Source organism: Achromobacter mucicolens, from assembly GCF_029866465.1.
Lineage (GTDB): Bacteria > Pseudomonadota > Gammaproteobacteria > Burkholderiales > Burkholderiaceae_B > Achromobacter > Achromobacter mucicolens.
The window spans coordinates 1931491-2042184 of the sequence record NZ_CP123364.1 but is presented as its reverse complement, the minus strand read 5'-3'; the positions used below and the strand labels follow the sequence as shown (position 1 = coordinate 2042184).

Here is a 110694-nt window from a genome sequence, read left to right as displayed (position 1 = left end):
CCCGGCGTCATCCACAATAGCGACCCGGTGACCGGGCGCGGCGCGGCCGATGGCGCCCAGGCAGGGGTCGAACAGCGACGAGCACGAGGACACGATCATGTTGCATTCGGTCTGGCCGTAGAACTCGTTGATGGTCACGCCCAGCACGCGGCGGCCCCAATCGATGAGTTCCGCGCCCAGCGACTCGCCGCCGCTGGCCACCGAGCGCAGCGCGCGCGGCCCGGCGTCCCCGGGCCATTCGCAGCCGCGCATCATCTTGAGCGCGGTGGGCGGCAGGAAAGTGTGCGTGACGCCGTGGCGCGCCATGAGCTCCAGCGCCGAGGCGCCGTCGAATTTCTCGAACCGACGCGCCAGCACGGGCACACCGTGGTGCCAGGACGGCAACAGCACGTCCAGCAGCCCGCCGATCCATGCCCAGTCGGCCGGCGTCCACATCAGGACGGCGTTTTCCGGAAAGAACTCGTGCGACATCTCGACGCCGGGCAGATGGCCCAGCAGCACACGGTGCGCATGCAGCGCGCCCTTGGGCTTGCCGGTGGTGCCCGAGGTGTAGATGATGACGGCCGGATCGTCGGCCGCCGTCGCCACGGGGTCGAACGCGTCAGCCTCCAGCGCCAGGCTTTGCTGAAACGGCAGCGCATTGACGGCGGCCGCCGGGTCTTCCATACCCCCGGCCTCGCCGTCGATGCAATAGATCACTCTCAGATCCGGCAGGCTGTCGCGGATCTCGAGCAGCTTGCGGCAGCCTTCGGCGTCCGTAATGAGCGCCGATGCCCCGCTGTTGGCCAGCCGGTACTGGATGGCGTCCACGCCAAACAGCGTGAAAAGCGGCACCGCCACCGCGCCCATCTTGTAGGCAGCGACATGGGCGATGGCGGTTTCTGGCGCCTGCGGCAGGTAGATGGCCACGCGGTCGCCACGGCGGATGCCGTAGCGCGCCAGGCTGTTGGCCAGCTGGTTCGACTGCGACTTGATCTGGTCGAACGTGTAGCGCGTCTGCGCCCCATCGCTCTTTTCATAGATCAGCGCCAGCCGGCCGCTGCCGTCCGCCCACTTGTCGCACACGTCGACGCCGATGTTGTAGGCCGCGGGCACCTGCCACTGGAACGTGGACAAGACTTGCGCGTAGGAATCTGCTCTATGCAGCATGGTTGTCTCTTGATGATTATGGTTGTTGCCATGAAGGGGCCGCGGCGGCGGGTTGCATCCCGCCTTGCCACGGCGTTGACCCTCGCTCAATAATAGGCGCTCGCGCGGACAGCCAGGCAGGCCGCCCGCCCCTTTTTCGCCATTTGCCTGCATGGAAAATAGCCCAGCCGTCCCGATGCGCCGCCCGCCGGCCAGCGCCAAGTCCGAGCAACGCATCCGCGACATCCTGCGGGTCGCGCGCCAGGTGTTCTCCGAAGCGGGCTTCCAGGCGGCCACCACCACCGAGATCGCGCAGCGCCTGGGGGTTTCGGAAGCCACCGTCTTTACCTACTTCGGCGGCAAGCGCGAACTCTGCGTACGGGTGATCAGCGACTGGTACGACGAAATCATCGCGCGGGTGGAAGACCACCTGCCCCATATCCACGGCACGCGGGCCCAACTGCATTACCTGGTCCATACGCACCTGCGCCATCTGCTGGCCGAGGGTCCCGGCCTGTGCGCGTTCATCCTGTCCGAAGGGCGCGCGCGCAACGACGACTTTGGCGAGATCTACGCCGGCCTGCAACGCCGCTACACCGCGCCCCTGATGCGCATCCTGGCCCAAGGCCAGGCCGATGGCGACATCCGCCAGGACATGCCGCTGCGGCTGCTGCGCTCGGCGGTCTACGGGCCGATGGAACACGTGCTGTGGGATGCGATGCTGCGCGGCACGGGCGTGGATGTGGCGGCCACCGCCGACCACCTGGTGGGCTTTTTGTGGCAGGCCTTGCAGCCGCCGCGCCAGGATGCGCTGGCGCTGGCACAGTTCCGGGGCGAAGTCCAGAATGCCCTGCATCGCCTTCAATCTTCCGAAAACAGCGACGGCGGCACGTACTGAGGAAAGCCGTTGTAGGCCTGGCCGCGCTCGGCGGGCTGCAGGTTCCAGGAATGACGCGCGTTGGGCACGCCGCCATCGACGCGGATGACGCTGCCATTGATGAACGCCGCCGCGGGCGACAGCAGGAAAACGACGGCCGCGGCCAGCTCGGCCTCGGTGCCGAAACGCTGCAGCGGGACCTTGGTCTTCAGTTCGCGCAGCACGCCGCGGTAATGTTCGTCATAGCTGTCCATGCCGCTGGAAGCGATCCAGCCCGGCGCCACCGCGTTCACGCGCACGCCGGCATGCGCCCACTCGCAGGCGGCGGTTTCAGTCAGGTTCCACACGCCCGCGCGCGCCGCGCCGGAATGGCCCATCCCCGGCATGCCGCCCCAGATGTCGGCCAGCATGTTGACGATGGCGCCGCCGTGCTGGCGCATGTGCTGGGTATAGACCTCGCGCGACACCAGAAACGTCCCGTGCAGGTTGTTCTGCACCACGGCATTCCAGCCGTTCAGGCTGATCCTGTCCAGCGGCGCGGGAAACTGCCCGCCCGCGCAATTGAATACGCCGTCCAGCCCGCCGTGCGCGGCCAGCGCATCGGCCACGGCGCCGCGAACGCCGGCCTCGTCGCGGATGTCGCACGCATGCTGGCTGATGCGGCCGGCGGCTTCGGGGTAGATGCCGGCGATTTCCTCGGCCACGGCGCGCAGCTTGTCGGGGTTGCGTCCCACCAGCGCCAGACCGGCCCCCAGCGCCGCCAGCTCATGCGCGGTGCATCGGCCCAGGCCGCTGCCGCCCCCGGTCACCATGACGGTCTTGCCGTCGAACAATCCCGGCCGGAATACCGATGCGTAACGCTGACCGGCGGACGCGCCGCCCTGATGCTGGCTCATGTCTATCTCCGAATTTTTTGTTGAGGATAACTCAATATATCCAAAAGAAGCATCGCGAAATCGCGCTTTTACCCATAGAATCAGCCAGGCAAATGACCACGCCGATTGAGCCATCATCAATAACACCGGAGACCGCGCATGACGCCGAACGCACCGCTGGACCTGGCCCTTGACGGCCCAATCGCCCGCCTGACGCTGAACCGCCCGGACATGCGCAACGCGTTCGACGAGACGCTGATCGCCGCGCTGACGGCAGCGGTCGAGACGGCCGTGGAAGACTCCCGGGTCCGGGTCCTGCTGCTGACGGGTGCGGGCAAGGCGTTCTGCGCCGGCGGCGACCTGAACTGGATGCGCAAAATGGGCACGCTGACCGACGCGGACAACCGCCAGGACGCCACGCGGCTGGCGGACATGCTGCACGCGGTCTGGACCTGCCCGAAACCCATCGTCGCCTGCGTCAATGGCGACGCCTACGCGGGCGGCATGGGGCTGGTAGCCGCCTGCGACATGGCGGTGGCGGCGGACAGCGCGCACTTCTGCCTGTCCGAAACCCGGCTGGGCCTGCTGCCCGCCACCATCAGCCCCTACGTGATCCGCGCCCTGGGCGAACGCGCGGCCAACCGGTACTTCCTGACCGCCGAACGTTTTGACGCCGCCACCGCGTTGCGGCTGGGGCTGGTGCACGAGGTGGTCCCCGCAGCGCTGGCGCTCGCGGCTGCCGAAACGCTGTGCCGTACCTTGTGCGCCAATGGCCCGGGCGCCGTGCAGGCCAGCAAGCGGCTGGTGCGGGACTTCGCGGGCCAGCCGCTGGATGGGGCCCTGATTGCCGACTCGGTCGAACGCATCGCGGCCATCCGCAGCACCGAGGAAGCGCGCGAAGGCGTGACCGCCTTCCTGGAAAAGCGCGAGCCAGCCTGGCGCAGAACGACGTAGGCGGCGGCCCGGCGCGCGGCGGCATGGAGGCCATGGCATTGATGCCATAATCCAGGGCGATCTTCTGGAAGTCTCATGCCGCAAGCCACACCGCCCGCCTTTCCTCCCCTGAACGCCGAACGCCTCTGGGCGCGCGTCGACACCCTGTCCAAATTCACCCTGCCCGACGTGCCCTGGACGCGCCGCGCCTTTTCGCCGCTGTTCGATGACGCGCGAGCCTGGCTGCGCAGCGAGTTCGAAGCCGCGGGGCTGGCCACGCGCCTGGACGCGGGCGGCAACCTGGTCGGCACGCGCGCCGGGCGCGACGCCGCGCGCAAGCCGATCGCCACCGGCTCGCACTGCGACACCGTCATGAGCGGCGGCCGCTTCGACGGCATCATCGGCGTGCTGGCAGGCATCGAGGTCGCGCACACGATGCAGGAACACGGCATCGCCCTCGACCATCCCTTCGAGGTCATCGACTTCCTGTCCGAGGAACCCAGCGACTACGGCATTTCCTGCGTGGGCAGCCGCGCGCTGTGCGGCCAGCTCAGCGCCGACATGCTGGACGCCCGCAATCCGCAGGGCGAGACGCTGGCGCAGGGCATCGCCCGCCTCGGCGGCGATCCGGCGGCGCTGAATGCGCCGCTGCGCCGCGCGGGCGAGACCGCCGCCTTCGTCGAACTGCACATCGAACAGGGCCCCGTGCTCGAGAGCCGCAACCTGCCGATCGGCGTGGTCACCAACATCGTCGGCATCCGCCGCGTGCAGATCGTGGTCGAGGGCCAACCCGATCACGCGGGCACCACGCCCATGGATATCCGGCGCGACGCGCTGGTGGGCGCGGCCCGCATCATCGACGCCGCCCACCGCCAGGCCAGCGCCGCCAGCGGCAATCCGCATTACGTCGTCGCCACGGTGGGCCGGCTGGCCATGACGCCCAATGCGGCCAATGCGGTGCCCGGCCGGGTCGAGATGACGCTGGAAATGCGCAGCGACAGCAACGCCGTGCTCGACGCCTTTCCGGAAGCCCTGATGGCCGGCGTGGCGGACGACCTGAAGGCGCTGCGCCTGACCGCCGGTTTCACGCAGCTCAGCCGCGCGCAGCCGACGGACTGTTCGCCCCTGGTGATGGACGCCGTCAAGGCTGCCGCCGACCAGTTGGGCTACGCGTCGATGCGTCTGCCCAGCGGCGCCGGCCACGACGCCGTCTACATGGCGCCCACCGGCCCCATCGGCATGATCTTCATCCCCTGCCTGAACGGCCGCAGCCACTGCCCCGAAGAATGGATCGAACCGGCGCAACTGCTGGACGGCACCCGCGTGCTGTATCAGTCGGTGCTGGAACTGGATCGCGTGCTGCGCGGCGCTTGAGAGTCCTCACACCATGGAACAGATAACCCTCAACGACAGCACCGCCGACCGCTATCTGCTGGACGCGCCCGGCCTGTCGCTCATCGTCTTTCACAGCCGCACCTGCGGCACCTGCCGCGTGGCGCGCGAGCAGCTTCCGGCCATTGAACTGCCGGTCGAGCGCATCTGCTGGATCGATGCCGGCGACAACCGCGGGCTGGTCGAGCGCTACGAGGTCTTCCATCTGCCGGCCATGTTCGTCGCCCGCGACGGCGCCTTCTACGGACCGGTGCAATCCACGCTGGCCGAATGGGACCTGCGCCAGCAGATCGGGCTGGCGCTGGACAGCTACCCCGCCGAACTGCCGTGAGCGTCGCCGCCGCAAGGCCGCAACGCCTTCCCCTGGACACGCTGGCCACCAGCGCCATGCTGGCGCTGTGCGTGTGCTGGGGCTTTCAGCAGATTGCCATCAAGCTGGTGGCCGATGACATCGCCCCCATCATGCAGATCGGGCTGCGCTCGACGTTCGCGGCATTGGTGCTGGCGGTGGTGGTGTGGCGTTCAGAGCGCGGGCGCGCGTTCACGGACGGCACCATCCTGCCCGGCCTGATCGTGGGGTTGCTGTTCGCGGGCGAATTCCTGTTCGTCGCGCAGGGTCTGGTCTACACCACGGCCTCGCACATGGCGGTGTTTCTATACACCGCGCCCATCTTCGCGGCGCTCGGCTTGCACTGGCTGCTGCCCGAAGAGCGCCTCAAACCGCTGCAATGGGCAGGCGTGGCGCTGGCCTTCTGCGGCATCGCGGTCGCGTTCCTGGTCAAGGGCGGCGAACCCGCCGTCCACGAGGGCGCCCGCAACATGCTGCTGGGCGACGCGATGGGGCTGGCGGCCGGGTTGCTGTGGGGCGCCACCACGGTCGCGATCCGCAAGACGGCGCTGTCCGAGGCCGCCCCCGCCAAGACGCTGTTCTATCAGATGGCCGTGGCCGCGGTGGGGCTGCTGGCCTTCGCCGTGGCCACCGGCCATCACGGCATCCGCTATACCCAGGCCGCCATGCTGAGCGTCGCCTTCCAGTCGGTGGTGGTGGCGCTGTCCAGCTACCTGGTCTGGTTCTGGCTGCTGCGCCGGTATCTCGCCTCGCGCCTGTCCATCCTGTCCTTCATGACACCCCTCTTTGGCGTGAGCTTTGGCGTGCTGATCCTGGATGAGCCGCTGGATGCGGGATTCGTGATCGGCGCGGTGATGGTGCTGGCCGGGATCACGCTGGTCAGCGGCGCGGAAATGGTGCGGGAACGGCTGCGCAGGCGGCGCGGCGGCGCGTCTCATGGTTGACTCAGGCCTCATGGTTGAACCGGCCATCATGGTTAACTCGGCTTTCACCCTGCGGTCCGGGCGGATATAACGGACGTTTGCCGCCCCGGACGCTTGCCGCCCCCCTCCCGGCGCGCGGCCACGGCCTGGAGTCCTCATGCAACCCTGGCACAGCGACAACCCCGCCCTGACCCGTGCGTTCGCGCCGGTCTTTGACGAACGCGACGACGCGAACCTGCCCATTGAAGGCGACCTGCCCGCCGGCCTGTCCGGCGTCTTCATGCGCAACGGCCCCAACCCGCAATTCGAACCGGGACCGGGCTACGCCTATCCCTACGACGGCACGGGCATGATCCACGCGCTCTACCTGGAAAGCGGCCGCGCGCGTTACCGCAACCGCTGGGTGCTGACCGCCGAACTTCAGGAAGAACGGGACGCGGGCCACCGCATTTACAACCCGACGTTCGGCCCGCCCCCGCAAGCCAACCTGGCCAACACCAACGTGCTGCGTCACGCCGGGCGGATCCACGCGCTCTACGAAGGCGGATGCCCCTACGAAGTGAACGACGCGCTGGGCACGCTGGGTCCCAATACGTTCCACGGCAAGCTCGCGGGCGCGTTCTCGGCGCATCCCAAGGTCGATCCGCTGACCGGGGAAATGCTGGCGATCAACTACGACCTCATGGCCGGCACGCTGCAATACATGCGGCTGGACGCCACCGGCCGGGTGGACCGCCAGGTGTCCTTCTCGTCCCCCTGGCCGGCGCTGGTCCACGACATCGGCCTGACCGCCACCCACGTGGTCGCATTCGTCTGCCCGCTGGTGTTCGACTTCAGCCGCGGACCCGCGGCGCCGGCCTGGGACCCGCAACGCGGCACGCACGTGCTGCTCGTGCCGCGGGACTGCAACGACGCGGCGCAGATCCGGTGGATCGAAGCGGATCCCTTCTTCAACTGGCACGTCGCCAATGCCTGCGTGGACGGCAACGTGATCGAGGCGGTGCTCCCCTGGCACGACGGCTACGGACCCAGCTCGCGCAAGCGGCTCGAAATGCACCGGCTGCGCATCGATCTGGACAGCGGACGCGTGGACGATCAGATGCTGGACGATCAGCCCTGCGAGTTCGGCCGGGTCAACGATGCGTGGCTCGGGCGGCGCGCCCGCTTCTGCTATGCCGGCCTGCGCGACCCGCGTCCGGGTGAAACGCCGCAGCCCGGCGCCTTCGAAGCCTTTGCCCGCTACGACCTGCAGACGGGTGAAAAGTCCGTGTTCCGGCTGCCCGCCGGGCAGACCGCGTGCGAACCGGTGTTTGCGGCCGACCCGGCCGGCGCGGGCGAAGCGGACGGCTACATCCTGAGCTTCGTGCATGCGGAAAACGACACCGGGGGCCGGTTCATCGTGCTGGACGCCCGCGACCTGGCCGCCGGTCCTGTCGCGCAGGTTCGACTGCCGCGCCGCGTGCCCGCTGGGCTGCACGGCACGTGGATGCCGTCGCCGCCCGAGGGTGCCGGTCAGGCGCGCCGCTGACCCAGGTTCAGGACGATCAGCCCCGCCCCGGCCATGACGAAGGCGAAGCCCCACCAGTCCGCCGGGGCCGGCCGGTCGCCCACCAGCGCCATCGCGCCCAGCACGCCCACGACCGGCACCATCAGCGTGGTCAGCGCGGCGACGGTGGCGCTGACGCGTTCGCTCAGCACGAACCACAGCCAGTACGCCACCGCGGTGCCCAGGATGATGTGAAACGAGAGCGCCCCCGCGACGCTGGCGGTCCAGCCGCGCGTGGGGAAGGACTCGCCGGCGATCAGCGCGCCGGCCAATGCGCAGCTGGCGCCGACGACGAGCTGCCACGCGGTGATGACGATGCGGTCACCCGCGACGGGCCAGCGCTTGAGATACACGGTGCCGGCCGCCCACCCGAACGCCGCCACCAGCGGAAACACCAGCCCCTTGGCGGCGGCTACATCGTTGCCAGCGAACACCGCCTGCAGCACCGGCCAGGCCAGCACCGCCACCCCGCAAGCGCCCAACAGCAGCGCCAGCCCCCGACGGCGATCCAGGCGTTCCCCCAGCACCAGCCACGCAAGCAGCGCCGACATCATCGGCATCGTGAAGGTCAGCACCGCCGCGCGCGACGTGCTGGTGCTGAGCTGCGCCCACGCCACGGCCAGGTTGAAGACGGCCACGGCCAGGACGCCGCCCACCACGATCCCGGGCCACGCGCTGCGCGGCGGCAACAGCGGCAAGCGTTTGGCGCCCGCCAGCAGCAATAGCAGCAACGCGCCGCTGCCCAGGCCGAGCACGCGCAAGGTGAACGGCGGGAAGATGGACAGAATGATCTTCACCGCCGGCCAGTTCAGCCCCCAGAAAAGGGCCAGTGCCACCGGAATCAGGCGCACGCAGCCGGGTCTCCTGCGCCGTTGCCCCGCCGATTGCTGGCCACATCGTTGCCCGCGCCGGCGGCCGCTTCGGCCGCGATCAACGCCGCCAGGCCCTGGCGTTGCTTGCCCTCGGCGTCGAAGTTGTCCGGGCTGAGCCAGCGCTCGTAGGCCGCGCGCCGCGCGGGCCATTCGCTGTCGATGATCGAGAACCACGCCGTGTCGCGGCTACGGCCCTTGTAGACGGTGGCCTGCCGGAAGATACCTTCAAAGGTGAAGCCCAGTCGCAGCGCGGCGGCGCGCGACGGCGCGTTCAGGCTGTCGCACTTCCATTCATAGCGGCGGTAGCCCAGCTCGTCGAAGGCGCGGCGCATCAGCAGGAACTGCGCTTCGGTGGCGATGCGGGTGCGCTTGAGCTGGCGCGAATAGGACACGAAGCCGACCTCGATGACGCCGTTGGGCGCGTCGATGCGCATCAGCGCCAGCGTGCCGACGGCGCGGCCCGTGGCCAGGTCGATGATGGCGTGATGCATGGGGTCCGGACTGGACTGCGCGGCGTCGGCGAACGTCCGGTAGGCGGCCTCGTCCGCGAAGGGGCCGGCGCCCATGTAGGTCCAGTCGCTGTCGTCGGGCGCCCGGCTGAAGGCCTGGTACAAGTCTGCCGCGTGGCGCTCGGCCGACAGCGGCTCCAGACGGCAATAGCGGCCGACGGCGGGCGCGAGCGGCGGACGCGGACGCGTCGTCCAGCCGGGCAGCGCCGGGCCGATGGGTTGCTGGAAATCGTTGGTGCGCGGTTGCATGCGGGCGGTGCCTCGGCGATCGGTTCAGGGCGCGCCGCCGACGGTGGCGGGCGCAACACCCAGGGCCTCACGATATCGGAACCGTGGCATCATAAAAAGCGCCACGAACCAGGAATTTAATAGGGCCATGACCGACTCTGCCTTGCGCGACGCCGCCAATGCTTCACTCCTGTCCAGTCCGCTTGCGCGCGGCCCGGGTTCGCTGCCGCGCCAGCGCCAGCTCATCCAGCGGCTCAAGCAGGCCATCCTGGCGGGCCAGCTTCCGGCAGGCGGCAAGCTGCCGTCGTCCCGCGCACTGTCCGAGGACCTGGCCATCTCGCGCAACACGGTGCTGATCGCCTACGAGCAACTGACGGCCGAGGGCTACGTGATCGCCGACCGCCAGGGCACGCGCGTGGCGCCGCTGTCGGCCGCGGCCCGCCACGCCGCCCGCCAGGCCGTGCCCAGCCCCACACAGGCCCCGGCGACCGCCCGCCGCCTGGCCCGCATCGTCTCCACACGCCATGCCGCGGACGCCACGCTGCCGATGACGCCCGGCACGCCCGCGCTGACCCAATTCCCGCTGAATGCCTGGCGCCGCGCGCAGGACCGCGCGCTGCAGGCCGCCCCGGCCGCCGCGCTGGGCTATGGCGATCCGGCCGGCGAGCCCGCGCTGCGCGAGGCCATCGCCCAATACCTGCGCGTATCGCGCGGCGTGCATTGCGACGCTTCGCGCATCGTCATCACGGAAGGCGCGCAGGGCGGGCTGGCGCTGTGCGTGCAACTGCTGACCAATCCCGGCGACACGGCCTGGCTGGAAGACCCGGGGTATCGCGGCGCCAAGGCCGCCTTTCATGCGGGCGACCTGAATGTCGTGGCCATGCGCGTGGATGCCGACGGCATCGTCATCCCCGAAAGCGCCTGGGCGCGCCAGCCGCCCCGCCTGATCCAGACGACCCCGTCGCATCAGTACCCCACCGGCGCGGTGCTGTCGCTGACGCGCCGGCTCGACCTGCTGGAACGCGCGCGGCGCGCGCACGCGTGGATCATCGAAGACGACTACGACAGCGAATTCCGCCATCAGGGCGAACCGATCGCCGCCATGCAGGGCCTGCTGCCGGACGCCCCGGTGCTGTACGTGGGCACATTCAGCAAGACCATGTTCCCCGCCCTGCGGCTGGGCTTTCTGGTGCTGCCCGAGGCCATCGCGCGCGAGGCCATGCCGTCCATCGTCGAAATGCAGCGCGGCGGCCACCGGCTGGAGCAGCTCACCATGGCGGCCTTCATCGAAAACGGCCAGTTCTCGCGCCACCTGGGCCGCATGCGGCGGCTGTACCGCGAACGCCAGTCGGCGCTGCGCGAAGCGCTGGCGCAGCATCTGGGGATCGAACACGAGGTGCTGGGCGGGCACTGCGGATTGCATCTGACCGTGCGGCTGCCGTCCGAATATGCGGATACGGCCATCGTGGCCGAAGCGCGCAAGCTGGGCATGAATCCCGGCGCGCTGTCTTCGTTCGCGCTCACGCCGCGCCCCGAGGACAATGGTCTGGTGATCGGCTATGGCAACACCGGCGCGGAACGCTTTCCAGCGATGGTGCGGCGGTTGCGAGAGGTTGCCCAAGCGGTGGCAAAGGCGGTGCCGCGGGCCCGCTAGTCCACCAGCCCACCGAGCACCAGCAGCGTCATGAACAGCCAGAAAAGGAACCCCAGAATCGAGCGCCGCAGCAGCGCCTTGACCGCGCCCCACAGGAACATGAGGCCCAGCGCCAGCAGCACCAGATTGAAGATCGACGGGCTCATGCCCATCGCGCCGGCCAGGCCGGCGTAGAAGTCCGCCAGCGCGCCGCCCAGGCCGCCCAAGAGCCATTTGATTCCTGCAACGATGGCGCGCAGGCCCTCGCCGAGCATGCCGCCCAGCGTTGCGAAAAATCCGTCCTGGGCCGGCATCAGCGTCGCGTATCCACAAGCATGCGCACCGCCAGGCCGGCCAGCACCGTACCCATCAGCCAGCGCTGCACCACCATCCACAGCGGACGGCCCGCCAGGAAACCGGCAATGGAACCCGCCATGATCGCGATCAGCGCGTTCACGGACAGGCTGATCACGACCTGCGTCATGCCCAGCGCCAGCGATTGGGTGAAGACGCTGCCGTGATCGGGCTGAATGAATTGCGGCAGCAGCGACACGTACATGACCGCGATCTTGGGATTGAGCAAATTGGTCAGGAGACCCATCGTGAACAATTGCCGCGGGCTGCTTTTGGGCAGGTCATGCACCTGAAACGGTGACCGGCCGCCCGGGCGGATCGCCTGCCACGCCATGTAGAGCAGGTAGAGCGCCCCGCCGATGCGCAGCGCGTCGTAGGCGTAGGGCACGGCCATCAGCAAGGCGGTGATGCCGAACGCCGCACAGGCGACGTAGAAGATGAACCCGACCGCCACGCCGCCCAGCGAAATCAGGCCAGCCTGCGGCCCTTGCGAGATGGAGCGGGACACCAGGTAGATCATGTTGGGGCCGGGTGTGAGCACCATGCCCAGCGCTACCAGGGCGAAAGTCAGCAGATGTGTCAGGTCGGGCATGGGAAGCCGGCGTGCGCCGGACAAAAGTCGGATCGTGAATGCACACCTTAGCCGAAAACTGTACCGGAACAGCGGAATTTTCCGATGGGGTTGGCGGCTAGTCGCGCCGGCGATACAGTGGACCGCTCGACCCCTTTCGTGGAGCGCAGTCCATGCCGAAACGTCATCCGTCCCCGGCGGGCCGGGCCGCCGCGATCCGCGTTGGCATCGGCGGCTGGACCTTCGAGCCGTGGCGCGGCGGCGTCTTCTATCCCGACGACCTGCCGCACGCGCGCGAACTGGAATACGCCAGCCGGCAGGTCACGGCCATCGAGATCAACGGCACCTACTACGGCACGCAAAAGCCTGCCACGTTTGCCAAGTGGCGCGACGAAACGCCCGAGGATTTTGTGTTCTCGCTCAAGGCGTCGCGCTATTGCACCAACCGGCGCGAGCTGGCGGGCGCGGGGGACTCGATCGATCGCTTCATTAAAAGCGGCATCGCCGAACTGGGCGCGAAGCTCGGCCCCATCGTGTGGCAGTTTGCCCCGACCAAGCAGTTCGATCCAAAGGACTTCGGGGCCTTCCTGGAATTGCTGCCGGACAAGGTGGACGGACTGCCCTTGCGGCATGCGCTGGACGTGCGTCATGCCAGCTTTGCCTGCGAGGAATATCTGGACCTGGCGCGCCGCCATCGCGCAGCGACCGTCTACACCGACAGCGACGAGTTTCCCGCCATTGCCGACCGGACGGGCGACTTTGTCTACGCGCGGCTGATGCGCGCCAGCCCCCGATACAAGGCCGGATATGCGCCCAAGGCGCTGGACGCCTGGGCAGAGCGCCTGCAGGCCTGGTCGCGCGGCGACCATCCGGACGACCTGCCGCACATCGGTGCGCCGGCCAAGCCTCCCAAGGCTGCCAAGGTTCAGGACGTCTTTGCGTACTTCATCAATGGGGCAAAAGAACGCGCGCCGGCGGCGGCGCGCGTCATGATCGAACGCCTGTAGCGTCAGGCGTTCGCGCGTCTTACTGCGCGACAGGCGTGCGCATCGTGACGAACTCTTCGGCCGCCGTGGGATGGATGCCGATGGTGTCGTCGAAGACGGCCTTGGTTGCGCCCGCCTTCAGCGCCACGGCAAGCCCCTGCACGATCTCGCCGGCCTCCGGGCCCACCATGTGCACGCCCAGCACGCGATCGGTCTGCGCGTCGACGATCACCTTCATCAGCGTGCGTTCCTGCGACTCGGTCAGCGTCAGCTTCATGGGCCGGAAGCGGCTTTCGAAAAGCCGCAGCTCGTACCCGGCGTCGCGCGCCTCTTCGGTGGTCAGGCCCACGGTGCCGATATTCGGCAGGCTGAACACGGCGGTGGGGATCAGCTTGTAGTCGACCTTGCGATACTCCTGCGGGCGGAACAGCCGGCGCGCAACGGCCATGCCTTCGGCCAGCGCCACCGGGGTAAGCGGCACGCGGCCGATCACGTCGCCGATGGCCAGGATGGAAGGTTCCGCGGTGCGATATTCGTCATCCACGTCAATGAAGCCGTCCTCGCGCAGCTTCACGCCGGTGTTCTCCAGCCCCAGGTTGTCCAGCATCGGACGGCGGCCCGTGGCGTAGAACACGCAATCGGTCTCGATGACGGCGCCGTCCTTGCAGGTGGCGGCCAGCGAGCCGTCCGCGCGCTTGTCGATGCGGGCGACCTCGGTGTTCATGCGCAGGTCGATGCCCTTCTTGACCAGTTCGTCGCGCAGGTGCTCGCGCACGCCCAGGTCAAAGCCGCGCAGGAACAGCGGACCGCGGTAGGACTGGATGGTCTGCGCGCCCATGCCATTGAAGATGGACGCGAATTCCACGGCGATGTAGCCGCCGCCCACGACCAGCACGCGGCGCGGCAGGTCTTTCAGGAAGAAGGCCTCGTTGGACGTGATGGCGTGTTCCTTGCCCGGAATGTCGGGCACCAGCGGCCAGCCGCCGGTCGCGACCAGGATGTGCGCGGCGCTGTAGGTCTTGCCGTTGATGTCGACCGTGTTCGGGTCGACGATGCGCGCGTGGCCTTCGAGCAGCGACACGCCGCTGTTGACCAGCAGATTGCGGTAGATGCCGTTCAGGCGTTCGATCTCGCGGTTCTTGTTGGCGATCAGCGTGGGCCAGTCGAACTTCGGCGCGTCCGCGGTCCAGCCAAAGCCATGCGCCTGTTCGAAGTCTTCGCTGTAGTGCGCGCCGTAGACCAGCAGCTTCTTGGGCACGCAGCCCACGTTCACACACGTGCCGCCCAGGTAGCGGCTTTCGGCCACGGCCACGCGCGCGCCGAAGCTGGCCGAAAAACGGGCTGCGCGCACGCCGCCCGAGCCCGCGCCGATCACAAACAGGTCAAAGTCAAATGCCATGGAGTTTCCTTCGCGCGGCCTGGCGGCCGGCGTTCACTGTCCGGGAAAGCTGTATTTAACACCACCGCGTCGCGGACTGCCGGGTCTTGGATGCCCGCCGCCCTGGTTCTCAGGCCGCCCGGTTGGGATACATTGGCCGCAGCCGGCCCCACGCGCCGGTCCCTCTTGCGGAGTTCCTTCCATGTCTCTCGAAACCTGGCTGGCCTTCCTGGGCGCCTCGGCCCTGCTTGTCATGCTGCCCGGCCCCACCATCCTGACCGTGATCAGCTATTCGCTTACCCACGGCAAGCGCGCCCGCCTGCCGCTGGTGCTGGCCGTGGCGCTGGGCGATTCGACCGCCCTGGTGCTGTCGCTGCTGGGCCTGGGCGCGCTGCTGGCCGCGTCCGCCTTCTGGTTCACGGTGGTCAAGACCGTCGGCGGCCTGTATCTGCTGTATCTGGGTTACCGGCTGCTGCGCGCCGGCGTGTCGCCGGCCACGCTGCCCGCCGCCAAGCCGGTGGGTTCGCGCTGGAAGCTCTTTGCCAACACGTATCTGGTGACCGCGCTGAACCCCAAGGGCATGATCTTCTTCGTGGCCTTCCTGCCGCAGTTCATCGATCCGGCGGGCGATGTGACGCGGCAGTTGTGGATGCTGTCGGCCACCTTTGTGGCCTGCGCGGGCATCAATGCCGCGGCCTACGCCATCTTTGCGGGCTCGGCCCGGCGGATGCTGGTGTCGCCGCGCGCGCAGCGCGGCTTCAACCTGGGCGGCGGCGCGCTGATGTCGGCCGCCGGCGTGTGGGCGTTGCTGGCCCGCCGCGTTTAGCAGGGCGGGCGGCCAGCCGCTTGTAGCGGCGCGCGCCGCCAGCCATTGAGCGCTACTTCGCTGCCGCCATCATGTATTCCACGGCGGCGCGCAGCGTGGCCTCGTCTGCCGCCGAGCCGCCGCGCGGCGGCATGGCGCCCTTGCCTTTCAGCACGGTGACCATCAGCGCATCGGTGCCTTGCGCCAGAAACGGCGTCCAGGCTTGTTTGTCGCCCAGCTTGGGGGCATTGGCCACGCCGCTGGCATGACACACCACACAGGCAGATTTATAGAGCTTTTCTCCGGCGGGATTGACGGCGGCAAGCGTGTCGGCCGCGGCATGCTGCACGGGCAGTCCCGTCAGCGCAAGGGCAAAGGCGATTCGAGCAATAAGAGGCATGGCAGCAATTCCAGGCGTGGGGTTGATAGCAAACCGGCAGGACGCGCGGCGCGCGCCCTGCCGTCTGGGCATTACTGCGGGATGGGGCCCGGCGCCTTGATCTGCTTCATCAGGTCGTCGTTCCACTTGCCCTCGACCTTGATGTGCCCGGCCGCGCCCAGTTCAAAGGCTTCGATCAGGTTGTGGTTCAGGTAGGCATACACGCCCGGCTGCTTGAACGTGTACAGCGCCGCGCCAGCCGAACCGCCGCGGATGAACCAGGTTTCCAGGTCCTTTTCGGGCGGATTGTTGAACTTGCCGGTTTCCCAGACCCAGTCGCCGTGGCCGCCGATCAGGTGGGGCCGCGTGTCGCGATTGGCTTGCGAATGGATCAGCAGCACGGTTTCGCCGACCTTGGCGGTAAGCGCGTTGTCGCCGGTCAGGGCGCCAACCTTGCCGTTGAAGACGATGTGCGACGGAGTCAGCTTGCGCATGACTTCCACGGTGTCGCCATAGCTTTCAGCGAGGGTCGCGTAGTCTTTGTACTTGCCGTTGGCGTCCTTGGGGATGTACAGGTCGAACTCGCCGATGGTGTAGACGCGGTCGTACTTGAGCGGCTTGCCTTGCGGGTCCTTCAGGCCTTCGCGCGGCAACACCATGATCGTGCCGCTCATGCCGGACACCACATGCCACGGCACCATGCCTTCCGGCGCGCAGTGATAGACGAAGGTGCCGGCGCGGTCGGCCTTGAAACGCATGGTGGCTTGTTCGCCGGGGTTCACGTTGGTCAGCTTGGCGCCGCCCAAGGCGCCCGTGGCGGCGTGGAAGTCGACGTTATGCGGCATCGCATTGGACTTGGGATTGACCAGGGTCAATTCCACGTAATCGCCCTCGTGCACGACCATCGTGGGGCCGGGCATGGATCCGTTGAATGTCATGGCCTGCAGCGTGGTGCCCTTGCTGTCGATGACCATCTTCTTTTCTTCGATGGTCATGGTGAATTCGACAACCTTGGGTCCCGACTTGGCCACCTGCTCATGCGGGTGAACCAACGGCGGGGCGACCAGCGTGACCTTGGCGCGCGGCAGCGTGTCTGCGTTCTGGGCGGAAGCCAGGCCACCCGCCATTGAGAACATCAGGGCGGCGGCAAGCAAGGTGGGGCGCAACGCGTTCATGTGCTACTCCTCTTTCGGTTTCTTCAAAGCCGAGTCTGTCGGCACCTCCATTGAAGAACCGCGAGCGATCGCGTTCTTTGCTGTAGCGCAAATTCGGGATAACCCTGCGGCCGCCCGCAAGTTGTCATGGTGCCCCTCAGGTGTCACCATCGATCCGTGGAAAATCCCTCCACGTCCACACGCGGACCGCCATGCCATCGCCTTTATGCCATGCCCTGCTGCGCAACCTGGATCTGTTCAGGCCCTTGTCCGACGCGCAGCTAGACACCGCGCTCAACGACGCCGTTCCCTGCCGCCTTGAAGCCGGCGAAGCCGCTTACCGGCAAGGCGCCGAAGGCGCCCATTTCTTCGTGTTGCTGCACGGCTGCCTCAAGGTCACCCAAATTACATCGGAAGGCGATCAAGTTGTCGTGAGATATGTCAATCCGGGCGATATGTTTGGCCTGGCTTGCGCGATGCGGCAGTCCTGTTACCCGGCCAGCGTATTGGCCGTGCAGGAAAGCGTGTGCCTGGCGTGGCCGGCGTCGGCCTGGGAAGGCTTCATGGGCAGCCATCCGCAATTGGGCGCGATTGCGCTGCAGACCATGGGACAGCGGCTGCAGGATGCTCACCTGCGCATCCAGGAACTGTCCACCGACGAAGTCGAACAGCGCGTGGCGCGCGCCATCCTGCGGCTGGTGCAGCAATCCGGGCAGCCCACGCACGACGGCATCGGCATCAGCTTTCCGATCACGCGGCAGGACGTCGCCGAGATGACCGGCACCACGCTGCACACCGTCAGCCGGCTGCTCAGCGACTGGAAGCAGCGCGGCATCGTCAGCAGCGGCCGCAAGCGCATCGTGCTTCGCTCGCCCGCCGCCCTGGCCAGCCTGTCGCAGAACGCGCAGCCGGCCATGGACTGCGCATCGTGCCTGTCTTGCCGCAACGGGTCACCGGCAACAGGCCACTAGCCCTCTTCCAATACCAGCCGCATTCCCAGGTTCGCGGGCGGCACGCCGACCGAACACGCGCCGTTCTTGGGATCGCGGATGAAATCAGGCAGGTACGCAATATGCCGTCCGGCCGCGACGCGTATGCCGCAATTGCGGCTCAGGTCCGCGTCTTCGGGAGCGTCCGGCGCCGCGTCCAGCACGCGGCGCGAGTGGCAATCGGACGTCCAGTCCCACACGCTGCCCGCCATGTCCTTCAGGCCGGCCGCGTTGGCGCCATACTGGCCAAACGGCCGCACGTCGATGTCGGCGCCCTGCTTGCCGCGGCGGATTTCCTGTTCGTATTCCGCCAGCCAGCGCTGCGCGGGGTCGTTGGGCGCCTGGCCGTTGTCTTGCAAGCCGGCAGGCGGCGCTTCTTCGCGATAGGCCTCGCCGGCGGCGTAGATCCATTCGGCATAGCGCGGCAAGCGATAGCGCTGGCCGGTCGAACCCGATAGCCACGCGGCGTAGGCCGTCGCGTCGGACCAGCTGATGCCCGTGGCGGGCAGATCGGCAGACGCGTCCTTGCGGTGCGCCGCGTCCAGCGGTTTGCAGGCGCCGGCGGCCACGCACGCCGCGTATTCGGCCTGGCTGACCTGCCGCGTCATGATGGCGACGCCGCGCGGGTGGCGGGTGGTGACCGGTGCGGGGGTGACGGGATAGCCATTGCGCAGCGCCTCGCCGGGGGGCTGATGCGTGACCTCTCCGGGCGGCAGCCGCGTAAGGTCAGGCAACGCAAAGCGGGCCCGGTCTGCGGGCCCGCAAGCGATCAACAACACTGTCATGGCGCCGGCAATGGTTGCGGCAATGGGCAGGAAGCGCATGCGGAGTTTCTCCGAAGCGCCTGCGCCAGGCCGGCGCAGGCTTTGCTTCCATTGGACCGGGAGGTCCCCTTCGCAACGTTGCGCTGGCGCAAAGTCGCGAAGGTACGCAGGTCAGCCGCGTGCCGCCTTGGGCGTCAGGCGCGGTTCGACCAGCGCGGGCTTGCTGCTGAGAAGGCCCAGGATCACTTGCATGACCATGGCCAGCGCGCCCAGCAGGAACACGACGTCGCCGAACGTGCGGCCCCAGCGCAGGGTCTTGAGCAGGTCCTGCTGCATGAAGGCTTCGCTGCGGGCGTACCACATGCCTTCGCTGACGCTGGCATGGAACTGGATCAGGCCCACGGGCAACAGGCTGGTGAAGATCATCAGGGCCAGACCGATGTTCATGCCCCAGAACGCCAGCTTCATCAGACCCGGGTTCAACGCGTACTGCGGGCGGATGTAGCGCAGGACCAGCAGCGTGAAGCCAAGCGCCAGGAAACCGTACACCCCGAACAGCGCGGCGTGCGCGTGCACCGGCGTGGTGTTCAGACCCTGGATGTAGTACAGCGAGATGGGCGGGTTGATCATGAAGCCGAAGACGCCGGCGCCCAGCATGTTCCAGAAGGCCACGGCCACGAAGCACATCAGCGGCCACTTCAGGTTGTCCATCCAGGCGGCGCGGGTCTTCAGGCGCCAGTTTTCCCAGGCTTCATAGCCCAGCACGATCAGCGGCACCACTTCCAGCGCCGAGAAGCTGGCGCCCACCGCCATCACAGGCGTGGTGGTGCCCGCGAAATACAGGTGGTGGAACGTGCCGGGAATGCCACCCAGCATGAACAGCGAGGCCGAAGCCAGGCTGGCCGTCGTCGCCATGCGGCGCGACACGAGACCCAGCGTGGAGAAGATGAACGCGAGCGCCGTGGTGGCGAACACTTCGAAGAAGCCTTCGACCCACAGGTGGACGATCCACCAGCGCCAGTACTCCATGACGGTCAGGTGCGTGCGTTCGCCGTAGAAAAAGCCCGCGCCGTAGAAGAGACCAATGGCGCCGACCGATGCCGTCAAGAGCGCCAGCAGGTTCTTGTCGCCGCCCGGCGTGCGCAGCGCGGGCACGATGCCGCGCAGCATCAGCACCAGCCAGAAGCAGATGCCCGCAAACTTGCCGATCTGCCACAGGCGGCCCAGGTCGACGTATTCATAGCCTTGATGGCCCAGCCAGAAGTTCAGCTCGGGCGGCATGATCTGTGCAATGGCCAGGTAGTTGCCGGTAAACGAGCCGACCACGACCAGCACCAGCGCCCAGAACAGGATGTCCACGCCCACCTTCTGGAACTTCGGATCGCGACCGCCGTTGATCAGCGGCGCCAGGAACAGGCCGGCGGCCAGGAACCCGGTTGCGATCCAGAACAGGGCGCTCTGGATGTGCCAGGTGCGCACCAGCGAATACGGGAACCACTGAGAGACGTCGATGCCATAGAACTTCTGTCCTTCAACGGTGTAGTGCGCGGTGAAACCGCCCAGCAGCACCTGAAAGCCGAACAGCGCCACGACCAGGAACAGGTACTTGCCCAGCGCGCGCTGCGAGGGCGTCAGGGCGAAGGTGGTCAGCGGATCGCGGGCGGGCGGTTGCGGTTCGTCTTCTTCCTGGCCGCGCAGGAACGCCCACGCCCAGACCAGGAAGCCGATGCCTGCCAGCAGCACGACGACGCTGATGATGGACCACATGACGTTTTCAGCGCTGGGCTGGTTGCCGATCAGCGGTTCATGCGGCCAGTTGTTGGTGTACGTGACCGGCTTGCCTTCGCGTTCGGTTGCCGCGGCCCAGGCCGTCCAGAAGAAAAAGTGCGTCAGCTGCTGGCGGCGCGTGGCGTCCGGCAGCGTGTTTTCCTTCATGGCGAAGCTCTCGCGGCTGCCTTGCAGGGCCGGTGCATCGGAAAACAACTGGTCGTAATAGGCCGCCGTCTGCTCGATGGCCTTGGCGCGGCGCGGCGTGATGGTCAGCGTGTCGGTCGCGGCGTCGCTGCGATTGGCGCGGTACTCGGCCTTGAGCGTTTCGCGCAGCGCGGCCTGCTGCGGTTTGGACAGGTCGGCGTAGGCCTGGCCGTGCTCGTCGCGCGCGGCCAGGTCCAGCCAGGCCATCAGCTCGCGGTGCAGCCAGTCGGCCGTCCAGTCGGGCGCCTGGTAGGCGCCGTGGCCCCAGATCGAACCGAGCTGCATGCCGCCCACGGACTGCCAGGCGGTCTGCCCATCCAGGATGTCTTCGCGCCCGAACAGCGCACGGCCGTCGGACGTCACCACATGACCGGGAATCGGCGGCGCCTGGCGGTAGACCTCGCCGCCGTAAAACCCGAGCAGTGCAAATGTGATCGCCACCACGGCGATCAACGTGAACCATAATTTCCGATACGGACCCATGATGGGAACGCCCTCCTGTGTTGCGGTTGGTTGGGTACGTGTCCTCATGCGAAATCCGTGCCAGAAAAAAACCACGAAGAATCAACAGGTTGAATTCTTTGTGGTGTTTTTCACTATCGCGATTTCGGGTATAAACAACCCCTGCATGGTGAATTTGACCCTGATTCGACCGTCATCTGGTCGATTGGACCGTTACAGAAGGAATCGCCTGGATGAACGCCACGCCGCTGCACATTGGCATCGTCGCCTGCTCCGCCGAAGGCGCCGCGCTTTGCTACCGCACCCTGTGCGCCGAAGGCGCGCGGCGCATGGGCCCGCATGCGCATCCCGAGATCTCGCTGCACACGCATTCGCTGGCAGACTACGTCGCCTGCCTGGATGCCCGCGACCTGGACGGCGTGGCCGCCCTGATGCTTTCGTCGGCCAGCAAGCTGGCCCGCGCCGCGCTGGACCATGCGCTGGGCGGCCTGGCCGCCTGACGGCGGTCAGATCTGATCCAGCCCGTACTGGCGCAAGCGCGACAGGTCCAGCACCTTGATCTGGTTGTAGGCGAGCGCCAGGATGCCCTGGTCGGCCAGCGTCTGCAGCGCCTGGTTGACCCGCTGGCGCGACAGCCCCGTCAGGTAACCCAGTTCTTCCTGCGAAATCGCCAGCGTCAGATCGGTGGACGGATACAGCTGCGGGTTGAACAGCTGCGCCAGCGATTGCGCCACGCGCGCGTCGGCATCCAGCAAACGGTGGTTCTGGATGGACGCGATGAACTCGCCCATGCGGTCATTCAACTGGCCGATGACAAAGTGCGAAAACGGCAGGCTGGCCGACAGCAGCGCGTGGAAGGTCGCGGTGGGCACCATCATCACCAGCGACGGCTGGATGGCCACGACATCGTATTTGCGCAGCTCGCGCTTGATGACGCTGCCCTCGCCGAACCAGCCGCCCGGCGGCACGCCCGAGAACGTGCAACTGCGGCCGGATTCGTTATAGATGGCCAGCTTGAGCAGCCCTTGGCTGACGCCCAGCCAGTAGTCCGACGGCGCGTTGCGCCGCGCAATCCACGCGCCGCTGGCCACGTGTTCCGCGCGCGAGGTCGCCAGCACCAGCGCCTGGTGCCGCGCATCCAGCGCCCCGAACCACGTACAGGCGCGAAACAGCGCAGGCAGTTCGTCGGCGGAAACTGTGTTTGAAACATCGGACATGGGAAGAACCGTGTAAAACTTGAGGAATGCGCAACCGGCCGGGGGTCTGTCATGCAGGCGACAGACGCCATTTTCCAGCCGGCCATAAGCTAGGGCAAGCGACGGGGATCAACACCCCGCGGACTTGATAAGGGGTCAACCCGCCCCATTGGAGACAAGCATGACCGGCATGTTCGATCACGGCCTTGAACGCCGCGAGGCCAACTACGAAGCCCTGACCCCCGTGGATTTCATTGCCCGGGCGGCGCAAGTCTATGGCCAGCGGCTGGCCATCGTTTACGGCAAGGTCCGCCGGACCTGGGCGCAAACCTACGCACGCGCCCAGCGCCTGGCCGGCGCTCTGGCCCAGGCCGGCATCCAGCGCGGCGAAACGGTCGCCGTCATGCTGCCCAACATTCCCGCCATGGTCGAGGCGCACTTCGGCGTGCCCATGCTGGGCGCCGTGCTGAACACGCTGAACACCCGCCTGGACGCGCCCAGCGTGCTGTTCATGCTGGGCCACGGCGAAGCCCGGGCGCTGATCGTCGACACCGAATACGCCGACGTCGCCCAGCGCGCCCGCGCCGAATTCCCGCACCTGAAGATCATTTCGGTGCACGACCTGGAAAGCGCTCCCGCCACGCTGCCGGGCGCCACCGACTACGAGGACTTCCTGGCGGCCGCGCCCGCCACCTACGACTGGAAACCGCCCGCCGACGAATGGGACGCCATCGCGCTGAACTACACGTCCGGCACCACGGGCGATCCGAAAGGCGTGGTCTACCACTACCGCGGCGCCTACCTGAACGCGGTCAGCAACATCCTCGAATGGGACATGCCCAAGCATCCCGTCTACCTGTGGACGCTGCCGCTCTTTCATTGCAATGGCTGGTGCTTCGCCTGGACCATCGCGGCGCGCGCGGGCGTGAACGTCTGCCTGCGCAAGTTCGACCCGAAGACGGTGTTCGACCTGATCCGCGACGAAGGCGTCACGCACTACTGCGGCGCGCCCATCGTGCAGAGCGCGCTGGCCAACGCCCCGGCCGAACTGCGCGCCGGCATCACCCACACCGTGCGCACCATGGTGGCGGGCGCCGCGCCCGCGCCGGCCGTGATCGACAAGATGCGCGAGATCGGCTTTGAGCTCACCCACGTGTACGGCCTGACCGAAGTCTATGGACCCGCCGCGGTCTGCGCCCACCAGGACGCGTGGGACGCGCTGGACCCCGAGCGCCGCGCGTTGCTGACCGCCCGCCAGGGCGTTCGCTATCACCTGCAGGCCGGCGTCTCGGTGCGCGACCCCGACACCATGCAGGAGGTGCCGGCCGACGAACAGACCATCGGCGAAGTCATGTTCCGCGGCAACATCTGCATGAAGGGCTACCTGAAGAACGCCCGCGCGACCGAGGATGCCTTTGCCGGCGGCTGGTTCCACACCGGCGACCTGGGCGTCATGACGGCCGACGGCTATGTCCGCATCAAGGACCGCAGCAAGGACATCATCATCTCGGGCGGCGAGAACATCTCCAGCATCGAGGTCGAGGACGCGCTCTACCGGCATCCCGCCGTGGCGGCCGTGGCCGTCGTGGCGATGCCGGATCCCAAATGGGGCGAGACGCCCTGCGCCTTCGTCGAGCTCAAGCCCGGCTGCACCGCCACCGCCGAGGAAATCATCGCGCACTGCAAGCTGCTGTTGTCGGGCTTCAAGGTGCCGCGCGCGGTGCGCTTCGGAGAACTGCCCAAGACCTCCACCGGCAAGATCCAGAAATTCGAGCTGCGCGCCGCCGTCGGCGCCACGTCCGCCATTGACGTGGCCGACCCCGGCAAGCCGGCCTGATCCGCTAATTCCATAAAACCAGGAGCGCCTACGCCATGACGTACCAAGCCCCCGTGAAAGACATGCTGTTCGTGTTGAACCATCTGGCCGGCCTGCCGCAGGTGGCAGCCCTGCCCGGTTTCGAGGAGGCCACGCCCGACACCGCCCAGGCCGTGCTGGAAGAATCCGCCCACTTCGCCGCAGAAGTGCTGGCGCCGCTGAACCATCCGGCCGACCGCGAACCCAGCGCCTGGCACGACGGCGCGGTGACCACCGCTCCGGGGTTCAAAGAGGCCTTTCGCCAATACGCCGACGCCGGCTGGCAAGGCCTGGCCCACCCCGCCGAATACGGCGGCCAGGGGCTGCCGGGCCTGATCGGCTCGCCGTGCTCTGAAATGCTGAACGCCGCCAACCTGTCGTTCGCGCTGTGCCCGCTCTTGACCAACGGCGCCATCGAGGCCCTGATGACAGCCGGCTCGCCCGAATTGCGCGAGCGCTTCATCGGCCCCATGATTTCCGGCCAATGGACCGGCACCATGAACCTGACCGAGCCCCAGGCCGGTTCGGACCTGGCCATGATCCGCGCGCGCGCCCAGCCGATGGGCGACGGCACGTACCGCCTGTCCGGCACCAAGATCTTCATCACCTACGGCGAGCACGACCTGGCCGAGAACATCCTGCATCTGGTCCTGGCCCGCCTGCCGGACGCACCCGACGGCGTCAAGGGCATTTCGCTCTTCCTGGTGCCCAAGTTCCTGGTCAACGAAGACGGCTCTTTGGGTGCGCGCAACGACGTGGCCTGCGTGTCCATCGAGCACAAGCTGGGCATCAAGGCCAGCCCCACCTGCACGCTTCAGTTCGGCGACGGCGGCGGCGCGCTGGGCTACCTGGTCGGCCAGGAGAACCGCGGCCTGGACGCGATGTTCATCATGATGAACGCCGCGCGGTATGCCGTCGGCGTGCAAGGCATCGCCATCGCCGACCGCGCCTACCAGCATGCGGTGGCGTACGCCGCCGACCGCGTGCAGAGCCGCCCCGTGGACGGCTCGTCGCGCGAGGCCGTGCCCATCATCCAGCATCCGGACGTGCGCCGCATGCTGGGCACCATGCGCGCCCTGACCGAAGCCGGGCGTGCGCTGGCCTACGTCACCGCGGGCCATGCGGACCTGGCGCATGCCAGCCCGGATGCGGACGAGCGCAAGCGCCACTTGGCGATCCAGGAATTCCTGGTGCCGATCGTCAAGGGCTGGTGCACCGAAATGTCGATCGACGTGGCCAGCCTGGGCGTGCAGGTGCACGGCGGCATGGGCTTCATCGAAGAGACCGGCGCGGCGCAGTACTACCGCGACGCGCGCATCCTGACCATCTATGAAGGCACGACCGCCATCCAGGCCAACGACCTGGTCGGCCGCAAGACGCTGCGCGACGGCGGCGCCGTGGCGCGCGCCCTGCTGGACGCGGTCCGCCAGACCGAGGCCGACCTGCAAGCCCGCAGCGAGCCCGCCGCCGCCCGCATGCTCAAGCCGCTGCGCGAGGCCCGCGAAGCGCTGGCCAGCGCGGTCGAGTTCATTCTTGCCAACGCGGCCGGCAATCCCAATGCGGTCTTTGGTGCGGCGGTGCCCTACCTGCTGCTGGCGGGCACGACCTTCGCCGGCTGGCAGATGGCCCGCGCGCTGCTGGCCAGCCTGGACCTGCAGGCCGAAGACCCGGACTTCCACAACGCCAAGATCGCCACCGCGCAATGCTTTGCGCTGCACAAGCTGACGCAGGCGCCGGGCCTGGCGGCGGTGGTGCTGGGCACGGCGGAGTACGAGGTTCAGCCGTAACCTGGCAAGCGGCGGGCGCGCACGTCTTCAGGCGCGCGCCCGACCCTGCCTTGCGCAGTTGGCGCGCGGCGCCGTTGCCGCCCAGAACACCAACGCCGCCACGCTGATGCCTGCGCCCAACGCGCAAACGCCCAGCCACCCGGCGCGCGCATACACGGCCGTCGCGGCAATCGAGCCCAGGCCGCTGCCCACGGCGTAGAACATCATGTAGCCCGCGACCAGGCGGCTGTGCGCCTGCGCACTGATGCTGAAGATCATGGCCTGGTTGGTCACGTGCAGCGCCTGCGCCGCCAGATCCAGCACCAGCACGCCCAGCGCAAGCAGCCACAGGCTGTGGTCCAGCAAGGCAATGGGGACCCAGGCCACGCACAGCAGGCCCAAGCCCAGCGCGGTGGTGCGCTGGCCGTGCCCGGCGTCGGCCAGACGGCCGGCGCGCGCCGCCATCAGCACGCCCGCGACGCCCACCAATCCGAATGCCCCCACCGCCGTGTGCGACAGCGAATGCGGCGGCGCGCTCAGCGGCAGCACCAGCGCCGTCCAGAATGCGCTGAACGCGGCGAACATCAAGAGCGCGATCGTGCCGCGCACTCGCAGCACGCGCTCGGTCGCGAGAAGCGTGAAGACCGAGCGCAGCAACGCGCCATAACCCAGCCCGGCCACGGGCAGGCGCCGCCGCGGCAGCCAGCGGGCCAGCACCAGCGCCAGCACCGCCGAAAGGCAGGCCGACACCACGTAGACCGCGCGCCAGCCCCACAGATCCGCCAGGGCGCCGGCCAGCGTGCGGGCCAGCAACAGGCCGATCACCACCCCGCCCTGCGCCGCGCCCACCACGCGCCCGCGCTCTGCCGGTGCGGCCAGGGCCGCGGACAGCGCAAGCAGGCCCTGCGTCATCGCCGTGCCCAGCAAGCCCAACGCCACCATGCCGGCCAGCAGCCAGGGCGAACTTGTCGACGCCGCCACCGCCGCTAGAGCCAGCACCAGCAGTGCCAGCTGCGCCAGCATCAGTCGCCGCCGGTCCAGCAGGTCGCCCAGCGGCACGACGAAGAACAGGGCGAGCGCGCAGCCCAGTTGCGTGGCGGTGACGACGATGCCCACCGCACCCTCATCCATGCGGAACTCGCGACCGATCGCATCGAGCAGCGGCTGTGCGTAATACACGTTGGCAACACTCAAGGCGCAGGCGGCGGTCAACAGCAGCACCAGCGCGGGCGGCATTGGGGGGTCTGGTCGCATCCTGGCGCGCGGGATCGCGGGGTTGGCGTCATGATTCATTTGGTTTTATAACGAAACCAGAATGCTAGTTCATGAGGTTTTATAATGCAACCAACTTCACCCTCAGCCAGCGCAAGGAGTCCGCATGGTCAAACGCACCAGCCTTGAAGGCGCCGCCTGTCCGGTTGCCCGCTCGCTCGACGCCATTGGCGACTGGTGGTCGCTGCTAATCGTGCGGGACGCCTTCGACGGGCTGCGCCGGTTTGGCGAATTCCAGAAGAATCTGGGCATGGCAAAGAACATCCTGAGCGACCGGCTGCGCACGCTGGTCGCGCACGGCATTCTTGCCGTCGCCCCGGCGTCCGACGGCAGCGCGTATCAGGAATACGTGCTGACGGAAAAAGGCGAGGCGCTGTTTCCGGTGATCGTCGGGTTGCGCCAATGGGGCGAGGACCACTATTTCGGACCGGACGAGCCGCACTCGACGTTGATCGATCGCCAGCGCGGCCAGCCGGTGCAACGCATGGAGATCCGCGCGCAGGACGGCCGCCCGCTGCGCCCCGGCGACACGGTCGTGCGCAAGGTGACGCAAGACAGCCGCTAGGCCGCGGCAGGCCAGCGCCCCGTCGCCAATACCGTGGGCGACCAGGCATCGAAGCGCCAGCGCAAGGCCAGCGCGCCAGGCCGCCTGACCACCCGGCGCACATGCACGCGCCACAGGCGTTCGGCGCCTTGGAAGGCCGAGATTTCCGGGCTGTCCAGAATCACCTCCGCCCTTCCCGTCAGTTGCAGCACGTCGCCGCGTTCGAAGTCGATGAACAGCAGCCCCGCGACGGGATTGGCGGCCAGATTGCCCAGCGTATTGAAGAACCGGTTGCCCGAGAAGTCCGGAATGGTCAGCACATCGCCATCCACCCGCACGAAGCCGGGCTTGCCGCCCCGGTGCGAGACATCGACGGCGCGTCCGTCCACGCTTTCATCGCGGTCCGCATAGCTGGCCACAAAGAAGGTGTCGGACACCGAGATCAGGGCGCGCGCCGCGTCGTCCAGCCCCGCGCGCTCCTCCCGCGCGGCGGCAAAGCGCAGCGACGGCGAACGCGCAAAGAAAAAATCGCGAGACTGGATGTACTGCGGACAGTTGCCAAACGACTGCGCCACCGCCACGTCAAAGCGCTTGCCGTCCCACGCCGCAATGCGGCCGTTCATGCGGTTGCGCCGGCGGGTGTGCAATTCGATACCCAGCAATCCCACCGGCTTGCCCAGTCCCATTCCTGCGCGCAACGGGTCGTCCGCGTCCGGCATGGCGGCGATGCGCAACGTGTGCGGGTCCGGCGACACGGCAAAGCCGGGCTGCCCTTCCAGGATGCCGGCCCACGGATCGCCTTGGTCGTCGACCGCGCCGGCCACCACGAACGGCAGCTGCGCGAAGAATTCGCGGTGCTGATCGGGCATGTAGTCGCGAATGACCTTGCGGCCGACCATGTCCATGCGCGCGGCAACGCCCGCGTGCGCTTGCAGTTGCAATTCACCCTCGTGCCAGGGCGACGGCATGGTGTTTTCGGGAAGGTTCATGGCAATGTCCTCGCGGTCGATTGGCGGGAATCAGGCGGCCAGCAGGCCCACTGGCGACGATTCCATGGGAACGAAGCGCGGCAGGTTCTCGATGCGGCTCAGCCACGCGCGGATCCGCGGATAGTCCGCCAGCGACACGTTGCCTTCAGGCGCATGCGCCACGTAGGCATAGCAGGCCACATCGGCGATGGTGGGCTCGCTGCCAGCCAGGAAGTCGCGCTGCGCAAGTTCGCTTTCCATCACGGCAAGCAGCGCATGCGCGCGCGCCAGCGTGGCGTCGACATCCAGCGGCGCACCAAACAGCGTCACCAGCCGCGCCGACGCCGGACCGCCCGCCAGCGGCCCGGACGCCACCGACAACCAGCGCTGCACGGCCGCGGCGCCCGCCGCATCCTCGGGCAGCCAGGCCCCGCCGCCGTAGCGCTTGGCCAGGTACACCAGGATGGCGGTCGAGTCGGCCACCACCACGCCGTTGTCGTCGATGACCGGCACCTGGCCGAAGGCGTTGAGCGCCAGGAATTCGGGACGCTTCTGCTCACGCTGACGCAGATCCACGTCGATGCGTTGGTGCGGCACGTCCAGCAGCGACAGCATCAGCGCGACACGATGCGCGTGGCCGGAAAGCGCGAAGCTGTAGAACTTGAGCGGAGCGGCGGCTTGCGCCGGGGCGGAGTGCGAGGAGGTGGATGGCATCGGAGGCTCTCAGGTGGATTCGAGCCACCATCTTGAGCCTGCCCGCGCCAATGGAGAACGGCCGGCGCCGGCAAGACACTCTTGCCGGAAATGAAATAAACGGGTCAGGCCGGCAGCGCCGCCAGGTCGCGGCGCAGCGCCTCGACACAGAAATCGACAAAGCTGCGCACCTTGGCCGAGCTTTTCCGCCCTTCCGGATACACCAGATGGACGGGCACGGGCGGCATCTCGAAGTCGCGCAGCACCACCTGCAAGGCGCCGCTGGCCAGGTGCGGGGCCACCTGATAGGACATCACCTGGGTCAGGCCCCAGCCTTCGCGGGCAGCCGCCACGGCCGCCTGGAACGAGGTGACGGTCAATTGCGACTGCATGTTCAAGCGAAGGCTCTGGCCGTCCTGCAGGAAGCGCCATTGCGGCCCGCGGCCTTCCATGGCCGCGGTGATGGTGCAGAAGCGATGCAGCGATTCGGGGTCGGCCGGCTCGCCATGGGCGCTCAGGAATCCCGGCGCGGCGCACACCACCCGGCGCACGTGGCCCACCGGCACCGCCGTCAGCGACGAGTCCGGCAGCGCGCCGATGCGCACGGCCACGTCGATGTCCTCGTCCACCAGGTTCACCACGCGGTCCACCAGCAGCGCGCGCAGCGACACCTGGCGATGCCCGCGCAGATAGCCCAGCACCGCCGGCATCACGTGCAGCTCGCCGAACAGCGCGGGCGCGGTGATGGACAGCGCACCGCGCGGCACCGCCATCGCGCCCGCCGCGGCGTCATCGGCCTGCTCGACCTCGTCGAGAATGCGGCGGCAATCGGCGGCGTAGCGCTGGCCGGCCTCGGTCAGGCGCAGGCTGCGCGTCGTGCGCACCAGCAGCAAGGCGCCCAGGCGGCGTTCGAGCGCGGCGACGCTGCGCGTGACGCTGGGCGCGGACATCTCCAGCCGGCGCGCTGCCGCGGCAAAGCCGCCCGCGTCGGCAACCGCAAGAAATACCGTCATTTCATGGAATCGGTTCACGGCGGGGCGCACTCCGTAGTCTGAAAACGCGAACGCCGCACACGGGCGGCGACGTCAATGTACCCGCTCGTGCGCATCCTGTCCCGCCGCGCGTGCGCTCACCACGGATGCCGCGCGCGGCCAGCCACTAGCCTTGGAAGGCCTTGCGCAACCATGTCAGGAATGCCTTGACGGGCGGATGACGCTCGCGCCCCGGCGCGCACAGCGCAGTGTAGGCCGCGCCCGGCACCCGGACCTCGGGCCGATAAGGCGCGAGCGTGCCCGCGGCCACGCTGTCGGACACCATCACCGAACTGGCCAGCACCAGGCCCTGCCCGGCAATGGCGGCCTGCAGCGCGTAGTGTTCCTCGGTGTAGGCGTGCTCCGCCACCGGCCGCTTCCATGCCGGCAGGCCGGCGGCTTCGCACCACGCCTGCCACCCCTGTTCGTATAAGGGCGAGTCGCGCCAGCGCACCGTCACCAGGGCCGGCGCCCGCCGGCCCGCACGGGCAACCTGCGCCGGCGCGCCGTATACCCCGAACCATTCGGGCAGCGCGCAGGCCGCGTGCAATGCGGGATAGCGCACCCGGCTGTAGCGGATGGCGACGTCCACGCTGGCGTCCTTAAGCAGGTCCACGGGATCAGGCGACGTATCCAGGCGCACTTGATACTGCGGGTAGGCCTCGTGAAAGCGCCCCAGCCGGGGCACGAGCCACAACGCCGCAAAGGAATGCGTCGTGGACACGGTGAGCGCGCCGGATTCCGGCGCGGGCCGCAAGGCGTCCAGCGTCTGCGCCACGTCCAGCAACGCGCCGTGCACGCCGGCAAAGAGGCGCGCCCCCTGGTCGGTCAGCCGCACGCCGCGCGGAACGCGATCGAACAGCGCGCACCCCACATGGCGTTCCAGTGCCTTGACCTGATGCGACACCGCCGTCGGGGTGACGGACAGTTCGGCTGCGGCCAGCTTGAAACTGCGCAGCCGCGCGGCGGCCTCGAACGTGCGCAGCGCAGTGACGGGAAGCGTGGCGAACATGGGCGATTCCTGAGATGAACAGGATTCATCTTAGTGAAGGAATTGTCAGTTGTCGCGGCCCTGCCTGGAGATCAGGATTACCTATCCGAACGTAGTCCCAGCATTTCACCAAGGAGCCAAGAATGAATTCAAATCACCCAAAACAACGATTGCTGATCCTGGTGGGCAGCCCGCGCCGCAATGGCAACAGCGCGGCGTTGGCCCACGCCGCGCGCCAGGGCGCGCAGGCGGCTGGCATTTCGGCCTCCCTCTTTTTCCTGGATGACTACATCCAGGGCCTGCTGCCCGATCTGCGCCATGCCAAACCGCCCGCCGACCGGTACGCCGAACTCTTCCTGGACCATTTCCTGCCGGCCGATGGCGTGCTGTTCTGCACGCCCATCTACTGGTATGGAATGTCGGCGCAGACCAAGGCGTTCTTTGACCGATCTTTCAGCCACTACGCGGGTTCCGGCCCCGAACCCGAACGCGTCAAGGCACGCATGGCCGGCAAGCGGCTCGGACTGACGGTGGCGTCCGAAGAGACCTATCCCGGCGCGGCGCTGGGCATCGTGCATCAGGTGCAGGAGTTTGCGCGCTACACGCATTCCGACTTCGTGGGATATGTGCACGGCGCGGGCAACCGGCGCGGCGAGGTGGCGCTGGATCCGCGGCGCCCGCTGGCCGCCGCGCAGGCGCTGGGCGCGGAATTCTTCACGCGCAAATATTCGGATTACCGGCTTGAAACGCCCCGCAGTCACAACGTGTGGGAGCCCACCGCGCCGGCTCTCACCAGCACGCCGGGCGGACTGCCGTAAACCTGCTTGAACACCCGCGTCAGGTGCGCCTGGTCGGCAAATCCCACCGCCTGCGCCGCGTCAGCCAGCGGCAAGCCGCCGCGCAGCAGCACCCGCGCGCGCGCCACGCGCCAGTTGCGCAGCCACGCCTGCGGCGGCAATCCGTAACGCCGCGCAAACTGCTTGACCAGTGTGGTCCGATGACGATCCTGCGCCTGCGCCAGCGCTTGCAGGTCGGGCGCGCAGGACGGATCCGCGGCCATGCGCGCGTGCAGCATGGCGCAGACGTCGGTGATGGCGGACAGGTCATCGGAGGGAGGTGCTGCGGGCATACCGGCGGCGGGCGTACCGGCATCGGGCATACCGGCTTCGGGCGTACCGGCAGCGGGCGTCCCGCTTTCCCCCAGCGCCTTTCCGTGCGCGGCCAGCGTGCCGAACAGGGCCGCGGACAGGCGTGCGCTGCGTTCGGCGGGCGCGATCTCGTCAGGCGTCAAAGCGTCCAGCCACTGCACGCACAGGGCGGCATCCGCGATCACCGGTCCCGCCAGCCGCGCGCCCTGCGCATGCAGCGCGCGAGCGTGGTCCTGGAACCAGGCCAGATCGATGTACGCCATGCGATACGCGAGCGGTCCGACGGCCGTGCCGCCCGTGTGTACCTGTCCCGGCGCGATCACCACCAGTTCGCCCGCGCAGGCGGCGTGGGCCTCGCCCTGCACGGTGAACTCGCACCGGCCATGCTCGATGGCGCCGATGGACCAGGCGTCGTGAAAATGCGGCGCGTACCGGTAGGCGCGCAGGTCCGCGATCAGCACGTCGCCGGGCAGTCCCGCGCCGCAATGCCAGATGTGTTGAGAAACCGCCATGTTGCGCCAGCCAGTCGCGGCTATCCGAAGTAATGCCCGTCCGAGGTCAGCGAACGGGCCAGGAGCCACGCATTGCGAGGATTTTCGCCGACGCGGCGGATGGCATACGGCCACCAGTCCGCGCCGAACGGAAGATAAACCCTGACGTTATAGCCCAATCCGCGCAGCGCAATCTGCCAGTCCGGACGCACGCCGTAGAGCATTTCGAATTCAAATCCCTCGGCGGGCCAGCCGCGCTCGCGCGCCAGATCGACGATGGCCCCGGCCAGCCGGTCGTCGTGCGTGCCGAACACCGGGTAAAAGCCCGATTCGCGGGCCTCGCGCGACAACATGATGGACGCCGCGTCCAGATAGGCCTGGTCGATGCGCGCGCGCCCGGCGTGGTCCAGCGCACGCTCGGGGAAGGCGCCTTTCACCAGCCGCAGCGATGTGCGCTGGCGGATCGCCCAGACCAGATCCTCGGGCGTGCGCCGGCGCCGCGCCTGCAGCGTAAGGCCCGCCGGCAGGCCCGCGGCCAGCAGCGTCCGGTGCAGCGCGCACGTGCGGTCGCGGATGCCGGAATCTTCCATGTCCAGCACCAGCCAGTCCCGCCCCGTGCCCGAGGCGGCCTGCACCGCCCTGCCGATACGGCGCGCGTTTTCCTCGCCCAGGGCGTCGGCGTGCATGTAGCCGATGGCCGTGGGGTCGACGGAGACATGCACGTCCAGGCCCGCGCCCGCCAACGCCCGGCAGGCGTCGATGGCTTGCCCGACGTTGTGGTCGATGGCGGCGCGATCCGCCACGTACTCGCCCAGATAGAAGAGCGACGCGCGGATGCCGTGCGCCTCGCGCAGTCTCACGGCGGTGCGCACGGCTTCGTCCACGCCGGCGCCGCCGACGAACCGGCGCGCCAGCGATGTCCGGGCGGCCATCGCCCGCATCGCCTGGCCGACCGCCGGGCTCCGGGCCAGCGCAATCGTGGTCTTTTGAAAAATGCTCATCGCCTCACCGCGCAAAGCGGCCACTATGCGTCGGTGGCGGGCGCCTGTCTTGAACGCCCGTGAACGGCGGGGCTACGCCTTGCCGGCCGCCAGCGCGCGCCCGGCGCCAAACAGCGGCCGCTGCACGGTCTGCGCCAGCAGCACGCCCGCCAGCGTGACCGCGCCGCCCAGGACGTGATAGCGCTGCAGGTGCTCGCGCAGCATCACGAAAGCGGCCAGCGCGGTAAAGAGCGGCAGCAGGTTGATGAAGATGCTGCAGCGGTTCGGGCCCAAGCGGTGCACGCCTTCGATCCACAGATACGACAGCAGCACCGACGAGAAAATGCCCGCGTACAGGATCAGCGGAATGGTATTGACGTCCAGCGCGGCCTGGGCGGCCGGCACCCGCAGGTACAGAGGAAGCATATAAATCAGCGCAAAAATCGACTGCACGAAGGTGGACTGCCAGGCGGGCACCGGCACCTTCCAGTGGCGCAGCAGCACGCCGTACAGCGCGTACGACAACGCGGCCAGCAGCATCAGGCCATCGCCCACATGCACGCCATGCTGGAACACGCTCAGCATGTCGCCCTGCCCCACCAGATACAACAGTCCCAGAAACGACAACGCCCCGCCCGCGGCCATGCCGACCGTCAGCGGATCGCGCAGGATCACGACGCTGCCCAGCATGCTGAGCAGCGGAATCAGCGCCGTCAGGATGGCCATGTTGGTGGCGGTGGTGGTTTCGGCCGCCCGGTACGACAGCGCCTGGAATACCGCCGACGACAGCGCGCCGTACAGCGCCAGCTTTGGCCAGTGGCGCAGGATGACCCTGCGATTGCGCCACGCGGGACGGGCCGTGAACAGCCCCATGAGGAACAGCGCCAGCAGCAGGCGGTAGAAGGTGATGGCGGTGGGAGAGATGGCGCTGGCGGCCATCTTGGAGACGATGACGTTGCCCGCCCAGAACAGGATGGCGAACAACGGAAACAGATAGGACATGATGGAAGGCTCGAAGGAGGGATCGGCTCCTTCGAGCCCGCAAGAATGCGGTCTGGCGAAGGAGTGATCGTCATCCTATTGAGCCCGCGTCAGCCCGTCTGCCGACGAAATGGCACGTGCTATCGCAAAATGGACATCGCCCTTGCCGGCGCCGCGTTCACGCTTCGAGGTTCAGGGCTTGAACGGCGCCGGATCCAGCGGCAGCTCCAGGCCGCCCATTTGCGCCGTCAGCAACGCCGCGCTGCCGCAGGCCAAGGTAAACCCCAGCGCGCCCTGCCCCACGTTCAGCCACAGATTGTCGGCTGCCGGGCTGCGGCCGATCAGCGGCTTTCCGGTGGGCGTGGCCGGGCGCAGGCCTGCCCACGGAATGGCCTGGCGCAGGTCCAGTTGCGGGAAGGCTTCGAGCACTTGTTTTTTCAGAAGACCGACGCGAGCGGGGTCGATGTCGGCGTTGTTGCTGCCGATGTCCACCATGGCCGCGATCCGCAGCACGCCGCCGACGCGGGCGTAGACGATGCGCCGTTCGTAGTCGGTCACGCTGATGCGCGGCGCCACGGTGTCGTCGTCTGCCAGCGGCACGGTCAGGCTGTAGCCCTTCAGGGGGTACAGCGGCACGTCGTGACCGAGGGGCCCAAGCAAGGCGCGGGTACCGATGCCCGTGGCCAGCACGACGGCGTCGGCGCCGATATCGCCGTCGCGCGTGTTGACCGCGACGATGCGGCGGCCTTCGCGCTGCAGGCCGGACACCGGGTTGGACATGGCGCACTGCACGTTGCCCAGGCCTTGCAGGCGGTCGAACAGCGCTTCGGTGAATTGCCGGCAGTCGCCGGCTTCTTCGCTGGGGGTATAGATGGCGCCCGCCAGGCTGGCGCCCATGCCGGCCAGCGCCGGTTCGCGCGCCACGGTCTGGGCGGCATCCAGCACCTGCTGGTCCGCGCCGTGCGCCGCCTGATACGCCACCAGCGCGCGCGCCTTTTCCAGCAGATCGGGGCTGCGGTAGGCGATGAGCTTGCCGTTCTTCAGGTGGCCGAAAGCCAGGTCTTCCTGTTCCAGCAGCGAGTGCATGACATCGCGGCTGAGGTAGGACAGGGTCAGCATCTGGGCGGTGGACGCCTTGGCGACCGACGCGCGGCAGGCCAGCGCAAATTGCAGGCACCAGCGCCACTGATGCGGGTCCAGGCGGGGCCGGAACCGCAGCGGCGAATCATGGCGCAGCAGCCAGCCCGGCACGCTGGGCAGCACGCCGGGCCCGGCCAGCGGCGCCACATAGCTGTAGCTGAGCTGACCGCCATTGGCATAGCTGGAGACTTCCGCCGGGCGGGGCTGGCTGTCGACCAGCACCACGTCATGACCCTGGCGCGCCAGGAAATAGGCCGACGTCACACCGACGACGCCGGCGCCAATTACGCAAACGCGCATACCGTTATCCAAGTAGACCGCGAACACGGCCATTCTGTAACGGCCGCCCCCGCGCCGGCAAATGCCAAACGCCGCAGGAGCCATAACCAAACATCATGTCCCCGATTCAGGCGACGCGGTGCAGCTTGATGATCGCGGCGGCGGTCGGTTCCCGAACCAGATCGGCCAGCGTGTAGCCATTGAGGGTGTCGTAGAAGGCCTGCAGCGTCTGCGCCAGCACGCCCGACAGCCGGCACACGCCGTCCAGCGCGCACGGGGGTTCGCGGCAATCGATGAGCGGACCCTGCTGCTCGAGCTCGCGTACCAGATCACCGACGCGGTATTCCGTGGCGGCGCGGGCAAGGCTCAGCCCGCCCCCCTTGCCGCGCGTGGTGCTGACCCAGCCGCGCTGCGACATGAAATGCACGACCTTGACCAGATGATTGCGCGACAGGCCAAAGCGGTCAGCGATCTCGGGGATCGTGACGGCTGCGGACCGGTCGCGGCATTGCGTCAGATACATCAGGACGCGCAGGCCGAAGTCGGTGAATCGGTTCAGTTGCATGGTGGTCAGGACATGTGGACCGGGCGGCCCGGAAACGTCGGGCCGCCAGGATACACCGGTCAGCCGGCGACGCCGCCGGTGCCGAAGGCTTCGGCGTGGATGCGGTCTTCGGTCACGCCCAGCACCAGCAACGCCTCGCGCTGCGCACGCATGAAGGCCGCCGGGCCACACAAGTAGTAGTCCGCGCCCGGCACGATGGCCTCGTCGCGAATGGCGTGCAGATCGACGCGCCCCTGGTGATCGTAGTCGCGGCCGGCCTGGTCGCCGTGGCCCACCTCTTCGTAGAACACCGCCTTGCGCACGTTGGCGCGCTTTGCCGCGATGTCGTTCACGTGGTCGCGCATGGCGTGCACCGAACGATTGCGGCAGCCGTGCACGAAGCGGATCTGGCGCGCGTCATTGGCATGCACCAGATGGTTCAGGATCGACACCATGGGCGTCAGACCCACGCCGCCGCTCAGCAGCACGACGGGCGCATCGCCGTCCTCGCGCAGGTGGAAATCGCCCTGCGGCGGCGCGACGTCCAGCACGCCGCCTTCTTCCAGGCGGTCATGCAGCGCGTTGGACACGCGGCCCGCCGGCGTCTGGTCGCCGGCCGGCTCGCGCTTGACGGAGATGCGCAGGCGATCCTGGCCGGGCGCGTCCGACAGGCTGTATTGGCGCGGCTGCATCAGGCCCAGTTCCGGCACGAACACGCGCACGGACACATACTGGCCGGGCCGGTAAGCCGGGACCGTGCCGCCGTCGGCCGGGGCGAGGTAGAACGAGGTGATTTCGGCGCTTTCGGGCTGCTTGCCCACGACGCGGAACGCGCGCCAGCCGGTCCAGCCGCCGGGCTTGTTGGCCGATTCCGCATACAGGCGGGCCTCTTCGGCGATCAGCAGGTCGGCCAGTTGGCCGTATGCCGCGGCCCACGCGTCCACCAGTTCGTCGGTGGCGGCTTCGCCCAGCACCTCACGAATGGAAGCCAGCAGATGCTTGCCCACGATGGCGTAGTGCTCGGGCCGGATGCCCAGGCTGACGTGCTTGTGCACGATCCGCGTCACCACCGGCATCAGCACCGAGGGATCGTCGATGTGCTCGGCATAGGCGGTGACCGCGCCGGCCAGCGCGTGCTGCTGCGCGCCGCCCGCCTGGTGGGCCTGGTTGAACACGTGCTTGAGTTCCGGGTTGTGCTGGAACATGCGCGCGTAAAAGTGCTTGGTCAAGGCGACGCCATGGACCTTCAGGACGGGGGCCGTGGCTTTGACCAGCTCGCGGATTTGGGGACTCAACATCAACTGCTCCTTGAATGGCGAACAGGATCGCCTTTAAACATATATTCATAATACATCTTTAAATGCGAGCGGCGAAACGTCAGGGCGGTTTCAAGTCGTATCGGGCAGCCAACAACCTTGTATCAGGACATGCGGCAGTTGACAGCCGGCCGCGCCGGTCCACACGGGTTGCGCGAACTCCCCCGCCGATCCTTGTGGGGCCTGCCAAACCACCGAGGCCATCCAGCCGGCGCCCACCCGATAGGAGCAGGCCCGCCAGCGTCCCGGCGGCGGGCGCAGCGCCAAACCGGACGGCGCCGGACACAAGCCCACCGATGCCATGTCAGCCGGAAAATCCAGGCCGGCGGCCTTGATGAAGGCCTCTTTCAATGTCCATAGCTGGTAGAAGCGGAGCAGGCGCGCCTCGTCGGGCAGTCCCGCCAACAGGTCGCGTTCGGCGGCCGAACACACCCACTGGGCCAGCCCCTGCACGTCGCGCGGGGAGATTGCCTCGAGGTCGGCGCCGATTTTCCAGCCGGCCGGGGCGGTGGCCACGATGGCGTGACCGTTGCTGTGGCTGAGCGAGGCCGGGCGGGAATGGGGCTGGCGGCTGCGCACGTCATGCAACAGCGCGCGGCTGGCCTTCCAGTCGCGCAGCGCCTTGCCGCTGCGGATCGCAGCCGCTCGGGCAGCGTCTTCGGCGGACAGCTGCTCGGGGCTATATATAGAGGCGGCGCTTTGATCCGCCCACCAGATTAAAAGTTCCTGAATATCCAACGGAGAACGTAACTATTTAGAAAATAATGCGAGAAATATAAGCCAATTTGTGTGATGTGTAACCATTCAAAACAGTTTGAGCCGAGTTTGCCATAGTAGAATCGCGCGCTATGTTGACGTTCTCCATCGCGCATTGGCAAGGTTGGACACCAGGATTTCAAGACCCGAGCAGTTGGCAGCACTGGGCGGAACACCCGTATTGCCCCCTCGGAGATCAGGCCGCCGCCCGCCTCGACTTCTTGCCCCCCATGCAGCGCCGCCGCCTCAGCCCTCTGGCTCGCGGGGTGTTTGCGTGCGCGTGGCCGCTTGCCGACGGATACCCGGACATGCCGTTCGTCTTCGCCTCGCGGCACGGAGAAACCACGCGCAACTTCGGACTGCTTGAGTCGCTGGCGGCGGACGAGCCGCTGTCGCCCACGGCATTTGGCCTGTCGGTGCACAACGCGATAGCCGCGCAATGGTCGATCATACGCCGCGAAACGGCCGAGTCCGTGGCGCTGTCCGTCGAGGACGACGGCCTGGAGCACGCCTTCCTCGAAGCCGCCCTGTTGTTCGGCCAGGGGCATGACAACGTGCTGGTGGTGCTGGCCGAGGAAGTGCCGCCGCGCCCGTACGCGCCCTGGGTGGCCGACGCGCCGTTTTCCTACGCCGCCGCGTTCCGCCTGTGCCCGGGCACGGACTGGGCGCTCTCGATGGATCCGGCTGGCAACAGTGGTGCGGCGCCGCAAGTGTGGCCCAATCCGCTGAATCTGGTCCGCCACCTGACGCTGCAGACCCCAAGCTGGCGGCACGCCAACCGCAGCCGCCAATGGACCTGGACACGTAACGCATGACCTCCCCGGCTCAAGTTCGTCAAGATTTCTGGCTTTGGCGGCTGGTCGCCACCGGCATGGCCTTCACCATGTTCGGGGTGGGCGGCGTGCTGCTGCGCCTGATGGTGTTTCCGCCCCAGCGCCTGCTGCCGGGCGACCGCCAGGACCGCCAACGCCGGGCCCGCTGGGCATTGAATGGCACCTTCAGGCTGTTCATCCGGTTCATGGTGCGCGTGGGCATCCTGACCGTGGAATTCAAGGGCGCCGACCGCCTGGGCCGCCCGGGCCAGATGATTCTTGCCAACCACCCGTCGCTGCTGGATGTGGTGTTCCTGGTCGGGCACGTCAAGAACGCCAACTGCATCGTCAAGCATGGCCTGGCCACGAATCCCTTCACCCGCGGCCCCGTGGCCAATGCCGGATACATCACCAATGACGAAAGCTTCGACATGTTCGACCGCGCGGCTGATGTGCTGCGCAATGGCGAAACGCTGATCGTCTTCCCGGAAGGCACGCGCACGCCGCCGGACGCCATGCCGCAGTTTCATCGCGGCGCATGCGCCATTGCGCTGCGCGGCGCGCAGGTCGTGACGCCGGTCGTGATCCGGATGAATCCGCGCAGCCTCACCAAGGGCGAGCCCTGGTACCGGATTCCGCCCTCGCGCATGCGCTACGTCATCGAGGTCGGTGAAGACATCGACCCGGCGACCTGGAGCCAGGCGCATCCGCTGCCGATCGCCGGCCGCAAGATGAATGCCTACCTGCACGCCTATTTCGAAGCCAAGCTGGCGCCGCAGGCGCCACAGGGCGCCCCAATGAACGCGCCGCCGCCCACGGCGGCGCAAGTGGAGTCAAAGCTGGATGAATCAACTGGAACTTGAGCTCAAGACGCTCGTCATCGAGTCCCTCGGGCTCGAAGACATCACGCCCGACGACATCGACCGCGAAGCCGCCCTGTTCGGAGACGGACTGGGCCTGGATTCGGTCGACGCGCTGGAGCTGGGCCTGGCGCTGCAAAAGCGCTACGCCATCACCATCGATCCCGAAACGCGCAACATGCGCGAGCATTTCGCCAGCATTGCCAGCCTGGCGGCATTTGTCACTGCGCAACGCCGCGACTGACGCATACGGAGTCACCATGCACACCCGCGACGAAATCTTCAACACGCTGCGCGGCGCCCTCGTCGAACTGTTCGAAATCGAACCGGAACGGATCACGCCCGACGCGCATTTGTACACCGATCTGGAAATCGACAGCATCGACGCGATCGACCTCATCGACCACGTGCGCCGCCAGACGGGCCGCAAGCTGGACGCCAACGACTTCCGCACGGTCCGCACCGTCGAAGACGTCGTGCAGGCCATGTGGCAAAAGCAGGACCCGGCCGCATGAACCGTGGCGTCGCGGCCGCCTTGGCCGCCGCCGCAGTGGCTTACCCCTTCGTCGTGTACGCGATGCTGGGACGCGTGAACGCCGCCTGGCTGGCCTTGCCGCTGGCCCTGTTGTGGCTGGCCCGCGGCCTGACCGCGCGCGCCGCGCAGCCCGGCGACAAGCTGCTGCCCGCCGCCGCACTGGTCTTCTGCCTGATCCTGGCGGTAACCAATTCCGAGAGCTGGCTGCGCTGGTATCCCGTGCTGGTCAACGCCATGATGCTGGCCATTTTCGGCATGAGCCTGCGCGCCGGACAGCCCGTGGTGGAACGCCTGGCGCGCCTGCGCCACCCCGATCTGCCGCCCGAGGGCGTGCGCTACACCCGCAACGTGACCCGCGCCTGGTGCGTGTTTTTCGCCTTGAACGGCGCGACCGCTGCCGCGCTGGCGGCCTGGGCGCCGTGGAGCTGGTGGGTGGCCTACAACGGCTGCGCCAGCTACGTGCTGATGGGCATGATGGCCGCCGGCGAATGGCTCGTGCGCCCCGCCGCCGCGAAGGCCGCCTGAAGCCATGGCCTGGACGCCCCTGCCCCGCCTGCTGATGCCCGCCCCTGGCGGCATGGACGCCGCCATCGCGGATGGCCCGGCGATCACCCGTGAGGTCTTTGCGCGGAACGCCCTGTCCGTGGCGGGCGCGTTGCGCGCGCGCCCGGTGCGCCGCGCCGCGCTGTGGTTCGACGACGCGGTGGAACTGGCCTGCGCGCTGTTCGCGTGCTGGCGCGCGGGCGTCGTGGCCGTCCTGCCCGGAGAAAACCAGGGCCAGACCTGCAACGGCCTGGACGGCACGGTCGATGCATGGCTGACCGACACGGATCTGCCCGTGCCTGCCGCGCGGCAATGGCGGCTGGCGGACCTCTTGGACCAGCCGCCGCTCGCGCCCGCCGAACTGGATGCATCGGTGACGCTGGTGCTGTGCACCTCGGGCTCCAGCGGCGCGCCCAAGCACATCGTCAAGCAATGGCGCCAGCTTGCGGCGGAGATCGACGCCTTGCAGCGGCAATGGCCCGACACGCAGACACCGGTGCTGGGCAGCGTGTCCGCCCAGCATATGTATGGCCTGCCCTTTCGCGTGCTGTGGCCGCTTTGCGCGGGCCGCCAGATCGACCGCCGCCAGCGGCTGTACCCCGAAGACCTGCAACAGGCCAGCCTGCGCTTTCCCACATTCGCCTGGATCGCCAGCCCCGCGCTGTTGCGCCGGCTGGGCCAGCGCCTGGACGCGGCGCAACTGCGCGGGCGGCTGACGCGCATCCATTCGTCGGGCGGCGCGCTGCCGCTTGACGTATCCGACGACATCGAACGTTCGCTCGGACTGCGCCCCACCGAGATCTACGGCAGTTCTGAAACGGGCGCGGTCGCCTGGCGCACCGGCGACACCGACTGGCAGCCGCTGCCGGGCGTCAGCGTCGACCTGAACGACGCAGGCGCGCTGCGCGTGTCGTCGCCCTGGGTGCAGTCCAGCGAGGCGCAGACCGCCGATGGCGCCGAGCTCACAGCGACGGGTTTCCGGCTGCTCGGCAGGCTGGACCGCATCATGAAGATCGAAGACAAGCGCGTGTCGCTGCCCATGATCGAACACGCGCTGATGGAACATGCCTTCGCGACCGACGTCCGGCTCGGCAAGGCCGCCGGCGCCACGCGCCTGACCGCGCTCGTTGCGCTGTCGGCCCACGGCCTGCATGCACTGCGCAACCAGGGCCGCAAAGCCGTGGTGGACGCGCTTCGCGGCCATCTGGCCGCGCGCTTCGAATCGCTGGCGATTCCGCGCACCTGGCGGCTGCTGCCCCACCTGCCCGCCAACGCCCAAGGCAAATTGCCGCAAGCCGACTTCGAGGCCGCGGCCGGCCCGCGCTCCGTGGCGCCCGCCGCCATCCCGGCTGGCCTGCCCGGCCAACCGGACAACGAACGCCGCTATACGCTGGACATTCCCTACGACCTGGCTTACTTCAGCGGACACTTTCCCGCGGCGCCGGTCGTGCCGGGCGTGGCGCAGATCAGCTGGGCCATGTCGCTTGCCCAGCGTGACCTGCACCCCGGCCTGAACTTCGCGGGCATGGAAGCGCTGAAGTTCCAGCGTCTGCTTCGTCCGGGCGACGCCGCCGTCCTGACGCTGAAATGGGATACCGCCAAACAGAAGCTCTACTTCACGTTCACGGTGAATGACGCCCCGTGCTCGTCCGGGCGCATTCTCCACGGAGCAAGCCATGACGCCGCATAAGCTGTGCGCGGTCGTGCCCGTGTACAACCACGGCGGCACCGTCGCCGCGGTCGTCGCGCAGCTTGCCGCGCAAGGCCTGCCTTGCGTCCTGGTGGACGACGGCTCGGCGCCCGCGTGCGCCGCCGTGCTGGACGCCTTGGCCGAACGGCGCGACACCCACCTGGTACGCCGCGCAGTCAACGGCGGCAAGGGCGCCGCAGTGCAGGATGGCTTGCGGGCCGCGCTGGCATTAGGATACACGCATGCCCTGCAGGTGGACGCCGACGGCCAGCATGCGCTGCAAGACATCCCGCTATTCGCGCAAGCCTCGCGCGAGCAGCCGGACGCCGTGATCTGCGGCGCGCCCGTGTACGGCGACGACGTGCCGCGCAGCCGTCTCTACGGCCGCTGGTTGACCCGCGTGTGGGTCTGGATCAACACCCTGTCGCTCGACATCCCCGACGCCATGTGCGGGTTTCGCGTCTACCCGCTGGCAGCCGTGCTGCCGGTGATCGACGGCGCCCACGTCGGCCAGCGCATGGACTTCGACATTGCCGTGCTGGTGCGGCTGCACTGGCGCGGCGTGCGCATGGCCTGGCTGCCGACGCGCGTGGTCTACCCCGAGGGCGGCATTTCGCATTTCAAGGGCCTGCAAGACAACGTGCTGATCAGCCGCATGCACGCGCGCCTGTTTTTCGGCATGCTGGCCCGGTCGCCGGCGCTGTTGTGGCGCCGCGTGTCCCGGAGCGCCCAGCCATGAGCGTGGCCGATCCGCATTGGGCCGGGCAGCGCGAACGCGGCAGCCCCGTGCTGATGCGCCTGACGGCCTGGGCCGCGCGCAGGCTGGGACGGCGCGCGGTCGCCCCCGTGGTCTGGGTGGTGGTGCTGTACTTCTACGCGTTTGGCGCCCGCGCGCGGCGCGCGATCGCGGTGTACCAGTCTCGCGTGGCGGCCTCCGGCGAACTGGCCGCGCCGCTGCCGCGCGCCCTGCCCGTGTACCGCCAGTACCTCGCCTTCGCCACCGCCATGCTGGACAAGCTGGACGTATGGCAGGGCAAGATCACGATGGCGCGTCTGGATATCGCGGACCCGGACGGCCTGCATGGCCAGATGGGCCACGGCCGCGGCCAGATCCTGGTGGGCTCGCACCTGGGCAACCTCGAAATCTGCCGCGCGCTTGCGGAGCAGACCGGCGCGCTGCGGCTCAATGTGCTGGTGCACAGCAAGCACGCCGTTCATTTCAACCGCCTGCTCGACGAGGCCGGAGGCGGGTTGCGCATGATCCAGGTCAGCGAGCTGGATGCCGCCGTCATGCTGGATCTGGCCAAGCGCCTGGACCGCGGTGAATGGCTTGCCATCGCCGGTGACCGCGTGCCGCTGCGCGGCGACCGCACGGTGCCCGTGCAATTCCTGGGCGCCACCGCCCTGTTCCCCCAGGGCCCATGGCTTCTGGCGGGCCTCTTGGGCTGCCCCGTGAACCTGCTGCGCTGCACCCGCCACGGCGGCCGCTATCGCGTCTCGATGGAGCGCCTGACCGAGCGCGTCGAATGGACGCGCGCGACCCGGCAGGCGCAGATCGCCGTCTGGACCCAGCGCTATGCCGACCGTCTGGCGGCGCATTGCCGCGACGCGCCGCTGCAGTGGTTCAACTTCTACCCCTTCTGGAAAGACGATGCGTAAACGTGGCGCGATCGGCGCGCAGGTCGAAATCCGTGTGCCCTTCTTCGATGTCGATTCGATCAACGTCGTGTGGCACGGCCATTACGTCAAATACCTGGAACAGGCGCGCTGCGAGCTTCTGGACCGGATCGGCCACAACTACGACGCGATGCGGGCAAGCGGCTACGCCTGGCCGGTGATCGACCTGCATCTGCGCTACGCCCAGCCCGCGCAGTTCGGCCAACGCCTGGTCGTGCGCGCCGAACTGGTCGAATGGGAGCACCGCCTCAAGATCAACTACCTGATCCAGGACGCAGCCACGGGCCAGCGGCTCACCCGGGCGACCTCCGAGCAGGTCGCCGTGTGCCTGGCCAGCCGCGAAATGCAGTTGACCTCGCCCAACGTCTTCGTTGATGCGGTCCAACGCGCCCTTCAATCCCAGGAGACCGCGACATGCGCCTGACCCGATTTCTCTTTCTGCTGGCGATGGCGCTGCTGCCCTTGAGCGCCCAGGCGTTCGACCTGAACGCCCTGCAACAGCAACTGCGCGCCACGCCGATCGTGCGCGGGCAGTTCGTCCAGCAGAAATTCCTGCGGTCGCTGCCCCAACCCCTGACCAGCCGGGGCGACTTCACGCTGGCGGCGGGCAAGGGCCTGCTGTGGCTCCTGCGTACGCCCATCGCCCAGGACCTGCGCATCAACGCCGACGGCATCGCGCGCCGCGACGAATCGGGCGCCTGGCAGGCGCTGCCCCAGCACACCGGCGCGGGACGCGAGAACCAGCTATTCCTGTCGGTCCTGGCCGGCGACACGCGCGGGCTCGAAGAGAACTTCGACCTGGCGCTGACGGGCGAGGCGACCGCCTGGAAACTGACGCTGACGCCGCGGTCGGCGCTGCTCAAGCAGATCTTCAGCACGATCCAGATCGACGGCGGCGCGCTGGTCGATCGCATCGAATTGCGCGAGACGCAAGGCGACCGCAGCGTCCTGCAGATGACGGGCGCGGTCGCGGCCGACGCGCTCACGCCCGAGGAACAGCGTGCATTCTCGGACTGAACGCTGGCTGCCCCGCCTCTTCAAGCTGGGGCTGCTGCTGGTGCTGCTTGCCGGCGCCTGGCAATGCCGCAATGGCTGGCCGGTGTCGGCCAACCTGATGGAGCTGGTGCCGCAAAGCGCCAGTGACGCCACGCGCCAGCTGGCCGAGGCCCGCATCCAGGAACCGCTGTCGCGCCAGCTCATCGCGCTGGTGTCTGCCCCGGATGGCGCCGACCCCGCGCAGCCGGCGCGCCTGCTTGCCAAACGCTGGTCGGACAGCGGCCTCTTTTCGGTCGTGCAGGTGGAAGTGAATGTGGACCTGGCCGCCCTGCGCGAACAACTGCTGGCCGGCCGCCTGGCGATGCTGCCGCTGTCGGACCGCCAACTGCTTGAGACGGATCCCGCCGCATTCGCACAGCGCCGCGCGCGCGAGCTGTCCGATCCGTTCTCCTCGTCGGGCCTCGTGCCGGCCGATCAAGACTGGCTGGGGCTCACGCGCCGCGCCGAGCAATCGCTCAGGCCCGGCGGACCCGTGCATTACGACATGGGCTCGGGCACGCTGCAGGCGCAGCAGAACGGCAAACGCTGGGTGCTCGTGCGCGCCGAGACGCGCGGCGACGCGTTCGACGCCGATGCGCCGCAACGCATCGCCACGCAGATCGCCAAGGACCGCGAGGCCCTGCAAGCCGGCGGCGCCCAGATGCTGGTGGCGGGCGGCGCGCTGTACGCGGCGGCCGGCAAAGCGCAGGCGGTCGCCGAAAGCAGCTGGATCGGGTCCGGCGCCACGATCGGCATCGTGCTCGTCCTGCTGCTGGCGCTGCGCCGCTGGCGGGTGCTGCTGGCCTTCGTGCCGGTGGCCGTGGGCCTCGTGACCGGCGCGGTCGCGTGCGTCGCGGTATTCGGCTCGATCCACGTCCTGACGCTGGTCATCGGCGCCAGCCTGATCGGGGTGGCGGTCGACTTTCCCATGCACTGGCTGGGCAAGCGCTTCGGGATGCCGGACTGGCAAGCGTGGCCCGCGCTGCGCCGCGTGCTGCCCGGTCTGACGATCAGCCTGGCCGCCAGTCTGGTGGGCTATGTCGCGCTGGCGTTCACGCCGTTTCCGGCGCTGACCCAGACCGCCGTGTTCTCGGCGGCCGGCCTGCTTGGCGCGTATGCCTGCACCGTGTGCCAGCTTCCGGCGTGGATGCGGGGCTGGCAGCCGCGCCCCTGGCTGCCGCTGCTTCACTTTGCCCAGGCCGCGCTCGCCACGCGCGAACGGCTGGGCGCCCGGCGCGGCGTCCTGTGGGCCGGGGCGGCCGTCCTGGTGGCGATGACGGCGGGCGGCATCGCGCGGTTGGGCATCCAGGACGATCTGCGTCAATGGCTGAGCCTGCCGGCGCCGCTGATGCAGCAGGCCCGGCAGATCGGCGAGATCACCGGTTTTGTGCCCACAAGCCAGTTCTTTCTGGTCCGCGCCCCCGATCCCGACGAACTGCTGCGCCGCCAGGCGCGGGTCGCGCAAGCGCTCGACACGCTGGTCCAGCGGGGCGGCCTGGCCACCTACAACGCGCTCAGCCAGCTTGTCTCGCCCGCCGCCGACCAGCAGGCCCTGGGCCGCCGCCTGGCCGAACTGGCCGGACAACCGCAAGTGTGGAAGCCCATGACGGACCTCGGCATTCCGCTCGAGGCCGTGACGCAGGAGCTGCAGTCGCTGGCGGCGCTGCCGGTCGTCACCATCGACGGCGCGCTGCAAGGCCCGCAGGCCGAACGCTGGCGCGCGCTGTGGCTAGGCCAGCACGACGGCGAATACGCCGGCATGATCTCGCTGCTGGGCCTGACCGATCCGGCCGCGCTGCCAGCCATCGCGCAGGCCGCGCCAGGCGTCACGCTGGTCGACCGCAGCGGCGAGTTGAACCGCATGTTCGCCGCCACGCGGGTCGAAGCCGCCGAACTCAAGCTGCTGTCCTACGTGGCCGCGGCCGTGCTGCTGCTTCTGACGCTGGGACGCGCCGCCACCTGGCGCATCCTTGCCGTGCCGCTGGCGGCCACCGCCTGCAGCCTGGCCGCGCTGGGTTACCTGGGCCAGCCCTTGACGCTCTTCAGCCTCTTCGGCCTGCTGCTGGTGTCGGCCATCGGCGTCGACTACGCCATCTTCATGTACGAGCGCGTCGCTGGCGCCGCCGCCAGCCTCGTCGGCATTCTGCTGGGCGCCGTCACGACGCTGCTGTCTTTCGGACTGCTTGCCCTCAGCCACACGCCCGCCATCGCCAACTTCGGGCTGGCGGTGGCACTGGGCGTCGCCTTTTCGCTCCTGTGGGCGCCCTGGGTCGGGCCGCCCCGGCGGGCCTGACATCTGCCTCTTTCACCAAGGAATCATGGAAACCTCCAGCATGGAACATCGGGAAGTTGTGGTTATCGGGGCGGGCCCCGCCGGCGCGGTTGCCGCGGCACTGCTCAAGCGGCAGGGCCATGACGTGCTCATGCTGGAGCGCCAGCAGTTCCCCCGGTTCTCCATCGGCGAAAGCCTGCTCGCGCATTGCCTGGAATTCGTGGAAGAGGCCGGCATGCTGCCCGCCGTCCAGGCCGCGGGCTTCCAGGTCAAGAACGGCGCCGCGTTCGCCTGCGGCGACGCCTACACGTACTTCGACTTCCGCGACAAGTTCACCGCCGGGCCGGGCACGACCTTCCAGGTACAGCGCGCGCATTTCGACAAGGTGCTGGCGGACGACGCCGCGCGCCAGGGCGTCGAGGTGCGCTATCAGCAGGAAGTCACCGCCGCGGACTTCGGCAGCGCCGGGCCCTTGCTGGACGTGCGCCGCACCGACGGCAGCGCCTACCAGGTCAAGAGCCAGTTCGTGCTGGACGCCAGCGGTTACGGCCGCGTGCTGGCCCGTCTGCTGGACCTGGAACGCCCGTCCGGCCTGCCGCCCCGCAAGGCCATCTTCACGCACATCGAAGACCGCATCGACGATCCCGGCTTTGACCGCGAGAAGATCCTGATCACGGTTCACCCCGAACAGCGCGGCATCTGGTATTGGCTGATTCCCTTCTCCAACGGCCGCTGCTCGTTCGGCGTGGTCGGCGGCGATGACCTTTTTGGCGGTCCCGCCGAGGACCTGATGACCACATTGCGCGCCATGGCCGATGCCGCGCCCAACCTGAAGCGCGTCTTGAAGAACGCCGTCTGGGACACGCCGGCCAACACCATCGGCGGATACTCCGCCAGCGTCACCCGCCTGCACGGCCCCGGCTACGCCCTCTTGGGCAACGCCGCGGAGTTCCTGGATCCGGTGTTCTCGTCCGGCGTCACCATCGCGCTGCGCTCGTCCAAGCTGGCCTCGGACGCCTTGCACCGGCAACTGGGCGGCGCGCAGGTGGACTGGCAAGCCGAGTTCGCCGACCCGTTGATGATCGGCGTGGAAACCTTCCGCGCGTATGTGCAGGGCTGGTACACCGGCGAATTCCAGGACGTCGTCTTCTACCAGCAGGCGCAACCGGAAATCCGCCGCATGATCAGCTCCATCCTGGCCGGCTACGCCTGGGACACGGCCAACCCCTTCGTCGCCAACCCGCATCGCCGCCTGCGCATGCTGAGCGAGCTGTGCCGCAGCGGCGACCGGCTCGCCCAGCCCGCCTGAACCCGCCATGACCGCCCATCCCGCCTCCTTCCTGTCCGCCTGCCGCGCCCTGGCGATGACGCTGGCCTTGCTGGCGCTGGCCGGCTGCGCGGGCGCGCCGCCCCTGCCCGCGCGCGACGCCGGCTTTTCGCTGCCGCGCCAGTTGCACGTGGTGCAGGCCGCGCCGGGCCAGCCCGCCCAGGACCTGCTGCTGGTGGTCCAGCGCGAAGACGCCGCCTTGCGGTGGTCGCTGTTCGACCCCATGGGCGTGCCGCAGGCGCGCCAGATGCTGGAGCGCGGGCAATGGCGCAACGATGGTTTCATGCGGCCCAACGCGCAGGCGCGCGATCTGTTCGCGGCGCTGATGTTTGCCTGGACCCCGCAGGCCGAACTTGACGCAGCCTACGGCCAGGCGTCGTGGCGCGCGGCCTCGCAAGGCGGCGCCACGCAACGTCTGCTGCTCGATGGCGGCAAGGTGCGCTGGACGGTCACCTATCCCGCGGACTCGCAGAGCCAGGCGTTGTCGATCGGCAGCGCCAGCGGCGTGACGTGGCGCATCACCCCCCTGAAGGAGCAGCCATGACGACCTGGCTTGGCACTCCCGGCATCGTCTGCGCGCTGGGTGCTGGCGTGGACGCCGTCGGCCGCGCCGCTTTCGCGGGCGACACCAGCGGCATGCGCGCCCAGGACGGCTGGGTGAACGGCCGCACACTGACGCTGGGCGCCGTCACCGCCGCGCTGCCGCCGGCGCCCCCGCACATGCCCGTGCATCACCACAGCCGCAATAACCAGTTGCTGCTTGCCGCAGCCCTCCAGATCGAGGACCGGCTGCGCGGCGCCATCGCCCGGTACGGCGCCGCGCGGGTCGCGGTGGTGCTGGGCACCAGCACGTCCGGCGTGAACGACAATGCGCCCGCGTTCCGCCATCTGCGCGCGCACGGCGCCTGGCCGGACGACTACGACTACCGCCGGCAGGCCCTGTCCTCGCCCGCCGCCTTCCTTGCGGACTGGCTGGGCGTGACGGGGCCGGCCTACACCCTGTCCACCGCGTGCACCTCCAGCGCCCGCGCCCTGCTGTCGGCGCGCAGGCTGCTGCAGCTGGGCCTGTGCGACGCAGTGATCTGCGGCGGCGCCGACACGCTCTGCCGCCTGACCATCAATGGCTTCGCGACGCTCGAAGCGGTGGACGAAGCGCTGTGCGCGCCCTTCTCGGCCCATCGCCGCGGCATCAACATCGGCGAAGCCGGCGTGCTGTTCCTGATGGAACCCGATCCGGCCGATGCCAACGCCGTGGCGCTCTTAGGCGGCGGCGCCAGCTCCGACGCCTGGCACATGTCCGCGCCCGACCCGACCGGCGAAGGCGCGCGCCGGGCCATGCAGGCCGCGCTGCAATCGGCCAACGTGGACGCCGCCAGCATCGGCTGGCTCAACCTGCACGGGACCGGCACGCCGCACAACGACGCCATGGAAAGCCACGCCACGCACGCGGTGTTTCCGAACGGCGTGCCCTGCGCGTCGACCAAGGCGCTGACCGGCCACACGCTGGGCGCGGCCGGCGCCCTGGAAGCCGCGCTGGCCTGGATCACGCTGTCCGCCGCCAACACGCAGGGCGCGCTGATGCCCCATGTGTGGGATGGCCAACCGGATCCGGCGCTGCCCGCGCTGGACTTCAGCACGTCAGCGCACCGCTACCCGGCGGGCCAGCGGCGGCTCGCCATGAGCAACTCGTTCGCCTTCGGCGGCAACAATGCCAGCCTGGTGCTGGGAGGCCAGCCATGACGACGTGGCCCATCGCCAGCCTGCTGCCGCACGCAGGCGACATGATCCTGCTCGACGCAGTCACCCACCATGACGCGGACAGCCTTACCGCTCAGGCCGTCGTGCGGCCCGGCCCCTACTCGCTGCCCGACGGCTCCCTGCCGCCCTGGCTTGGCATGGAACTGATGGCGCAGGCCGTCGGCGCCTGGGCAGGTTGCCAGGCCCGCCAGGCCAACGAAGCCGTCAAGCTCGGCTTCCTGCTTGGCACACGGCGCTACGAATGCCACGACGCATCGTTGCCCGCCGGCGCCGCCCTCACCATCCACGTCGAACGCGGCCTGATCGACGCCAGCGGCATGAGCGTCTTCGAATGCGAACTGCGCGAGGGCACGCGCGTGCTGGCCCAAGCCCGGCTCAACGTCTATCAGCCCAGCGACCCCAACACCCTTATGCAGGAACAAGCCCCCCAATGAGCGCCGACCCCATTCTCGTCACCGGCTCGAGCCGCGGCATCGGCCGCGCCATCGCGCTGGCTCTGGCCGACGCGGGCCACGATCTGGTGCTGCATTGCCGCCAACAGCGCGCGCAGGCCGAGGCCGTCCAGGCCGAGGTGCAGGCCCGTGGCCGCCAGGCCCGCATCCTTCAGTTCGACGTGGCCGACCGCGCGCAGTGCGCCGCGGTGCTGCAGGCAGACGTCGACGCGCACGGCGCGTATTACGGCGTGGTGCTCAATGCCGCCCTGACGCGCGATGGCGCGTTCCCCGCCCTGACGGGCGACGATTGGGACCAGGTGCTGCGGACCAACCTGGACGGTTTCTACAACGTGATGAGCCCGCTGGCGATGCCCATGATCCGCCGCCGCGCGGCGGGCCGCGTGGTATGCATGACCTCGGTCTCCGGATTGGTCGGCAACCGCGGACAGGTCAACTACAGCGCCTCGAAGGCCGGCCTCATCGGCGCCGCCAAGGCGCTGGCCGTGGAACTGGCCAAACGCCACATCACCGTCAACTGTGTGGCGCCCGGTCTGATCGATACGGACATGATCGACGAGCAGGTGCCCGTCGAAGAAATCCTGAAGGCCATCCCGGCGCAGCGCATGGGCCGGCCCGAAGAGGTGGCCGCGACCGTGGCATTCCTGATGTCCCCCGGCGCCGCGTACATCACGCGCCAGGTCATCGCTGTAAACGGAGGACTTTGCTGATGAAACGCGTCGTTGTCACCGGCATGGCCGGCATCAGCGCCCTGGGATCGGAATGGCAGGCTATCCAGCAGGCTTTCCAGGAGGGCCGCAGCGCCATTCGCGTCATGCCCGACTGGTCGCGCTACACGGAACTGAACACCCGTCTGGGCGGCCCGGTCGAAAACTTCCAGCCGCCCTCGCACTGGACGCGCAAGCAGCTGCGCAGCATGGGCCGGGTGTCGCAGCTGGCGGTGCGCGCCGCCGAAAACGCCCTGGCCGACGCCGGCCTGCTGGGCGAGCGCAGCATCACCGACGGGCGCATGGGCGTGGCCTGCGGATCGTCGGTCGGCAGCACCGCGGAAATCCGCGCCTTCGGCAACATGCTGCTGAACGGCGTGACGGATGACCTGAACGCCAATTCCTACGTGCGCATGATGCCGCACACCACCGCGGCCAACATCGGCATCTTCTTCGAACTGAAGGGCCGGATCATCCCGACCTCCAGCGCCTGCACGTCCGGCAGCCAGGGCATCGGCTACGCCTACGAGGCCATCCGCTACGGCCGTCAGGACCTGATGCTGGCGGGCGGCGCCGAAGAACTGTGCCCCAGCGAAGCGCTGGTGTTCGACGCGCTGTACGCAACCAGCCAGAAGAACGACACGCCGGAACTGACGCCCCGCCCCTACGACCGCGACCGCGACGGACTGGTCATCGGCGAAGGCAGCGGCATGCTGGTCCTCGAATCGCTGGAACACGCCCAGGCCCGCGGCGCGCGCATCCACGCGGAGATCGTGGGCTTTGGCAGCAATTCGGACGGCACGCACATCACCCGGCCCGAGGCGGCCACCATGCGCATCGCGATGGAGATGGCGCTGGCCGACGCCGGCCTGCCGCCCGAGGCAATCGGCTACGTGAACGGGCACGGCACCGCGACCGAACAGGGCGACGTGGCCGAAACGCAGGCGACTTCCGGCCTCTTTGGCAGCCGCATGCCGATCAGTTCGCAGAAAAGCTACCTGGGCCACACGCTGGGCGCCTGCGGCGCGCTGGAATCGTGGTTCAGCATCGAGATGCTCAGGAACGATTGGTACGCGCCCACGCTGAATCTGCAGAATGTCGATCCGCTATGCGGTGAGCTCGACTATCTGGACGGAGACGGCCGGCGCATGAGCAACGAATACGTGATGAACAACAACTTCGCGTTCGGCGGCATCAACACGTCCCTGATCTTCAAGCGCTGGCCCTGACGCGGGCCAGCGCCGCTTCCCCGCTTTCCCGCTTTTCCAACGTCTCATCAAGGAATGCAAGTCATGACCCTCCATTGCAAGCTCGCTGGCGCGCTGGCCGTGTCGTTTGCCCTGACCGCCCCGGTCCTGGCCGCGGATCGCACCGTCCACCTGCCCCTCGCGGCCGCCATCAAGGCCGCGCAGGACGCCGGCAAGATCGACGGCAGCGTCAAGTTCTACCTGGCGGGCACGGGGCCCAAGGGCAAGGTGCTGGAGGCCGGCGTGGTCACCAACCGCAAGACGAACGCCTTTGCCAAGAAGGACGAAGAGGCTTGCGTGTGGGTGGCCCAGTCCGCCGTGATCGCGCTGCATGAAGCCGCGAAGAAGGCCGGCGCCAATGCCGTCACCAATATCGTCAGCTACTACCGCAAGAACGAATACCGCAGCACCACCGATTACGAGTGCCACGCCGGCGCCATGGTGGCAGGCGTCGCGCTGCGCGGCGACCTCGCCACGGTGAAGTAAGCGCAACGGGCCGGGGCCGCCCGGTGCGCCCCGGCCCGGTTTACACTTCCCGATTACCGCAACACCACAAAGGTTTACCGATGAGCACTGCTACGCTCAAGACCCGCCTGTCCGACGCCGTCAAGGACGCGATGCGCGCCAAGGCCACCGAGCGCCTGACCACGCTGCGATTCCTGCTGGCTGCCGTCAAGCAGAAGGAAGTGGACGAACGCCGCGATCTGTCCGACGCCGAAATCACCGCCATCATCGAAAAGCAGGTCAAGCAGCGCCGCGAGTCCATCGCCGCGTTCGAGCAGGCTGGCCGCACTGAAACCGCCGAGCAGGAAAAGGGCGAACTCGCCGTGCTGCAGGAATTCCTGCCCCAGGCCGCGACGCCCGAGGAAGTGGCTGCCGCCATCGACGCCGCGCTGGCGGAAGTGGCCGCGCAAGGCGTGACCGGCGCGCCCGCGATGGGCAAGGTGATGGCGATCCTCAAGCAGAACCTGGCCGGCCGCGCCGACATGACCGCGCTGTCGCAGCAAGTGAAAGCCCGCCTCGCAAACTAAAACGCCCCCCCAAACAGATCCGGCTGGCGCGACTGCTCCGCCGGGTCTGCGAAGTTGCTCATGCCCACGCCCGCCAGCCGGTACAGCGTGTCCGGCGGCAGTTCGACCCGTTCGCATAGCAGCCGAGCCAGCGCGGCCAGTTCCAGGGCGGATGCTGGCGGCTGCGCGCAGGTCTGGCTGCGCGTCAGAATGCGGAAGCGGTCGGTCTTCAGCTTGAGCACCACCGTGCGTCCCAAGGCGCCCTTCTTCAGCGCCTGATCCCACACTTTTTCCGCCATGCGGTCCAGCGCGTCTCCCACGGCATCCAGCCGGACATCGTTGGAAAACGTGGTTTCCGCGGACACCTGTTGCAGCGGCTGGTCCGTCTGCACCTCGCGTTCGTCGATGCCGCGCGCCAGTTCATACAGGCGCCGGCCGTAGCGGCCGAAATAGTGCTCAAGTTCCTGCGCGCTGTGCGTCGCCAGGTCGCCCACCGTCTGGATTCCAAGCTGCTCCAGGCGCGCCTGCGTGACCTTGCCCACGCCCGGCACCTTGCGCACCGGCAAGGACTCCAGAAACGCCAGCACCTTGTTGGGCCGCACGACAAACAGCCCATCGGGCTTGTTCCAGTCAGACGCGATCTTGGCCAGGAACTTGTTTGGCGCCACGCCCGCCGACGCGGTCAGGCCGGTTTCCTCGCGGATCTGCTGGCGGATCACCTGCGCCACCTCGGTGGCCGACGGCAGCCCGCATTTGTTGACCGTGACGTCCAGGTAGGCCTCGTCCAGCGACAAGGGTTCGATCAGATCGGTATGGCGCGCGAAGATCTGCCGCACATGGCGCGAGACGTCGCGGTAGCGGTTGAAATCGGGCGGCACGTAGATCGCGTGCGGGCAAAGGCGTTCGGCCTTGATGGCCGACATCGCGGAATGGATGCCGTAGCGCCGGGCCTCGTACGAGGCCGCGCACACGACCGAGCGCGGGCCCGTCCAGGCCACGACCACGGGCTTGCCACGCAGGTCGGGGTTGTCGCGCTGCTCCACGGACGCATAGAAAGCATCCATGTCCACATGCACGATCTTGCGCGCGGACTGCGCGGGCGCCTGCCCCGTCATGGCCTCAATCCCGTGGCAAAAACATATATTATGACCGGCGACAATTCGCTATCCCTTCTTGCCCCCGACGGATCCATGACTGCACCCGCCCGCGCCAACACCGACTACTTCGGCCTGACCATTCCTTTCATGAGTTTCATCGGCCTGGTGCCGGAAAGCATCGCGCCCGCTTACGCCCGCACGACGCTGCCGTGGCGCGAAGACTTGACCAACAGCCGCGGCGATGTGCACGGCGGCACGCTGATGAGCGTGCTGGACTTTACCCTGAGCGCCGCCGCCCGCGGCTCGGCCGACGCCACCGAAGGCATGGCCACCATCGACATGAACACCACGTTCCTGTCGCCCGCCACCGGCGATCTGGTCATCGAGGCGCGGTGCCTGCGCCGCGGCGCTTCCATCGCCTTCTGCGAGGGCGACATCCGCCGCGCTGACGGCGAACTGGTGGCGCGCGCCACCGCCACCTTCAAGATCATCCGCCGCCGTCCGGGCGGCGACTGACCTTACCAGGCTCCCTATCCTACCTGGGCAGGTCGCGCGACGGCTTGACGGGCGGACGCGGATCCAGCGGCATGTACGTGCTGCACGACACCAGCCCGTAGTACACCGCGTCCTGCATGGCGCGCATCGCGGCGGCATCCCACGTGCCCTTGCCCCACATCACGACGCGCACGTCCGTGGACTTCGGGCCCAGCGACTTCAGGTCCACGCGCGACATTTCCCGATCAGAGTACGGCGCCAGCACGCGCACCACACCGGTTTGCGCGCTTTCGTTCAGGTCGGACACGACACGGTAGGCGTTGTCGGTGCTGCGCAGGCAGGCGTTGGACTGGCGGATGACCGCATCGTAGGCGTCCTTGAACGCCACCGGCGCCTTGAATTCGCTGTGCGGCGACGCGCTGTCCGGCGAAATGCCGAGCGAGCAGCCGGCCAGCCCCAGGGCCAGCGCCGAGGCCGCGACCAGATTCCTGTACATGTAAATCTCCAGAAGAATTGCCGCGATTATCCCGCAAACCGCCTGGCGGCATAAGTGGGGCCGGTTCGACACCCCTCGCGCGGCTATGGCATTATCGACCGGCCATTGCAACGCGGATCGACATCACGGAGGTTTCCCTTGTTCTCATTCCTGCGCACCGTCCTGGCGGCCGGCATTGTCGGCGCCTCATTGGGTGCCTGCGCCACGCAGCCGCCTCCTCGCGCCTATCCCCTGAAAGATTTCTTCCGCAACCCGGATCGCGGCTTTTTCCGGCTCTCGGACGACGGCCAGACGCTCTCGTTCATGCAGCCGACCAGCGTGGACGGCAATCCGGCCCGCATGAACATTTATGTGCAGCCCCTGCAAGGCAGCGAGCTCATCGGCGAGCCGCGCCAACTGACCCGCGAGACCGCGCGCGACATCAGCGCCTACTTCTGGAAAGGCGCGGACGTGGTGCTGTACCAGAAGGATTTTGGCGGTGACGAGAACTTCCACGTCCTGGCCGTCAATGCCAAGACCGGGACGATCACCGACCTGACGCCCTACGAGGGCGTGCGCGCGGGCATCGAGGACGACCTGGAAGACGATCCCGACCACGTGCTGATCAGTCACAACCAGCGCGACCCCGAAGTCTTCGACGTCTACCGCGTCAACGTCCACACCGGCGCGGCCGTGCTGGTGGCGCAGAACCCGGGCGACATCGTCGGCTGGCAGACCGACCACGCCGGCAAGGTGCGCGCCGCCGTCGCCAGCGACGGGCTGAACACCACCCTGCTCTACCGCGACGACGAAGCCTCAGACTTCCGCCCCCTCATCACCACCGACTACCGCACCAGCGTCAGCCCCGCGTTCTTCACGTTCGACGACAAGAAGTTCTACGCGCTCAGCAACCGCGGCCGCGACAAGCTTTCGCTCGTCGTCATTGACCCGGCCACGCCGGACGTTGAAGACGTCATCTTCACGCCCGACGCGGTCGACCTGGACGGCGCGGCATTCTCGCGCAAGCGCCGCGTGCTGACCGTCGCGTCCTACCAGACCGACAAGCCGCAATACAAATTCTTCGACGCCGAAACCGAAGCGCTGTACAAGACCCTCGCCGAGCGCCTGCCCGGCTACGACGTCGTCCTGCAGGGCGGCAACCGCGACGAAAACAAGTTCATCGTCGCCGCCTACAACGACCGCACGCCCGGTTCGCGCTACATCTATGACGCGGTGGCCGGCACGCTGACCAAGCTGGCGGACCTGAATCCGGCGATCCCCGAGGCCGACATGTCGCGGGTGCAGCCCATCAGCTACCAAAGCCGCGACGGCCGCACCATCCACGGCTACCTGACGCTGCCTGCGGGCCGCACGCCCAAGAACCTGGCTTGCGTGGTCAACCCGCACGGCGGCCCCTGGGCCCGCGACGGCTGGGGCTACAACCCCGAAGTGCAATTCCTGGCCAACCGCGGATTCTGCGTCCTGCAGATGAACTTCCGCGGCTCCACCGGCTACGGCCGCGACTTCTGGGAAGCGGGCTTCGGACAATGGGGCCTGGCGATGCAGGACGACATCACCGATGGCGTCGAATGGCTGGTCAAGCAAGGCATCGCCGATCCCAAGCGCATCGGCATCTATGGCGCCAGCTACGGCGGCTACGCCACGCTGGCCGGCGTGGCCTTCACGCCGGACCTGTACGCCGCGGCGGTCGACTACGTGGGCGTGTCCAACCTCTTTACGTTCATGAAGTCGATTCCGCCCTACTGGAAGCCGATGCTGGACAAGATGCAGGACATGGTGGGCGACCCGGTGCGGGACCGCGACCGCCTGACCGCCACGTCGCCGGCGCTGCATGCGGACAAGATCCGCACGCCGCTATTCGTGGCGCAAGGCGCCAAGGATCCGCGCGTGAACAAGGACGAGAGCGATCAGATGGTGTCGGCGCTCAAGGCTCGCGGCGTCGATGTGGAATACATGGTCAAGGACAACGAAGGCCACGGCTTCCACAACGACGAGAACAAGTTCGAGTTCTACGAGGCCATGGAGAAATTCCTGACGGAACACCTCAAGCCGTAGTGCCCGCGGCTTCGGCCTCCAGGGCATTCCTGGCGGCGGCCGGCTGGCCGCCGCCTGCCCGAACCATCCCCCGGCCGCTCCAGGCCATTTCCACCCGGTCGCGCCCCTGTTCCTTGGCCCGATACAGCGCCACGTCGGCCCGCGCCAGGATCACGTCGGCGCTATCGCCGGGCTGGTAGGACGCCAGCCCCCCGCTCGTGGTCATCTGCACTTCCAACCCCTGCAGGTAAAGCGGCATGTCGCGCAAGGCGTCGCAGACGCGCTGCGCTTGCACCAGCGCGCTCGCCGGATCACAGTCGTACATCAGCAGCACGAATTCCTCGCCGCCCATGCGTCCGAAGCGGTCGCTCGACCGGACCGCGTTCTGCACCACGCGCGCGAAGTGCCGCAACGCAGTGTCGCCGCCCGCGTGCCCATAGCGGTCGTTGATGGATTTGAAATGGTCGATGTCCAGCACCAGCACCGCCAGCTTCCCGCCGCTGCGCTCGCAACGTTGAAGCTCGCGTTCCAGCTCGTCCAGGATGCTGCGCCGCGAGTAGGCCTGCGTCAGGCTGTCGAACGTCAGCGCGGCCTGCATCTTTTCCGCCTGGCTGGACTGGATCATAAAGAGCAGCGCCAGAAACAGCCCCGGCACCGTGACCGAGCCGCAAACGATGAAGAACAGGCCCCACGCCGACGGCTGCAGCAGCGACACCGGCGCTTCCACGCCCGCGCCGTAGACATACACGCGCAGCGCGTGCAATCCCACCAGCCCGAAGAAGGCCAGCAGCAGGTAGAGCACGACGCCTTTGGTCTGGATGCGCCGCCGCTGCCGGAAGATGACCCAGCCCGTTGCCGCCATCAGCACGCAGGTGTAGCCGGAATACAGCATCATTCGCGACAGCAGACTGTCGTTGCGATACAGCAGCAGCGCAAAGCCAAACGTGCACAGCGAGCACAACACGGTCGTGCGCAGGATGTGCGGATGCAAGCCGAAGAACTGGCGCACGCCGATGTACACCAGCGCGGCGGACACGGCCCAGGCCGCGTTGGACACCATCACATAGGCCGCGGGCGGCATCATTTCGGCGCACGCGTAGGCCAGCATCGACAGCACGGCCAGCGCATTGGCCGCCATGAACGCTGGCACGCCTTCGACGCCGCGGCCATGAAATGGCAGCAGCAGCGGCAACGCAAGCGCCGTGGCGAGTCCCCACATCAGGAAAAACAAGCTAGTCGTCATGGTTGTTCCGGCTCAGGCCTTCTGGGCCTGCCCCGCCGTTGGGAATTGCAGTTGCACTGGGTTCGCAATCGATAACGCGTTACACGTCAGCATTTTTGATGCTTTTTGTTACCAGAACGACAAAATGACCCACTGCGCGTTTGCCCATCGAGGCAACGCGCGCCTGTTCGTTCAGAACCTTTACTGCCCGCGCCAAGACGATCGCACGGCCTGCGACGAAAGAATACGCCAAGGCGCCCGCGCCGTGACGTTCCCTTTGCAGTAATTGACAGTTAACTTACGCAAATATCCGTAAAGTTCCGTGCGTCGACGGCCACGCCCCGCGGGCGTGGCGCGTACGTTTGGCGCCCCCACTCCTGCGATCCTCGCGGGCGCCCCTACACGCGCCGCATTTTCGGCAACAGGATGGCCACGACGCCCAGCAGCGGCAGATAGGCGCATAGCTGATAGACATGGCCAATGCTGGTGGCGTCGGCCAGCCTGCCCAGCACCGCCGCGCCCAGGCCGCCCATGCCGAACGCAAAGCCGAAGAACAGCCCCGCGATCATCCCCACCTTGCCCGGCACCAGTTCCTGGGCATAGACCACGATCGCCGAAAACGCCGAGGCCAGCACCACGCCGATGATGACCACCAGCACGCCCGTCCAGAACAGGTTCGCGTGCGGCAGCATCAGCGTGAAAGGCGCCACGCCCAGGATCGACACCCAGATCACGATCTTGCGGCCGATGCGGTCGCCGACCGGTCCTCCCACCACGGTGCCCACCGCCACGGCGGCCAGGAACAGAAAGAGATACAGCTGCGCCTCGCGCACCGACAGCGCGAACTTGTCGATGAGGTAGAAGGTGAAGTAGCTGTTCAGGCTGGCCAGATAGAAGTACTTCGAGAACACCAGCACGCCCAGCACCGCCAACGCGCCCATCACCTGATGGCGCGTGAGCCCATTGTCCGCGCCCTCGCGCCGCGCGCGCGGCTTGAGCAGCACGCGGTTCGCGCTGTACCAGCGGCCGATCCAGATCAGCACCCCGATGCCGAACAGTGCCGCCACCGAGAACCACGCCACGCTGCCCTGTCCGTGCGGAATGATGACCAGCGCCGCCAGAAGCGGTCCCAGCGCCGATCCCACATTGCCGCCCACCTGGAACAGCGACTGCGCCAGCCCGTGCCGCCCCCCCGACGCCATGCGCGCCACCCGCGACGACTCGGGGTGAAACACCGACGAGCCCGTGCCCACCAGCACCGCCGCCACCAGTAGCCAGCCGAAGGACGGCGCCATCGACAGCAGCAAGAGGCCCACCAGCGTGAACCCCATGCCCACCGGCAGCGAGTACGGTTTCGGATGCCGGTCGGTGTACAAGCCGATGAAGGGCTGCAGCAACGACGCGGCAAGCTGGTAGACCAGCGTGATCAAGCCGATCTGCGTGAACGTCAGGCTGAACGAATCCTTGAGCATCGGATAGATGGCGAGCAGGATCGACTGGATCATGTCGTTCATCAGATGCGCCACGCTGATGGCGCCCAACACCTTGAAGGCGGTGGAGGGATCGGACGAGGCGGCCGGTGCCGCGGGCGGAGTGGCGGCCAGGCCGGCGGCGGGATTCTGGGCGGAGTTCATGGGTCGCGCAAGAAAGATTGAAGGACAGCCGGCCAGACGCCGGAACCAGGCCTCAAGTGTAGAAATCCGGCGTCCGCGCGATCTGCCAATTTTCGTCGCCAAAGTGACAAAATAGGCGCACTGCGCTTTTGGGCGTGCCCTCATTCTTTTGCCGGAAGTGACACCATGGTCGTGCGCCCCGCCCCCGATCCCGCGCGCAGCATCAATGCCCAGGACTACCAGCATCGCCCGCGCATCGTGACGGCAATGGCCAAGGAATTTCCCGCGGGCGCGCAGACCGGCTCGCATTCGCACCCCCGCGCGCAGCTCATCTACGCCATCGAAGGCGTGATGCGCGTCACCACGCCCAGCGGCTTCTGGGCCCTGCCGCCGCTGCGCGCGCTCTGGGTGCCGGCCGGCGTGCCGCACGGCGTGGACATGGTGGGCGCGGTCTCCATGCGTTCGCTCTACATCCAGGCCGAAGCGGCCGCGGGCTACTGGCCCCAGTGCCAGGTGATCGAGGTAAGCGGCCTGTTGCGCGAACTGATCCTGGCGCTGACGGCCGAGCCCATCGACTACCCGCTGGGGGGACGGATCGAACAGGTCGCCGGACTGATCCTTTCCGAACTGGCCGCGGCCCGTGTCGTGCCGATTCAGATCCCCTGGCCGCGCGACCGGCGCCTGCAAGCCATTTGCGCGGCCATCCTGGACCAGCCCGGCCTGCAGCGCGGCATCGACGACTGGGGCAGCGAAATCGGCGCCAGCGGCCGCACATTGATCCGATTGTTTCAAAGCGAACTGGGGTTGAACTACCGCCAATGGGTGCAGCAGGTGCGCCTGGCCGACGCCGTGTGCCGCCTGTCGCTGGGCGAGCCCGTCGCGCGGATTGCCGCGGACCTCGGCTACCGTAGCGCCAGCGCGTTCTCGGCCATGTTCCACCGAGCGCTGGGCGCGCCCCCGCAGCGCTACCTGCAATCCGTCCCCGGCGCCGGAGGCGCCTGACATAACGCTGAATTCCCCCTGGGCGGGCAGATTTCGTTACCGAAACCTTATTGCGCCCTGGGCGGTCTATAGCGTTCTGACCTAGAATCGCCTGCAATGAGCACCCCCCAGCAATCCTCCGCCAACCCGGGCGGCAAATCGGGCCTCCCCTGGAAACCTCTCCTGGTCAAAGCGGGCATCGCAGCCGCCGGCGCAGCCGTGTGCGGCGCCATCCTGCTCGGCCTCGCGCTGGCCCTGGCGTGGCCCAGCCTGCCCGACCTGCACGCGATGACCGACTACCGGCCACGCGTGCCGTTGCGCGTCTATACCGCGGACAAGGTCTTGATCGGCGAGTACGGCGAAGAACACCGCAACGTGCTGCGTTTCGACGAGATTCCTCCGGTGATGCGCCAAGCCGTGCTGGCGGCCGAGGACGACCGGTTCTACAGCCACGGCGGCGTCGACTGGATGGGCGTTGCGCGCGCCGTGCTGACCAACATCGTCAAGGGCTCCAAGTCCCAGGGCGGCAGCACGATCACGATGCAGGTCGCGCGCAACTTCTATCTGTCGTCGGAGAAAACCTACTCGCGCAAGTTCTACGAACTGCTGCTGACGTTCAAGATTGAATCCGAGCTCACCAAGGACCAGATCCTCGAGCTCTACATGAACCAGATCTACCTGGGCCATCGCGCCTATGGTTTCGCGGCCGCTTCGCGCACGTACTTCGGCAAGCCGCTGTCGGAAGTCACGCCGGCCGAAGCCGCCATGCTGGCCGGCATTCCCAAGGCGCCCTCGCGCTTTAACCCCATCACCAACTTCCCGCGCGCGGAAATCCGCCAGCATTACGTGCTGGGCCGCATGAAGACGCTGGGCTACCTGACGCCGGAGCAGACCGAAGAGGCCCTGAACCAGCGCCTCACGATCCGCGGCTCGGACGGCAGCAGCGCACGTGGCTTCGCGGTGCATGGCGACTATCCCGCCGAGCTGGCCCGCCAGCTGATGTACGGCGTCTTCCAGGAAAACACGTATTCGCAGGGCATCGACGTCTACACCACGATCGATTCCAAGGCCCAGGAAGCCGCCTACCGCGCCGTGCGCGACGGCATCATCGATTACACGCGCCGCGCCGTCTATCCGGGTCCGGAAGACCAGGTCGACCTGCCCGACGGCGTGGAAAAGGATCCGCAGGCGCTCGACGAGGTCCTGGATGGCGTGCAGGAAAAGTCGCCCGACAGCGAAGACCTGCTCGCCGCCGTCGTGCTGGCCGCCAGCCCCACCGAAGTCACCGTGGCGCGCAGCGGACGCGACATCATCACGATCTCGGACAAGAAGGCCCTGGCGGTTGTCGCCCGCGCGCTCAATCCCAAGGCCAGCGACACCCAGCGCATCCGCCGCGGTTCCGTCGTCTACATCCACAAGAACGGCGACAATTGGGAAATCATCAACATGCCGGCGCTGCAGGCCGCGCTGGTGTCGATGGTGCCGCAGGATGGCGCCATCCGCGCCATGATCGGCGGCTTTGACTTCAATCGCGGCCACTTCAACCGCGTCACGCAGGCCTGGCGCCAGCCCGGTTCGAACATCAAGCCGTTCGTTTACGCGGCCGCGCTGGAACGGGGCCTCACGCCCGCCACGCAGATTTCCGACCAGCCCTTCATGCTGACCGCCGAGCAGACGGGCTCGAAGGCCTGGCAGCCCAAGAACGACGGCAACAAGTACGAACCCATGCTGACCCTGCGTCAGGGCCTCATGCGGTCCAAGAACATGGTGTCCATCCGCATCCTGCAGGCGATCTCCCCGCAATATGCCCAGGACTACCTGACGCGCTTCGGCTTCGACAAGTCGCGCTGGCCGGCCGTGCTGCCGCTTGCCCTGGGCGCGGGCGGCGCCACGCCGCTGCAAGTCGTCAATGGCTACAGCGTGTTCGCCAACGGCGGCTATCGCGTGACGCCCTACCTCATCGACCACGTCACGGACCGCTCCGGCAACGTGCTGATGAAGGCCCAGCCCGTCGTGGCCGGCGATGCGCAGGCGCGCGCCATCGACCCGCGCACCGCCTGGGTCATGGACGACATCCTGCGGGACGTCACCGTCAATGGCACCGCCGCCCGCGCGCACCAGGTGCTCAAGCGCAACGACATCGGCGGCAAGACCGGCACCACGAACGACGCGGTCGACGTCTGGTTCTCGGGCTTCACGCAAACGCTGGCCACCACGGTGTGGATGGGCTTTGACCAGCCCAAGTCGCTGGGCACCAACGAGTTCGGCAGCGGTCTGGCGCTGTCCACCTGGCTGGACTACATGCAGCCCGTGCTCAAGGACGTGCCGCAAGCCAAGCCGGCGCCCCGTCCCGATGGCCTGCTGGTGGACAACGGCGAGTACTACTTCTCCGAATTCCCGCCCGGCCAGGCAGTGGCCTCGCTGGACCTGTCTTCCGGCGACGCGCTCACCGATTTCCTGAACAACAACCGCTCGACGGACGGCGTCGACACCTCGGTCAAGCCGCTGCCCCCGGGCGGCGCCGCAGCCCCGCAAGACAGTCCGATCCAACCGCCGTTGATGCCGATCCCGGTGCCGCGCGCGGACGCCGCGCCCGCCCCGCAGGCGCAGGCCATGCCCGCCGCGGGCGGCGTGCAGCCGCCGGCCCTGCCTGCCGCGGTTGCGCCGACCGACTCGGCCGGCGTAAGCGCAAGCGCCGTCACCAGCCCCGGCACGGTGACCGCCCGGCCGCTGTAAGCGCCGCGCATCACGCAAAACGGGCGCCTCGGCGCCCGTTTTTCTTTTGGGACCCGCCCCCGCTACTCGGCGGCCGCGGCCTCGGTCACGACTTCGCGCGGCCACGCCTGCAGGGATTCCAGATTCAAAAAGGTGAAGTAGCCGCCATTCCAGCCTTCGGTGTCGATGTGATACACATTGCCCAGCGCAAGCGGCGATGCCACCGGGGTATGCCCCGCCACCACCGCCCTGACGCCCAGGATGCCGGTGCGGTCCATCTGGCGCAGGCGGTCGCGCGACCACTGGCACGCCGCGCTGGTGCGTTTGTAGCGGTCCTGCAACGCGGATTCCAGCCGGGGCCAGAACAGCACCGGGCAGTCGGCATGCAGCAGTCCGACCGCGCCCGACGAGGTTTCCACCTCGATGGCAATGGGCAGCCGGGTAAAGGCTTCGGCAAACACCGCTTGCCGCTCGGCAGGCAAATCCAGAAACCAGCCGCCGCCGTAACCGCGCCAGTTCTTCACGTCCACTTGCCCAGTGCGCACATGGCGAATCGCGTAGTCCTCGTGATTGCCTTGCACCGCGTAAAACCACGGCTTTTCCAGCCAGTCCAGCGCGGCTTCGTTCTCGGGCCCGCGGTCGACCAGGTCGCCCACGGAAAAAAGCCGATCGAAGACGGGGTCGAACCCCAGTTCATCCAGCGCCTGTTGCAGACGCGAAAAATGGCCGTGCACGTCGCCCACCGCAAAATCGCGGCCGGCTTCATTGCGCGGGACCTTGAGAAAACGCTGCTCCATGATGCTTCGGGTATGCCGCAAGGAAAAATCTGACCCTTCTTTTTAACCCGCTTTGCTCTGTCCCCACGGCCAGCCCGGACGCCGAAAGGGTCAAATAGCGTTACGAGAATCGCTCTTGTTCGTGATAATGTTTCCTCCTTTCCCGTTCCGTTCTTGAGGGGGTTGCGCCTGGCCGCTCCCCCGCCGCCGCCATGACCGCCGCGTCCACCATCAAAACCTGGTATCTGGTCCATAAATGGACCAGCCTGGTCTGCACGATCTTCTTGCTGATCATCTGTCTCACCGGCCTGCCGCTCGTGTTCCATCACGAGATCGAGCACTGGCTGGACGATGCCAAGCCGCTATCGGAGGTGCCTGCCGGCACGCCGCCCGCCAACCTCGACAAGCTTGTGGCGAGCGCCCGCGAGCTGTACCCGAACGAGGTCGTCGACTACCTGTTCTTCGACCCCGACGAACCGCAGGTCTTCGTCGGCATGGCCAAGACGCCCGGCGACGGGCAGGCCTCGGGCCATGCCATCCGCATGGACGCGCGCACGGGCGATGTGCTGCTCGACGGCCCGCTCTACTCCGAAGACAAGTTTTCGTTCATGGGCGTCATGCTGGCGCTGCATGTGGACCTTTTCGCGGGGCTGGCGGGCGAGCTGTTCCTGGGCTTCATGGGCCTCTTGTTCTGCGTGGCCATCGTGTCGGGCGTCGTGCTGTACGGCCCCTTCATGAAGAAGCTGGAATTCGGCACCGTGCGCGCCACGCGCTCGACACGCCTGAAGTGGCTGGACCTGCACAACTTGCTGGGCATCGTCACGCTGGTCTGGGCGTTCGTGGTGGGCGTCACCGGCGTCGTCAACGAACTGTCCACGCCGCTCTTCCGGCTATGGCAGTCCACCGAACTGCCTCGCGTCCTGGAACCCTACAAGGGCCAGCCCATTCCCACGCAACTGGCATCGGCGCAACTGGCGGCAGACACCGCGCGCAAGGCCATGCCCGGCAACGAGGTTTCGTTCATTTCATTCCCCGGCAACGCCTTCGGCAGCCCGCAACACTTCATCGCCTGGATGCGCGGCGACACGCCGCTGACGTCCAAGCTGAATACGCCCGTTCTGATCGACGGCCGGACCGGCGAACTGACGACGGTCGCGCGGATGCCGTGGTACCTGACCGCGCTGGAAGTCTCGCGGCCGCTGCATTTCGGCGATTACGGCGGCCTGCCGCTCAAGATCATCTGGGCGCTGCTCGACCTGGTCACCATCGTGGTGTTGGTGAGCGGCCTGTACCTGTGGCTGGCCCGCCGCCGCGCCACCGAAGCGCGCATCAACGACCTCATCAAGAAACACCAGGCAGCCGCCGCCCCGCAAAGGACACCCGCATGAGCCAGTTCAAAGGCAAAGGCGGCCGCGGCTTCCTGTTCGTGTGGGGCATGCCGATCCTGCTGGGCGCCCTCAGCATCTTCGGCCTGCTGGCCGCCCTACTGGGCACCGGCGCGTGGCACTGGGCGTCATGGACCGCCCTCACCATTCTGCTCGTGGTGATCCTGCGCTACTGGGTTTTCCCGCTCGATCACTAGCCGGCCGCTTGCCGGCGCAATCGGGCGGCCCAGGACTGCCGCGCGGCCCCGCTCGCCGCGCCCGCCGTGCCCGCTGCCGCTCGTTACGCGAACTTCTCGGGGTCCGGCCCCAGCCGCGGGCCTTCCTTGATGCCGTCGATGGCCGCCATCTCGGCCGGCGACAGTTCGAAGTCGAAGACGTCGATGTTTTCGCGGATCCGCGCCGGCGTGATGGACTTCGGAATCACGACCAGGTCGTGCTGCAGATGCCAGCGCAGCGTCACCTGGGCCGGCGACTTGCCGTGCTTTTGCGCCAGATCCAGGATCACCTTTTCCTTCGTGATGTTGCCCTGCGCAAGCGGGCTCCAGGATTCGGTGACGATGCCATGGCGGGCGTGGAAGGCCCGCAGCGCCGCCTGCGTAAATCCGGGATGCAGCTCGATCTGGTTGACGGCGGGCGTGACGCCGGAAGCGTCGATCAGCCGTTCCAGATTCGCTTGCGTGAAGTTCGACACGCCGATCGATCGCGCGCGGCCATCTTCCTTCATCTCGATCATGGCCCGCCAGGCGTCCAGGAACTTCTCGCTGCCGGCCACCGGCCAGTGAATCAGGTACAGGTCCACGTACGCCAGGCCCAGCTTCTCCAGGCTTTCGTCCATCGCCTTGTGCGCGTCGTCGTAGCCATGCCTGTCGTTCCACAGCTTGGTCGTGATGAACAGGTCCTTGCGCGCCACGCCGGCTGACCGCAATCCCACACCCACGCCCGCCTCGTTGCCATAGATGGCTGCCGTATCCACCGACCGGTAACCTGCCGCCAGCGCTTCCTTCACGCTGGAGGCCGCCTGATCGTCAGGCACCTGCCACACGCCCAGGCCCAACTGCGGAATCTTGCCTCCGTCGTTCAATTTCACTGCGGGTACCTTCGCCATAAGACCCTCCATAGCATGCAACGCCACCGCGGCGCGGCGAAAACGCGCCCGGTCGCGCAACCAGGGGAGCAGCCGGCCGGCCCCCCGGTTGGAAGAGAAAGAAACGGGCCCGACGCGCTGCGCCCGTGTCGCGATACCGCCTTGACGCCCCCGGTTAAGGTGCACCCGTGCCCAGGGGTTATGCCTCAAATAGTACCGCTGGTGCCCCATAATGCCCTGCAAACGGCTTAACTCCCCTGGTGGAGCCCGCCTCAACCACGGCATCCCGACCCATGAATCCTCCTGAAACGCGGCCCGGCAAGGGCGGCGGTCTTGCCACGCTTCGCACCCTCTTTCCCTACCTGTGGCCGCCCGGCAAGACCGGCCTGAAGCTGCGCGTGGTGGCGGCACTGCTGTGCCTGTTTGCCGCCAAGGCCGCGACCGTCTACGTGCCCCTGCTGTACAAGCAGGCGGTGGACGAGCTGGGCAAGGGCGCGCCCGGCACGGTGACCGTGCCGCTCGGGCTGATCCTGGCCTACGGCACCGCGCGCGTTCTGTCGCTGCTGTTCTCCGAACTGCGCGACGCGATCTTCGCGCGGGTCGGCCAGCATGCGATCCGTTCCGTCGGCCTGCAGATCTTCCGTCACCTGCACAGCCTGGCGCTGCGCTTTCACCTGGCGCGCCAGACCGGCGGGCTGAACCGCGCCATCGAACGCGGCACCAAGGGCATCCAGACGCTGCTGTCGTTCCTGCTGTTCAACATCCTGCCCACGTTCTTCGAAATCAGCCTCGTCTGCGTCGTGCTGTGGAAGATGTTCGACGGCTGGCTGGCGCTGGCCACGGGCGCCACGGTCGTCCTCTACATGGCCTACACCCTGGCTGTGACCGAATGGCGCACCAAGTTCCGGCGCCAGATGAACGAAACCGACTCCGAGGCCAACACCAAGGCCATCGAAAGCCTGCTGAACTACGAAACGGTCAAGTATTTCGGCAACGAAGAGCACGAGGCCCGGCGCTACGACGCGTCGCTCACCCGCTACGAACGCGCCGCCGTGCGCAGCCAGGTCAGCCTGTCGATCCTGAACGTGGGCCAGGCCGCCATCATCTCCGTGGGGCTGACGCTCGTGATGTGGATGGCGGCCAACGGCATCGCCGAGGGCCGCTACACGCTGGGCGACTTCGTGCTGGTCAACACCTATCTGTTGCAGCTCTACACGCCGCTTAGTTTCTTCGGCTTCATCTACCGCGAAATCAAGCAGGCGCTGATCGACATGGAGCGCATGTTCGAGCTGCTGGGCCAGGACCGCGAAGTGGCCGACCGCCCGGGCGCCACGCCGCTGCAGGTCTCGGGCGGCGCCGTCGAATTCCGCGACGTGCATTTCGGCTACGACCCGCGCCGCGCCATCCTGAAGGGCGTCAGCTTTTCCATTCCCGCCGGCAAAACAGTGGCCGTGGTCGGCACCTCGGGCGCCGGCAAGTCCACGATCGCGCGCCTGCTGTTCCGCTTCTATGACGCGGACAGCGGCGCCATCCTGATCGACGGCCAGGACGTGCGCGACGTCACGCAGGCCAGCGTGCGCGCCGCGATTGGCGTCGTGCCGCAGGACACCGTGCTGTTCAACGACACCATCCGCTACAACATCGGCTATGGGCGGCCCGGCGCCACGGAAGCGGAAATCGAGGCCGCCGCGCGCCTGGCGCACATCCACGACCTCATCCTGACCATGCCGGACGGCTACGACACCCTGGTGGGCGAGCGCGGCCTGAAGCTGTCAGGCGGTGAAAAGCAGCGCGTGGCAATCGCCCGCACCATCCTCAAGAATCCGGCCATCTTCCTGTTCGACGAGGCCACCAGCGCCCTGGACACGCATACGGAACGCGAGATCCAGGCGAACCTGCGCGAGGTCAGCCAGGGCCGCAGCACGCTGATCATCGCGCACCGCCTGTCCACGGTGGCGGACGCGGACGAGATCATCGTGCTGGCCGACGGCCGCATCGTCGAGCGCGGCCGTCATCCGCAACTGCTCGCCCAAGGCGGCATCTACGCCGGCATGTGGACCCGCCAGCAGGAGAGCGCACGGTCCGCGCCCGCAGATTGACAAGCCGCGCCCCCTGTCCGAACATCGCACCCTTTGATAGCCAGGCCTCCCATGCAGGATTCCCCCACCCTTCCCGAAGTGCTCGTCTGCGCCGCCGGCGACCTGGTCAACGGCGGCCTGGGCGTGAAGGTGCCCGTGACCGATGGCGCGGGCCGCACCACCGCCTTCTTCGTGCGCTACCAGGATCAGGTGCACGGCTACCTGAACCGCTGCGCCCACATCGGCGTCGAACTCGATTGGGAAGGCAGCTTCTTCACCCGCGCGGGCGACCTCATCATGTGCGCCCGCCACGGCGCCACCTACCAGCCCGACACGGGCGTTTGCGTGGGCGGGCCCTGCAAGAACGGACGCCTGACCACGCTGGCCGTCACCGAGCGCGACGGCAGCGTCTTCTGGCAGCCCGCCGGCAAGATCCAGCCGCTGGACGCAGCCGCCTGACCCCATCGGCCGGCGGCGCGCCGCGCGGGGCCTTACGCCCGGGCCGGCACCGCCGCCGCCGGTTCCTCGCGCTCGGCATAGCGCCGCGCCAGCACCGCGCAGACCATCAGCTGCATCTGGTGAAAGATCATCAGCGGCAACACCACCACGCCCATCTGCGACGTGCCAAACAGCACCGTCGCAAGCGGAATGCCCGACGCCAGCGACTTCTTCGATCCGCAAAAGACCAGCGTGATCTCGTTCTCCTTGGTCATCCCCAGCTTGCGGCTGCCCCACGTCGTGATCACCAGCACCGATCCCAGCAGCAAGGCGTTAACCAGCACCATCGAGGCCAGGTCGATGGCCGGAAACGCGTGCCAGATGCCTTGCGCGACGGCTTCGCTGAACGCGGTGTAGACGGCCAGCAGAATCGAGCTGCGGTCGACCTTGGACAGCGTGCGGCTGTTGCGCAGCGCCCACGCCCCGATCCACGGCCGCAGCAGGCTGCCCACCGCGAACGGCAGCAACAGCTGCAGCAGGATGCGGCCGGCGTCGGCCAGACCATGCCCGCCGCCCTGGCGATGCAGCAAAACGGCCACCAGCAGCGGCGTCAGCACGGTGCCCAACAGGTTGGAGGCCGTCGCCGCGCAGATCGCACCCGGCACGTTGCCCCGCGCCATCGACGTGAACGCAATCGAGGACTGCACGGTGGAAGACAGCGTGCAGACGAACAGCACGCCCAGCCACAGCGACGGCGTCAGCAGCCCGGGAAACAGGGCGCGCAGGCCCAGCCCCAAGGCGGGAAACAGCAGGAAGGTGCAGGCCAGGATCAGCCCGTGCAGGCGCACGTCCTTCACGCCGGACACGATGGCGTCCGTGGACAGCCGCGCTCCGTGCAGGAAGAACAGCAGCGAAATCGCCACGTTGCTGGCCACCATCATGAACGTCGCGCCCTTGCCCACCGCCGGGAAAAAGCTGGCGAACGCCACGGTGGCGATCAGGATGAGCGTGAATTGGTCGGGCAGAAAGCGGCGCATTGCAGGGACGTGTCGAAGAAAATGCGCCCACTATAGGCGCGCCCCTTGCCATCGTGAAGGCCACTGGGTACTTTAACTGTCATCGGCATTTCCTATGACCAGACCGCGCCCATGCTCAATCCCCTGTGGCTCAAGACCTTCGCGGCCGCCGCCGGCGCGCCAAGCTTCACCGAGGCCGCGCGCCGGCTGGGCCTGACCCAGCCCACCGTCAGCGAACACATCCGGCAACTCGAATCGGCCGTGAATCGCCGGCTGTTCCAGCGCGACACGCATTCGCTCGCCCTGACCAGCGATGGCCGCAGCCTGCTCGTGCATGCCGAAATCATCCTGGCCGCCCACGAAAAAGCCGAACGCCTGTTCGATGCGCCACGGCTGCGCGGCCGGATCCGGCTCGGCACCTCGGACGATCTGGCGATGGGTCCCCTACCCGACGTCCTGGCGGCGTTCCGGCTTGCGCATCCCGAAGTGGAGCTGGACCTGACCATCGGCGTCACCAGCGAGCTCTACAAGCTGCTGGACGACAACCGCCTGGATGTGATGATCGGCAAGCGCCGGCGTGGCGACCGCCGCGGCCAGACGCTGCACAAAGAGGCGCTGCTGTGGCGCGCCAAGGAAGGCTTGCGGATCGTGTCCGACGAACCGCTTCCGCTGATCCTGCTGCGCGAACCCAGCGTCACACGCACGCTGACGCTGGACGCGCTGGCGCGCGCCGGACGAAGCTGGCAAATCGTCTGCACCAGCACCAGCTACGCAGGCTGCCAGGCGGCCGCGCGCGCAGGATTGGGCATCACCGTCCAACCCTCGCACCTGTCCACCGCCGGCCTGTCGGCGCCCGCGGGCGCGGCCAACCTGCCCGCGTTGCCGCCGGTGGAATTCATCGTGATCTCGGCCCCGGCGCCGGGCAAACCCACCCGCGCGCTGATCGACATCCTCATGCGCAGCACCCTGACCTGACCCGCCTGACGGCAGCCTACTCGGGCAACGGGTCCGGCACGCCGTCCGCATCCACGGACTTCACCCGGTCCAGCGCATTGCGCGCCGCCGACATGGCCTCGATCGTGCTGCGAAAGCGCCGCGAAAGGAATATCTCGAAGGCCTGGCTTTCCGGCTCGGGCGCAGCCGCTTCGGCGTCGGGCTCGGCGTCATCGGCAGGCGCAGGCGCTTCGGCGGCCTTCACGGGCAGGCGCCGCGTCTCCAGAAACGCGCGCGCGGGGATGCGCCCCTCGGGCTGGGTCGCATAGGCGACCACTGAAAATCCATCGATGATCTTCTCGGACATTGCGGTTTCCTTGGGCGCGATCGATCGGGCGCGCCGACACGTTCACAACGGCTTGCCCCAAGAAAACTTAAGCCGGGACCGGCGCGGGATTCCGCCCTGCGCGCCGGTTATTCAAACGACTCTATTTTGTCGACGTGACCGCTTGCGCGCGCACGCGCACATAGGCCGCCACCTGTTCCAGCACATGCGACAGATCCGCGCGCAACGCGTCAAAACCCGCGTTGCGTTCCCGCGTGGCTTCGTCCATGTAGAGCGGACGGCGGATCTCAACCTGCAGACTGTGCCGGTTCAGCGCGGGCTGGCCAATCTGCGCGATGAGCTGCACGCCCTTGTACGGGTCGTTGCGCGCCACCGTGTAGCCCTTGTCGCGCAGCGCCGTCTCGATCAGCGCAATGAACTCCGGCTCGCACGTCGTGCCGTCGCGGTCGCCCAGCACAAAGTCGGCAAGCGGATGTTCGCTCTGGCGTCCCAGCCGCTCATAGGCGTCGTTCGGCATCGAATGCAGATTCAGGTGCCATACCGCGCCGAAGCGCTCGTGGACGTGCCGGATCGCCGTGGTCAAGGCCGCGTGATACGGCTCGTAGTACGCCTGGATGCGATGCCGCACCTGCGCCAGCGTCAGCTTGCGGTCGTAGATCGGCGTGGCCTTGTCCATCCGGCGCCAGATCAGACCCTTGCCCAGGCGCGTCTTTTCGCCGGGGTCCAGCGGCTCGGGCCAGGGCTCGGCCAGCAGCTCCGGATCCAGATCCTGCAAGGTGCGGTTCGGGTCGATATAGACGCGCGGAAAATTGGCCGCGACCAGCGTGGCGCCCAGCGCGGGCGCCGCCGACCACAACGCGTCCACGTGCGTGTCCTCGCCCTGGCGCAATTGCGCCAGCGTGGCCGAGGCGCCGAAGTCATCGGGATAGCGCTCGCCGCTATGCGGCGAATCACAGACCAGCGGCAACGCGGGCCCGGTGGGTTCATGCACGGAAACAGCGGGGAAGTCGGCGGTCGTCATCGTTCAATCAGCCTGGATGTTGGCGGTCTTCGCCACTTTTGCGTAGCGGGCCAGGGCCTGGTCGATCTGCACCTGGAATTCTTGCGGCGTCGTGGGCATCAGCGTACCACCCACGTCTTCGGCCTTCTTGCGGAATTCCGGATCTTCCATCGCAGCGCGGACGGCCTTGTTCAGACGCTCCACCACGGTCTGCGGCGTGCCGGCCGGCGCGACCAGGCCGAACCAGCCGCCGGTGCCCATGTCGGGATAGCCCAGCTCGATGTAGGTGGGCACGTCGGGCAGCAGCGGCGAGCGCTCGGCGCCCAGCACCGCCAGCGGACGCAGCTTGCCGCCCAGCACCTGCGGCAGCGTCGACGACAGGTTGTCCGTGATCGCGTCCACCTGCCCGCCCATCACGTCGTTCAACGCCGGCCCCGCGCCACGGTACGGCACGTGCAGCAGCTTGATGCCGGACAGCATCATGAAATTCTCGATGTTCACGTGCCCCAGCGATCCCACGCCCGGCGACGCGAAGCTGTAGCGTTCGGGCGCGCCCTTGGCCAGCGCGACGAACTCGGCCATGTTCTTGGCCGGGACATTGGGGTTGATCGCGAAGATGCTGGGCACGGCCAGCACGTTGGCCACCGGCACGAAATCCTTGACCGGGTCGTAGTTCATCTTGCGGAACACCGCGGGATTCGACCCGTGCGTGCTCATGGTCGCCATCCCGATCGTGTAGCCGTCCGGCGTGGACCGCGCCACCTGTTCCATGCCCAGCGATCCGCCGGCGCCCGCCTTGTTCTCGACGACGATGGTCTGCTTCAGGTCGCGGCCCGCGTACTCGGCCACAAGGCGCGCCACGATGTCGGTCGACCCGCCCGCGGCAAACGGCACCACCAGCTTGATCGGACGCGCGGGATAGTCGGCGGCATGCGACATGCCGGCAAAGGACAACGTGGCAAACATGCCGGCGAGCGCAAAGCGCGCGGACCGGCCAAAAAGACGGCGGGACATGAGGCGACTCCTGGGTTGTCGTGCTGAAGGCCGCCAGTGTCCAAACTTTACGATCCCCTTTCAAACGACTATATTGCACTCCTTCATTACCTAAGGTCATGCTAGATGCGCCTGCATTCGCCCTCGATGTCCGAGCTGCATGCCTTCGTGACCGCGGCCCGGCTGGGCAGCTTCACCCAGGCAGCAGAGGTGCTGTGCGTGACCCAGGGCGCCATCAGCCGCGCCATCTCGCGCCTGGAGGCGCACTTCGGCCAGCCGCTCATGCACCGCAATGCCCACGGCCTCACGCTGACCGAGACCGGCCGCAAGCTGTACGACGGCGCACAGGCGCCTTTGCATGCGATCGAAGCGCTCAGCACGGAATTGCGCGCTGACGACCGCCGGCTGCGCCTGACCCTATCCTCGGTGCCCACGCTGGCCAGCGCGTGGCTCGTGCCGCGTCTGCCGGACTTCCACCAGCGCCACCCGGACATACAGCTCGGCTTCTCGGCCTACCGCCGCAACGAAGACTTCTCGGGCGCCACGCCGGATGCGAGCATTCTGTCGGGCACGCCCGACCAGTGGCCGGGCTGGCACGCGGACTACGTCATCGGCCGCGAAATGGTCGTGATCTGCCACCCGGGGCGGCTGGCGGCACGCCAGGCCAAGGACCTGTGGAGCACGCCGCAGGGCTTGTTGGGCGAGCCCCTGCTGTATCACACCAACGGCCGGGAAAACTGGGCCCAATGGTTCGCCGCGGCCGGCGTGCCTCGCGCCAGCGTCACGTTGTCGAACGGGTTCGATCAGGTATCGATCCTGATCCGTGCGGTCATGGCCGACATGGGCATCGCTGTGTTGCAACGCTGCCTGGTCCGAGACGAACTGCAGGCTGGCCGCGTCGCCGCCCCCTTCCCGGAACTGGCCATCCGTATCGACCGCGGCTACCACCTCTGCGCACCCGCCCAGCGGCGCGACCACTACGCCCTGGCGTGTTTCCGCCAATGGCTGCTGGAAACCGCCAGCCTGGATCCTGACGTCATGGCGGCCGGCGCTCCCGCCTGAGCTTCAACCGCAATCGTGCGGGAATGGCCGCTAATGCAACCAAAAGCAACGGGCCCCATAAAGGGGCCCGTGTCGTACGAGTTGCCGGCGGATCCGGTCAGGGCGCGAGCTTGAAGCCCAGGTCCACGCCCCACTTGTCGGTCTCGCGCAGCCATTTCGCGCCGCAATTCAGGCAGCGGAAGTGGTCTTCGCGGCTTTCCTCCCGGCCCTTCTGCGTTGGGTTGGTAAATCCTTGATGTCCCAGGTGCGAATGCGGCGCAACACCGGCAAGGCCTGGATTAATGCGTTGGCAAGCCAAACACATAACGCTCATTGATGCTTCCCCACAAACAGTGTTAGCAAATTGTAAGGGATTTCACCAATGTCTTTCTATTAATTCGCCCTCAACTTGGGAATAAAAATTGTTAACGTGATTAGGATACAACGTTTTGTAACGCGGCCAGGCAGGTCGCCAAGTGATATGGCGAGGTCGACGGCATGTCGGCCCGCGTCACGTTGCCCTTCGCATCCAGGCATTCATGCCAGCCGCCCGGATGCAGAAACCGCTCGCGAAAGCTTGTCAGAGCCGTTTGCAGTGCCGGCAGATCGCCCATCACGGCCAAGACCCTCAGGTATTCCGTCTGCGCCCAGATCCGGCGCGTATCGTCCGCCACGGCTCCCGATTCATCCAGCGACGCGATCACCCCCGCGGCATCCACGCCATGGGCGCGCGACCATTGCACGGCGCGCGGCAATGTTTCGGCGAGATCCAGGCCTTCGAACACCTGCGCCGATTCGTGCACGAGGGACAGCCATTCGAACTGATGACCCGGCTCCAGCCGGTTGCCTGCGCTACCCTGCAACGCCTCGGATACGCATTGCGTGGGCGCGTGGACGAAGAACTGGCTGACGCCTTGCGCAAGCTCGCGCAGGTGCTGCGCAAACCCAGCCGGTTCGGCAACCTGCGCCGCCGCCAGATAGGCTTCGGTCAGGTGCATCATGGGGTTTTGCGCCGGCGGCTTCAAAGGTTGGGAAAAGTCCGCGCTCAGCGCCGCGTGGTACAGCGAATCCGTGGTCTTGAAACGCGCCTCGATCGTGCGCGCCGTGGCCAGCATCAGCTTGCGCGCCTGTGCATTGCGGCTGCGCTGGAAATACGCCGACGCGGCCAATACGATGAACGCGTGCGTGTACAGGTCCTGGGTATCGTCCAGCGGCCGAGCCTGCGCGTCGACGCTATAGCGCCAACCGCCATGCTCGTCCTGAAAAACACGACGCAGGGATTCGAAGAGGCGATCAGCGTGCTGCGCGGCCGCCTCGCCAGGCGCCTGCGCAAAAACATAAAGCTGGCGCGCGCACGCCATGGCGCGATAACGCGTCACGGGCAGCGGTTCACCGCTGGCGGCGTCCAAGGATTCGTAAGGCAGTCCGAGCGCGTCGTTGAAGCCGCGGTCCAACCACATGGGCAACACGACAGAATCAAAATGCGCCCGCAGCGCGCGGATATCATCCGCAAGAAAGGAATTGGTCTGTGCGGCAGTCATCTTGGAACGGCGCAAACCCGACGAGGGCCCCAGGTTTTGGAGCAGCAACGATAACCGAAATCGTCGTCGCCATCTCGCAGGAATCCGCCACGTGCTCATGCACACACAGACCGGTCGTGCCGATCAGCTCCGTCCAGGGTGCAAGCCCTATCGGAAGATATTTTCCTCTACCCAGTTTTGCGCGAAGATTTCCGCGCGATCACGAGCTTCGTCCAACGAAGCGCAGTTGCCCAAGTGGGAAAACGCGGCATCCACTTCGGTGCCGCCCTCAGCCGTAACCGTCAGCAATACGCCATATCCGCCGGTGTCCATGGCCGCTGTGGAAACGTCGATCAGTACTTCCTGGTCACGATGCTGCATGTGCTACCTCCCAGTCGGTTACCTAAACGCGCGAACCACGCGTGACGTGCAACAGGACAAAATTTCCCGCGCAAGACAATAGACCTTCAAACGTCACGCAAAGTTCATCTTACTGGCGAGACGCTGGGCCGGATACGACGGAAAGATGTCAATTCGCACATTCCGTCTCAGGATATGCCGGACGGCACAGCGGCGGCGGCGAGGCGCACGAAATACTGCGAAAAGATTCGCAACCATGCGGTAATTTCGTTGCCGCCTTAGGCACGCGAACGCTGACATGGTGCGTAAGCCGGCGGTTGCCGCAAATGTGCGACGACCGCAAATGGCCTAACGCAAATGGATGGCGCCCGGCTCTTCCATGCGTAGCGAGAGCCTGCCCTTGTCGGTGATGACCCAGCGGCCGTCTTCGCCGGCCTGAATGCAGCGCAATGTCTCAAGCGCTTGCGCGACGTTTGCGGGCACGTCGGTCTGGACTGCGCCGGGCTCGTTGTTGTCGGCCACGACGCGCAGCCAATGTCCCAGTTCGCCCTTTTCGAAACGATGCAATGCCATGCGTGGTTCTCTCGTGAATTTGTCTACGATAGCATGGCCGTCAAGCCCGTCCGGCACGTGTCAGCCAATGGTCAGCCAAGCAGACGCGGCACCGACGACGCCAGCAACGCAACGCCCGAAACCGTCAAAAGGCCCAGTACGACGCGGCGGAACGCCACGTCGCTGATGCCGACATACACGCGCGTGCCCAAGAGTGTCGGCACCAGCATTGCCGGCACGATCAGCGCAAAGAGGGGCAGCATGTCGCGTGTGACCACGCCGGTCAGCACATAACTGGCCATCGTCACCATCAGCATCGACAAGTTGAAGTTCTGGATCACCGCGCGCTGCACGTCGCGGTCAAAGCCGCGCAAGGTGCACCACAACGTCGGAATCACCCCGGTGAACCCGCCCAGCCCGCCCATGACCCCGCCAATCGCGCCCGCGACGCCATCGGCAACCTTGCCGCCTACCGTGATGCGCGGGATGCGCGCCGCAAACAGCATGATCGGGCACCAGATCGCGAGCAGCCCGCCGATGAAGGCCTTGAACACCGTCGGATCCAGATGCGGCAGCACTTTCACGCCTAGCGGAATGCCCAGCAATCCGCCGGCGATGAATGGCAGCAGATGCGCGGCGGCAAAGCCCCGGCGCACGGTAAAAGCCGCCAGCAACTGTCCGGTCAACGCGCCAAACACCGCCATCGCCGCAGCCAGCCGCGGGTCCACGGTCCAGGCCCAGAACGACATGGCAACCATGCCGAAACCAAACCCGGACAAGCCTTGCACGAAGCCCGCGGCCATGGCGCCCACCACGACCACTACATATAACGAGTCCATATCCGCTGCGCGTTCCGCATGACGTGCCGGCACCATTTCCGGCGCACGCCATTCTAGAGCCTTCTATGAAGGTCGCAGCGCCAACGGCCGCAGGCGCGCGGCCAGCGCCGAGGCCGCCACGCTGGCCGCGATCAGCGCAAGCCCAAGCGCCAGGTCCGGCGAGATGCGTTCGTGGAACACGACGGACGACACGATCAGCCCGATCACCGGCACGCACAGCATCGCAATGGACGTCGCGGCCGGCGGCAGCTTCTGCGTCATGCTCAGCACGACAATGAACGTCAGCGCAGTGGCAAGCGGTCCGGTGTAGAGGATCAGCGGCCAGGCTTGCGCATCGACCAGAAAGGTCGGCGCGCCGTCACGCATCCAGGCCAACGCGGCCAGCGGTATCGTGGCCAATGCGGTCTGCCAGGGAATCATGTCGGCGCCCAGGCGAACGTGGCGATTGGCGCGCAGCTGGATGATGTTGCAGGCCCATGCGAACGATGCGCCAAGCAGCATCACCAGACCGATGACGGTGTGCGCCTGCCACGGGCTGAACGCGGGCGCCACGATGACGCCGATGCCCGCGTAGCTCAGCGCCGTCGCCAGCCATTGGCCCATCGACAGGCGCTCTTTCAGGATCAGCGACGACAGCGGGATCACCCAGATGGACGTCGCATAGGCAATGACCGACGCGCGTCCAGGCGCCACATACTGCAACGCCCACAGCGCGAGGGCGGTGAAGGCGCCCATCTGCAGCAAGGCCACACCCGCGACCAGCGGCCATTCCTGGCGTGTCGGCAAACGCAGGCGACCCAGCAGGGCCAGCACCAGCACGCTGATGAGCGCGGCGGATCCGAACCGGCTGGCAGCCAGCCACAACGGGCTCATGTGGGCCAACCCCAGTTTCATCACGGGCCAGTTTCCTCCCCAGATGGCGACCGCACCCGCAAGCGGGAGAAACCTGCGAAGACTGCCTTGCTGACTCATCACTACCCTGCTCTGCCGCTGAATATTCTGCATTCCGGCCAAATGGCCGAAGAACGGAACAGTCTATAGGGTAAACCCCAGCATTTTTGACCGCTTTATGCGTCGTTTACCGGCATACTCGGCACACCTGCACCGTAAAACCGCCGTCTTGAGGTGACTTATGCCGGAAATCAACCTGGATGCCACCGACATTCGCATCCTGAACGAATTGCAGCGCGACGCCAGGCTTACCAATGTGGAACTTGCCGCCCGCGTGAATCTGTCCGCCTCGCCCTGCCTGGCGAGAGTGCGCCGCCTGGAAACCGAAGGACTCATCGACCGCCGCGTCACGCTCTTGAACGCGCGCAAGCTGGGCCTGAAGGTGAACGTCTTCATTCAGATCTCGCTCGACAAGCAACGCAAGGCCGCGCTGGATGTGTTCGAACGCGAGATCGCGGTGCTGCCCGAAATCATGGAGTGCTACCTGATGTCGGGCGACGCCGACTACCTGATCCGCGCGCTCGTGCCCGACGTCGATGCGCTGGAACGGCTGATCGTCGAACACATCACGCGGATTCCCGGGGTGGCAAGCATCCGGTCCAGCTTTGCGTTGAAGCAGGTGCTCTACACCACCGCCGTGCCGCTGGCCTGACGCCGCATCTGGTATCCATCGATCGCTTGCGGGATTGCGGCGGCAAGCCCACAATCAAATTGCATGGCGCCGTTTCGTTCATTCCGGCGCCAGCATCCCTCCCATCGCTTAGCAAGGAGCACACCATGCCCGAAACCGACTGGTTCCCCGGCAACACGCTACCCGATCGTCAGGGTTACTTCGAAGTGGAGTTCGCCTCCGGCGAAACTGAAATCACGCGCTACGGCATGCTGGGCTGGGAGCCCGAAGAAGAGCGCGGCCACATCCTTCGCTGGCGCGGTCTGGACCCCGCCATCGAGCAAGCCGAAATCGATCGCGAAACCGCCGTCCTCAAAAACAGCGATGACGTGATCGGCTGACCGGCCGGCAAAGGCCGCGGAGCAGGTCCGCCTTGCTCCGCAGCAAAACAAAACGCCGCGGCTTGATGCCGCGGCGTTTTGACTGGGGGGCTCGCGCGATCAGCGATCCAGCTTCGAGATCTTGGTGCCCGCGAGCGACACGCCAGCCATCAGACCGCCATTGTTCATGACGAAGCCCACGACCGGCTGCTGGGCCGTGTTGGTGTCGATGCGGCCATTGGCGCCGATATTGACCACCGCCACCGTGGCGTCCGCGCCGACGGTCCAGCCGCTGCTGTTGCGGAACTTGTTCAAGGCGTCATCCGTCATGAAGAGCAGGATCATCGCCTTCGATTGCGCGCCGGCCTGGAAGCCGATCGAGCCCGCCGTCGTGCTGTAGTAGCCGGCATTTGCGCCGTTCACCCGCAGCACGCCCTTGCCATGCTCGGCGCCGACGATGAAGCTGCCGCTCAGCACGTCGGGGAACACCAGCACGCCCTTGGCGCGCGCAACCAGGTCCTTGGACTGGGGAGCGGCTTCATACAGCTTGGCGAGCGTGGCATTGGCCGCGCTGTTCATCGATTGCCGCTGCTCTGCCGTCGAAGCGGCCGGAGACTTGGAAGGCGTGGTCGTGGTACAGCCTGCAAACAGAACGCCGGCGGCGCCGATTGCAATCGCCATGCCGGTGCGGCGCAGAACGGGATAAGCGTCAAACATGGAACTCTCCTTTTGTTGTCATGCATGAACAACTGTACCGGGCATTCCACGTCCGACAAGACACATGAATGTGATAAACGAAACAAAACACTAGCGAGCGCTAGAGAATTCCGTATCGGGGTTCGCCAGTGAACTCGTCAACGGTCCGGATGCCCGAGAGCACCAGCTCGGCATGACGCCGCGCGGCGGCAGGATCGTTGAAGGTGACGAAACGGGGCAGCGACCACCGCTGGGCGGCGGCCTCGTTGCCCTGCCGGCGGACCATGATTTCGATAGCCAAAACCCCAGTTTCCAAGTCCACCACTTCACACTGCACTTGAAAACCGTTGATATGACGCTCTGGCCACCCGCTCATGCTGCACCTCTGAATTCCGACTAACGGGCCGCAATATGCACCAAACAAAAAGGCTTGGAAAGCAGAGTTTTTAAGGGGTAAAACAGTACTAATTCGCCTAGTGCGAAGGCATCTTGAAGTTGAAAAAATCAGCGCTAAAAACCCGCATTTTTGCCCTCATCGCCGAATTGGCGAACCGGCGCATAATGTCAGGCCACTGCGCTGCGCGTAATTGATTGCCCCTACCGGCTCACATTCAAACCTGCCATCGACCCCATGAACAAACCCGTCTTCGAACCTGATACCGCTCCGCTGGAAGTCTTGCCGCGAGACCTGTCCGCCTATCGCGAGGGCAACACCGGCATCCCCTACGTTCATCGCTTCGACTCCGGCAAGCCCGGACCGCACGTGCTCATCAACGCCATCACGCACGGCAACGAGATCTGTGGCATGGTGGCCGCCACCCATCTGTTGGACACCGGCGTGCGCCCGAAGATCGGCACCTTGACGGTCAGCTTTGCGCACGTCGAGGCCTACGAGGCTTTCGACATCGACAGACCTTACGACAACCGCCAGCTCGTGCACAACCTGAACCGCATCTGGTCGGCCGCCATGCTGGACGGCGCGGAAGACAGCCCGGAACTGCGCCGCGCCCGCGAGATGCGCCCTGTCCTGGACGCCGCCGACTTCGTGCTGGACATCCATTCCACGCGCGCGCCCGTGCAACCCTTCTGGGTCTACAACGAGATGGACCGCAACACCGCGCTGGCCGCTGCAGTCGGCTCGCCGCAAGTGCACCTGGTCATGCCGCAAGACAAGTTTCCGGGCACTGGGGTCATGGGCTACGGCCATCATGGCGATCCGCTGTCCGACAGCGGCGGTGCGCTCGTTGTCGAATGCGGACAGCATTTTTCGCGTTCCGCGGCCGAACTCGCCACCGACGTGACCTTGCGCTTTCTCGCGCATCTGGGCCTCATCGACACGCCGGCCGGCACCCCGGCCCCGCCCACCCCGCAGCGCTATCGCCTGCTGGAGGTCCACATGGTGAAGTCCGAGGACTTCACCTTCACGCGTCCGGTGATTGGCTTTGAGACCTTCGACAAGGGCGAACTGATTGCCATGAATGGCACGGAAGAAATCCGCTCCCCGTGCGATGCTTGCACGATCTTCATGCCCACGCGCATGCCCATCGTGGGCCGCGAAGCCGTGTATCTGACGCAGGCGATCTGACGCCTGACATCGCGTGACCAAGCGACGCGGGCGCCGCCCGCATGCGCCCGGCTCGCCGCGCATGCCGGGCATCAAGCGCCTTGCGCCTGATGCCCGCCGAATCCTCAAAGATCCGGAATCAGGCGCTTGCCCATGCTGATCACCGCGTCTTCCTGAAAGCCCAGGCTGTCGTAGAAGCGCTTCACCGCGACGTTCTCGGAACGGATCAGCAGATTGATCTTCGGGCAACCCATCTCAAGCAGCTTGCGCTCGACCGCCCGCATCAGCGCCGAGGCGAAGTGGCGCCGCCTGTGCAGGGGCGAAACGGCCAGATAATTGATCCAGCCACGATGGCCGTCGTAGCCGCCCATCACCGTCGCGACAATGGCGCCATCCAATTCACCCACCAGAAAGAGATCGGACTGCACCGTCAACTTGCGCGCGATGTCCTTGCGCGGATCGTTCCACGGCCGTGTCAGCCCGCAGGCTTGCCACAACGCGATCAGCGCGGTTTCGTCGGATGCCTGAAACGGCCGGATGGCGAGGTCTTGCTGAGACATGCTTCATTCCTTGTGATGAAAGAACGAAGGCCTTGCGATACGCCCCGGATGCAAAACGCAATCAAACAAAAAGGCCACGAGGGGTATCGTGGCCTTCTGGGATAAGCGCCTCATAACCGGCGCCCGAACACGGCTAGCCACTCAACGGAGACGTCGAGTGATTCGTCGGAAATCTGCGCGCGATGCGGCAGCGAGGTGCGGTGCGTTCATGCGCTGCAGCTTACACGAGGCGCCCTGCCGCCCGCAAACCCCACGCTGCCTTGTCAATCGCTTGCGGGCGCGGGCAGTGTGCCTTCCATCACCACCACCGCCTGTCCGGCCACGTTAGCCCACACGCCATCGTCCCGCGGCTCCGCATGCGCCAGCAACAGGCTTGCACGTCCCATGTCCACGCCCTGCCCCACGCGCAGCCGCAGGGCACCCTTGCCCGCAAGCGAGGCGCGCAGCGCCGTCACGGCCGCCGTCGCACTGCCCGTGGCGGGGTCTTCGGTCATGCGGCTCGTCAGCATCCGCGCCTGGATATCGGTGGGCGCATCCATCGCCTCGCTTGCCGTGTCGGTGGTGTAGACATAGATGGACTTCGCGCCCAGTTGCGGCATCAAGGCCGCGTATCCCGCCGCATCGGGCGACGCGCGGCGCAGCGCGTCGCGGCTGGCAACCTGCACCACCAAGAACGGCAAGCCCACCGACGCCACCATCGGCGCGTGCGTTGACACCATGATGTCCGCGCAATCCAGACGCAGCGCCCTGGCCACCGCGTCCAACGGCGCCTCGCTGCCGCGCGACAGCGGCTGCGGCGCGCGCAGCTGCGCACCCTGCAGGCCGTGCTCCCCGTATGTCAACGCAATGCGCACCAGGCCAGCTTCTTCCTCGAACACGAACGCCTGCGGCGCCGGCAACCCGGCCGCGATCTGCTCGCGCGCCAGCACGACCGCAGTGCCCACATTCGGATGGCCAGCAAACGGCACCTCGCGATCCGGCGTGAAGATGCGCACGTGCGCGGTATGGGCACGGTCTTGCGGCGGCATCACGAAGCTGGTTTCCGAATAGTTGAATTCGCGTGCGATCCGCTGCATCTGGCGCGCGTCCAGACCCTGCGCGTCCAGCACGACAGCCAGCGGATTGCCGAGGTAAGCATGGCCGGTGAACACATCGGCCGTCACGTAGCGGTAGCGCATCCAAACATCCTCAAGATCCACCCGACACGGGCGGCAAGCCCAGATTGTGCGTGCCGCGGCGCGAACGTGAAAAGGCACAGAGCCGCGAAATTGCACGCATAACAGACGCCTTTCGACGCCAAGGAAGACGTGGCCGGCATGACGGCCGCACCGCCCCGCTTGGTGCGCCATCACTATTGAAAATCACAGGTCGCTGCGGAATACTTTGCGTCCAGACCAACTACTTTTGGAGGAGGTTGCAATGCAACGCGAAGACATCCAAAAGCTGGGCGCACAAGCAGCCCGAGACGGTTTGACCTTGTGGGATTGCCCGTTCTATCGCGCCGCCGCCATGCCGGGCCATACCGGCGAATCGATCTCCGAGTGGAGCGACAAGGTCGAAGCCTGGGAAGCCGGATGGATGGAGGCCACGGGCGGCGGCCAAGCGCCCCCTGGCGGCCGTTTCCGCTATGTGCCACGCGCGATGGCGCGGCTGTGCAATTGACTCGTGGACATGCGCCCCGCCTCCGGGGCGCTTTGCATTTGGCATGGCAAGCAAATGTCGCGGTGCAGATACGAAACCGGGATAAGTGAATCGGCCCCGTTTTTATCGACATATACTGTACATTCATACAGTATTTTTAGTTTCATCATGCGATGCACCGTCATCCGAACCCACATCCTGGGCCGGAAGCGCCACGACAACGATCCCGCCCCTGCAGTGACCGGGACGGTCCGCATGTATTCCATCATGCGCGAGGACATGCGCCGCTACATCAGCGTCATGACGCTGGACACCCTGGCCAAGTTCGGCGCGTCGCAGAAAGGCCCTATCCCCGATCTGCTCGAGCCCGAACTGCTCACCTTCGGATCCGATCGCGGCATGATGGTCTGCGGCTTCGAGGAAATCGACGGCAGGCGCTATTACCAGGGGTGGTGGATGCAGTGGGTGCATCTGTAGCCGCGCGGCAAAGCCGTGCGGACGATGATCCATCCCGCTATTTCTGCGCGTAACTTTTCTGGACAAGGATGGCGATCGCGCTCATCTTTTGGCTCAGGACCTTTCCCACGAGGAGGCGCGAATGGATGACCCCGTTCACAGAGCCGGCCAGGAAGCCGCCAGATATGGTGTGCCGCTATCTGCCTGCCCCCTCATGAAAGAAACCAACATGCCCAGCCATACCGGCGAATCGCTACCTGGTTGGCGCGCCAGATTGGCCTCGTGGCAGGCCGGCTGGCATCAGGAAAACGAAGCCCGCCTTGCCGAGCTTCGCCGCCGCCGGTTATTGCAACAATCGCTGGACTAAGCAAGTCTGGCCCGCTGGCGGGAACGGGGTTTGCTGGACCCTGATTGCCGCAGCGGCGTGATTGTCATTCGATCAAGCAGAGGGCGGCTCCGCACACTCCCTCCCTCTAGCCGCTGCGGCCCTTTCCGCCGCTTCAATTTCTCCGCGCTGTCCCCGGCAAGCGCGCTTGCTGCGCGAGCGCATCACAGTTCCCGGATGATCTTGTACCCGCAGCGCACGCATACATGGCCGTTGTAAAAGCGATCGCCCATCGATGACGTTGCGCCCACGACGTTACTCGAGTCACGAGACGGCCCTGCGACCAGTGCTTTCGCCGTCGGCGGCGCGGTGCCGACCGCCGCGGTATCGACCGCCGCGGTATCGACCGCCGCGGTATCAAACACCGGCCGGAAGTCGTGACTGAACAACCGCCCGGCCAGCCCTTTGCAGCGCATCGCTAACTCCTGAGCTGACGCGGCACAGCCAGCGCCTTCGCTAGAGCCCCGACTGCTTCAGTCTCAAGAACAATACCTTCGATTGACCGTTGGACCATTCGATCGCCCCCCGTCGATTGATAACCTGGCCAATATCCGGAAATACAAAAGGTATGTCGATAGGAACAATATGAATCCTCGTCCCGCCTCTTGAAATACATCACTCGTCGCGATCGTGCCCGCAGCGGCCACCGCGATGGGGTAGGCCGAAATCCGCGATCGAGATACACTACCCGGCTGGGTGTCAGGCGTATTCCTTCGCGCTGGCAGGTCAACGCGCTGGTCGGGCCGCCACGCAGGAGCCCGCGCGTCCATGCAGCCCAGCATCCCCCATGCCCTCGACATCGCAGCCGCCATCATCTTTGCATTGGCGCTGATCCACACCTTCACGGTCAAACAGTTCGAGCGGCTCTCCCACCGCTATCCCCGCCACGCCGGCCTGTTTCACCTGCTCGGCGAAGTCGAGATCGTCTTCGGCTTTTGGGCCTTTGTGCTTCTGATCGTCATGGCGATAGCCGCCGGTGGAGATCAAGCGCTCGCCTACGCCGAGTCTCGCAACTACACCGAACCGCTCTTCGTATTTGTGGTCATGGTCGTGGCGGCATCCCGCCCGGTCCTCCAGACGGTCATGGTCGCCGTCAACCTGATCGCAAAGAACCTGCCTTTCCATACCTCCGTCGCCACCGCGTGGCTGGGCCTTGCCGCGGTTCCGCTGATGGGATCCCTGATCACAGAGCCGGCCGCCATGACCATTGCGGCCCTCATGCTTGCCCCGCAATTGTTTCGGCCGTCGGTTCCCGCCGTTCCCAAGTACTTCGCGCTTGGCGTGCTGTTCGTCAACATTTCGATCGGGGGAACACTGACCGCCTACGCGGCGCCCCCCGTTCTGATGGTCGCCGCCACCTGGAATTGGGACTCGGCATTCATGCTGGCCACCTTCGGCTGGAAAGCCGCCATTGCCGTGGTCGTGAACGCCACCGTGGCCACGTTCATGATGCGCAAGTATCTGCTTCAACTGCCGGCCGAAAGCATGACCCGGTCCGAGCGCCCTCCCGTGCCGATCACCGTGGTCATCGTTCACCTGGTCGTGCTGGCCGCGGTCGTTGCCCTGGCGCACCATCCCGTCGCGTTTCTCGGCCTGTTCCTGATGTTCCTGGGATTCACGCAAGCCTATGAGCGGCATCAGAATCCGCTGATTCTCAAAGAGGCGCTGCTCGTTGGCTTCTTCCTGGCCGGCCTCGTCATCCTGGGAGGCATGCAGGCGTGGTGGCTGCAGCCCATCGTCTCCAGCCTGGAACCCATCGCACTATTCTTCGGATCCCTGGCGCTCACCGCGATCACCGACAACGCCGCACTGACCTATCTGGGCTCGCTGATCGACGGCATCTCCGACGAATCGAAATACATGCTGGTGGCGGGCGCCGTCGCCGGCGGCGGCTTGACGGTCATCGCAAACGCCCCCAATCCTGCGGGCGTGGCGCTGCTAAAGCGCGGCTTTTCAGACGAGACCATCAGCATCGGCGGACTGCTGCTTGGCGCGTTGGGTCCCACGGCAGTTGCGGCGGGTGCGTTGCTTTTGCTGTAGCGGGAAGAACGCGTGTGCCAAGATTTCAGGCGTGCCCCTGCAAAAGTCACTGCGCCGGGTACATGCCGAGTTTACGCATCAAAAGCTCACCGCCAGCCCGACCGAGAAGCCCGACACATTGGTGCCGAACACGTATCTTCCGACCAGCCTCGTGCGCGTGATGAACACGTCATAGGCGCTAGAGTCCAGCTCCAGACCCGCGCCCAGTGCCGTCAGCCGGTCAAAGCCCAGGGCGCCGCGCTGGTCCCCTAGAAACTCCGAATGGGTAAGCTCCAGAACATATCGCAATGGGCGCTGCAGCATGGTGATACCCGTAGGGGCCCGGTAGCGCGCCCACAAATTGGCGGACTGGGCCACCGCGCTGCCCTGCACCGCAGACGAGCTGTCGAAGCTCTTCAAGCGGATGTCGGAGTACCGCAATTCCACGTCCACCTCATAGCCCGGGCGGTAATGTTCGTAGTCCAACATCAATGACCCGCCCAACCCGTACGCGTTCAATGATCCACGATCGAGAAAGTCGACATCCCTGCCCGTGCGCTGTCCCACGTACCAACTGGCCGCGCGCAAGTCGCTCGTGACGTTGCCCAACGCGACATTGAAGATGGGGCGCAGCTTCAGTTCATCGGTCAGTTTGAAGTCCCAACCGATCCCGCCGGTAGCCGACACACTGTTCCACTTGGTTGGGATGCGGCGTTGCTCCGCGCCTTGGGTCGCAATGAAGGTGGGGTCGTAGCGGCTGCCGGCCAGCACGCCTTCAAGGTAGATAGGGACGGAATCAGAGATCGTGTCGCCCCCACCCAACTGCGTCATGAAAAACTCGGTTGAGCCCGTGGTGGAAGCACCGGCGCTGCCAATGGACAACGAACTTGTCGTAATGTCTGGCACGATGGAAAAAGACATAAGCGCCAATACCCCATTGGCACGCTTCTGTAGATCATCGTGACTCAACCGAAGGGTTGATTGGGCCGAGGCCTCGGCACCCGCCAGACACGCGAGCCCTATCACGAGGCACCCCGGCACACTGCCGCTGCGCAGCGGCCAGGGAGCGTATCGCAACCCAAATGCGCGTATGTTGAACATGCTCGTTCTCCATGGCCAACATGATTTGGCACCTTGCCATACGGTCGGATTCGTTCGAATATCACGCAATTGGCGCGAAAAACAAAGGCGCCTCCCGTATCCTGCTGGCGCGCGTTGCGCCTGCACCACAAAGCTGTAAACCGCTGCACCGCACGCGATTTCGGTCATGAAATTCCCTCGCCCACCCATTTTCCGGGCAAGGCCGCCTCCCCCTCCTTCAGGACACCCGCACGACTCGATACCTGCCGTCCGTTTCTTCCGGCGCGCCGCCGGCGTGAATCTGCCTCGATACATGGAGAGAAGTCGTTATGAAGCTCACTTCCAGTATGAACATCCTTTCCCCGTCTTCAGCAGCACGGAGATGTTCCGCCCGAGTAGCACGCAGCCAGCCTTTAAGGATCAGCACAATCACCACGGCAGTCATACTGGCATTCGCCCCCCCGGCGTGGGCCGCATCAGCGCCCAAGCCCGCGGAACAGGCCACCAAGGACGCCAACGCCGCGCTCCTTCAGGAGTTGCCCTTTTCCGACAAGACCTCCTTCGAACTGGCGCACAAGGGATTCATCGCCCCCCTTCCTTCCGGGATGATCAAGGGCGAACAAGGCAACCTGGTCTGGGATCCGACCAAGTATGACTTCATCAAGGAAGGTGCGCCTGCGCCCGACACCGTCAATCCCAGCCTGTGGCGGCAGTCGCAACTGCTGAATATTTCGGGTCTGTTCAAGGTGATGGACGGGATTTACCAGGTTCGCAATTACGACCTGTCCAACATGACCATCGTCGAGGGCAAGGACGGCCTCACGATCATGGATCCGCTCATCTCCACCGAAACCGCGAAAGCTGCGTTGGATCTCTATTTCCAGCATCGTCCAAAGAAGCCCGTGGTCGCGGTGATCTACACGCACAGCCACGTCGATCACTACGGCGGCGTACGAGGGGTGGTGGATGAAGTGGACGTGAAGGCCGGGACCGTCAAGATCTACGCGCCGCTTGGGTTTCTGGAACATGCCGTCGCGGAAAACGTCATGGCCGGCACCGCCATGAGCCGACGCGCAAGCTACATGTACGGCAACCTCCTGCCGCCCAGCGCGACGGGACAAGTGGGCGCGGGGTTGGGCACGACGACCTCAGCCGGCACGGTGACCTTGATCCCGCCTACGGACATCATCGAGAAGACGGGCGAGACGCGCACGATTGATGGGCTCACCTATGAATTCCTGTACGCACCCGGTAGCGAAGCGCCTGCCGAGATGCTGTATTACATCAAGGAGAAGAAAGCCCTGAACACGGCCGAAGACTCCACCCACACGCTGCACAACACCTATTCTCTGCGCGGCGCCAAGATCCGCGACCCGCTGGCTTGGTCGAAGTACCTGAACGAGGCGCTGGCTCTGTGGGGCGACGACGTCGAAGTCATGTACGCCATGCACCACTGGCCGGTGTGGGGCAAGAAGGAGGTTCAGGAGCAGCTGGGCCTGCAGCGAGACATGTACCGCTACATCAACGACGAGACGCTGCGCCTGGCCAACATGGGCTACAACAAGGAAGAGATCGCGGAGCAGGTCAAGCTGCCGGAGGCGATCGCCACGCAGTTCTCCAACCGCGGCTACTACGGATCGGTGAACCACAACGTCCGCGCCACATACGTCCTGTATCTAGGCTGGTTCAACGGCAACCCCGCCACCCTGCACACATTACCCATCCAGGAGGCCTCCAAGCGCTACGTCGACATGATGGGCGGCGTGCCTGCCATTCTTTCCAAAGCGCGCGATTACTACAAGAAGGGAGATTACCGCTGGGTGGCCGAGGTGGTGAATTACGCAGTCTTTGCCGAGCCCGACAACCAGGAAGCAAAGAACTTGCAGGCCGACGCCCTGGAGCAGATGGGCTACCAGGCCGAAAGCGGCCCGTGGCGCAATTTCTACCTGACGGGCGCGAAGGAACTGCGTGAAGGCGTGCAGAAACTGCCCGTCCCCGACACCGCCAGCCCGGACACCGTACGCGCGATGACGCTGGACATGCTGTTCGATTATTTCGCGGTTCGGATAAATCGTGAGAAAGCCGCAGGCAAGCACGTGGTGCTGAACCTTGATTTCACCGACACCGACCAGAAATACACGCTCGAGATGGTGAACAGCGTGCTCAATCACACCGAAGGCAAGCAGGCCAAGGAGCCAACAGCCAGCATGTCGCTCAGCCGGGAAACGCTCAACCGGATGATGCTAAAGGAGATGACGCTCAAGGACGCGCTGGCCAAGGGTGACGTAAAAGTCAGCGGCGATCAGCAGAAAATCACGGACATGTTTGCGTCCCTGGACAACTTCGAGTTCTGGTTCAACATCGTGACACCATAGGACGAGGTCTTAAGTTGAAGTCTTAGGTCGCGGTTATTGGCAGATAGCCGACTTGATCGCAAGACCAATGAGAAAGGCCGTTAGTGATTTCTCACTAACGGCCTTGGAACTACTGGTCGGGACGGCGGGATTCGAACTCGCGACCCCTTGCACCCCATGCAAGTGCGCTACCAGGCTGCGCTACGCCCCGAAAGAAAAAGAGTATAGCAGAACTAAAAAACGTTTGCACGCATTGGTGCAAAAAAAGTGCTGAATACCGGAAAAAATTTTGCGCTTTGCGTTCGCCGTTCACATCAGTGCAAAGTGATGAAGCGGCGCGCGCGAAGCGCAAGGCAAGACTAGCTGCAACGCGCGCTGCCATGATGGCGTCGCGCGTCGCGGGCACTGAAATCAAGGTCTGGATTGCAACCGATGCGTCGCGAAGAAAACGGCTCAGGCAGTGGGCGCGGTCTGCGTCGTCGCAGCAGCGGCGGGCTTGGTGACCGTCGTTCCCAAGGCTTCGGCGAGCATCGCCGACACGTTGCCGAGTTCCGCGCGCAGCGACTGCATCTCGGTGCCCGACAGGCGCACGGCGGCGTCCTGGTCGTGCGGCACGTCGCGCGCATCGCCCAGGCGATTGCGCGCGCCGCTGATCGTGAAGCCTTGTTCGTAAAGCAGCGAACGGATGCGGCGGATGAGCAGCACTTCGTGGTGCTGATAATAGCGGCGGTTGCCGCGGCGCTTCACGGGCTTGAGCTGAGTGAATTCCTGTTCCCAGTACCGCAACACATGAGGCTTGACGCCACACAGGTCGCTGACTTCGCCGATGGTGAAGTAACGCTTGGCGGGAATGGGCGGTAAGGTAACGGTGGATTCAGTACGTGTCATAAGCGGATTTTATGCGCGCGATGCGTGGTGCGCCGATAACAATTACCGACAAAGCGTATCACTCCGCGGCGTCGGGCGTTGTAGGAACGGCCTGCTCGACCACGCTCTTGAGTTTCTGGCTGGCGTGGAAGGTGACGACACGCCGCGCCGCGATGGGGATGGTTTCTCCGGTCTTCGGGTTGCGGCCAGGACGCGGCGGTTTGTCGCGCACCTGGAAGTTGCCGAAACCCGAGAGCTTGACGGAATCACCGCGCGCCAGGGCGTCGCGGATTTCCTCGAAGAACGTATCGACGATGTCCTTGGCTTCGCGCTTGTTCAGGCCGACCCGCTCGAAAAGCAGCTCGGCCAGCTCGGCCTTGGTGAGGGTGCGTTGCTCGGCAAGCATACTGGTCCCCATGTTCAGCCACGTTGGCGCGCGCCGTGCGCGGCAACCAGGGCTTCCTTGATGCGCGCGAGGCAGTCGGCCACGCGGGCTTCGTCCAAAGTGACCTCAGTGTCCTGTAGCCAGAAACGGAACGCAAGGCTTTTCTCGGCGACCGGTTCGCTGCCCTGCGCCTTGTCGCGCCACACGTCGAACACGCGCGCATCCTGCACAACGGCCAGTTGCGCATCGGCCTTGACGGCCTTGGCGACGGTATCGAGCATGGATTGGACGGTCACGTCCTCGTCGACCCACAGCGCCAGGTCGCGCACCACCACGGGTTGGCGCGAGAGCTCGCGCACCTGCGGCAATTCGCCTTCCGACAGCGCGTCCACGTCCAGCTCGAAGACCACCGGCGCATGCGCCAGGTCGGCCTGTTGCGCCCAGCGCGGATGCAATTCGCCGATCCAGCCCACATGCTTGCCGTCCAGCATGACGCGCGCGCCACGGCCGGGATGCAGCGCCGGATGCGCCGCAGCCTCGAAGCGCAGGCGGCGGCCGCGTGCGCCGAACAACGACTCGACGTCCATCTTGACGTCAAAGAAGTCCACCTGGCGCGTGGGCACGCCCCACTGTTCTTCGGCCGCCGGGCCCCAGGCTGCGCCCGCGAGCTTCATGGGCTGGCGCACACCCGCCACTTGCAGCGGACCGTCCTCGGCCGACGCATCGCGGAAAAACACGCGTCCCAGTTCGAACAGGCGAACGCGCGATTGCTTGCGGTTGGCGTTGTGACGGATGTTGGCGACCAGGCCGCCGATCAGGCTGGAACGCATGACCGACAGATGGCTGGCGATCGGGTTCACAAGCCGCACGGGGTTGTCGTTGCCCGCGAAATCGCGTTCCCAGTCGGCTTCGACGAAGCTGTAGTTGACGACTTCCTGGTAGTCCTGCGCGGCCGCAAGACGGCGAAGCGCATGCGCGCCGCGTCGCACTTCGGGCTGCGAGAACATCTTGGCGCGCGCCATCGGCGGCACGTCGGGGATGCTTTCAAAACCGTAGATGCGAGCCACTTCCTCGATCAGGTCTTCTTCGATTTCCAGATCGAAACGGTATGACGGCGGATTGACGATGAAGTCGTCGCCCTCGACCGCGTAGTCCAGGCCCAGACTGCAGAAGATGGTTGCAACCTGCTCACGCGTGACCGGCACGCCCAGCACGCGATGGCAGCGCGCCAGGCGCATGCGCACCGGCGGACGTTGCGGCAGATTGACGATCTGGTCGTCGATGGGACCCACCTGGCCGCCGCAGATGTCGACGATGAGGCGGGTGATGAATTCAATGTGCTCGGGAATGCTGGCGTAGTCCACGCCGCGTTCGAAGCGGTGGCTGGCCTCGGAGCTGAACTTGAAGCGGCGCGCACGGCCGGCAATGGCTTGCGGCCACCAGAATGCGGCTTCGAGATAGATGTTCTGCGTGTCCAGCGTCACCGAGGTGGCTTCGCCGCCCATGATGCCGGCCAGGCTTTCGACCTGATCGCCCGCGACGACGACGCCGACCTTCGGATCGAGCGTGACGGTCTGGCCGTTCAAGAGTTCAAGCGTTTCGCCTTCACGCGCCCAGCGCACGCTGATGTCGCCGCCGATCTTGTCCAGATCGAACACGTGCGACGGACGGCCGAGTTCAAGCATGACGTAGTTGGAGATGTCGACCAGCGCGGACAGCGAGCGCTGGCCGGCGCGCTCAAGGCGCGTCTTCATCCACTCGGGCGTCGCTGCGCGCGCGTTCACGCCGCGAATGACGCGGCCGCCGAAACGACCGCACAGGTCAGGCGCTTCGATCTTGACGGGCAGGCGCTCATCGAGCGTGACGGGCACGGCAGCGGCCGTCGGCACCGACAGCGGCGCGCCGGTCAGCGCGGCCACTTCGCGCGCCACGCCCAGAATCGACAGGCAGTCGGCGCGGTTGGGCGTCAGCTTGAGCGTGAACAGCGTGTCGTCCAGGTCCAGCGCTTCACGGATGGATTGGCCGGGGACCATGTCCGCGGGCAGTTCCAGGAGGCCCGCGTGATCTTGCGACAGACCCAGTTCGCGCGCCGAGCACAGCATGCCGGAGGACTGCACGCCGCGCATCTTGGCCACGCCGATCTTCATGCCGCCGGGCAGTTCCGCGCCCACACGGGCGAGCGGCACCTTCAGGCCGGCGGCCGCGTTGGGCGCGCCACACACGATCTGCAGGCGTTCGCCCGAGCCGTCGTCGACCTGGCAGACGCGCAGCTTGTCGGCGTCCGGATGCGGGGCGATTTCGACGATGTGCGCGACGACCACGCCGGAGAAGGCGGGCGCGGCGGGTTCGGTTTCTTCGACTTCCAGGCCGGCCATCGTGAGCCGGTGCGCGAGTTCATCGGTTGCGATCGGAGGATTGACCAGCGTACGCAGCCAGGATTCGGGAAATTGCATGATCAGCCGTCTGTTATTCGTTGAACTGGCGCAGGAAGCGCAAATCGCCTTCGTAGAACTGGCGCAGATCGTTGACGCCGTAGCGCAACATCGTCAGGCGCTCGAGTCCGGAGCCGAAGGCAAAGCCGATGTAGCGCTCGGGATCCAGCCCGAAATTGCGCACCACCTGCGGATGCACCTGGCCGGAACCGGAGATCTCCAGCCAGCGGCCGCGGTTGGGACCCGAGGTGAACATCATGTCGATCTCGGCGGACGGTTCCGTGAACGGGAAGAACGACGGGCGGAATCGCACGACCAGATCGTCGCTTTCAAAGAAGCAACGCAGGAAATCGGTGTACACGCCCTTCAGGTCGGCAAACGAGATGTCCTCGGCGATCCAGAGCCCTTCCACCTGGTGGAACATGGGCGAGTGCGTGGCGTCGCTGTCGACGCGATAGGTGCGCCCGGGCGCGATGACCTTGATGGGCGGCTTGTGCATGCGGGCATAACGCACCTGCATGGGGCTGGTGTGCGTGCGCAGCAACAGCGGCAGACCGTCCGCGTCGTTCATGTCGACGTAGAACGTGTCCTGCATCGAACGCGCCGGATGGTCCAGCGGGTTGTTCAATGCGGTGAAATTGGTCCAGTCGTTTTCCACTTCGGGGCCGTCGGCCACGTCAAAGCCAATGGAACGGAAGATTTCTTCCACGCGTTCCCAGGTCCGGATCACCGGATGGATACCGCCCGGCGCGCGACCGCGGCCCGGGAGGGTGACGTCAATGGTTTCGGATGCCAGACGGGCATCCAGCTCCGCCTGCGCCAGTTCGGCACGGCGCGAGGTCAGAAGCTCTTCGATCTTCTGCTTGGCCTGGTTGATTCGTGCGCCGGCCTCTCGCTTCTGCTCGGGATCGAGCTTGCCCAGGCCTTTGAGCAGCACCGTCAAGGCGCCTTCCTTGCCCAGGAAGCGAGCTTTTGCGTTCTCAAGCGCGGCGGCATCCGTAGCCGCGGCGAACCGTTCTTGCGCCTGGGCTACCAGGTCGTCAACCAATCGAGTCATGAAATCCAGCCTTCAAAACGCAAACGGGGCCATTACAGCCCCGTTTGCAGCGATGCGCGATGAGTTAAAGCGCGCGATCAGGCAGCCAAGGCAGCCTTGGCTTGCTGCACGATGGCGGCAAAGCCGGCCTTGTCGCGCACGGCCAGATCGGCCAGGACCTTACGGTCGAGTTCGATCGAAGCCTTCTTCAGGCCAGCGATGAACACGCTGTAGCTGACGCCATGCTCACGGACGGCCGCGTTGATACGCGTGATCCACAGAGCGCGGAACGTACGCTTCTTGTTGCGGCGGTCGCGGTAGGCGTATTGGCCAGCGCGCATGACTGCTTGCTTGGCAATACGGAACACATTACCGCGGCGGCCACGGTAACCCTTGGCGGCGGCAATGACTTTCTTGTGACGTGCGCGGGCAGTTACGCCGCGTTTGACGCGAGGCATAGTAGATCTCCCTTAGATCAAGCGAAAGGCATCATGGCCTTGACGGAGGCCACGTTGGAGTCATGAACCGCCGCAGAGCCGCGCAGTTGACGCTTGGCCTTGGTGGTCTTCTTGGTCAGGATGTGACGCTTGAACGCCTGACCACGCTTGATGGAGCCGCTGCCGCGCACCTTAAAGCGCTTGGAGGCGCTTTTCTTGGTTTTCATCTTGGGCATGATGATTCCCTAAACTAAAACACGCATTGTTGATTTACATGACGCCAGGTGCTTGGCGCCAAAGACGCCAAAACTTGTAGACCTGTTGCCACTTCTGGGGGGTCGCGAAATCTGAAAAGCCGGTTCCGAACGAAGTGCATCGATTCGGTAAAGCATCCGGCCAGGCGGTTTCGCGATTGCTTCCCGAAGGCGGACAAAACTGACCCACATCCGGAAAAGCCTTTGATTATATGGTGATTTCCTGGACTTTGTCGAGTCAGCGCGTACGCCCGGAACAACGGGATCGCAGGGCCGACGCCGCCCGGGGATCATACCCCCGTACGCCGGTACTGCACCGCCTGCGCGACGTGACTGGCCGCCAGCACCGCCTGGCCGTCCAGATCCGCGATCGTGCGGGCCACGCGCAGCGCCCGGTGCATCGCCCGCGCCGAGCCTGTCAGGCGGCGCATGGCCTGCTGCAGCAGCGTCTGGGCATCGGCATCCATCACGCAGAATTCGTCCAGCTCGGCCCCGGCCAGCCCAGCGTTGATCTTGCCCTGGCGGGCCATCTGGCGTTCACGGCAGCGGACCACGCGCTCGCGGACGGCTTGCGACGATTCGCCGGGCGGCGCCGTCATCCAGGCGGGATCGGACGGCGGCAGGGCGACATGCAGATCGATCCGGTCCAGTAGCGGACCCGATATTTTGCCCGCATAACGCGTCACCTGATCCGGCGTGCAGGCGCACGTGCGCGCCGGATGGCCGCGCCAGCCGCAAGGACAGGGATTCATGGCGGCCACGAGCTGAAAACGGGCCGGAAACTGCGCGGCGTGCAATGCCCGCGAGATGACCACCCTGCCCGCCTCCAGCGGCTCTCGCAGCGCCTCGAGCGAGCGGCGGCTGAATTCCGGAAGCTCATCGAGGAACAGCACGCCATGATGCGCCAGACTGATTTCACCGGGCCGCGGGCGCCCGCCGCCGCCTACCAGCGCGGCTACCGACGCCGAATGGTGCGGCGCCCTGAACGGCGGCTGCCCGGTGAGCGTGTCGGGCATTCCGGCCATCGTTGCCACGGCCGCCGCCTCAAGCGCCTGATTGCGCTCCAGCGGCGGCAGCAGGCCCGGCAGGCGTGCGGCCAGCATGCTCTTGCCCGCACCGGGCGGCCCCAGCATCAACAGGCTGTGGCCGCCCGCCGCCGCGACTTCAAGCGCCCGCCGCGCGCCCGGCTGGCCCCGCACATCCGATAGACAGGGGACGGGCGCGGCGGGCGGCCACGGCGCGGGCACGGCATTGGGAAGCAGGCAGACGCCCGCTGCGTGGGCTGCCACGTCCGCCAGGCAACGGGCCGACAGCACACGCAAGCCGGGAACCCAGGCGGCCTGCTCGGCGCTGCCGGCTGGCAGGATAAGCGTGGCGTCGGGCGCGTCCCGAGCGACGCTCAGGGCGATCACCAGCGGCGCGGCGACGGGCACAAGCGCCCCGGTGAGGGAAAGTTCGCCTGCAAGCACCAGCCCGGCCAGCGCGGGATCCGGTGCGCCGGCCGGCGCGTTGTCTTGCGCGGGGGCAGCCAACTGCCCGGACGCCAGCAGCACCCCCAACGCAATCGGCAGATCGAAGCGGCCGGACTCCTTGGGCATGTCCGCCGGCGACAGGTTGACGGTGATGCGCCCCGCCGGAAATTCGAAACCGCTGTTGATGATGGCCGCGCGGACCCGCTCGCGGCTTTCCCGGACTTCGGTGTCGACCAACCCGACGACGTTGAAACCCGGCAACCCGGGCCCCAGGTGCGTTTCCACGCGGACCGCATGGGCATGCATGCCGCAAAGGGCCCGGCTGGCAAGTACAGCAAGCGTCACGACGGTCTCCGGATGGTTCGGGCCGCCAGTATCCGCAAAAAACAAACGGCCGCGGGAAGCGGCCGTGACAAAACGATCTCGCGCAGGACCCGCGCAAAGCGGGCGCGCGGGGCTTGCTTACTTGTCCAGCCCGGTGGCCGGCCCCTTGTCCAGCCCGGTCAGGCGCTGTTCCATCTGCTGCACCTGGGCAGCCAGCTGATCGACGCGGGCGCGCGTGCGGGCAAGCAGATCCGCCTGCACGTCGAACTCTTCGCGGGTGACCAGATCCAGCTTGGAAAACGCCTGCGTCATCATGGCGCGCACATTGCGCTCGACGTCAGCCGCCGGGCTGCGCGCGATCAGGTCGGAAATGTTCTTCTGAAGGTCTTCCATCCACTGGGTGCGATTGTTCATAGTTGCCTCTCGATGTTCCGGATGCCTCAAGTGTAGTGCGTTGGTTGCCGGGTTCAGGCCGCGCCGATTGCGCCACCGCAAAAAAAAGGGCGGGCCGCATGCGGTGACCGCCCTTCAAAGCACAGGAGAAAACCGGGCCGCCTGACGGCAGCCCCTACCAACACCACTAGCCCTGCCGCCGGTCGCTGAGACCGCGCTGTGCATCGGTCATTTGCCCGATACACGTCCTGGTTTCGATTCTTCTCGACCCCACCCCTGCCAACAAGCCGATCGGTGTAAACCCTCGTATCAGGCTCGCACCCCAATTTGAGGCGCTTTGGGGCAACCGCGGCCGCGCCCGAAACCCGCGCTGCATGCGCGGAGCCGCAGCCGGTAACGCTGAGCGGCCTGCGGAGCCGGCGCAACGCACCTGCCGATGCGGCGCCGCGCACGCGGAGGTGCCCGACACGTCCGCATTAAATGGCTACAAATCCTTCGTGCGGCATACATCTGGTTGCATGGCGGGGCTACCCATTGTTGCGCACCAAAAAGAGGCCGCTCCACGGTGCATTGCGCACCATGATGGTGCCTATCCGCACAACATTTGCGCCTTTCCCGGCCGTGCCCGGCGCTGCCCAACATGGCACGGATATTGCTTTACCCAGGGTGCGTGCAACCATGAGAGGAAATGCCATGAAACTCATCATCGCCATCATCAAGCCCTTCAAGCTCGACGAAGTGCGGGTGGCTCTGTCCGGGATCGGGGTCCAGGGCCTGACCGTTACCGAAGTCAAAGGCTTTGGCCGCCAGAAGGGCCACACCGAACTCTATCGCGGCGCGGAATACGCCGTGGACTTCCTGCCCAAGCTGCGGGTCGAGGCTGCCGTGCCCGATCACCTTGTCGACCAGGTCATCGAAGCGATCGAACAAGCCGCCCGCACCGGCAAGATCGGCGACGGCAAGATCTTCGCCGCCCCCCTTGAACAAGTCATCCGTATCAGAACTGGCGAAGCCGGCGAAGCTGCGCTGTAAATAAATAAAGCCTCAATGGAGCCTGAAAATGGATAAAGCAGATATCTCCTGGTTGCTCGTCTCTACCCTGCTTGTATTGATGATGGCCGTACCCGGCCTGGCCATGTTCTACGCCGGCCTGGTGCGCAGCAAAAACGTGCTGTCCGTCTTGCTGCAAGTGTTGTGCACGTTCGTGCTGGGCCTGGTTCTCTGGTTCATCTATGGATACTCCCTCGCGTTCACCGAGGGCAACGCCTTCTTCGGCGGCCTCTCGCGCGCCTTCTTCTCTGGCATGTTCAACCCGGCAGACGGCACGTACGCCATGTCGAACACCCTGACCGAGCTGCTGTTCGCCTCGTTCCAGGCCACGTTCGCCGGCATTACCTGCGCCCTGGTGGTGGGCAGCTTTGCCGAGCGCGCCCGCTTTTCGGCCGTGCTGGTGTTCACGGTGATCTGGTTCACGTTCGCCTACATCCCCATTGCGCACATGGTGTGGTTCGCCTCTGAAACCGCGCCGGGCCTGTTGAATGCCCAAGGCGCGCTGGACTTCGCCGGCGGCACCGTGGTGCACATCAACGCCGGCGTGGCTGGCCTGGTCGGCGCCTACGTGGTCGGCAAGCGCGTGGGCTACGGCCGCGAAGCCATGCAGCCGCACAACCTGCCGATGACGTTCGTCGGCGCCGCCCTGCTGTGGGTGGGCTGGTTCGGCTTCAACGCGGGTTCGGCGCTGGCCGCCAACGAGAACGCCACCCTGGCCTTCTTCAACACCATGATCGCCACGGCGGGCGCCGTGCTGGCCTGGCTGTTCACGGAATGGGCCATCAAGGGCAAGCCCTCGATGCTGGGTGCCGCGTCGGGCGCCATCGCCGGCCTGGTCGGCATCACTCCCGCCGCCGGCCTGGTCGGTCCGGTGGGCGCCCTGATCATCGGCGTGGTTGCCGGCGTGGTCTGCGTCTGGGGCGTGAATGGCCTGAAGCGCCTGCTGCGTGCTGACGATGCGCTGGACGTGTTCGGCATCCACGGCGTGGGCGGCATTGTCGGCGCCCTGCTCACCGGCGTGTTCAACGCGCAGGTCTTTGGTGGCCCCGGCCTGGCCGAGCCCGGCATGATCGCCCACCAACTGTGGGTGCAGCTCGAAGGCGTCCTGCTGACCGTCGTGTGGTCTGGCGTGGTGGCATGGATTGCCTACAAGATCGCCAACGCCCTGTGCGGTCTGCGTGTGCCGGAAGACCAGGAGCGCGAAGGCCTGGACGTCACCAGCCACGGCGAATCCGCCTATCACAGCTAAGCTGCTGCGACGCTCCCGCCGCGCCCTGCGGCGGGGCGGGATGGAAAATGAAAGAGCCCTTCATCATGAAGGGCTCTTTTTTTTGTCAGCTTGCTTGGGCGGGTGTCACACACCCGGTTCAGTCACTGCCGCGAAGGACGAATCAAGCCGGGCCGAGGGCGTCCAGGTCGACCGGCAAGGCGCGGTTCAGCGCCGAGGCCACCTTGATGCGGAGCGCGTTGGAATGCGCGCGGCGCACCTCGCGTTTTACGTCCAGGAGCTGCTGCGGGTGCATGGAGAACTCGGTCAGGCCCAGGCCAAGCAGCAGGCGCGTCATGCGCGAATCGCCCGCCATTTCGCCGCAGACGGCGACCGGCTTGCCCGCGCGTTCGCCCGCATTGATGGTGTTGGCGACCAGGCGCAGCACCGCCGGATGCAGCGGGTCGTACAGCGACGCCACGTCGTGGTCGCCCCGGTCGATGGCAAGCGTGTACTGGATCAGGTCGTTGGTGCCGATGGACAGGAAATCCAGCGCCTGGGCGAAGGGTTCGATCGCGATGGCGATCGCGGGCACCTCGACCATCGCCCCCACTTCCATGTGTGGCGCATAGGCCTGGCCACGGGCATCGAGTTCGCGGCGCGCAGATTCGATGGCGGCCTTGGCGGCCACGACTTCGTGCATGTGCGCGATCATCGGGATCAAGAGACGCACCGGACCGTGGGCGGACGCCCTGAGGATGGCGCGCAGCTGCGTCGCGAACATCTCGGGACGCGCCAGGCAATAGCGGATGGCGCGCTGTCCCAGGGCGGGGTTGGTGGCCACGGTGGCCTCGCCGTCCAGCGTCTTGTCCGAGCCGATGTCCAGCGTACGGATCGTGACCGGACGGCCGGCCATCACCTTGACGACCGACGCATAGGCCTCGTACTGCTCTTCTTCGCCGGGCAGGTCTGGCCGGCCCATGAAGAGGAATTCGCTGCGAAAGAGCCCGATGCCGTGCGCGCCGGACGCCAGCGCCAGCGCAGCTTCGTCCGGCAGCTCGATGTTGGCGTGCAGCACGATGTCGATGCCGTCCAGCGTGACGGAGGGTTCGTCGCGCAGGAGGCTGAGCTCAGCGCGCTCGTCTGCGTACGCGGCTTGGCGGCGGCGGTATTCCTGGAGGATGCGTTCGGACGGGTTGACCACCACCGCGCCGACCGAGCCGTCGATGATCAGCATGTCGCCGTCGCGAACGAGCTCGCGGACGTTGCCCATGGCGACCACCGCGGGCACGCCCATGCTGCGCGCCACGATTGCGGTGTGAGACGTCGGGCCGCCCAGGTCGGTGACGAAGGCGGCGAACCGGCCGCCGCGCAGGCGCAGCATGTCGGCGGGAGAGATATCGTGCGCCACCACCACCAGAGCATCGTCGCCGCCCATGTGGGACATGTCGGGCAGGATCGCCGACGTGCCGGCCAGGACGTGCAGCACGCGCTCGATCACCTGGCGCACATCCGCCCCGCGCTCGCGCAGGTACTCGTCTTCCATGGCGTCGAACTGCTGCCCCAGGATCTGGCCCTGCGTCGTCAGCGCCCACTCGGCGTTGTAGTGACGGTCGGCGATCAGGGCAAGCGTCTGTTCGGCCAGAAGCGGATCGCCCAGGAGCAGGCTGTGCACATTGAGCATCGCGCCCAGTTCGCGCGGCGCGTCGGCCGGAAGCGTGTCGGCCAGTTGCAGCAGTTCCTGCTGCGCCGACGCCAGCGCTTCGGTCAGGCGTGCGCTCTCGGCGGGCACGTCTTCCGGAGAGATCCGGTAGTGCGCCACTTCAAGGGCGGCAGCGCCCATAACCACGGCGCGGCCGATGGCGTACCCCTTGGCGACGCCCTTGCCGTACAGACACACCACGGGGCTGGCAGAGCCAGCCCCGTGGGGCGCGCCAGCAGCGGGCGCGCCGGTCGCGGGTGCAAGCGAACCGGCCCGAGCCGGGCCGGCAGCTTCAGAAGACGTTTTATTCCTGCTCACCGAATTTGCTGTCGAACAGAGTTTCGATTTCGGACAAGGCTTGCTCGGCATCGCTGCCGGATGCCTCGAGCTTGACCGTGACGCCCAGACCGGCCGCCAGCATCATGACGCCCATGATGCTCTTGGCGTTCACGCGCTGCGCACCGCGCGAAATGAAGATTTCGCTGGAAAACTTGCTGGCAAGCTGCGTCAGCTTGGCCGCGGCCCGAGCGTGCAATCCCAGTTTGTTGCTGATGACAATGTCAGTATTAGGCATAGGAAAGATGGTGACCGCGGACCATGCCGCAGTGTTGATCGCAGCCAATCGTCGAACCGATCGTCGGCTTGAAATAATAGCCGACATAATAGGGCAATTTTCTGCCCGTCAGTCTACCCGCAAGACACCTTGCACGCCGCCGGCAAGCGCCTTTTCGCGGGTTTCAGCCAATGGCAGGTTGCGGTAGGTCAACGCGCGCAACAGCATCGGGGTGTTGAGACCCGCGAGTACACAGCACTGGATGCCCTGGGCCTGCGCGTCGGCGACCGCGCGCTTGGAAATATTGGCGGGGGTGGCGCCGATCAGGTCGGTCAGCACCAGCACGCCCGCGCCGTGGTCCTGTTCGAGGATGTCTTTCAGGACATCCGGCGCCAGGTCGTCCGGCTGATCTTCCGGCTGGATGTCGTGAATAGCCAGCATGCCGTCCAGATCGCCCATGACGTGGCTCGCGCATTCGCGCATTGCGGCGCCCAGGGGCGCATGCACGACGATCACAATACCCGTGGTCATGTCGGTTCCGGAAAATCAGGCTGCAACGGCGGCAGCGCCTGCAGCCTTGGCCGCCACCGCTTTCTCGAGCGCCTGCACGAACATGCCGGCCACATCGAAACCGGTCTGCTCGGCAATTTCGACGAAACAGGTGGGGCTGGTGACGTTGACTTCGGTGACGAAGTCGCCGATGACGTCCAGGCCAACCAGAAGCAGGCCGCGGGCGGCCAGCTTGGGCGCCACTGCTTCGGCGATCTGGCGGTCCCGGGGGGAGAGCTCCTGGGCGACACCGCGGCCGCCGGCGGCCAGATTGCCGCGCGTTTCGCCAGCCAACGGGATGCGCGCGAGCGAATACGGCACGGGTTCACCGCCGATCAGCAGGATGCGCTTGTCGCCCTTGACGATGTCCGGAATGAAGCGCTGCGCCATGATGGTGCGCGCGCCGTTGTCGGTCAGCGTCTCCAGGATGGCGTTCAGGTTGGGGTCCTTGGGCTGCAGGCGGAACACGCCCGTGCCGCCCATGCCGTCCAGCGGCTTGACGATGACATCCTGGTGCTTGTCATGAAACGCCTTGAGGCGAGCCATGTTGCGGGTCACCAGCGTCGGGGCGGTGAACTCGCTGATCTCGGTGATGGCCAGTTTTTCGGGGTGGTTGCGGATGGCCGCGCCGCCGTTGAACACGCAGGCGCCCTGCGCCTCGGCATATTCGAGCAGATGCGTGGAATACACGTATTCCATGTCGAACGGGGGGTCTTTGCGCATCACGACCGCGCCAAAATCCGCCAGCGGCAGATCCTGAGGGGCGGATTCGCGCCACCAGTCGTGGCCGTGCAGGTCGGCATCGGCGACGAGCTCGATCGGGGTGGTCTGCGCCTTGACGACGCCCGCCTCGATGTAGAGGTCGCCCTGCATGGCCACGCTGAGCGTATGGCCGCGCGCCACGAGGGCACGCATCATGGCGACCGAACTATCCTTGTACGCCTTGAGCAGCGGCAAGGGATCCAAAACGAACAAAACGTGCATCGCGACACCCTGAACGGACGCCGCCTCCCCTGATGGGAAGGCGGCTATGCTTTGTGACATCGTAGCGTAGAGCCAGCCAATAAGCGAACCCGCCGGTCACGAGACGGACACGGCGGGTTGCAGGAATGGGCGGCTGGGCCCTGCCTGTCGGTACGGCTGGGACTCAGGCTGCCGATTCAGGCTTGCCTGCAGGCACAGCCTTCTTTTTCGGCGCCAGCACCATGACCATCTGACGGCCTTCGAGCTTGGGCATGGCTTCGACCTGGGCAAGCTCAAGGAGATCGTCGCGCACGCGCTCAAGGACGCGCATGCCAAGTTCCTGGTGAGCCATTTCGCGGCCGCGGAAGCGCAGCGTGACCTTGGCCTTGTCGCCTTCCTCGAGGAAGCGGCGCAGGTTGCGCAGCTTGACCTGATAGTCGCCCTCGTCGGTCGCCGGGCGGAACTTGACTTCCTTGACCTGGATGACCTTTTGCTTGGAGCGGGCTTCGGCCTGGCGCTTTTGCTCTTGGTACTTGAACTTGCCGTAGTCCATCAAACGGCAGACCGGGGGCTCGGCGTTCGGCGCGATTTCCACCAGATCCACGTCGTTTTGCTCGGAAAGACGGAAGGCGTCGGCAATCTTGACGATGCCCAGCTGTTCTCCGTCCAGACCTATCAGGCGCACCTCGGGGACGCGGATTTCACCGTTGATGCGATTGGCTTTTTCAGTGGCGATGTTGAAAGCTCCTAGAAATGTTAAGCAGCGCTGCTATCAAGTCGGTTGGACGTCGCGGCGGGCGGCCACGTCGTCGGACAACCGGGAAACGAAGTCGTCGAAGGGGATGGCGCCAAGGTCCAGGCCGCCCAGTCCGCGTACGGCAACAGTGCCGTTTTGCTTTTCCTTGTCGCCGACGACAAGAATGTACGGCACCTTTTGCAGGCTGTGTTCCCGGATTTTACGAGTGATTTTTTCACCGCGCAAATCGGACTCGACTCTAAAGCCTTGTTTTTTCAGGCTTTGCGTAATTTGCGCCGCATAATCGGCCGAAGGTTCGGAAATGCAGCACACAACTGCTTGCACGGGCGCCAGCCACGGCGGCATGGCGCCGGCGTGGTTTTCGATCAACATCCCGATGAAGCGCTCGAGCGAACCGAGGATCGCGCGGTGCAGCATGACGGGCGGGCGGCGCTGGTCGTTCTGGTCCACGTACTCGGCGCCCAGGCGCACGGGCATGGAGAAGTCGACCTGAATCGTGCCGCACTGCCAGTGCCGGCCGATGGCGTCCTTGAGGGTGTATTCGACCTTCGGGCCGTAGAAGGCACCCTCGCCCGGCGAGATTTCGAATTCGCAGCCCGTGCGGCGCAGGCTTTCCATCAGGGCGGCTTCGGCCGTATCCCAGACTTCGTCCGTGCCGATTCGCTTTTCGGGGCGCGTGGCAACCTTGTACAGGACTTCGGTAAAGCCGAAATCGCGGTAGACCTTTTGCAGCAGTGCCGTGAAATCGGCGCATTCGTCCTGCAATTGCTCTTCGGTACAGAAGATGTGACCGTCGTCCTGCGTAAAGCCGCGCACGCGCATCATGCCGTGCAGCGAGCCGGAGGGCTCGTTGCGGTGGCATTGGCCGAATTCGCCGTAGCGCAGGGGCAGTTCGCGGTAGGAATGCAGGCCCGCATTGAAGATCTGCACGTGGCCCGGGCAGTTCATCGGCTTCAGGCCATAGACGCGGTTTTCGGACTCGGTCGTGAACATGTTTTCACGGTAGTTGTCCCAGTGGCCCGTCTTCTTCCAGAGCGAAATATCCAGGATCTGCGGCGCCTTGACTTCCTGGTAGCCGTTGTCGCGGTACACGCTGCGCATGTACTGCTCGACCTGCTGCCACAGGGTCCAGCCCTTGGGGTGCCAGAAGATCAGGCCCGGGGCTTCGTCCTGGAAGTGGAACAGGTCGAGTTCGCGGCCGATCTTGCGGTGGTCGCGGCGCTCGGCCTCTTCGAGCATGTGCAGGTAGGCTTCCTGTTCTTCCTTGGTCGCCCAGGCGGTGCCGTAGATGCGCTGGAGCATCTCGTTCCTGCTGTCGCCGCGCCAGTAGGCGCCGGCCACTTTCATCAGCTTGAAGACCTTGAGCTTGCCGGTGGACGGCACGTGCGGGCCGCGGCACAGGTCGATGAAATCGCCTTCGCGGTACAGGCTGAGCGTCTCGTTGGACGGGATCGAGGCGATGATTTCCGCCTTGTACTTTTCGCCGATGCCCTTGAAGAATTCGACAGCGTCGTCGCGCGACCATTCTTCGCGCGTGACGACTTCGTCCTTCTTGGCCAGTTCGGCCATCTTCTTTTCGATGGCAGTCAGGTCTTCGGGCGTGAAGGGGCGCTTGTACGAGAAGTCGTAGTAGAAGCCGTTGTCGATCACGGGGCCGATGGTGACCTGGGCGTCCGGGAACAGCTCTTTGACGGCGTAGGCCAGCAGGTGAGCCGTCGAGTGGCGGATCAGATCGAGGCCGTCCGCGTCCTTGGCCGTCACGATGGCCAGGCGGGCGTCTTGCGCGATGCGGAAACTGGTGTCGACGAGCTTGGATTCCGCGCCGTCGAACGTCACGCGGCCGCCCAGGGCAGCCTTCGCCAGGCCCGTACCGATCGATTGCGCCACTTCGGCGACCGTGACCGGTCCCGGAAATTGGCGCTGCGAACCATCGGGCAATGTGATCTGTACCATCGGGAGTGCTTCCTGGGGTTCTTGGAACTGAAAAACGAAAACAGAAACGAAAAACGCGGCTTCAAAGCCGCGTTCATTTGATTGTCTTGATGAGTCCTACCGCTGACCTGACACGGTGAAACCCGACGCACGAAAAAACTAACGCGACATGGGGCGAAAGTTCCGGGTCGTAGTTCGTGCGTACGGGAAAAGCATGTTTTGAGCCTGTGGGGGCGCGCGCGAAGCGCAGCGCAAATCAAGGTGCAGCAAGACAAATGCAGCCGAAATAGCTGCATGGATCGTTGCCGATTGTAGCACCGTTTGCGCCCTGCCCGTGGCGAAAACGCCACGGAGGATTGCAGGGCGACGCGGGGGACCGCAACGGATCAATTGCGCCGAGTGCATCGGTCTGATTTTGCCTCGTTTGGCGACCCAAACGCGCGCCGACCACGTAATCTGCCCACCAATTTCAGGGCTGCTCAAGGAAACGCGCCACGCGACCGCCCCTCGTGGCCGCCCGGATCGCCCTGAACCCCCATCCGATCGTGGAGCAACGATGAATTGCGTTTCAGAGACTGCAAGCCAGATGACCGGCGGCTCGCTTCACGGCCCGTTTATCGCGCCGGAGGACGGCTTTGAAACCCGAAAGCACCTGCTGCTGTCGCGGCCGCCGCCCGTCATCCGGGTCGCGGTCCTGGACGACCATCCCGTGGTGGCGTTGGGCATCGGCGCGTTCCTCGAAAGCCGGCCTGGCTTTCATGTCGTTCATCGCGAAACCTCCGCGCGCGCGTTGCTGGAAAAGCTGGCGAAGCAGCCGTGCGACGTCGCGCTCATTGATTTCTATCTGCCGCTGGAACCCTGCGACGGCGTCAACTATCTGCGTCGGGTGCGCCGCTACCACCCCAGCATGGCGGTCATCACGTTTTCGGCCGGCAACCGGCAAGAGACCGAGTACGCGGCATACCGCGCCGGCGCCGCCGGCTATCTGGCAAAGCAATGGGGGCTGGTCTTGCTGCCGGACATGATCCGCGGCGTCATCGAGGCCAAGGCGCCCTTTCTGACGGTAGAGGACGGAAAGATCCGCGGCATGGAGCCGACGGCGCCGCACGCGCTGTTGACGACTTCGGAAGTGGAAATCCTGCGCCACATCAGGCAGGGGATGTCGGTGACGCAGATCGCCGAAAGGCTGGTGCGCAGCAAGAAGACAGTCAGCACGCACAAGCGCCGCGCCATGCGCAAGTTGGGACTGTCCGATGATTTGTCGCTGGCGCTGTACCTGCGCGACAAGTTTGCCGAATGAGCGCGCGGCGCCGCGGCCGCGCGCAGGTCAGATGATGCGGGAGTACCTGGCGGTCGGCATGGCCGAGCGCAGGTATTTGTCGAAGGTCATGGCCACCGCCCGCACGAAATACCAACCCAGGCCGGTGACGCGCAGTTCTCCGAGGTGCAGGTTCACCAGGCCCAGTTCGGCCAGGCTGGCCATCTGCGAGAGCTCGCGGCTGAAGTAGTCGCCGAACTGCAGGCCGTGCTTGGCTTCGATCCGCGAAAAGTCCACCCGGCCCTGGCACATGATGTCCATGATGACCTCGCGGCGGACCAGGTCGTCGGCGCTAAGCGTCAGGCCGCGCTCGACCGCGAACTTTCCGGATTCAATGGCCGCGTAGTATTCGTCAAGGATCTTCGCGTTCTGGCTGTAGGTGTCGCCAATGCGTCC

General features: G+C 66.4%; 115 protein-coding genes, 1 tRNA gene and 1 pseudogene (2 of these 117 cut by a window edge). 55 read left to right on the top strand and 62 right to left on the bottom strand.

The genetic code is table 11. From position 1 onward, the window contains the following. On the bottom strand, positions 1-1149 hold the 5' portion of the coding sequence (locus QEP15_RS09300; protein ID WP_280148699.1) for an acyl-CoA synthetase. 498 nt of this gene lie to the left of the window's left edge; 1149 of the gene's 1647 nt are visible here — the first part of the coding sequence; it begins with the start codon at positions 1147-1149; the stop codon falls past the left edge of the window. A 151-nt stretch (positions 1150-1300) separates the two neighbouring features. Between QEP15_RS09300 and QEP15_RS09295 the strand changes: the two genes are divergently transcribed. Continuing rightward, positions 1301-2026, top strand: coding sequence for a TetR/AcrR family transcriptional regulator (locus tag QEP15_RS09295; RefSeq protein WP_056316137.1), 726 nt, complete (start codon positions 1301-1303; stop codon positions 2024-2026). Here QEP15_RS09295 and QEP15_RS09290 read toward each other — a convergent pair. Beyond that, positions 1990-2901, bottom strand: coding sequence for an SDR family oxidoreductase (locus QEP15_RS09290; RefSeq protein WP_279990514.1), 912 nt, complete (start codon positions 2899-2901; stop codon positions 1990-1992). The genes QEP15_RS09295 and QEP15_RS09290 overlap by 37 nt on opposite strands. A gap of 138 nt (positions 2902-3039) precedes the next feature. On the opposite strand from QEP15_RS09290, the gene QEP15_RS09285 reads away from it, so the two are divergent. The 5 genes from QEP15_RS09285 to QEP15_RS09265 all read left to right on the top strand — a co-directional run bounded on the left by QEP15_RS09285 (position 3040) and on the right by QEP15_RS09265 (position 8005). After that, a complete protein-coding gene (locus QEP15_RS09285; protein ID WP_280148698.1) occupies positions 3040-3834 on the top strand; it encodes an enoyl-CoA hydratase/isomerase family protein in 795 nt (264 codons plus the stop codon). Between the two features lie 75 nt (positions 3835-3909). After that, positions 3910-5187: a Zn-dependent hydrolase gene (locus tag QEP15_RS09280; protein WP_280148697.1), complete on the top strand. Its 1278-nt coding sequence runs from the start codon at positions 3910-3912 to the stop codon at positions 5185-5187. Positions 5188-5200: 13 nt separating this feature from the next. After that, positions 5201-5536, top strand: coding sequence for a thioredoxin family protein (locus tag QEP15_RS09275; protein WP_280148696.1), 336 nt, complete (start codon positions 5201-5203; stop codon positions 5534-5536). A 56-nt stretch (positions 5537-5592) separates the two neighbouring features. Further along, positions 5593-6498: a DMT family transporter gene (locus QEP15_RS09270; RefSeq protein ID WP_280148896.1), complete on the top strand. Its 906-nt coding sequence runs from the start codon at positions 5593-5595 to the stop codon at positions 6496-6498. A gap of 136 nt (positions 6499-6634) precedes the next feature. Beyond that, complete coding sequence (locus QEP15_RS09265; RefSeq protein ID WP_280148695.1) at positions 6635-8005, top strand: carotenoid oxygenase family protein; 1371 nt, start codon at positions 6635-6637, stop codon at positions 8003-8005. Here QEP15_RS09265 and QEP15_RS09260 read toward each other — a convergent pair. Then, the gene (locus tag QEP15_RS09260; protein ID WP_056316119.1) at positions 7990-8874 is read right to left on the bottom strand and encodes a DMT family transporter; all 885 of its coding nucleotides are present in this window, start codon (positions 8872-8874) and stop codon (positions 7990-7992) included. The genes QEP15_RS09265 and QEP15_RS09260 overlap by 16 nt on opposite strands. Then, entirely contained in the window at positions 8865-9653 is a 789-nt protein-coding gene (locus QEP15_RS09255; protein ID WP_217617856.1) for a GNAT family N-acetyltransferase, read from the bottom strand. The genes QEP15_RS09260 and QEP15_RS09255 overlap by 10 nt, the downstream gene beginning before the upstream one ends. 127 nt (positions 9654-9780) lie before the next feature. Here QEP15_RS09255 and pdxR point away from each other — a divergent pair, with 127 nt between their 5' ends. Further along, the gene (gene pdxR / locus QEP15_RS09250) at positions 9781-11286 is read left to right on the top strand and encodes a MocR-like pyridoxine biosynthesis transcription factor PdxR (RefSeq protein ID WP_152384020.1); all 1506 of its coding nucleotides are present in this window, start codon (positions 9781-9783) and stop codon (positions 11284-11286) included. Here the strand turns inward: pdxR and QEP15_RS09245 are convergent. Together QEP15_RS09245 and QEP15_RS09240 are read right to left on the bottom strand one after the other, a co-directional pair. After that, positions 11283-11579: a hypothetical protein gene (locus QEP15_RS09245; RefSeq protein WP_056316115.1), complete on the bottom strand. Its 297-nt coding sequence runs from the start codon at positions 11577-11579 to the stop codon at positions 11283-11285. The two genes, pdxR and QEP15_RS09245, sit on opposite strands and share 4 nt — an antisense overlap. Beyond that, positions 11579-12211 (bottom strand): LysE family translocator, encoded by a 633-nt coding sequence (locus QEP15_RS09240; protein ID WP_056569853.1) that lies wholly within the window; start codon positions 12209-12211, stop codon positions 11579-11581. The genes QEP15_RS09245 and QEP15_RS09240 overlap by 1 nt, the downstream gene beginning before the upstream one ends. A 152-nt stretch (positions 12212-12363) precedes the next feature. On the opposite strand from QEP15_RS09240, the gene QEP15_RS09235 reads away from it, so the two are divergent. After that, on the top strand, positions 12364-13197 hold the full coding sequence (locus QEP15_RS09235; RefSeq protein WP_152384018.1) for a DUF72 domain-containing protein: 834 nt from the start codon (positions 12364-12366) through the stop codon (positions 13195-13197). 19 nt (positions 13198-13216) lie between these two features. Here the strand turns inward: QEP15_RS09235 and gorA are convergent, their stop codons facing one another. Next, the gene (gene gorA, locus QEP15_RS09230; RefSeq protein ID WP_175156720.1) at positions 13217-14575 is read right to left on the bottom strand and encodes a glutathione-disulfide reductase; all 1359 of its coding nucleotides are present in this window, start codon (positions 14573-14575) and stop codon (positions 13217-13219) included. Between the two features lie 181 nt (positions 14576-14756). On the opposite strand from gorA, the gene QEP15_RS09225 reads away from it, so the two are divergent. Further along, on the top strand, positions 14757-15380 hold the full coding sequence (locus QEP15_RS09225) for a LysE family translocator (protein WP_108696702.1): 624 nt from the start codon (positions 14757-14759) through the stop codon (positions 15378-15380). A 52-nt stretch (positions 15381-15432) separates the two neighbouring features. On the opposite strand, the gene QEP15_RS09220 is transcribed toward QEP15_RS09225, so the two are convergent. Together QEP15_RS09220 and nirK are read right to left on the bottom strand one after the other, a co-directional pair. Next, positions 15433-15759, bottom strand: a complete 327-nt coding sequence (locus QEP15_RS09220) for a c-type cytochrome (protein ID WP_142049457.1) — start codon at positions 15757-15759, stop codon at positions 15433-15435. Positions 15760-15830: 71 nt separating this feature from the next. Beyond that, complete coding sequence (nirK, locus tag QEP15_RS09215) at positions 15831-16913, bottom strand: copper-containing nitrite reductase (RefSeq protein WP_062841822.1); 1083 nt, start codon at positions 16911-16913, stop codon at positions 15831-15833. Between the two features lie 191 nt (positions 16914-17104). On the opposite strand from nirK, the gene QEP15_RS09210 reads away from it, so the two are divergent. After that, positions 17105-17863, top strand: coding sequence for a Crp/Fnr family transcriptional regulator (locus tag QEP15_RS09210; protein WP_152384016.1), 759 nt, complete (start codon positions 17105-17107; stop codon positions 17861-17863). Here the strand turns inward: QEP15_RS09210 and QEP15_RS09205 are convergent. Both QEP15_RS09205 and QEP15_RS09200 read right to left on the bottom strand, forming a co-directional pair. Beyond that, on the bottom strand, positions 17860-18705 hold the full coding sequence (locus tag QEP15_RS09205) for an SUMF1/EgtB/PvdO family nonheme iron enzyme (protein WP_280148694.1): 846 nt from the start codon (positions 18703-18705) through the stop codon (positions 17860-17862). The genes QEP15_RS09210 and QEP15_RS09205 overlap by 4 nt on opposite strands. A gap of 111 nt (positions 18706-18816) precedes the next feature. Beyond that, a complete protein-coding gene (locus QEP15_RS09200; RefSeq protein ID WP_152384015.1) occupies positions 18817-21102 on the bottom strand; it encodes a nitric-oxide reductase large subunit in 2286 nt (761 codons plus the stop codon). Positions 21103-21314: 212 nt separating this feature from the next. Here QEP15_RS09200 and QEP15_RS09195 point away from each other — a divergent pair. Next, positions 21315-21554 (top strand): annotated as a pseudogene (locus tag QEP15_RS09195) (aspartate racemase); the annotation flags it as partial. Between the two features lie 33 nt (positions 21555-21587). Here the strand turns inward: QEP15_RS09195 and QEP15_RS09190 are convergent. Beyond that, positions 21588-22298 carry a Crp/Fnr family transcriptional regulator gene (locus QEP15_RS09190; RefSeq protein ID WP_056316086.1) on the bottom strand — a complete coding sequence of 237 codons (711 nt, stop codon included), beginning with the start codon at positions 22296-22298 and terminating at the stop codon, positions 21588-21590. Between the two features lie 160 nt (positions 22299-22458). On the opposite strand from QEP15_RS09190, the gene QEP15_RS09185 reads away from it, so the two are divergent. Further along, positions 22459-24114, top strand: coding sequence for an acyl-CoA synthetase (locus QEP15_RS09185; protein ID WP_280148693.1), 1656 nt, complete (start codon positions 22459-22461; stop codon positions 24112-24114). A gap of 35 nt (positions 24115-24149) precedes the next feature. Continuing rightward, positions 24150-25919 (top strand): acyl-CoA dehydrogenase, encoded by a 1770-nt coding sequence (locus tag QEP15_RS09180; protein WP_280148692.1) that lies wholly within the window; start codon positions 24150-24152, stop codon positions 25917-25919. Between the two features lie 27 nt (positions 25920-25946). Here QEP15_RS09180 and QEP15_RS09175 read toward each other — a convergent pair whose 3' ends face one another. After that, a complete protein-coding gene (locus tag QEP15_RS09175; RefSeq protein ID WP_280148691.1) occupies positions 25947-27134 on the bottom strand; it encodes an MFS transporter in 1188 nt (395 codons plus the stop codon). A 142-nt stretch (positions 27135-27276) separates the two neighbouring features. Here QEP15_RS09175 and QEP15_RS09170 point away from each other — a divergent pair, with 142 nt between their 5' ends. Continuing rightward, positions 27277-27735 carry a winged helix-turn-helix transcriptional regulator gene (locus QEP15_RS09170; RefSeq protein WP_280148690.1) on the top strand — a complete coding sequence of 153 codons (459 nt, stop codon included), beginning with the start codon at positions 27277-27279 and terminating at the stop codon, positions 27733-27735. Here the strand turns inward: QEP15_RS09170 and QEP15_RS09165 are convergent. From QEP15_RS09165 to QEP15_RS09150, 4 genes are all read right to left on the bottom strand, one after another. Next, the gene (locus QEP15_RS09165; protein WP_280148689.1) at positions 27732-28703 is read right to left on the bottom strand and encodes a pyridoxamine 5'-phosphate oxidase family protein; all 972 of its coding nucleotides are present in this window, start codon (positions 28701-28703) and stop codon (positions 27732-27734) included. The genes QEP15_RS09170 and QEP15_RS09165 overlap by 4 nt on opposite strands. Positions 28704-28733: 30 nt before the next feature. Next, a complete protein-coding gene (locus QEP15_RS09160; RefSeq protein ID WP_152384009.1) occupies positions 28734-29396 on the bottom strand; it encodes a glutathione S-transferase family protein in 663 nt (220 codons plus the stop codon). A gap of 104 nt (positions 29397-29500) precedes the next feature. After that, a complete protein-coding gene (locus tag QEP15_RS09155) occupies positions 29501-30406 on the bottom strand; it encodes a LysR family transcriptional regulator (RefSeq protein ID WP_062842078.1) in 906 nt (301 codons plus the stop codon). Between the two features lie 127 nt (positions 30407-30533). After that, the gene (locus QEP15_RS09150; protein WP_152384008.1) at positions 30534-31418 is read right to left on the bottom strand and encodes a LysR substrate-binding domain-containing protein; all 885 of its coding nucleotides are present in this window, start codon (positions 31416-31418) and stop codon (positions 30534-30536) included. A gap of 122 nt (positions 31419-31540) precedes the next feature. Here QEP15_RS09150 and QEP15_RS09145 point away from each other — a divergent pair, with 122 nt between their 5' ends. Next, positions 31541-32215 (top strand): flavodoxin family protein, encoded by a 675-nt coding sequence (locus QEP15_RS09145; protein ID WP_056316046.1) that lies wholly within the window; start codon positions 31541-31543, stop codon positions 32213-32215. Here the strand turns inward: QEP15_RS09145 and QEP15_RS09140 are convergent. The 7 genes from QEP15_RS09140 to QEP15_RS09110 form a co-directional block, all read right to left on the bottom strand. Beyond that, complete coding sequence (locus tag QEP15_RS09140; protein WP_175156713.1) at positions 32155-33057, bottom strand: AraC family transcriptional regulator; 903 nt, start codon at positions 33055-33057, stop codon at positions 32155-32157. The two genes, QEP15_RS09145 and QEP15_RS09140, sit on opposite strands and share 61 nt — an antisense overlap. Before the next feature lie 20 nt (positions 33058-33077). Beyond that, positions 33078-34037 (bottom strand): proline dehydrogenase family protein, encoded by a 960-nt coding sequence (locus tag QEP15_RS09135; protein ID WP_280148688.1) that lies wholly within the window; start codon positions 34035-34037, stop codon positions 33078-33080. Positions 34038-34109: 72 nt separating this feature from the next. Further along, positions 34110-35018 carry a DMT family transporter gene (locus tag QEP15_RS09130; RefSeq protein WP_180100224.1) on the bottom strand — a complete coding sequence of 303 codons (909 nt, stop codon included), beginning with the start codon at positions 35016-35018 and terminating at the stop codon, positions 34110-34112. 171 nt (positions 35019-35189) lie between these two features. Further along, positions 35190-36437 (bottom strand): D-amino acid dehydrogenase, encoded by a 1248-nt coding sequence (locus tag QEP15_RS09125; RefSeq protein WP_056316037.1) that lies wholly within the window; start codon positions 36435-36437, stop codon positions 35190-35192. Positions 36438-36543: 106 nt separating this feature from the next. Further along, positions 36544-36981, bottom strand: coding sequence for an Rrf2 family transcriptional regulator (locus QEP15_RS09120; RefSeq protein ID WP_217617847.1), 438 nt, complete (start codon positions 36979-36981; stop codon positions 36544-36546). Between the two features lie 59 nt (positions 36982-37040). Beyond that, complete coding sequence (gene hmpA, locus QEP15_RS09115) at positions 37041-38258, bottom strand: NO-inducible flavohemoprotein (protein ID WP_280148687.1); 1218 nt, start codon at positions 38256-38258, stop codon at positions 37041-37043. Between the two features lie 90 nt (positions 38259-38348). Then, positions 38349-39014: a 4'-phosphopantetheinyl transferase family protein gene (locus QEP15_RS09110; protein WP_280148686.1), complete on the bottom strand. Its 666-nt coding sequence runs from the start codon at positions 39012-39014 to the stop codon at positions 38349-38351. Positions 39015-39124: 110 nt separating this feature from the next. On the opposite strand from QEP15_RS09110, the gene QEP15_RS09105 reads away from it, so the two are divergent. The 19 genes from QEP15_RS09105 to QEP15_RS09015 all read left to right on the top strand — a co-directional run bounded on the left by QEP15_RS09105 (position 39125) and on the right by QEP15_RS09015 (position 54978). Next, the gene (locus QEP15_RS09105) at positions 39125-39847 is read left to right on the top strand and encodes a beta-ketoacyl synthase chain length factor (protein WP_280148685.1); all 723 of its coding nucleotides are present in this window, start codon (positions 39125-39127) and stop codon (positions 39845-39847) included. After that, positions 39844-40707, top strand: a complete 864-nt coding sequence (locus QEP15_RS09100; RefSeq protein WP_152384001.1) for a lysophospholipid acyltransferase family protein — start codon at positions 39844-39846, stop codon at positions 40705-40707. Before QEP15_RS09105 ends, QEP15_RS09100 begins: the two co-directional genes overlap by 4 nt. Further along, on the top strand, positions 40688-40948 hold the full coding sequence (locus tag QEP15_RS09095) for a phosphopantetheine-binding protein (RefSeq protein WP_056316022.1): 261 nt from the start codon (positions 40688-40690) through the stop codon (positions 40946-40948). Before QEP15_RS09100 ends, QEP15_RS09095 begins: the two co-directional genes overlap by 20 nt. A 16-nt stretch (positions 40949-40964) precedes the next feature. Next, complete coding sequence (locus QEP15_RS09090) at positions 40965-41219, top strand: acyl carrier protein (RefSeq protein ID WP_056316019.1); 255 nt, start codon at positions 40965-40967, stop codon at positions 41217-41219. Beyond that, on the top strand, positions 41216-41764 hold the full coding sequence (locus tag QEP15_RS09085) for a COG4648 family protein (RefSeq protein ID WP_280148684.1): 549 nt from the start codon (positions 41216-41218) through the stop codon (positions 41762-41764). Before QEP15_RS09090 ends, QEP15_RS09085 begins: the two co-directional genes overlap by 4 nt. A 4-nt stretch (positions 41765-41768) precedes the next feature. After that, a complete protein-coding gene (locus tag QEP15_RS09080) occupies positions 41769-43472 on the top strand; it encodes an ApeI family dehydratase (RefSeq protein WP_280148683.1) in 1704 nt (567 codons plus the stop codon). Then, entirely contained in the window at positions 43459-44211 is a 753-nt protein-coding gene (locus QEP15_RS09075; RefSeq protein ID WP_280148682.1) for a glycosyltransferase family 2 protein, read from the top strand. The genes QEP15_RS09080 and QEP15_RS09075 overlap by 14 nt, the downstream gene beginning before the upstream one ends. Beyond that, positions 44208-45131 carry a lysophospholipid acyltransferase family protein gene (locus tag QEP15_RS09070; RefSeq protein ID WP_280148681.1) on the top strand — a complete coding sequence of 308 codons (924 nt, stop codon included), beginning with the start codon at positions 44208-44210 and terminating at the stop codon, positions 45129-45131. Before QEP15_RS09075 ends, QEP15_RS09070 begins: the two co-directional genes overlap by 4 nt. Then, entirely contained in the window at positions 45124-45573 is a 450-nt protein-coding gene (locus tag QEP15_RS09065) for an acyl-CoA thioesterase (RefSeq protein ID WP_056316008.1), read from the top strand. Before QEP15_RS09070 ends, QEP15_RS09065 begins: the two co-directional genes overlap by 8 nt. Continuing rightward, positions 45564-46166, top strand: a complete 603-nt coding sequence (locus QEP15_RS09060; protein WP_280148680.1) for an outer membrane lipoprotein carrier protein LolA — start codon at positions 45564-45566, stop codon at positions 46164-46166. Before QEP15_RS09065 ends, QEP15_RS09060 begins: the two co-directional genes overlap by 10 nt. Continuing rightward, positions 46150-48477 carry an MMPL family transporter gene (locus QEP15_RS09055; protein WP_280148679.1) on the top strand — a complete coding sequence of 776 codons (2328 nt, stop codon included), beginning with the start codon at positions 46150-46152 and terminating at the stop codon, positions 48475-48477. The genes QEP15_RS09060 and QEP15_RS09055 overlap by 17 nt, the downstream gene beginning before the upstream one ends. 25 nt (positions 48478-48502) lie before the next feature. Then, positions 48503-49765: an NAD(P)/FAD-dependent oxidoreductase gene (locus tag QEP15_RS09050; protein WP_280148678.1), complete on the top strand. Its 1263-nt coding sequence runs from the start codon at positions 48503-48505 to the stop codon at positions 49763-49765. 7 nt (positions 49766-49772) lie between these two features. Next, the gene (locus QEP15_RS09045) at positions 49773-50327 is read left to right on the top strand and encodes a DUF3261 domain-containing protein (RefSeq protein ID WP_056316002.1); all 555 of its coding nucleotides are present in this window, start codon (positions 49773-49775) and stop codon (positions 50325-50327) included. Beyond that, a complete protein-coding gene (locus QEP15_RS09040; RefSeq protein ID WP_217617843.1) occupies positions 50324-51523 on the top strand; it encodes a beta-ketoacyl-[acyl-carrier-protein] synthase family protein in 1200 nt (399 codons plus the stop codon). Before QEP15_RS09045 ends, QEP15_RS09040 begins: the two co-directional genes overlap by 4 nt. Continuing rightward, entirely contained in the window at positions 51520-51975 is a 456-nt protein-coding gene (locus QEP15_RS09035; RefSeq protein WP_056315998.1) for a hotdog family protein, read from the top strand. Before QEP15_RS09040 ends, QEP15_RS09035 begins: the two co-directional genes overlap by 4 nt. Continuing rightward, positions 51972-52703, top strand: a complete 732-nt coding sequence (gene fabG, locus QEP15_RS09030; protein WP_217617842.1) for a 3-oxoacyl-ACP reductase FabG — start codon at positions 51972-51974, stop codon at positions 52701-52703. Before QEP15_RS09035 ends, fabG begins: the two co-directional genes overlap by 4 nt. Continuing rightward, positions 52703-53929, top strand: a complete 1227-nt coding sequence (locus QEP15_RS09025; protein WP_217617841.1) for a beta-ketoacyl-ACP synthase — start codon at positions 52703-52705, stop codon at positions 53927-53929. Before fabG ends, QEP15_RS09025 begins: the two co-directional genes overlap by 1 nt. Positions 53930-53992: 63 nt before the next feature. After that, positions 53993-54433, top strand: a complete 441-nt coding sequence (locus QEP15_RS09020; protein ID WP_128828003.1) for an excinuclease — start codon at positions 53993-53995, stop codon at positions 54431-54433. Between the two features lie 80 nt (positions 54434-54513). Next, positions 54514-54978, top strand: a complete 465-nt coding sequence (locus QEP15_RS09015) for a GatB/YqeY domain-containing protein (protein WP_128828002.1) — start codon at positions 54514-54516, stop codon at positions 54976-54978. Here the strand turns inward: QEP15_RS09015 and dinB are convergent. After that, on the bottom strand, positions 54975-56072 hold the full coding sequence (dinB, locus tag QEP15_RS09010; protein ID WP_280148677.1) for a DNA polymerase IV: 1098 nt from the start codon (positions 56070-56072) through the stop codon (positions 54975-54977). The two genes, QEP15_RS09015 and dinB, sit on opposite strands and share 4 nt — an antisense overlap. 75 nt (positions 56073-56147) lie before the next feature. On the opposite strand from dinB, the gene QEP15_RS09005 reads away from it, so the two are divergent. After that, entirely contained in the window at positions 56148-56570 is a 423-nt protein-coding gene (locus QEP15_RS09005; RefSeq protein ID WP_152383986.1) for a PaaI family thioesterase, read from the top strand. A gap of 19 nt (positions 56571-56589) precedes the next feature. Here the strand turns inward: QEP15_RS09005 and QEP15_RS09000 are convergent, their stop codons facing one another. Continuing rightward, the gene (locus QEP15_RS09000; protein WP_056315981.1) at positions 56590-57045 is read right to left on the bottom strand and encodes a BPTD_2524 family lipoprotein; all 456 of its coding nucleotides are present in this window, start codon (positions 57043-57045) and stop codon (positions 56590-56592) included. A gap of 138 nt (positions 57046-57183) precedes the next feature. Between QEP15_RS09000 and QEP15_RS08995 the strand changes: the two genes are divergently transcribed. Further along, positions 57184-59100, top strand: coding sequence for a S9 family peptidase (locus QEP15_RS08995; RefSeq protein WP_280148676.1), 1917 nt, complete (start codon positions 57184-57186; stop codon positions 59098-59100). Here QEP15_RS08995 and QEP15_RS08990 read toward each other — a convergent pair. Together QEP15_RS08990 and QEP15_RS08985 are read right to left on the bottom strand one after the other, a co-directional pair. Further along, positions 59090-60322, bottom strand: coding sequence for a GGDEF domain-containing protein (locus tag QEP15_RS08990; RefSeq protein WP_280148675.1), 1233 nt, complete (start codon positions 60320-60322; stop codon positions 59090-59092). The genes QEP15_RS08995 and QEP15_RS08990 overlap by 11 nt on opposite strands. A 377-nt stretch (positions 60323-60699) precedes the next feature. After that, positions 60700-61935: an MFS transporter gene (locus QEP15_RS08985; RefSeq protein ID WP_056315973.1), complete on the bottom strand. Its 1236-nt coding sequence runs from the start codon at positions 61933-61935 to the stop codon at positions 60700-60702. Positions 61936-62100: 165 nt separating this feature from the next. On the opposite strand from QEP15_RS08985, the gene QEP15_RS08980 reads away from it, so the two are divergent. Together QEP15_RS08980 and QEP15_RS08975 are read left to right on the top strand one after the other, a co-directional pair. Beyond that, positions 62101-62916, top strand: a complete 816-nt coding sequence (locus QEP15_RS08980; RefSeq protein ID WP_175156700.1) for an AraC family transcriptional regulator — start codon at positions 62101-62103, stop codon at positions 62914-62916. A gap of 96 nt (positions 62917-63012) precedes the next feature. After that, complete coding sequence (locus tag QEP15_RS08975; protein WP_279990439.1) at positions 63013-65631, top strand: penicillin-binding protein 1A; 2619 nt, start codon at positions 63013-63015, stop codon at positions 65629-65631. A 62-nt stretch (positions 65632-65693) separates the two neighbouring features. Here the strand turns inward: QEP15_RS08975 and QEP15_RS08970 are convergent, their stop codons facing one another. Beyond that, positions 65694-66407, bottom strand: coding sequence for a metallophosphoesterase (locus QEP15_RS08970; RefSeq protein WP_217617836.1), 714 nt, complete (start codon positions 66405-66407; stop codon positions 65694-65696). 191 nt (positions 66408-66598) lie between these two features. Here QEP15_RS08970 and QEP15_RS08965 point away from each other — a divergent pair, with 191 nt between their 5' ends. Next, positions 66599-67774: a PepSY-associated TM helix domain-containing protein gene (locus tag QEP15_RS08965; protein WP_217617835.1), complete on the top strand. Its 1176-nt coding sequence runs from the start codon at positions 66599-66601 to the stop codon at positions 67772-67774. Beyond that, positions 67771-67968 (top strand): hypothetical protein, encoded by a 198-nt coding sequence (locus QEP15_RS08960; protein ID WP_056315961.1) that lies wholly within the window; start codon positions 67771-67773, stop codon positions 67966-67968. Before QEP15_RS08965 ends, QEP15_RS08960 begins: the two co-directional genes overlap by 4 nt. 83 nt (positions 67969-68051) lie before the next feature. Here the strand turns inward: QEP15_RS08960 and QEP15_RS08955 are convergent, their stop codons facing one another. After that, the gene (locus QEP15_RS08955) at positions 68052-68876 is read right to left on the bottom strand and encodes an aldo/keto reductase (protein WP_175156697.1); all 825 of its coding nucleotides are present in this window, start codon (positions 68874-68876) and stop codon (positions 68052-68054) included. A 272-nt stretch (positions 68877-69148) separates the two neighbouring features. Between QEP15_RS08955 and QEP15_RS08950 the strand changes: the two genes are divergently transcribed. Both QEP15_RS08950 and QEP15_RS08945 read left to right on the top strand, forming a co-directional pair. After that, positions 69149-70954, top strand: coding sequence for an ABCB family ABC transporter ATP-binding protein/permease (locus QEP15_RS08950; protein ID WP_062841864.1), 1806 nt, complete (start codon positions 69149-69151; stop codon positions 70952-70954). Positions 70955-71005: 51 nt separating this feature from the next. Further along, a complete protein-coding gene (locus tag QEP15_RS08945; RefSeq protein WP_175156695.1) occupies positions 71006-71392 on the top strand; it encodes a Rieske (2Fe-2S) protein in 387 nt (128 codons plus the stop codon). Between the two features lie 32 nt (positions 71393-71424). On the opposite strand, the gene QEP15_RS08940 is transcribed toward QEP15_RS08945, so the two are convergent. Beyond that, positions 71425-72408, bottom strand: coding sequence for a bile acid:sodium symporter family protein (locus tag QEP15_RS08940; RefSeq protein WP_280148674.1), 984 nt, complete (start codon positions 72406-72408; stop codon positions 71425-71427). Between the two features lie 111 nt (positions 72409-72519). Between QEP15_RS08940 and QEP15_RS08935 the strand changes: the two genes are divergently transcribed. Further along, positions 72520-73362 (top strand): LysR family transcriptional regulator, encoded by an 843-nt coding sequence (locus tag QEP15_RS08935; RefSeq protein ID WP_062841866.1) that lies wholly within the window; start codon positions 72520-72522, stop codon positions 73360-73362. A 16-nt stretch (positions 73363-73378) separates the two neighbouring features. Here QEP15_RS08935 and QEP15_RS08930 read toward each other — a convergent pair whose 3' ends face one another. From QEP15_RS08930 to QEP15_RS08920, 3 genes are all read right to left on the bottom strand, one after another. Continuing rightward, positions 73379-73687: a hypothetical protein gene (locus QEP15_RS08930; protein ID WP_152383979.1), complete on the bottom strand. Its 309-nt coding sequence runs from the start codon at positions 73685-73687 to the stop codon at positions 73379-73381. Positions 73688-73808: 121 nt separating this feature from the next. Then, a complete protein-coding gene (locus QEP15_RS08925; protein ID WP_280148673.1) occupies positions 73809-74687 on the bottom strand; it encodes an N-formylglutamate amidohydrolase in 879 nt (292 codons plus the stop codon). A 3-nt stretch (positions 74688-74690) separates the two neighbouring features. Next, entirely contained in the window at positions 74691-75680 is a 990-nt protein-coding gene (locus QEP15_RS08920; protein WP_152383978.1) for a Bug family tripartite tricarboxylate transporter substrate binding protein, read from the bottom strand. A gap of 105 nt (positions 75681-75785) precedes the next feature. Here QEP15_RS08920 and QEP15_RS08915 point away from each other — a divergent pair, with 105 nt between their 5' ends. Next, a complete protein-coding gene (locus QEP15_RS08915) occupies positions 75786-76721 on the top strand; it encodes a LysR substrate-binding domain-containing protein (RefSeq protein ID WP_152383977.1) in 936 nt (311 codons plus the stop codon). A gap of 97 nt (positions 76722-76818) precedes the next feature. On the opposite strand, the gene QEP15_RS25960 is transcribed toward QEP15_RS08915, so the two are convergent. The 6 genes from QEP15_RS25960 to QEP15_RS08890 all read right to left on the bottom strand — a co-directional run bounded on the left by QEP15_RS25960 (position 76819) and on the right by QEP15_RS08890 (position 80943). Continuing rightward, positions 76819-77034 carry a hypothetical protein gene (locus QEP15_RS25960; RefSeq protein WP_006388022.1) on the bottom strand — a complete coding sequence of 72 codons (216 nt, stop codon included), beginning with the start codon at positions 77032-77034 and terminating at the stop codon, positions 76819-76821. Between the two features lie 100 nt (positions 77035-77134). Then, on the bottom strand, positions 77135-78241 hold the full coding sequence (locus QEP15_RS08910; RefSeq protein ID WP_280148672.1) for an AGE family epimerase/isomerase: 1107 nt from the start codon (positions 78239-78241) through the stop codon (positions 77135-77137). 147 nt (positions 78242-78388) lie between these two features. Continuing rightward, entirely contained in the window at positions 78389-78601 is a 213-nt protein-coding gene (locus QEP15_RS08905) for a hypothetical protein (protein ID WP_006218759.1), read from the bottom strand. Between the two features lie 327 nt (positions 78602-78928). Beyond that, complete coding sequence (locus tag QEP15_RS08900) at positions 78929-79153, bottom strand: hypothetical protein (RefSeq protein ID WP_280148671.1); 225 nt, start codon at positions 79151-79153, stop codon at positions 78929-78931. A 71-nt stretch (positions 79154-79224) separates the two neighbouring features. Then, entirely contained in the window at positions 79225-79971 is a 747-nt protein-coding gene (locus QEP15_RS08895) for a sulfite exporter TauE/SafE family protein (RefSeq protein ID WP_063954780.1), read from the bottom strand. A gap of 63 nt (positions 79972-80034) precedes the next feature. Next, the gene (locus tag QEP15_RS08890) at positions 80035-80943 is read right to left on the bottom strand and encodes a DMT family transporter (RefSeq protein ID WP_217617828.1); all 909 of its coding nucleotides are present in this window, start codon (positions 80941-80943) and stop codon (positions 80035-80037) included. A 160-nt stretch (positions 80944-81103) separates the two neighbouring features. On the opposite strand from QEP15_RS08890, the gene QEP15_RS08885 reads away from it, so the two are divergent. Continuing rightward, the gene (locus QEP15_RS08885) at positions 81104-81574 is read left to right on the top strand and encodes an Lrp/AsnC family transcriptional regulator (RefSeq protein ID WP_006226939.1); all 471 of its coding nucleotides are present in this window, start codon (positions 81104-81106) and stop codon (positions 81572-81574) included. A gap of 125 nt (positions 81575-81699) precedes the next feature. Further along, positions 81700-81933 carry a hypothetical protein gene (locus tag QEP15_RS08880; protein ID WP_056315928.1) on the top strand — a complete coding sequence of 78 codons (234 nt, stop codon included), beginning with the start codon at positions 81700-81702 and terminating at the stop codon, positions 81931-81933. Between the two features lie 99 nt (positions 81934-82032). Here QEP15_RS08880 and QEP15_RS08875 read toward each other — a convergent pair whose 3' ends face one another. Both QEP15_RS08875 and QEP15_RS08870 read right to left on the bottom strand, forming a co-directional pair. Further along, entirely contained in the window at positions 82033-82629 is a 597-nt protein-coding gene (locus QEP15_RS08875; protein WP_062841872.1) for a BPSL1445 family SYLF domain-containing lipoprotein, read from the bottom strand. Positions 82630-82729: 100 nt separating this feature from the next. Then, the gene (locus QEP15_RS08870; protein ID WP_227741207.1) at positions 82730-82909 is read right to left on the bottom strand and encodes a hypothetical protein; all 180 of its coding nucleotides are present in this window, start codon (positions 82907-82909) and stop codon (positions 82730-82732) included. A 330-nt stretch (positions 82910-83239) separates the two neighbouring features. On the opposite strand from QEP15_RS08870, the gene QEP15_RS08865 reads away from it, so the two are divergent. Continuing rightward, the gene (locus QEP15_RS08865) at positions 83240-84193 is read left to right on the top strand and encodes a M14 family metallopeptidase (protein ID WP_056315919.1); all 954 of its coding nucleotides are present in this window, start codon (positions 83240-83242) and stop codon (positions 84191-84193) included. Between the two features lie 104 nt (positions 84194-84297). Here QEP15_RS08865 and QEP15_RS08860 read toward each other — a convergent pair whose 3' ends face one another. Both QEP15_RS08860 and QEP15_RS08855 read right to left on the bottom strand, forming a co-directional pair. Then, positions 84298-84732: a GNAT family acetyltransferase gene (locus tag QEP15_RS08860; protein ID WP_152383972.1), complete on the bottom strand. Its 435-nt coding sequence runs from the start codon at positions 84730-84732 to the stop codon at positions 84298-84300. Between the two features lie 263 nt (positions 84733-84995). After that, positions 84996-85910 (bottom strand): PhzF family phenazine biosynthesis protein, encoded by a 915-nt coding sequence (locus QEP15_RS08855; protein ID WP_056315915.1) that lies wholly within the window; start codon positions 85908-85910, stop codon positions 84996-84998. Positions 85911-86151: 241 nt separating this feature from the next. On the opposite strand from QEP15_RS08855, the gene QEP15_RS08850 reads away from it, so the two are divergent. The 3 genes from QEP15_RS08850 to QEP15_RS08840 all read left to right on the top strand — a co-directional run bounded on the left by QEP15_RS08850 (position 86152) and on the right by QEP15_RS08840 (position 87196). Next, positions 86152-86394, top strand: a complete 243-nt coding sequence (locus tag QEP15_RS08850) for a CrpP-related protein (RefSeq protein WP_152383971.1) — start codon at positions 86152-86154, stop codon at positions 86392-86394. A gap of 147 nt (positions 86395-86541) precedes the next feature. Continuing rightward, a complete protein-coding gene (locus QEP15_RS08845) occupies positions 86542-86850 on the top strand; it encodes a hypothetical protein (protein WP_227741206.1) in 309 nt (102 codons plus the stop codon). Positions 86851-86971: 121 nt separating this feature from the next. Next, on the top strand, positions 86972-87196 hold the full coding sequence (locus QEP15_RS08840; protein WP_142049585.1) for a CrpP-related protein: 225 nt from the start codon (positions 86972-86974) through the stop codon (positions 87194-87196). Between the two features lie 182 nt (positions 87197-87378). On the opposite strand, the gene QEP15_RS08835 is transcribed toward QEP15_RS08840, so the two are convergent. Next, positions 87379-87630: a hypothetical protein gene (locus QEP15_RS08835; protein WP_280148670.1), complete on the bottom strand. Its 252-nt coding sequence runs from the start codon at positions 87628-87630 to the stop codon at positions 87379-87381. 352 nt (positions 87631-87982) lie between these two features. On the opposite strand from QEP15_RS08835, the gene QEP15_RS08830 reads away from it, so the two are divergent. Beyond that, on the top strand, positions 87983-89254 hold the full coding sequence (locus QEP15_RS08830; RefSeq protein ID WP_056315905.1) for a putative Na+/H+ antiporter: 1272 nt from the start codon (positions 87983-87985) through the stop codon (positions 89252-89254). A 78-nt stretch (positions 89255-89332) separates the two neighbouring features. Here the strand turns inward: QEP15_RS08830 and QEP15_RS08825 are convergent, their stop codons facing one another. Further along, positions 89333-90334, bottom strand: a complete 1002-nt coding sequence (locus tag QEP15_RS08825; RefSeq protein WP_227741205.1) for a hypothetical protein — start codon at positions 90332-90334, stop codon at positions 89333-89335. A 308-nt stretch (positions 90335-90642) separates the two neighbouring features. Between QEP15_RS08825 and QEP15_RS08820 the strand changes: the two genes are divergently transcribed. Then, on the top strand, positions 90643-92688 hold the full coding sequence (locus QEP15_RS08820) for an alkyl/aryl-sulfatase (protein ID WP_280148669.1): 2046 nt from the start codon (positions 90643-90645) through the stop codon (positions 92686-92688). 113 nt (positions 92689-92801) lie between these two features. On the opposite strand, the gene QEP15_RS08815 is transcribed toward QEP15_RS08820, so the two are convergent. From QEP15_RS08815 to QEP15_RS08775, 9 genes are all read right to left on the bottom strand, one after another. Next, positions 92802-92878, bottom strand: a tRNA-Pro gene (locus tag QEP15_RS08815). A gap of 242 nt (positions 92879-93120) precedes the next feature. Further along, a complete protein-coding gene (locus tag QEP15_RS08810) occupies positions 93121-93555 on the bottom strand; it encodes a MerR family transcriptional regulator (protein WP_152383968.1) in 435 nt (144 codons plus the stop codon). Positions 93556-93613: 58 nt separating this feature from the next. Next, positions 93614-93952, bottom strand: a complete 339-nt coding sequence (locus tag QEP15_RS08805; RefSeq protein WP_081101104.1) for an integration host factor subunit alpha — start codon at positions 93950-93952, stop codon at positions 93614-93616. A gap of 2 nt (positions 93953-93954) precedes the next feature. Then, the gene (gene pheT / locus QEP15_RS08800; protein ID WP_152383967.1) at positions 93955-96372 is read right to left on the bottom strand and encodes a phenylalanine--tRNA ligase subunit beta; all 2418 of its coding nucleotides are present in this window, start codon (positions 96370-96372) and stop codon (positions 93955-93957) included. A gap of 13 nt (positions 96373-96385) precedes the next feature. Continuing rightward, positions 96386-97408 carry a phenylalanine--tRNA ligase subunit alpha gene (pheS, locus tag QEP15_RS08795; RefSeq protein WP_056315894.1) on the bottom strand — a complete coding sequence of 341 codons (1023 nt, stop codon included), beginning with the start codon at positions 97406-97408 and terminating at the stop codon, positions 96386-96388. Positions 97409-97485: 77 nt separating this feature from the next. Beyond that, on the bottom strand, positions 97486-97845 hold the full coding sequence (gene rplT / locus QEP15_RS08790) for a 50S ribosomal protein L20 (RefSeq protein ID WP_006218741.1): 360 nt from the start codon (positions 97843-97845) through the stop codon (positions 97486-97488). A 17-nt stretch (positions 97846-97862) separates the two neighbouring features. Next, positions 97863-98060, bottom strand: a complete 198-nt coding sequence (gene rpmI, locus QEP15_RS08785; protein ID WP_008159912.1) for a 50S ribosomal protein L35 — start codon at positions 98058-98060, stop codon at positions 97863-97865. Between the two features lie 308 nt (positions 98061-98368). Then, positions 98369-99895: a YifB family Mg chelatase-like AAA ATPase gene (locus tag QEP15_RS08780; RefSeq protein WP_152383966.1), complete on the bottom strand. Its 1527-nt coding sequence runs from the start codon at positions 99893-99895 to the stop codon at positions 98369-98371. A 117-nt stretch (positions 99896-100012) separates the two neighbouring features. Then, complete coding sequence (locus QEP15_RS08775) at positions 100013-100288, bottom strand: accessory factor UbiK family protein (RefSeq protein ID WP_056315890.1); 276 nt, start codon at positions 100286-100288, stop codon at positions 100013-100015. Between the two features lie 672 nt (positions 100289-100960). Between QEP15_RS08775 and QEP15_RS08770 the strand changes: the two genes are divergently transcribed. After that, positions 100961-101299 carry a P-II family nitrogen regulator gene (locus tag QEP15_RS08770; protein WP_006218735.1) on the top strand — a complete coding sequence of 113 codons (339 nt, stop codon included), beginning with the start codon at positions 100961-100963 and terminating at the stop codon, positions 101297-101299. A 28-nt stretch (positions 101300-101327) separates the two neighbouring features. Continuing rightward, positions 101328-102566 carry an ammonium transporter gene (gene amt / locus QEP15_RS08765; protein WP_056315887.1) on the top strand — a complete coding sequence of 413 codons (1239 nt, stop codon included), beginning with the start codon at positions 101328-101330 and terminating at the stop codon, positions 102564-102566. Positions 102567-102708: 142 nt separating this feature from the next. On the opposite strand, the gene ptsP is transcribed toward amt, so the two are convergent. The 6 genes from ptsP to thrS form a co-directional block, all read right to left on the bottom strand. Beyond that, positions 102709-104367, bottom strand: coding sequence for a phosphoenolpyruvate--protein phosphotransferase (ptsP, locus tag QEP15_RS08760; protein WP_233462034.1), 1659 nt, complete (start codon positions 104365-104367; stop codon positions 102709-102711). Between the two features lie 163 nt (positions 104368-104530). Further along, complete coding sequence (locus QEP15_RS08755) at positions 104531-104800, bottom strand: HPr family phosphocarrier protein (RefSeq protein WP_006387993.1); 270 nt, start codon at positions 104798-104800, stop codon at positions 104531-104533. Positions 104801-104908: 108 nt separating this feature from the next. Continuing rightward, complete coding sequence (locus tag QEP15_RS08750; protein ID WP_056315884.1) at positions 104909-105310, bottom strand: PTS sugar transporter subunit IIA; 402 nt, start codon at positions 105308-105310, stop codon at positions 104909-104911. Between the two features lie 15 nt (positions 105311-105325). Further along, positions 105326-106312: a glutathione synthase gene (gene gshB, locus QEP15_RS08745; RefSeq protein ID WP_062841882.1), complete on the bottom strand. Its 987-nt coding sequence runs from the start codon at positions 106310-106312 to the stop codon at positions 105326-105328. A 163-nt stretch (positions 106313-106475) separates the two neighbouring features. After that, positions 106476-107027 (bottom strand): translation initiation factor IF-3, encoded by a 552-nt coding sequence (infC, locus tag QEP15_RS08740; protein WP_076812461.1) that lies wholly within the window; start codon positions 107025-107027, stop codon positions 106476-106478. Positions 107028-107063: 36 nt separating this feature from the next. Beyond that, positions 107064-109001 carry a threonine--tRNA ligase gene (gene thrS / locus QEP15_RS08735; RefSeq protein ID WP_152383965.1) on the bottom strand — a complete coding sequence of 646 codons (1938 nt, stop codon included), beginning with the start codon at positions 108999-109001 and terminating at the stop codon, positions 107064-107066. 565 nt (positions 109002-109566) lie between these two features. On the opposite strand from thrS, the gene QEP15_RS08730 reads away from it, so the two are divergent. Next, positions 109567-110280 (top strand): response regulator transcription factor, encoded by a 714-nt coding sequence (locus QEP15_RS08730; protein ID WP_152385456.1) that lies wholly within the window; start codon positions 109567-109569, stop codon positions 110278-110280. Positions 110281-110307: 27 nt separating this feature from the next. Here the strand turns inward: QEP15_RS08730 and hemN are convergent, their stop codons facing one another. Continuing rightward, a protein-coding gene (gene hemN, locus QEP15_RS08725; protein WP_081101106.1) for an oxygen-independent coproporphyrinogen III oxidase crosses the window boundary here: on the bottom strand, positions 110308-110694 show its end. Its footprint extends 1044 nt past the window's final position; only the last 387 of its 1431 coding nucleotides appear in the window; its start codon lies off the right edge, out of view; it ends in the stop codon at positions 110308-110310.

Bases quoted from the DNA above. Each gene is read 5' to 3' on its own strand.
- QEP15_RS08900 (WP_280148671.1), bottom strand. From the start codon at position 79,153: ATGGCATTGCATCGTTTCGAAAAGGGCGAACTGGGACATTGGCTGCGC.
- QEP15_RS09205 (WP_280148694.1), bottom strand. From the start codon at position 18,705: ATGCGCTTCCTGCCCATTGCCGCAACCATTGCCGGCGCCATGACAGTG.
- QEP15_RS09235 (WP_152384018.1), top strand. From the start codon at position 12,364: ATGCCGAAACGTCATCCGTCCCCGGCGGGCCGGGCCGCCGCGATCCGC.
- QEP15_RS09085 (WP_280148684.1), top strand. From the start codon at position 41,216: ATGAACCGTGGCGTCGCGGCCGCCTTGGCCGCCGCCGCAGTGGCTTAC.
- QEP15_RS09185 (WP_280148693.1), top strand. From the start codon at position 22,459: ATGACCGGCATGTTCGATCACGGCCTTGAACGCCGCGAGGCCAACTAC.
- QEP15_RS08935 (WP_062841866.1), top strand. From the start codon at position 72,520: ATGCTCAATCCCCTGTGGCTCAAGACCTTCGCGGCCGCCGCCGGCGCG.
- QEP15_RS08930 (WP_152383979.1), bottom strand. From the start codon at position 73,687: ATGTCCGAGAAGATCATCGATGGATTTTCAGTGGTCGCCTATGCGACC.
- QEP15_RS08865 (WP_056315919.1), top strand. From the start codon at position 83,240: ATGAACAAACCCGTCTTCGAACCTGATACCGCTCCGCTGGAAGTCTTG.
- QEP15_RS08820 (WP_280148669.1), top strand. From the start codon at position 90,643: ATGAAGCTCACTTCCAGTATGAACATCCTTTCCCCGTCTTCAGCAGCA.
- QEP15_RS08840 (WP_142049585.1), top strand. From the start codon at position 86,972: ATGGATGACCCCGTTCACAGAGCCGGCCAGGAAGCCGCCAGATATGGT.
- QEP15_RS08925 (WP_280148673.1), bottom strand. From the start codon at position 74,687: ATGACGACCGCCGACTTCCCCGCTGTTTCCGTGCATGAACCCACCGGG.
- QEP15_RS09130 (WP_180100224.1), bottom strand. From the start codon at position 35,018: ATGTCCTATCTGTTTCCGTTGTTCGCCATCCTGTTCTGGGCGGGCAAC.
- QEP15_RS08875 (WP_062841872.1), bottom strand. From the start codon at position 82,629: ATGTTTGACGCTTATCCCGTTCTGCGCCGCACCGGCATGGCGATTGCA.
- QEP15_RS08855 (WP_056315915.1), bottom strand. From the start codon at position 85,910: ATGCGCTACCGCTACGTGACGGCCGATGTGTTCACCGGCCATGCTTAC.
- QEP15_RS09225 (WP_108696702.1), top strand. From the start codon at position 14,757: ATGTCTCTCGAAACCTGGCTGGCCTTCCTGGGCGCCTCGGCCCTGCTT.
- QEP15_RS09100 (WP_152384001.1), top strand. From the start codon at position 39,844: ATGACCTCCCCGGCTCAAGTTCGTCAAGATTTCTGGCTTTGGCGGCTG.
- QEP15_RS09080 (WP_280148683.1), top strand. From the start codon at position 41,769: ATGGCCTGGACGCCCCTGCCCCGCCTGCTGATGCCCGCCCCTGGCGGC.
- QEP15_RS09170 (WP_280148690.1), top strand. From the start codon at position 27,277: ATGGTCAAACGCACCAGCCTTGAAGGCGCCGCCTGTCCGGTTGCCCGC.
- QEP15_RS09200 (WP_152384015.1), bottom strand. From the start codon at position 21,102: ATGGGTCCGTATCGGAAATTATGGTTCACGTTGATCGCCGTGGTGGCG.
- QEP15_RS09045 (WP_056316002.1), top strand. From the start codon at position 49,773: ATGACCGCCCATCCCGCCTCCTTCCTGTCCGCCTGCCGCGCCCTGGCG.
- QEP15_RS09275 (WP_280148696.1), top strand. From the start codon at position 5,201: ATGGAACAGATAACCCTCAACGACAGCACCGCCGACCGCTATCTGCTG.
- QEP15_RS08775 (WP_056315890.1), bottom strand. From the start codon at position 100,288: ATGAACAATCGCACCCAGTGGATGGAAGACCTTCAGAAGAACATTTCC.
- QEP15_RS09095 (WP_056316022.1), top strand. From the start codon at position 40,688: ATGAATCAACTGGAACTTGAGCTCAAGACGCTCGTCATCGAGTCCCTC.
- QEP15_RS09255 (WP_217617856.1), bottom strand. From the start codon at position 9,653: ATGCAACCGCGCACCAACGATTTCCAGCAACCCATCGGCCCGGCGCTG.
- QEP15_RS08970 (WP_217617836.1), bottom strand. From the start codon at position 66,407: ATGGAGCAGCGTTTTCTCAAGGTCCCGCGCAATGAAGCCGGCCGCGAT.
- QEP15_RS08835 (WP_280148670.1), bottom strand. From the start codon at position 87,630: ATGCGCTGCAAAGGGCTGGCCGGGCGGTTGTTCAGTCACGACTTCCGG.
- QEP15_RS08880 (WP_056315928.1), top strand. From the start codon at position 81,700: ATGCCCGAAACCGACTGGTTCCCCGGCAACACGCTACCCGATCGTCAG.
- rplT (WP_006218741.1), bottom strand. From the start codon at position 97,845: ATGCCTCGCGTCAAACGCGGCGTAACTGCCCGCGCACGTCACAAGAAA.
- QEP15_RS09160 (WP_152384009.1), bottom strand. From the start codon at position 29,396: ATGCCATCCACCTCCTCGCACTCCGCCCCGGCGCAAGCCGCCGCTCCG.
- QEP15_RS08955 (WP_175156697.1), bottom strand. From the start codon at position 68,876: ATGGCGAAGGTACCCGCAGTGAAATTGAACGACGGAGGCAAGATTCCG.
- QEP15_RS09295 (WP_056316137.1), top strand. From the start codon at position 1,301: ATGGAAAATAGCCCAGCCGTCCCGATGCGCCGCCCGCCGGCCAGCGCC.
- QEP15_RS08960 (WP_056315961.1), top strand. From the start codon at position 67,771: ATGAGCCAGTTCAAAGGCAAAGGCGGCCGCGGCTTCCTGTTCGTGTGG.
- QEP15_RS09065 (WP_056316008.1), top strand. From the start codon at position 45,124: ATGCGTAAACGTGGCGCGATCGGCGCGCAGGTCGAAATCCGTGTGCCC.
- thrS (WP_152383965.1), bottom strand. From the start codon at position 109,001: ATGGTACAGATCACATTGCCCGATGGTTCGCAGCGCCAATTTCCGGGA.
- QEP15_RS09270 (WP_280148896.1), top strand. From the start codon at position 5,593: ATGCTGGCGCTGTGCGTGTGCTGGGGCTTTCAGCAGATTGCCATCAAG.
- QEP15_RS08945 (WP_175156695.1), top strand. From the start codon at position 71,006: ATGCAGGATTCCCCCACCCTTCCCGAAGTGCTCGTCTGCGCCGCCGGC.
- pheT (WP_152383967.1), bottom strand. From the start codon at position 96,372: ATGCAATTTCCCGAATCCTGGCTGCGTACGCTGGTCAATCCTCCGATC.
- QEP15_RS09180 (WP_280148692.1), top strand. From the start codon at position 24,150: ATGACGTACCAAGCCCCCGTGAAAGACATGCTGTTCGTGTTGAACCAT.
- QEP15_RS08920 (WP_152383978.1), bottom strand. From the start codon at position 75,680: ATGTCCCGCCGTCTTTTTGGCCGGTCCGCGCGCTTTGCGCTCGCCGGC.
- fabG (WP_217617842.1), top strand. From the start codon at position 51,972: ATGAGCGCCGACCCCATTCTCGTCACCGGCTCGAGCCGCGGCATCGGC.
- QEP15_RS08845 (WP_227741206.1), top strand. From the start codon at position 86,542: ATGCGATGCACCGTCATCCGAACCCACATCCTGGGCCGGAAGCGCCAC.
- QEP15_RS09105 (WP_280148685.1), top strand. From the start codon at position 39,125: ATGTTGACGTTCTCCATCGCGCATTGGCAAGGTTGGACACCAGGATTT.
- QEP15_RS09290 (WP_279990514.1), bottom strand. From the start codon at position 2,901: ATGAGCCAGCATCAGGGCGGCGCGTCCGCCGGTCAGCGTTACGCATCG.
- QEP15_RS09125 (WP_056316037.1), bottom strand. From the start codon at position 36,437: ATGCGCGTTTGCGTAATTGGCGCCGGCGTCGTCGGTGTGACGTCGGCC.
- QEP15_RS09070 (WP_280148681.1), top strand. From the start codon at position 44,208: ATGAGCGTGGCCGATCCGCATTGGGCCGGGCAGCGCGAACGCGGCAGC.
- QEP15_RS09000 (WP_056315981.1), bottom strand. From the start codon at position 57,045: ATGTACAGGAATCTGGTCGCGGCCTCGGCGCTGGCCCTGGGGCTGGCC.
- QEP15_RS09075 (WP_280148682.1), top strand. From the start codon at position 43,459: ATGACGCCGCATAAGCTGTGCGCGGTCGTGCCCGTGTACAACCACGGC.
- QEP15_RS09285 (WP_280148698.1), top strand. From the start codon at position 3,040: ATGACGCCGAACGCACCGCTGGACCTGGCCCTTGACGGCCCAATCGCC.
- QEP15_RS08985 (WP_056315973.1), bottom strand. From the start codon at position 61,935: ATGAACTCCGCCCAGAATCCCGCCGCCGGCCTGGCCGCCACTCCGCCC.
- QEP15_RS08885 (WP_006226939.1), top strand. From the start codon at position 81,104: ATGCCGGAAATCAACCTGGATGCCACCGACATTCGCATCCTGAACGAA.
- QEP15_RS09190 (WP_056316086.1), bottom strand. From the start codon at position 22,298: ATGTCCGATGTTTCAAACACAGTTTCCGCCGACGAACTGCCTGCGCTG.
- QEP15_RS09135 (WP_280148688.1), bottom strand. From the start codon at position 34,037: ATGAGCATTTTTCAAAAGACCACGATTGCGCTGGCCCGGAGCCCGGCG.
- rpmI (WP_008159912.1), bottom strand. From the start codon at position 98,060: ATGCCCAAGATGAAAACCAAGAAAAGCGCCTCCAAGCGCTTTAAGGTG.
- QEP15_RS08990 (WP_280148675.1), bottom strand. From the start codon at position 60,322: ATGACGACTAGCTTGTTTTTCCTGATGTGGGGACTCGCCACGGCGCTT.
- QEP15_RS09240 (WP_056569853.1), bottom strand. From the start codon at position 12,211: ATGCCCGACCTGACACATCTGCTGACTTTCGCCCTGGTAGCGCTGGGC.
- QEP15_RS08895 (WP_063954780.1), bottom strand. From the start codon at position 79,971: ATGGACTCGTTATATGTAGTGGTCGTGGTGGGCGCCATGGCCGCGGGC.
- QEP15_RS09245 (WP_056316115.1), bottom strand. From the start codon at position 11,579: ATGCCGGCCCAGGACGGATTTTTCGCAACGCTGGGCGGCATGCTCGGC.
- QEP15_RS08755 (WP_006387993.1), bottom strand. From the start codon at position 104,800: ATGCCTAATACTGACATTGTCATCAGCAACAAACTGGGATTGCACGCT.
- QEP15_RS09060 (WP_280148680.1), top strand. From the start codon at position 45,564: ATGCGCCTGACCCGATTTCTCTTTCTGCTGGCGATGGCGCTGCTGCCC.
- QEP15_RS08905 (WP_006218759.1), bottom strand. From the start codon at position 78,601: ATGCAGCATCGTGACCAGGAAGTACTGATCGACGTTTCCACAGCGGCC.
- gorA (WP_175156720.1), bottom strand. From the start codon at position 14,575: ATGGCATTTGACTTTGACCTGTTTGTGATCGGCGCGGGCTCGGGCGGC.
- QEP15_RS08975 (WP_279990439.1), top strand. From the start codon at position 63,013: ATGAGCACCCCCCAGCAATCCTCCGCCAACCCGGGCGGCAAATCGGGC.
- QEP15_RS09090 (WP_056316019.1), top strand. From the start codon at position 40,965: ATGCACACCCGCGACGAAATCTTCAACACGCTGCGCGGCGCCCTCGTC.
- QEP15_RS08910 (WP_280148672.1), bottom strand. From the start codon at position 78,241: ATGACTGCCGCACAGACCAATTCCTTTCTTGCGGATGATATCCGCGCG.
- nirK (WP_062841822.1), bottom strand. From the start codon at position 16,913: ATGAACGCGTTGCGCCCCACCTTGCTTGCCGCCGCCCTGATGTTCTCA.
- amt (WP_056315887.1), top strand. From the start codon at position 101,328: ATGGATAAAGCAGATATCTCCTGGTTGCTCGTCTCTACCCTGCTTGTA.
- QEP15_RS09040 (WP_217617843.1), top strand. From the start codon at position 50,324: ATGACGACCTGGCTTGGCACTCCCGGCATCGTCTGCGCGCTGGGTGCT.
- QEP15_RS09140 (WP_175156713.1), bottom strand. From the start codon at position 33,057: ATGGCGGTTTCTCAACACATCTGGCATTGCGGCGCGGGACTGCCCGGC.
- QEP15_RS09165 (WP_280148689.1), bottom strand. From the start codon at position 28,703: ATGAACCTTCCCGAAAACACCATGCCGTCGCCCTGGCACGAGGGTGAA.
- QEP15_RS09025 (WP_217617841.1), top strand. From the start codon at position 52,703: ATGAAACGCGTCGTTGTCACCGGCATGGCCGGCATCAGCGCCCTGGGA.
- QEP15_RS08965 (WP_217617835.1), top strand. From the start codon at position 66,599: ATGACCGCCGCGTCCACCATCAAAACCTGGTATCTGGTCCATAAATGG.
- QEP15_RS09035 (WP_056315998.1), top strand. From the start codon at position 51,520: ATGACGACGTGGCCCATCGCCAGCCTGCTGCCGCACGCAGGCGACATG.
- hmpA (WP_280148687.1), bottom strand. From the start codon at position 38,258: ATGTTGAGTCCCCAAATCCGCGAGCTGGTCAAAGCCACGGCCCCCGTC.
- pdxR (WP_152384020.1), top strand. From the start codon at position 9,781: ATGACCGACTCTGCCTTGCGCGACGCCGCCAATGCTTCACTCCTGTCC.
- QEP15_RS08770 (WP_006218735.1), top strand. From the start codon at position 100,961: ATGAAACTCATCATCGCCATCATCAAGCCCTTCAAGCTCGACGAAGTG.
- QEP15_RS09220 (WP_142049457.1), bottom strand. From the start codon at position 15,759: ATGCCTCTTATTGCTCGAATCGCCTTTGCCCTTGCGCTGACGGGACTG.
- QEP15_RS09280 (WP_280148697.1), top strand. From the start codon at position 3,910: ATGCCGCAAGCCACACCGCCCGCCTTTCCTCCCCTGAACGCCGAACGC.
- QEP15_RS08730 (WP_152385456.1), top strand. From the start codon at position 109,567: ATGACCGGCGGCTCGCTTCACGGCCCGTTTATCGCGCCGGAGGACGGC.
- QEP15_RS25960 (WP_006388022.1), bottom strand. From the start codon at position 77,034: ATGAGCGTTATGTGTTTGGCTTGCCAACGCATTAATCCAGGCCTTGCC.
- QEP15_RS08750 (WP_056315884.1), bottom strand. From the start codon at position 105,310: ATGACCACGGGTATTGTGATCGTCGTGCATGCGCCCCTGGGCGCCGCA.
- dinB (WP_280148677.1), bottom strand. From the start codon at position 56,072: ATGACGGGGCAGGCGCCCGCGCAGTCCGCGCGCAAGATCGTGCATGTG.
- QEP15_RS08810 (WP_152383968.1), bottom strand. From the start codon at position 93,555: ATGACACGTACTGAATCCACCGTTACCTTACCGCCCATTCCCGCCAAG.
- ptsP (WP_233462034.1), bottom strand. From the start codon at position 104,367: ATGGGCGCTGCCGCCCTTGAAGTGGCGCACTACCGGATCTCTCCGGAA.
- QEP15_RS09005 (WP_152383986.1), top strand. From the start codon at position 56,148: ATGACTGCACCCGCCCGCGCCAACACCGACTACTTCGGCCTGACCATT.
- QEP15_RS09210 (WP_152384016.1), top strand. From the start codon at position 17,105: ATGCCATCGCCTTTATGCCATGCCCTGCTGCGCAACCTGGATCTGTTC.
- QEP15_RS08850 (WP_152383971.1), top strand. From the start codon at position 86,152: ATGCAACGCGAAGACATCCAAAAGCTGGGCGCACAAGCAGCCCGAGAC.
- QEP15_RS08890 (WP_217617828.1), bottom strand. From the start codon at position 80,943: ATGAGTCAGCAAGGCAGTCTTCGCAGGTTTCTCCCGCTTGCGGGTGCG.
- QEP15_RS08805 (WP_081101104.1), bottom strand. From the start codon at position 93,952: ATGGGGACCAGTATGCTTGCCGAGCAACGCACCCTCACCAAGGCCGAG.
- QEP15_RS08825 (WP_227741205.1), bottom strand. From the start codon at position 90,334: ATGTTCAACATACGCGCATTTGGGTTGCGATACGCTCCCTGGCCGCTG.
- QEP15_RS09265 (WP_280148695.1), top strand. From the start codon at position 6,635: ATGCAACCCTGGCACAGCGACAACCCCGCCCTGACCCGTGCGTTCGCG.
- QEP15_RS08915 (WP_152383977.1), top strand. From the start codon at position 75,786: ATGCGCCTGCATTCGCCCTCGATGTCCGAGCTGCATGCCTTCGTGACC.
- QEP15_RS09020 (WP_128828003.1), top strand. From the start codon at position 53,993: ATGACCCTCCATTGCAAGCTCGCTGGCGCGCTGGCCGTGTCGTTTGCC.
- QEP15_RS08980 (WP_175156700.1), top strand. From the start codon at position 62,101: ATGGTCGTGCGCCCCGCCCCCGATCCCGCGCGCAGCATCAATGCCCAG.
- QEP15_RS09015 (WP_128828002.1), top strand. From the start codon at position 54,514: ATGAGCACTGCTACGCTCAAGACCCGCCTGTCCGACGCCGTCAAGGAC.
- QEP15_RS09120 (WP_217617847.1), bottom strand. From the start codon at position 36,981: ATGCAACTGAACCGATTCACCGACTTCGGCCTGCGCGTCCTGATGTAT.
- QEP15_RS09145 (WP_056316046.1), top strand. From the start codon at position 31,541: ATGAATTCAAATCACCCAAAACAACGATTGCTGATCCTGGTGGGCAGC.
- pheS (WP_056315894.1), bottom strand. From the start codon at position 97,408: ATGACTCGATTGGTTGACGACCTGGTAGCCCAGGCGCAAGAACGGTTC.
- QEP15_RS09175 (WP_280148691.1), bottom strand. From the start codon at position 27,134: ATGCCGCCCGCGCTGGTGCTGCTGTTGACCGCCGCCTGCGCCTTGAGT.
- QEP15_RS09150 (WP_152384008.1), bottom strand. From the start codon at position 31,418: ATGTTCGCCACGCTTCCCGTCACTGCGCTGCGCACGTTCGAGGCCGCC.
- QEP15_RS08940 (WP_280148674.1), bottom strand. From the start codon at position 72,408: ATGCGCCGCTTTCTGCCCGACCAATTCACGCTCATCCTGATCGCCACC.
- QEP15_RS08860 (WP_152383972.1), bottom strand. From the start codon at position 84,732: ATGTCTCAGCAAGACCTCGCCATCCGGCCGTTTCAGGCATCCGACGAA.
- gshB (WP_062841882.1), bottom strand. From the start codon at position 106,312: ATGCACGTTTTGTTCGTTTTGGATCCCTTGCCGCTGCTCAAGGCGTAC.
- QEP15_RS08950 (WP_062841864.1), top strand. From the start codon at position 69,149: ATGAATCCTCCTGAAACGCGGCCCGGCAAGGGCGGCGGTCTTGCCACG.
- QEP15_RS08830 (WP_056315905.1), top strand. From the start codon at position 87,983: ATGCAGCCCAGCATCCCCCATGCCCTCGACATCGCAGCCGCCATCATC.
- QEP15_RS09050 (WP_280148678.1), top strand. From the start codon at position 48,503: ATGGAAACCTCCAGCATGGAACATCGGGAAGTTGTGGTTATCGGGGCG.